103 protein-coding genes (1 of these 103 running past the window's edge) are annotated in these 113,787 nt (G+C 62.2%); 45 read left to right on the forward strand and 58 right to left on the reverse strand.

The window, feature by feature from the left end:
* Positions 1-897, forward strand: the 3' portion of a protein-coding gene (gene argH / locus B5G03_RS00290) for an argininosuccinate lyase (RefSeq protein WP_087179836.1). It extends 483 nt beyond the left edge of the window; 897 of the gene's 1,380 nt are visible here — the last part of the coding sequence; its start codon lies beyond the left edge, outside the window; it ends in the stop codon at positions 895-897.
* Positions 898-944: 47 nt separating this feature from the next.
* Here argH and B5G03_RS00295 read toward each other — a convergent pair whose 3' ends face one another.
* The 7 genes from B5G03_RS00295 to B5G03_RS00325 are packed head-to-tail and all read right to left on the reverse strand — an operon-like array spanning position 945 to position 8,692.
* Positions 945-2,351 carry a flippase gene (locus B5G03_RS00295; RefSeq protein WP_087179837.1) on the reverse strand — a complete coding sequence of 469 codons (1,407 nt, stop codon included), beginning with the start codon at positions 2,349-2,351 and terminating at the stop codon, positions 945-947.
* 13 nt (positions 2,352-2,364) lie between these two features.
* Entirely contained in the window at positions 2,365-3,417 is a 1,053-nt protein-coding gene (locus B5G03_RS00300; RefSeq protein ID WP_162613294.1) for a polysaccharide pyruvyl transferase family protein, read from the reverse strand.
* Between the two features lie 11 nt (positions 3,418-3,428).
* A complete protein-coding gene (locus B5G03_RS00305) occupies positions 3,429-4,391 on the reverse strand; it encodes a glycosyltransferase (protein ID WP_087179839.1) in 963 nt (320 codons plus the stop codon).
* Between the two features lie 9 nt (positions 4,392-4,400).
* A complete protein-coding gene (locus tag B5G03_RS00310; RefSeq protein WP_087179840.1) occupies positions 4,401-5,642 on the reverse strand; it encodes a hypothetical protein in 1,242 nt (413 codons plus the stop codon).
* A gap of 40 nt (positions 5,643-5,682) precedes the next feature.
* Positions 5,683-6,711 (reverse strand): glycosyltransferase, encoded by a 1,029-nt coding sequence (locus tag B5G03_RS00315; protein ID WP_087179841.1) that lies wholly within the window; start codon positions 6,709-6,711, stop codon positions 5,683-5,685.
* Between the two features lie 15 nt (positions 6,712-6,726).
* A complete protein-coding gene (locus B5G03_RS00320) occupies positions 6,727-7,869 on the reverse strand; it encodes a glycosyltransferase family 4 protein (protein WP_087179842.1) in 1,143 nt (380 codons plus the stop codon).
* Between the two features lie 28 nt (positions 7,870-7,897).
* Positions 7,898-8,692, reverse strand: a complete 795-nt coding sequence (locus B5G03_RS00325; RefSeq protein WP_242962231.1) for a sugar transferase — start codon at positions 8,690-8,692, stop codon at positions 7,898-7,900.
* Positions 8,693-9,065: 373 nt separating this feature from the next.
* On the opposite strand from B5G03_RS00325, the gene B5G03_RS17280 reads away from it, so the two are divergent.
* Entirely contained in the window at positions 9,066-9,230 is a 165-nt protein-coding gene (locus tag B5G03_RS17280) for a hypothetical protein (protein ID WP_162613295.1), read from the forward strand.
* Positions 9,231-9,326: 96 nt separating this feature from the next.
* Positions 9,327-10,256 carry a nucleotidyltransferase family protein gene (locus tag B5G03_RS00335; RefSeq protein WP_087180112.1) on the forward strand — a complete coding sequence of 310 codons (930 nt, stop codon included), beginning with the start codon at positions 9,327-9,329 and terminating at the stop codon, positions 10,254-10,256.
* Positions 10,257-10,398: 142 nt separating this feature from the next.
* On the opposite strand, the gene B5G03_RS00340 is transcribed toward B5G03_RS00335, so the two are convergent.
* Complete coding sequence (locus tag B5G03_RS00340) at positions 10,399-11,214, reverse strand: MerR family transcriptional regulator (RefSeq protein ID WP_087179844.1); 816 nt, start codon at positions 11,212-11,214, stop codon at positions 10,399-10,401.
* Positions 11,215-11,288: 74 nt separating this feature from the next.
* On the opposite strand from B5G03_RS00340, the gene B5G03_RS00345 reads away from it, so the two are divergent.
* Complete coding sequence (locus B5G03_RS00345) at positions 11,289-12,623, forward strand: MATE family efflux transporter (RefSeq protein WP_087179845.1); 1,335 nt, start codon at positions 11,289-11,291, stop codon at positions 12,621-12,623.
* 115 nt (positions 12,624-12,738) lie between these two features.
* On the opposite strand, the gene B5G03_RS00350 is transcribed toward B5G03_RS00345, so the two are convergent.
* The 5 genes from B5G03_RS00350 to B5G03_RS00370 form a co-directional block, all read right to left on the reverse strand.
* Positions 12,739-12,960 carry a hypothetical protein gene (locus B5G03_RS00350; RefSeq protein WP_087179846.1) on the reverse strand — a complete coding sequence of 74 codons (222 nt, stop codon included), beginning with the start codon at positions 12,958-12,960 and terminating at the stop codon, positions 12,739-12,741.
* Positions 12,932-13,633 carry a histidine kinase dimerization/phospho-acceptor domain-containing protein gene (locus B5G03_RS00355; RefSeq protein WP_162613296.1) on the reverse strand — a complete coding sequence of 234 codons (702 nt, stop codon included), beginning with the start codon at positions 13,631-13,633 and terminating at the stop codon, positions 12,932-12,934. Before B5G03_RS00355 ends, B5G03_RS00350 begins: the two co-directional genes overlap by 29 nt.
* The gene (locus B5G03_RS00360; protein WP_087179848.1) at positions 13,522-14,106 is read right to left on the reverse strand and encodes a hypothetical protein; all 585 of its coding nucleotides are present in this window, start codon (positions 14,104-14,106) and stop codon (positions 13,522-13,524) included. Before B5G03_RS00360 ends, B5G03_RS00355 begins: the two co-directional genes overlap by 112 nt.
* Positions 14,107-14,323: 217 nt before the next feature.
* Positions 14,324-16,882, reverse strand: a complete 2,559-nt coding sequence (locus B5G03_RS00365) for a hybrid sensor histidine kinase/response regulator (protein WP_162613297.1) — start codon at positions 16,880-16,882, stop codon at positions 14,324-14,326.
* Positions 16,883-16,975: 93 nt separating this feature from the next.
* Positions 16,976-17,848 (reverse strand): AraC family transcriptional regulator, encoded by an 873-nt coding sequence (locus B5G03_RS00370; RefSeq protein ID WP_087179850.1) that lies wholly within the window; start codon positions 17,846-17,848, stop codon positions 16,976-16,978.
* Positions 17,849-18,158: 310 nt separating this feature from the next.
* Between B5G03_RS00370 and B5G03_RS00375 the strand changes: the two genes are divergently transcribed.
* The 4 genes from B5G03_RS00375 (at position 18,159) to B5G03_RS00390 (ending at position 23,572) form a co-directional block, all read left to right on the forward strand.
* Complete coding sequence (locus tag B5G03_RS00375; protein WP_087179851.1) at positions 18,159-19,439, forward strand: ABC transporter substrate-binding protein; 1,281 nt, start codon at positions 18,159-18,161, stop codon at positions 19,437-19,439.
* Positions 19,440-19,454: 15 nt separating this feature from the next.
* Positions 19,455-20,339: a carbohydrate ABC transporter permease gene (locus B5G03_RS00380; RefSeq protein ID WP_333766322.1), complete on the forward strand. Its 885-nt coding sequence runs from the start codon at positions 19,455-19,457 to the stop codon at positions 20,337-20,339.
* A 3-nt stretch (positions 20,340-20,342) separates the two neighbouring features.
* Positions 20,343-21,173 carry a carbohydrate ABC transporter permease gene (locus B5G03_RS00385; RefSeq protein WP_343286872.1) on the forward strand — a complete coding sequence of 277 codons (831 nt, stop codon included), beginning with the start codon at positions 20,343-20,345 and terminating at the stop codon, positions 21,171-21,173.
* 146 nt (positions 21,174-21,319) lie between these two features.
* On the forward strand, positions 21,320-23,572 hold the full coding sequence (locus B5G03_RS00390) for an alpha-galactosidase (RefSeq protein ID WP_087179853.1): 2,253 nt from the start codon (positions 21,320-21,322) through the stop codon (positions 23,570-23,572).
* Between the two features lie 157 nt (positions 23,573-23,729).
* Here B5G03_RS00390 and B5G03_RS16940 read toward each other — a convergent pair whose 3' ends face one another.
* Both B5G03_RS16940 and aspS read right to left on the reverse strand, forming a co-directional pair.
* Entirely contained in the window at positions 23,730-24,359 is a 630-nt protein-coding gene (locus B5G03_RS16940) for a hypothetical protein (RefSeq protein WP_140401606.1), read from the reverse strand.
* A gap of 166 nt (positions 24,360-24,525) precedes the next feature.
* Entirely contained in the window at positions 24,526-26,310 is a 1,785-nt protein-coding gene (gene aspS, locus B5G03_RS00395; RefSeq protein ID WP_206423584.1) for an aspartate--tRNA ligase, read from the reverse strand.
* Between the two features lie 235 nt (positions 26,311-26,545).
* Between aspS and B5G03_RS00400 the strand changes: the two genes are divergently transcribed.
* The gene (locus tag B5G03_RS00400; RefSeq protein ID WP_087179854.1) at positions 26,546-27,055 is read left to right on the forward strand and encodes a hypothetical protein; all 510 of its coding nucleotides are present in this window, start codon (positions 26,546-26,548) and stop codon (positions 27,053-27,055) included.
* 17 nt (positions 27,056-27,072) lie between these two features.
* Positions 27,073-27,606, forward strand: a complete 534-nt coding sequence (locus tag B5G03_RS00405) for a methylated-DNA--[protein]-cysteine S-methyltransferase (RefSeq protein WP_087179855.1) — start codon at positions 27,073-27,075, stop codon at positions 27,604-27,606.
* A 105-nt stretch (positions 27,607-27,711) separates the two neighbouring features.
* Here B5G03_RS00405 and B5G03_RS00410 read toward each other — a convergent pair whose 3' ends face one another.
* The 14 genes from B5G03_RS00410 to B5G03_RS00475 form a co-directional block, all read right to left on the reverse strand.
* Positions 27,712-27,987 (reverse strand): hypothetical protein, encoded by a 276-nt coding sequence (locus B5G03_RS00410; RefSeq protein WP_087179856.1) that lies wholly within the window; start codon positions 27,985-27,987, stop codon positions 27,712-27,714.
* Between the two features lie 3 nt (positions 27,988-27,990).
* Positions 27,991-28,323 carry a DUF4234 domain-containing protein gene (locus tag B5G03_RS00415; RefSeq protein WP_087179857.1) on the reverse strand — a complete coding sequence of 111 codons (333 nt, stop codon included), beginning with the start codon at positions 28,321-28,323 and terminating at the stop codon, positions 27,991-27,993.
* Between the two features lie 45 nt (positions 28,324-28,368).
* The gene (locus B5G03_RS00420) at positions 28,369-28,779 is read right to left on the reverse strand and encodes a DUF2752 domain-containing protein (protein ID WP_162613298.1); all 411 of its coding nucleotides are present in this window, start codon (positions 28,777-28,779) and stop codon (positions 28,369-28,371) included.
* Positions 28,780-28,840: 61 nt separating this feature from the next.
* Positions 28,841-29,248: a methylglyoxal synthase gene (locus B5G03_RS00425; RefSeq protein ID WP_058964155.1), complete on the reverse strand. Its 408-nt coding sequence runs from the start codon at positions 29,246-29,248 to the stop codon at positions 28,841-28,843.
* A 187-nt stretch (positions 29,249-29,435) separates the two neighbouring features.
* Positions 29,436-30,170, reverse strand: coding sequence for an AAA family ATPase (locus tag B5G03_RS00430; RefSeq protein ID WP_242962232.1), 735 nt, complete (start codon positions 30,168-30,170; stop codon positions 29,436-29,438).
* Positions 30,171-30,449: 279 nt separating this feature from the next.
* Entirely contained in the window at positions 30,450-32,519 is a 2,070-nt protein-coding gene (locus tag B5G03_RS00435; protein ID WP_087179859.1) for a peptidoglycan D,D-transpeptidase FtsI family protein, read from the reverse strand.
* 18 nt (positions 32,520-32,537) lie between these two features.
* Positions 32,538-33,062, reverse strand: a complete 525-nt coding sequence (gene mreD, locus B5G03_RS00440) for a rod shape-determining protein MreD (RefSeq protein ID WP_087179860.1) — start codon at positions 33,060-33,062, stop codon at positions 32,538-32,540.
* Between the two features lie 37 nt (positions 33,063-33,099).
* Positions 33,100-34,002 carry a rod shape-determining protein MreC gene (gene mreC, locus B5G03_RS00445; RefSeq protein ID WP_242962233.1) on the reverse strand — a complete coding sequence of 301 codons (903 nt, stop codon included), beginning with the start codon at positions 34,000-34,002 and terminating at the stop codon, positions 33,100-33,102.
* Positions 34,003-34,195: 193 nt separating this feature from the next.
* Complete coding sequence (gene mreB, locus B5G03_RS00450) at positions 34,196-35,212, reverse strand: rod shape-determining protein (protein ID WP_058964152.1); 1,017 nt, start codon at positions 35,210-35,212, stop codon at positions 34,196-34,198.
* Between the two features lie 214 nt (positions 35,213-35,426).
* Positions 35,427-35,981 carry a Maf family protein gene (locus tag B5G03_RS00455; protein ID WP_087179861.1) on the reverse strand — a complete coding sequence of 185 codons (555 nt, stop codon included), beginning with the start codon at positions 35,979-35,981 and terminating at the stop codon, positions 35,427-35,429.
* 108 nt (positions 35,982-36,089) lie between these two features.
* Positions 36,090-36,335 carry a DUF4321 domain-containing protein gene (locus tag B5G03_RS00460; protein WP_087179862.1) on the reverse strand — a complete coding sequence of 82 codons (246 nt, stop codon included), beginning with the start codon at positions 36,333-36,335 and terminating at the stop codon, positions 36,090-36,092.
* A 22-nt stretch (positions 36,336-36,357) separates the two neighbouring features.
* The gene (gene dut, locus B5G03_RS00465; RefSeq protein WP_087179863.1) at positions 36,358-36,798 is read right to left on the reverse strand and encodes a dUTP diphosphatase; all 441 of its coding nucleotides are present in this window, start codon (positions 36,796-36,798) and stop codon (positions 36,358-36,360) included.
* A 244-nt stretch (positions 36,799-37,042) separates the two neighbouring features.
* A complete protein-coding gene (locus B5G03_RS00470) occupies positions 37,043-39,079 on the reverse strand; it encodes a U32 family peptidase (RefSeq protein ID WP_087179864.1) in 2,037 nt (678 codons plus the stop codon).
* Positions 39,069-39,524 (reverse strand): cell division protein ZapA, encoded by a 456-nt coding sequence (locus B5G03_RS00475; RefSeq protein WP_087179865.1) that lies wholly within the window; start codon positions 39,522-39,524, stop codon positions 39,069-39,071. The genes B5G03_RS00470 and B5G03_RS00475 overlap by 11 nt, the downstream gene beginning before the upstream one ends.
* Before the next feature lie 409 nt (positions 39,525-39,933).
* Between B5G03_RS00475 and B5G03_RS00480 the strand changes: the two genes are divergently transcribed.
* Both B5G03_RS00480 and B5G03_RS00485 read left to right on the forward strand, forming a co-directional pair.
* Entirely contained in the window at positions 39,934-42,339 is a 2,406-nt protein-coding gene (locus tag B5G03_RS00480) for a glycogen/starch/alpha-glucan phosphorylase (RefSeq protein ID WP_087179866.1), read from the forward strand.
* 168 nt (positions 42,340-42,507) lie between these two features.
* Positions 42,508-44,499 (forward strand): glycoside hydrolase family 13 protein, encoded by a 1,992-nt coding sequence (locus B5G03_RS00485; RefSeq protein WP_087179867.1) that lies wholly within the window; start codon positions 42,508-42,510, stop codon positions 44,497-44,499.
* Positions 44,500-44,555: 56 nt separating this feature from the next.
* On the opposite strand, the gene B5G03_RS00490 is transcribed toward B5G03_RS00485, so the two are convergent.
* Entirely contained in the window at positions 44,556-45,287 is a 732-nt protein-coding gene (locus tag B5G03_RS00490) for a class I SAM-dependent methyltransferase (protein WP_087179868.1), read from the reverse strand.
* A gap of 367 nt (positions 45,288-45,654) precedes the next feature.
* Here B5G03_RS00490 and B5G03_RS00495 point away from each other — a divergent pair, with 367 nt between their 5' ends.
* Positions 45,655-46,575, forward strand: a complete 921-nt coding sequence (locus B5G03_RS00495; RefSeq protein WP_087179869.1) for a hypothetical protein — start codon at positions 45,655-45,657, stop codon at positions 46,573-46,575.
* Between the two features lie 78 nt (positions 46,576-46,653).
* Here B5G03_RS00495 and B5G03_RS00500 read toward each other — a convergent pair whose 3' ends face one another.
* The 5 genes from B5G03_RS00500 to B5G03_RS00520 all read right to left on the reverse strand — a co-directional run bounded on the left by B5G03_RS00500 (position 46,654) and on the right by B5G03_RS00520 (position 52,949).
* A complete protein-coding gene (locus tag B5G03_RS00500) occupies positions 46,654-47,631 on the reverse strand; it encodes a DUF3658 domain-containing protein (RefSeq protein ID WP_087179870.1) in 978 nt (325 codons plus the stop codon).
* A 21-nt stretch (positions 47,632-47,652) separates the two neighbouring features.
* Complete coding sequence (locus B5G03_RS00505; RefSeq protein ID WP_087179871.1) at positions 47,653-48,759, reverse strand: glycerol dehydrogenase; 1,107 nt, start codon at positions 48,757-48,759, stop codon at positions 47,653-47,655.
* 286 nt (positions 48,760-49,045) lie between these two features.
* Positions 49,046-50,413, reverse strand: coding sequence for an alanine/glycine:cation symporter family protein (locus tag B5G03_RS00510; RefSeq protein ID WP_087179872.1), 1,368 nt, complete (start codon positions 50,411-50,413; stop codon positions 49,046-49,048).
* A 77-nt stretch (positions 50,414-50,490) separates the two neighbouring features.
* A complete protein-coding gene (locus tag B5G03_RS00515) occupies positions 50,491-51,483 on the reverse strand; it encodes a CehA/McbA family metallohydrolase domain-containing protein (protein WP_087179873.1) in 993 nt (330 codons plus the stop codon).
* A 167-nt stretch (positions 51,484-51,650) separates the two neighbouring features.
* Complete coding sequence (locus tag B5G03_RS00520; RefSeq protein ID WP_087179874.1) at positions 51,651-52,949, reverse strand: MFS transporter; 1,299 nt, start codon at positions 52,947-52,949, stop codon at positions 51,651-51,653.
* A gap of 435 nt (positions 52,950-53,384) precedes the next feature.
* Here B5G03_RS00520 and B5G03_RS00525 point away from each other — a divergent pair, with 435 nt between their 5' ends.
* The 14 genes from B5G03_RS00525 to B5G03_RS00595 all read left to right on the forward strand — a co-directional run bounded on the left by B5G03_RS00525 (position 53,385) and on the right by B5G03_RS00595 (position 69,949).
* Complete coding sequence (locus B5G03_RS00525) at positions 53,385-54,167, forward strand: DeoR/GlpR family DNA-binding transcription regulator (RefSeq protein WP_087179875.1); 783 nt, start codon at positions 53,385-53,387, stop codon at positions 54,165-54,167.
* Between the two features lie 92 nt (positions 54,168-54,259).
* On the forward strand, positions 54,260-54,919 hold the full coding sequence (sdaAB, locus tag B5G03_RS00530) for an L-serine ammonia-lyase, iron-sulfur-dependent subunit beta (RefSeq protein WP_087180117.1): 660 nt from the start codon (positions 54,260-54,262) through the stop codon (positions 54,917-54,919).
* Positions 54,920-54,947: 28 nt separating this feature from the next.
* Positions 54,948-55,886, forward strand: coding sequence for an L-serine ammonia-lyase, iron-sulfur-dependent, subunit alpha (gene sdaAA / locus B5G03_RS00535; protein WP_087179876.1), 939 nt, complete (start codon positions 54,948-54,950; stop codon positions 55,884-55,886).
* A 94-nt stretch (positions 55,887-55,980) separates the two neighbouring features.
* Positions 55,981-57,258, forward strand: a complete 1,278-nt coding sequence (locus tag B5G03_RS00540) for an MFS transporter (RefSeq protein ID WP_162613299.1) — start codon at positions 55,981-55,983, stop codon at positions 57,256-57,258.
* 369 nt (positions 57,259-57,627) lie between these two features.
* The gene (locus B5G03_RS00550; RefSeq protein WP_087179879.1) at positions 57,628-58,092 is read left to right on the forward strand and encodes an NfeD family protein; all 465 of its coding nucleotides are present in this window, start codon (positions 57,628-57,630) and stop codon (positions 58,090-58,092) included.
* A 55-nt stretch (positions 58,093-58,147) separates the two neighbouring features.
* Positions 58,148-59,056 (forward strand): SPFH domain-containing protein, encoded by a 909-nt coding sequence (locus tag B5G03_RS00555; RefSeq protein WP_087179880.1) that lies wholly within the window; start codon positions 58,148-58,150, stop codon positions 59,054-59,056.
* A 239-nt stretch (positions 59,057-59,295) separates the two neighbouring features.
* Positions 59,296-60,087, forward strand: coding sequence for a hypothetical protein (locus B5G03_RS00560; RefSeq protein WP_087179881.1), 792 nt, complete (start codon positions 59,296-59,298; stop codon positions 60,085-60,087).
* A gap of 120 nt (positions 60,088-60,207) precedes the next feature.
* The gene (locus B5G03_RS00565) at positions 60,208-61,470 is read left to right on the forward strand and encodes a hypothetical protein (RefSeq protein WP_087179882.1); all 1,263 of its coding nucleotides are present in this window, start codon (positions 60,208-60,210) and stop codon (positions 61,468-61,470) included.
* A gap of 92 nt (positions 61,471-61,562) precedes the next feature.
* Positions 61,563-62,873 (forward strand): TolB-like translocation protein, encoded by a 1,311-nt coding sequence (locus B5G03_RS00570; protein ID WP_087179883.1) that lies wholly within the window; start codon positions 61,563-61,565, stop codon positions 62,871-62,873.
* A 122-nt stretch (positions 62,874-62,995) separates the two neighbouring features.
* Positions 62,996-64,258, forward strand: coding sequence for an NHL repeat-containing protein (locus B5G03_RS00575; protein WP_087179884.1), 1,263 nt, complete (start codon positions 62,996-62,998; stop codon positions 64,256-64,258).
* Positions 64,259-64,285: 27 nt separating this feature from the next.
* Positions 64,286-65,485, forward strand: coding sequence for a hypothetical protein (locus B5G03_RS00580; protein ID WP_087179885.1), 1,200 nt, complete (start codon positions 64,286-64,288; stop codon positions 65,483-65,485).
* A 30-nt stretch (positions 65,486-65,515) separates the two neighbouring features.
* The gene (locus B5G03_RS00585; protein WP_087179886.1) at positions 65,516-66,301 is read left to right on the forward strand and encodes an ATP-binding cassette domain-containing protein; all 786 of its coding nucleotides are present in this window, start codon (positions 65,516-65,518) and stop codon (positions 66,299-66,301) included.
* Positions 66,298-68,649, forward strand: a complete 2,352-nt coding sequence (locus B5G03_RS00590; protein ID WP_087179887.1) for an ABC transporter permease — start codon at positions 66,298-66,300, stop codon at positions 68,647-68,649. The genes B5G03_RS00585 and B5G03_RS00590 overlap by 4 nt, the downstream gene beginning before the upstream one ends.
* Before the next feature lie 25 nt (positions 68,650-68,674).
* Complete coding sequence (locus B5G03_RS00595) at positions 68,675-69,949, forward strand: hypothetical protein (protein ID WP_087179888.1); 1,275 nt, start codon at positions 68,675-68,677, stop codon at positions 69,947-69,949.
* A gap of 73 nt (positions 69,950-70,022) precedes the next feature.
* Here the strand turns inward: B5G03_RS00595 and B5G03_RS00600 are convergent, their stop codons facing one another.
* The 9 genes from B5G03_RS00600 to B5G03_RS00635 form a co-directional block, all read right to left on the reverse strand.
* On the reverse strand, positions 70,023-71,429 hold the full coding sequence (locus B5G03_RS00600) for a CotH kinase family protein (protein WP_162613300.1): 1,407 nt from the start codon (positions 71,427-71,429) through the stop codon (positions 70,023-70,025).
* A 4-nt stretch (positions 71,430-71,433) separates the two neighbouring features.
* The gene (locus B5G03_RS00605; RefSeq protein ID WP_087179890.1) at positions 71,434-72,105 is read right to left on the reverse strand and encodes a DUF4956 domain-containing protein; all 672 of its coding nucleotides are present in this window, start codon (positions 72,103-72,105) and stop codon (positions 71,434-71,436) included.
* A 22-nt stretch (positions 72,106-72,127) separates the two neighbouring features.
* The gene (locus tag B5G03_RS00610; RefSeq protein WP_087179891.1) at positions 72,128-72,817 is read right to left on the reverse strand and encodes a polyphosphate polymerase domain-containing protein; all 690 of its coding nucleotides are present in this window, start codon (positions 72,815-72,817) and stop codon (positions 72,128-72,130) included.
* Positions 72,807-73,751: an anti-sigma-I factor RsgI family protein gene (locus B5G03_RS00615; RefSeq protein ID WP_087179892.1), complete on the reverse strand. Its 945-nt coding sequence runs from the start codon at positions 73,749-73,751 to the stop codon at positions 72,807-72,809. Before B5G03_RS00615 ends, B5G03_RS00610 begins: the two co-directional genes overlap by 11 nt.
* A 133-nt stretch (positions 73,752-73,884) precedes the next feature.
* Complete coding sequence (locus tag B5G03_RS00620) at positions 73,885-74,868, reverse strand: anti-sigma-I factor RsgI family protein (protein WP_087179893.1); 984 nt, start codon at positions 74,866-74,868, stop codon at positions 73,885-73,887.
* Complete coding sequence (locus B5G03_RS00625) at positions 74,865-75,596, reverse strand: sigma-70 family RNA polymerase sigma factor (RefSeq protein ID WP_087179894.1); 732 nt, start codon at positions 75,594-75,596, stop codon at positions 74,865-74,867. The genes B5G03_RS00620 and B5G03_RS00625 overlap by 4 nt, the downstream gene beginning before the upstream one ends.
* 305 nt (positions 75,597-75,901) lie before the next feature.
* Entirely contained in the window at positions 75,902-77,644 is a 1,743-nt protein-coding gene (locus B5G03_RS00630; RefSeq protein WP_087179895.1) for an aryl-sulfate sulfotransferase, read from the reverse strand.
* Positions 77,641-77,787, reverse strand: a complete 147-nt coding sequence (locus tag B5G03_RS17285) for a hypothetical protein (RefSeq protein WP_162613301.1) — start codon at positions 77,785-77,787, stop codon at positions 77,641-77,643. Before B5G03_RS17285 ends, B5G03_RS00630 begins: the two co-directional genes overlap by 4 nt.
* Before the next feature lie 89 nt (positions 77,788-77,876).
* Positions 77,877-78,890 (reverse strand): zinc dependent phospholipase C family protein, encoded by a 1,014-nt coding sequence (locus B5G03_RS00635; protein ID WP_162613302.1) that lies wholly within the window; start codon positions 78,888-78,890, stop codon positions 77,877-77,879.
* Between the two features lie 413 nt (positions 78,891-79,303).
* On the opposite strand from B5G03_RS00635, the gene B5G03_RS00640 reads away from it, so the two are divergent.
* From B5G03_RS00640 to B5G03_RS17945, 4 genes are all read left to right on the forward strand, one after another.
* Complete coding sequence (locus tag B5G03_RS00640; RefSeq protein ID WP_087179897.1) at positions 79,304-80,512, forward strand: phosphoglycerate kinase; 1,209 nt, start codon at positions 79,304-79,306, stop codon at positions 80,510-80,512.
* 108 nt (positions 80,513-80,620) lie between these two features.
* Positions 80,621-81,388: a triose-phosphate isomerase gene (gene tpiA, locus B5G03_RS00645; protein WP_087179898.1), complete on the forward strand. Its 768-nt coding sequence runs from the start codon at positions 80,621-80,623 to the stop codon at positions 81,386-81,388.
* 69 nt (positions 81,389-81,457) lie between these two features.
* On the forward strand, positions 81,458-82,978 hold the full coding sequence (gene gpmI / locus B5G03_RS00650) for a 2,3-bisphosphoglycerate-independent phosphoglycerate mutase (protein ID WP_087179899.1): 1,521 nt from the start codon (positions 81,458-81,460) through the stop codon (positions 82,976-82,978).
* A 159-nt stretch (positions 82,979-83,137) separates the two neighbouring features.
* A complete protein-coding gene (locus B5G03_RS17945) occupies positions 83,138-84,532 on the forward strand; it encodes a murein hydrolase activator EnvC family protein (RefSeq protein WP_087179900.1) in 1,395 nt (464 codons plus the stop codon).
* A 101-nt stretch (positions 84,533-84,633) separates the two neighbouring features.
* Here the strand turns inward: B5G03_RS17945 and B5G03_RS00660 are convergent, their stop codons facing one another.
* The 4 genes from B5G03_RS00660 to dapF form a co-directional block, all read right to left on the reverse strand.
* Positions 84,634-85,200: a 6-pyruvoyl trahydropterin synthase family protein gene (locus tag B5G03_RS00660; RefSeq protein WP_087179901.1), complete on the reverse strand. Its 567-nt coding sequence runs from the start codon at positions 85,198-85,200 to the stop codon at positions 84,634-84,636.
* Positions 85,201-85,469: 269 nt separating this feature from the next.
* Positions 85,470-85,892, reverse strand: a complete 423-nt coding sequence (locus B5G03_RS17690) for a nucleotidyltransferase family protein (protein WP_242962234.1) — start codon at positions 85,890-85,892, stop codon at positions 85,470-85,472.
* Between the two features lie 102 nt (positions 85,893-85,994).
* Positions 85,995-86,399 carry a pyridoxamine 5'-phosphate oxidase family protein gene (locus tag B5G03_RS00670; RefSeq protein WP_087183033.1) on the reverse strand — a complete coding sequence of 135 codons (405 nt, stop codon included), beginning with the start codon at positions 86,397-86,399 and terminating at the stop codon, positions 85,995-85,997.
* Between the two features lie 142 nt (positions 86,400-86,541).
* The gene (gene dapF, locus B5G03_RS00675; RefSeq protein WP_087179903.1) at positions 86,542-87,372 is read right to left on the reverse strand and encodes a diaminopimelate epimerase; all 831 of its coding nucleotides are present in this window, start codon (positions 87,370-87,372) and stop codon (positions 86,542-86,544) included.
* 272 nt (positions 87,373-87,644) lie between these two features.
* Here dapF and acpP point away from each other — a divergent pair, with 272 nt between their 5' ends.
* The 4 genes from acpP (at position 87,645) to B5G03_RS00695 (ending at position 91,916) form a co-directional block, all read left to right on the forward strand.
* Positions 87,645-87,875 carry an acyl carrier protein gene (acpP, locus tag B5G03_RS00680; protein WP_058964107.1) on the forward strand — a complete coding sequence of 77 codons (231 nt, stop codon included), beginning with the start codon at positions 87,645-87,647 and terminating at the stop codon, positions 87,873-87,875.
* A gap of 109 nt (positions 87,876-87,984) precedes the next feature.
* Positions 87,985-89,424 (forward strand): proline--tRNA ligase, encoded by a 1,440-nt coding sequence (proS, locus tag B5G03_RS00685; RefSeq protein WP_087179904.1) that lies wholly within the window; start codon positions 87,985-87,987, stop codon positions 89,422-89,424.
* A 233-nt stretch (positions 89,425-89,657) separates the two neighbouring features.
* A complete protein-coding gene (locus tag B5G03_RS00690; RefSeq protein WP_087179905.1) occupies positions 89,658-90,743 on the forward strand; it encodes a hypothetical protein in 1,086 nt (361 codons plus the stop codon).
* A gap of 78 nt (positions 90,744-90,821) precedes the next feature.
* Positions 90,822-91,916 (forward strand): hypothetical protein, encoded by a 1,095-nt coding sequence (locus B5G03_RS00695; RefSeq protein WP_087179906.1) that lies wholly within the window; start codon positions 90,822-90,824, stop codon positions 91,914-91,916.
* 68 nt (positions 91,917-91,984) lie between these two features.
* On the opposite strand, the gene B5G03_RS00700 is transcribed toward B5G03_RS00695, so the two are convergent.
* Both B5G03_RS00700 and B5G03_RS00705 read right to left on the reverse strand, forming a co-directional pair.
* Positions 91,985-92,290: a type II toxin-antitoxin system RelE/ParE family toxin gene (locus B5G03_RS00700; RefSeq protein ID WP_087179907.1), complete on the reverse strand. Its 306-nt coding sequence runs from the start codon at positions 92,288-92,290 to the stop codon at positions 91,985-91,987.
* 1 nt (position 92,291) lies between these two features.
* The gene (locus B5G03_RS00705) at positions 92,292-92,558 is read right to left on the reverse strand and encodes a type II toxin-antitoxin system Phd/YefM family antitoxin (protein ID WP_087179908.1); all 267 of its coding nucleotides are present in this window, start codon (positions 92,556-92,558) and stop codon (positions 92,292-92,294) included.
* Between the two features lie 343 nt (positions 92,559-92,901).
* Between B5G03_RS00705 and brnQ the strand changes: the two genes are divergently transcribed.
* Positions 92,902-94,218 (forward strand): branched-chain amino acid transport system II carrier protein, encoded by a 1,317-nt coding sequence (brnQ, locus tag B5G03_RS00710; RefSeq protein ID WP_087179909.1) that lies wholly within the window; start codon positions 92,902-92,904, stop codon positions 94,216-94,218.
* Between the two features lie 108 nt (positions 94,219-94,326).
* Here the strand turns inward: brnQ and B5G03_RS00715 are convergent, their stop codons facing one another.
* The 3 genes from B5G03_RS00715 to B5G03_RS00725 form a co-directional block, all read right to left on the reverse strand.
* Positions 94,327-94,809, reverse strand: coding sequence for a MarR family winged helix-turn-helix transcriptional regulator (locus B5G03_RS00715; protein ID WP_206423585.1), 483 nt, complete (start codon positions 94,807-94,809; stop codon positions 94,327-94,329).
* A gap of 42 nt (positions 94,810-94,851) precedes the next feature.
* Positions 94,852-95,601 (reverse strand): tRNA threonylcarbamoyladenosine dehydratase, encoded by a 750-nt coding sequence (locus B5G03_RS00720; RefSeq protein ID WP_087179910.1) that lies wholly within the window; start codon positions 95,599-95,601, stop codon positions 94,852-94,854.
* A gap of 90 nt (positions 95,602-95,691) precedes the next feature.
* Positions 95,692-96,579 (reverse strand): aldose 1-epimerase family protein, encoded by an 888-nt coding sequence (locus B5G03_RS00725; RefSeq protein WP_087179911.1) that lies wholly within the window; start codon positions 96,577-96,579, stop codon positions 95,692-95,694.
* A 169-nt stretch (positions 96,580-96,748) separates the two neighbouring features.
* On the opposite strand from B5G03_RS00725, the gene B5G03_RS00730 reads away from it, so the two are divergent.
* The 4 genes from B5G03_RS00730 to B5G03_RS00745 all read left to right on the forward strand — a co-directional run bounded on the left by B5G03_RS00730 (position 96,749) and on the right by B5G03_RS00745 (position 101,382).
* Complete coding sequence (locus tag B5G03_RS00730) at positions 96,749-97,381, forward strand: carboxypeptidase-like regulatory domain-containing protein (protein WP_087179912.1); 633 nt, start codon at positions 96,749-96,751, stop codon at positions 97,379-97,381.
* A gap of 229 nt (positions 97,382-97,610) precedes the next feature.
* Entirely contained in the window at positions 97,611-98,585 is a 975-nt protein-coding gene (gene bsh, locus B5G03_RS00735) for a choloylglycine hydrolase (RefSeq protein WP_087179913.1), read from the forward strand.
* 289 nt (positions 98,586-98,874) lie between these two features.
* Positions 98,875-100,650 (forward strand): oleate hydratase, encoded by a 1,776-nt coding sequence (locus tag B5G03_RS00740; RefSeq protein WP_087179914.1) that lies wholly within the window; start codon positions 98,875-98,877, stop codon positions 100,648-100,650.
* Between the two features lie 72 nt (positions 100,651-100,722).
* Positions 100,723-101,382, forward strand: coding sequence for an HdeD family acid-resistance protein (locus tag B5G03_RS00745; protein WP_087179915.1), 660 nt, complete (start codon positions 100,723-100,725; stop codon positions 101,380-101,382).
* A gap of 758 nt (positions 101,383-102,140) precedes the next feature.
* On the opposite strand, the gene B5G03_RS00750 is transcribed toward B5G03_RS00745, so the two are convergent.
* Together B5G03_RS00750 and B5G03_RS00755 are read right to left on the reverse strand one after the other, a co-directional pair.
* The gene (locus B5G03_RS00750) at positions 102,141-102,944 is read right to left on the reverse strand and encodes a Crp/Fnr family transcriptional regulator (protein WP_087179916.1); all 804 of its coding nucleotides are present in this window, start codon (positions 102,942-102,944) and stop codon (positions 102,141-102,143) included.
* Positions 102,945-103,055: 111 nt separating this feature from the next.
* Positions 103,056-104,000, reverse strand: coding sequence for a putative ABC transporter permease (locus B5G03_RS00755; RefSeq protein WP_087179917.1), 945 nt, complete (start codon positions 103,998-104,000; stop codon positions 103,056-103,058).
* A gap of 199 nt (positions 104,001-104,199) precedes the next feature.
* Here B5G03_RS00755 and B5G03_RS17290 point away from each other — a divergent pair, with 199 nt between their 5' ends.
* The 5 genes from B5G03_RS17290 (at position 104,200) to B5G03_RS00775 (ending at position 110,254) form a co-directional block, all read left to right on the forward strand.
* Positions 104,200-104,337 (forward strand): hypothetical protein, encoded by a 138-nt coding sequence (locus B5G03_RS17290; protein ID WP_162613303.1) that lies wholly within the window; start codon positions 104,200-104,202, stop codon positions 104,335-104,337.
* On the forward strand, positions 104,334-105,797 hold the full coding sequence (locus B5G03_RS00760; protein WP_242962235.1) for a recombinase family protein: 1,464 nt from the start codon (positions 104,334-104,336) through the stop codon (positions 105,795-105,797). Before B5G03_RS17290 ends, B5G03_RS00760 begins: the two co-directional genes overlap by 4 nt.
* Before the next feature lie 9 nt (positions 105,798-105,806).
* Entirely contained in the window at positions 105,807-107,882 is a 2,076-nt protein-coding gene (locus B5G03_RS17950; protein ID WP_275539291.1) for a peptidoglycan-binding protein, read from the forward strand.
* 39 nt (positions 107,883-107,921) lie between these two features.
* Positions 107,922-108,608: a peptidoglycan-binding domain-containing protein gene (locus B5G03_RS17955; RefSeq protein ID WP_087179918.1), complete on the forward strand. Its 687-nt coding sequence runs from the start codon at positions 107,922-107,924 to the stop codon at positions 108,606-108,608.
* Between the two features lie 179 nt (positions 108,609-108,787).
* Complete coding sequence (locus B5G03_RS00775; RefSeq protein ID WP_087179919.1) at positions 108,788-110,254, forward strand: undecaprenyl-phosphate glucose phosphotransferase; 1,467 nt, start codon at positions 108,788-108,790, stop codon at positions 110,252-110,254.
* A 62-nt stretch (positions 110,255-110,316) separates the two neighbouring features.
* On the opposite strand, the gene B5G03_RS00780 is transcribed toward B5G03_RS00775, so the two are convergent.
* From B5G03_RS00780 to B5G03_RS00790, 3 genes are all read right to left on the reverse strand, one after another.
* Positions 110,317-111,666: an MATE family efflux transporter gene (locus B5G03_RS00780; protein ID WP_087179920.1), complete on the reverse strand. Its 1,350-nt coding sequence runs from the start codon at positions 111,664-111,666 to the stop codon at positions 110,317-110,319.
* A 162-nt stretch (positions 111,667-111,828) separates the two neighbouring features.
* Entirely contained in the window at positions 111,829-112,905 is a 1,077-nt protein-coding gene (gene eutH, locus B5G03_RS00785; RefSeq protein ID WP_087179921.1) for an ethanolamine utilization protein EutH, read from the reverse strand.
* Between the two features lie 152 nt (positions 112,906-113,057).
* Positions 113,058-113,786 (reverse strand): ATP-binding cassette domain-containing protein, encoded by a 729-nt coding sequence (locus tag B5G03_RS00790; RefSeq protein WP_162613310.1) that lies wholly within the window; start codon positions 113,784-113,786, stop codon positions 113,058-113,060.
* Position 113,787: the final 1 nt, after the last annotated feature.

Consider the following 113,787-nt stretch of genomic DNA (forward strand, 5'->3'; position numbering starts at 1 on the left):
CCGGTGTGTTTTGCCCATCATCTGCTGGCTTGGGCGGCCATGCTGCAGCGGGATGTCAATCGTTTGCAGGACGCATCGGCCCGCATGAACTACAGTCCCCTGGGCTGCTGTGCGCTGGCGGGCACCACCTACGACACCGACCGGGCCATGACCGCCGCGGCGCTGGGCTTTGACGGCGTGTGTCAAAACAGCATGGACGGCGTATCCGACCGGGACTTCTGTGTGGAGATCCTGAGCGCGCTGGCCCTTGTGATGATGCATCTTTCCCGTTTTTCGGAGGAGATCATCCTCTGGTCCAGCTGGGAGTTCAAGTTCGTGGAGCTGGATGACGGCTTCACCACCGGTTCCAGCATCATGCCCCAGAAGAAAAACCCGGACATGGCAGAGCTGGTGCGCGGCAAGACGGGCCGGGTGTACGGCGATTTAATGGGTACACTGACCATGCTGAAGGGTCTGCCGCTGGCCTACAACAAGGACATGCAGGAGGACAAGGAGGCCATCTTCGACGCCATCGACACGGTGAGCCAGTGCCTGGAGGTGTTCGCGCCCATGGTGCGTACCATGAAGCCGCTGAAGGCAAACATGTATGCGGCGGCACAGAAGGGGTTCATCAACGCCACCGACCTGGCGGATTACCTGACCTGCAAGGGGATGCCCTTCCGCAGCGCCTATAAGCTGACGGGCCAGCTGGTGGCGAAATGCATCGCGGAGGGCAAGGTGCTGGAGGATGTGAGCCTGGAGGAATACAAGGGCCTGAGCGAGCTGTTCGACGCGGACGTATACCAGGCGATTGATCTTGCGGCCTGCGTGGCGCGGCGCACGAGCCAGGGCGGCACCGGCCCGGCCTCGGTGAAGGCCCAGCTGGAACAGCTGGAAGCGTTCCTGGAGAAGCTGTGAGGGATATAGAAAAAAGGAGCACCCCGCGCGGGGTGCTCCTTTTTTGGTTATTTCTTCACTTTGCCGAGAATTTTCATGCCCTGCTGATAAAGGAATCCCACCTGCTGACGATAAATAAACAATACTACCGCCATAGCAAAAGGGAAAAGGATGTACAGCCAAATTGTATTGGAAAAAGCAGCAAGTGCCAAAATTACCATAACAGCCACAACCGGCCCCTGCTTTTTCAGAGAAGGCGAGAATTGCAACCACTCTTTGGCCCTTTTTCTCCGCACGAAAAAAATCACCATATTGCTGAACGTGGTAGCAATGGCTGCGCCAACAATTCCAAAAGGCGGAATAAGTGCCGCATTCAGCACAACATTGGCGATCGCCCCCACTACCGTGGTTGTAAACAACACCTTCGTGATTTTTGCACCAACAAACAGATTTCCGATAAACGCATTGTTAGAATCAAAATAAAACCCCAACATCAGGAAGGGAACCACGATCCATGCGTCGTAGAAATCCTTGCTGAACAAGATCAGAGCCAACAATTTTACAAACACGGTAATCCCCAGAACAATGACCGCCAGCGTAAACGTGTAAAGCTCATAGATCATTTCAAAGAAGCCGTTTTTGTCTTCTGAATCCACTTCCTTGATTGCCGACATACGCCACGCCGAATTGAACACATTGGCAATGGTGTTGCCCATTGCGGGAATCTTACTGGCAGCAGAATACAGACCAACCTGAGCCAATGTGGTGAGACCGGTCAGGAAATATTTGTTGATACTGGAATTGATCCACCAGAACATACTGTTCGGAATCAGCGGCAGGCTGTATTTCAGCATGCGGACCAATGTATCCTTGCGAAGTGAACGAAATTGGAGATACTTCCATGTTCTACAAGCAACTGCCAGGTACAGGCATTTGAATGCATTCCCCAGTACCAATGCACACAGATATCCTGCTACGCCCATTTTTAAGTAGGCAACCATCAGAACATTCGCACTGGCAACAATTGCAGTTGTGATGATGGAACTGACCGTAATCGCCTGTACCTTATCTATGGCACGAGCAAAATTAGAAAGCAGATTACTGAACATCATCGTAATCATGGACCAGACAATCCACCAAAGATACTGACCAACGATTTCATTATCGCTTCCCGCAAGGCACCCAATCACAACCAATACACTGGCCACTGTCGTAATCCAAACACCTAGGGAAAAAACCTCGCCGGTATTTTCGTTTCGGTCAAAAGCAAACCGCAAAACTGCATCCGCTACCGACAATGTTACCACAGGGATAATTAGATTTTGGGTCACCTGAATCAGATCAATCACCGCATACTCTTCTGTAGACAAATAGTATGTATACAGAGGCAGCATAAAAAAGGTGATGAATTTGGACGCAAATTCACTGATCGTGAACAGCCCTACATTTTTCAATAGATACTTATATGAACTCATACTTCATCCTTGATCAAGCAAGACAGTCTTTAATAGCCTGCGTCAGCGGCGCAAAGGCACTCTCCAGGTTTTTTGAAGAATAACGGGTTGCTTTGATGCTGTCAACTTTGATCCATTCTCCCGCTTTGCTCAAAGCGTCATTTCCATTTTCACAAAACACAATATAATCCAGATCTTTCAACCACTTTTCATAAACGCCTTTTACTTTTTTACTGCTGTTATCCATCGCAATGCAGGGCGTTCCCACTAGTGTGCAGAAAATCATGCAGTGAAGCCGGTCGGTGACAACAAATTTAGCAGAAGCTAGCTGTTGCATTTTCTTTGTGACAAATTTATTTTTCAAAGAAAGCGGAATCCAAAACCTAGTACACATATCTGTGATGCAAACTTGCTGCATCGCATTTTCCGCACATTCCTTAATATTTTCGATAACTTCACTGCCAGTCACTTTTTCTGTATCGTTCCTCATACAAAGAATTATACCTTCGCCCTTTTCATTTTTTACCTGACTGTGAAGGGAAAGAACCATATCAGGAACCAAGAACACCCTATTATTCATATCCGGGAAGAACTTTTCTTTCATAAATTTATAAGAGTTTTCTTCACGCACAAAAACACAGACATTTGATTTTCTATACGTTTTAATCGACTGATCTAATTCTCTTTCGCCTTTCTCATCATGGCTAAAATAAACAGTCTGAGGAAATACAATTTTAACATTGCTAGGAAAATCAGAGATCACTTTTCGGACTAATGGCTCCATTCCCCATAGCGTTCCCAAAAATCCGCCTCCATTTATACCAATGATATCTTCCGGTCCAATAAGTTTTTTTACTTTTGAATAGATAAACTTACTAAATATAACACCTATTGAGATATGCGCCAAGTCCGGAAATTCTGCTTCAAGGAACTTTTCTTCAGCCATTGTAATCGCATGATCACCGATATTATTATACTGTGGCACCGCCAAGATCACTATACGCTTTTTCCCCTTTGTCTTTTTCAACCGAACATATGTCGGCAGAAAAAGCAAATTTGCGATCAAACGCTGAATTAACTTCTTCATTTTAAACATCCTCATTTCCATCGACTATGTATCATTTTTTGCTGGAAGCCAACCCATAACATTTCAAAGCCACATGGAATTCCCAATATCACCAGAAGACAAGATTGTACACAGTGCAATATATCTTTTTTTCTCATGCTTTCTAACACCTGTGTATAGTGCAAAGACACTGCCTGATATTTCTTTAGCATATTTGGATTTTCCACATGATATTTTTCCAAATATCGTTTATAACTTTCTTTGGTATAATTGTCCTTACCATCCTTCAAACGCTGCTTGTAAAGATTTTTTACATATCGGGCAGCAACAAATTGACGGTATCCATTTTGTCGAGAAATACTAGACGTACGAATACGGTATTTAAGTACACGTTTTCCAATGCATCCAATTCTTTTGTTGGCGCTAAGCATTCGAAGCCATATATCATAGTCTTCTGCAGGAACAAGCTCTCGATATCCCCCTACATCACGAAATGCCGATGTTTTCCCCATAACTGTCGGATGTCGAATCACATCGCCATATTTTAGAATTTCACTCAAATCCAGCGATTCATAGATTGCTGTCTGCGCTTCTTTTGGAGCTTCATTTCCATTCTCATCTATAATAATCGTGAATCCTGAAATCAAATCCAGACCATTCTTTTTCAAAAAAGCAAGCTGCTTTTCAAACCGATCTGGAAGTGAAATATCATCAGCATCCATCCGGGCAATGTATTCTCCGTGAGCAATTTCAATTCCTCTATTTAAACTCGCTGCAAGTCCAATATTTTTTTCATTTTTCAGCAATCGGATTCTTGAATCTTGTTGTGCAAATTTCTCCAACGCTATTTCTAATTGAGTATTTTCCGGATTATCATTAACAATTATAAACTCGAAGTCCCCATATGTCTGATGTAAAATCGATTGAATAGAAAGTGAAAGTTCTTCCTCACTTTCATTAAAAGCGCTCATAATTACGCTAATCATTTCACCCATAATTTACCCCTAATTATCTTTTCCTATTGCACGCATTCTTAATTCTGGCAAAATAGAATTCTCCATTATTATTCGCAACCACAGAAGGCCAACGATAATCGTACCGCTCCGCATGCAAACTCCTTTAATATTTGTAACCAGTAATCCTGTCGTCATACAAATATTATAAATTTTTGCCTCAGGCAATCTACTCCTAACTTTTAACAAAGCAATAACTGAAATATATTCTATTGCTGTAACAATAACGCCTACCAAATAGACATCGTTACAATATCCAATATCTGTACGATTTACACCTGTATAAATGGTAACACCTTCACCCAAAATCAGACCTAACCCCGTCGGAAAAGACATGCTCTCTTTTAAAACAACCAGATTATTATCGCCATTTGTTTCAAGTCCAAGGAAAGCATTAAACATATTAATTACAAACTCATACGTATCTGGATTAAATTTTCTCACAAGAAGTAAAACGACTACTGAACCAGCAATGCCTAATACTGCAATTTTGATCACTTTCGTCAATTGGCCTTTGTTCATAATCAGCTGCAAACCGAGGAACTCAATTGTAATAACAATCAAAATCAAGAGTCCTGTTCTTCCATTCACGACAGATATGAACAAGCTAAGAACCGAGTATATCAAAAGTCCAGATTCTTTTTTGAGATAAGAACAAAACAAAAAAAAGAATGATAGCATACCATTGAACACTTGACACTTAAAAGTATAATCGCCAAATATTCCATATATTCTCTTCGATACAACATAATAATTTATTTCTGCCGAATTTTCCGCATAATACAAATTAACTCCAAATTGTTTAAATGCCGGAAGCAAAAACATAAGAAGCACAAATATAGCTTCCAATACAACTACAGTTTTCAAAACATCTAAGCAAACTCGTCCTGAATCATCATAATATTTAGCTATATATGTGTACAACAAATAAATCGACAATATTTCGATTATGACATAGAAGTGTTGAAAGAATCTAATTTCTTGTTGATTCAATGCCGTAATCAAGAGAGTATAAATCGAGCACGCAAATATTATCAAAGAGAAATTGACTATTCTTTTCTCTATTTTAATGCTTCCTGTTTCAATTAAACGCAAAGCTAGAAGCACAGAAACAACCGCAATATTTACATAATAGAAATGAACCCCAAGCAGCAATTGCGTAATCGCAGGTTCATAAACCAAATACAATAATACAAGTGAAAGAAAGCCTTTCGGAAGTGTTTTCAATCTCATTATATTCACACTCTAAATTTATTCTTCAGTTGATTGAATATTACATTCCACAATAAATGTCGTTTAATTTTCTTCTATATTCTTGCATATCATTATAATCTTCCGCTCTTTTTTTCGCTTTTTCAGACTTCTCATCGTAAATTTTCGTAATCGAAACTATTTTTTGAATTTCTGCTACATAGTCATTAATCGAATCACATATTTTTCCACACTCATCTGTAATGATGTTAGCAAGTCCGCCCGCACCACTGCACAGAACAGGAAGTCCCAGCGAAAGTGCTTCCACAGCCGCCAAACCAAACCCTTCCCACGCCGAAGGCATGACCATAATTTTTCCGCCTTTTAAATAGGTATACGGATTCGATTGAAATCCAACCAGCTCAATTGTATCCTGCAAACCGTTTTCGTTGAGATAATTTCTCACTTCACCGGCAAGCTCGCCATCGCCAATCATGCGAGCTGTGACTCCGGGAATCTTTTCTTTTACCTGTTTTACAATTTCACAGAACAGCAGCGGTTGTTTGGGTGCAGACAATCTTCCCAAAAACACCAGGTCTACATCACCGCACGGGCAAGGTTCCTGCGCCATTCGGCGAACTCTTTCCACATCCACAAAATTTCCGAGAACGGTATTTTTTCCGTTCATAAGCCTTCCAAACAGGTATTCTTTCTGAACGGATTCCGACACACTAATAACCTGTTGAATGCGCGGCAATGCCAGTGCAAACATCACACTCTTGGGATGGATTTTCCCAAGCCAGGGCGGATTGTTGTGCAGGTGTGCAATGACGGGAGTTTTGCCGGCAGCCCAGGCCGCATTCGTCGCCATACTAAAATCATGCGCGTGAATAACATCCGGCTTTAATTCTGCAATCGCTTTTTTCACTGAACCTATCTTGCTGGATTCCAGCGCATAAAAACGGTGGCCAGCCTCCTCCACCACCTTGCGGATCGGGCCATCTGGCGACGCATAAATCATTTCCTCTTCCGGGAAAAGATTCATGATTGTAAGCACCACATTTTCAGCCCCGGAAAACTTATCTGACTTTAACAAATGCAAAACACGCATATGGTTTCCTTCCGTTTAAATCCCTACCGTTTCAACAGTGGCGCCATTCACACATCCATAAATATTTTCCATGCGTTTTTCGACCTCTGTTTTATCGAATTCCTCGTAAGCCTTTTGATTTGGCGCTTGTTTTTGTCCAACGCTCTTCCGCATAATATCTGCAATTTTTTCTTCATCCGCCGGAGGGAACAACTGGCTTTGCTCCAACAAATCCACATTGCCCCGAATATTGCTAGCAATACATGTCACACCAGCCGATACCGCTTCCAAAAGTGCTACTGAAAGTCCTTCGCGGAAGGAGGGGAAGACAAACAAGTCGCTTGCCTTTAAAATCTCGCGCACATCATTTCGGAACCCCAGCAAATGAACATGCTGGCTTACTCCTAATTTTTCTGACAGACTGCTCAACTCGTTCCGCAGCTCGCCCTCTCCGCAAATCAGGTAATAGGAGTTGGGGATATCTGCCTTCGCAAATGCTTTGATTGCAGTGGAATGGTTTTTGTTGGCGTTCAAATCCCCCACCGAAAGCATCACGAATGCATCTTCCGGCACGCCCAATTCCCGGCGCTTCTGGATACGGTCCACTTTCAGGTCATGAATCCCCTTCACATCGATGCCCACACCGGGAATCTTATAGGCTTCACCCCGAAGGCGGAACGTCTTGGCCGCCTGATAATCCTCTTCGTTAATGGTAATTAACCCATCGGTATAGCGGGCCAGCCACCGCTCGATGGTTTCGTAGATCAGGCGGTTCTGCAACGGGCAGCCCTTATAGAAATGAAACCCATGAGCGGTGTACAGTACCGGCGCTGTTTTGGTTGCTTTGGCAGCCAGCCGCGCCAACACACCTCCCATGGGCGTATGGCAATCCACCAGATCGAACCGTTCCCGCTGCATCAACGCCTTCAACTGTCGGTACGCGTTCAGGTTGCGCGCCGAAAAAGGCGAACGGGCGATATCGATCTGGTGGATCGTTACATTCAATTTTTCCAGGATGGATTTTGCGTCCACATCCCTTTCCTGCTCAAAATTACTGGCACAATGGACCTCGTAACCCATGGATTGCAGCAATTTGATGTTGTTTTGCTCGAACATCACAAAGAAACGCGCGGTGTTGGCCACAAAAATCACCTTGCGCCCTTTTTGCAACTGACTCATTCCTCTCCACCTTTATACATTATATAAATCACATCGCCCTGCGGTGCTCGCGCACCATCTGGGCCTCCTGCTGGAACTGCATGAATTCACGCTTTTCCGCCTTCTCCTGAGCCAGCTGCTCCTGCTGGCTGCGGCGCACTTCGTCCCGGTGATGATGGGCCTGCACGCCCTCCTGGATGTCCTTGCGGCCTAGTACTTTCAGTACAGTATCCAAGAACACCTTAGCGTCAAAGGCCATGCTTACGTTCTTTAAGTACTCCCGGTCGTAAAACACCTTGTCGTAATCGTTCAGCATGTCGCGGCCGTTGATCTGCGCCCAACCCGTGATGCCCGGCTTCAGCTGGTCCACCCCGTAGTACCGGCGCAGAAAATGCACGCTGCGCTCCTGCCGAATCAACGGCCGGGGCCCGATCAGGCTCATGTCCCCCATCAGAACATTGAACAGCTGCGGCAGCTCATCAATGCTGGTATCCCGCAAGAAACGCCCCAGCCGGGAAATATATGCGTCGGCGTTCTGCAGCTCGCCGGTGGCCGAGTATTTGGGCGCCGTGCTCTTCATGGTGCGAAACTTGGTAATGTAGAATACGTGGCTGTCCTGGCCCACCCGCTTCTGCCGGAAAAACACCGGCTCGGTGGGGCTGCTCAGCTTTTGCAGCAGTGCCACTGCCGCAAAGGGCACCGCCAGCACCACCAGCGCCATGGCCGCGATCACCACATCAAAGCATCGCTTTTGCCGCAGATAGCGCTGCTGAGCATCGGTCAGCGGGATGCGATGCTGCTTCATGATCCTGCGGATCGACACGTTTTCTTTTTTGACCTTCATGGCTGTTTCTCTCTCCCTGGAATGTTCCATGCTTCCTCTGGTTTCAAACACGCAAAGCGCCCCGGGCGGCCGGGCTGCCCAGGGGGATCTTGCGTTGGCGGTTTTCCGTTTGCGTATGTCGGGGCGGGCCGTCCGGCCTGCTGCTTGCGCTCATCCCCGGCATTCGCAGCCGCTGCTTCTCCCCCTGTTTGCGGGTGCTGCGCTGAAAATTGCCGTTTCCTTTCGCTTTAGTGTAAAAATAAAGCGAGTTTCATCCATGTTGCACGATAGTACTTTAATCATAACGCAATTTGCATCTTTTTTCAACGAAAACGGTGGAATTGGATGAAGTTTCGGCTAATTGGTAAAAAAAGCCGGGAAAATGAGAATAATATTGATTTATCTGCTGGAAATCCCCCTTCTTTTCCTCGCTTTTGCAGCTTGTGTTTTCGCCGCTTTGCCCGGCTTTTTTCCCTGGCGGACCGTTTGCGCCGCTGCCGGCCATTTTACCGGGATGTATCCCTTGTTCATTCCATGGAAAAATCGCGCATTTTATTGACAAATGTGTCATGGATGGTGTACCATGTCAACTAGATAACCCGGCAGTGCATTTCCCTACTATAATAAAGAAAACGGAATGCAGAAGGAGAGCATCATGAGCGAACCCAAACAGACCGCCCTGGTCATTATGGCGGCGGGCATCGGCAGCCGTTTCGGCGGCGGCATCAAGCAGCTGGAGCCCGTGGGCCTGCACGGCGAGATCATCATGGACTATTCCATCCACGACGCCATTGCGGCAGGCTTCAACAAGGTGGTCTTTATCATCCGGCACGACATTGCCGAGGCCTTCCGCGAGGCCATTGGCGACCGCATCGCCGCCACCTGCGCCCGGCTGGGCGTGGAGATCGCCTATGCCTATCAGGAGCGGGAGGACCTGCCCAAGGGCGTGACCCTGCCCGAAGGCCGCACCAAACCCTGGGGCACCGGCCAGGCGGTTCTGGCCTGCAAGGGCCTTTTGAACGAGCCCTTTGTGGTCATCAACGCGGACGACTACTACGGCAAGGAAGCCTTCGTGCAGATCCACAACTTCCTGGTACAGGACCACGGCGACAGTGAGCTGTGCATGGCGGGCTTCGTGCTGAAGAACACCCTGTCCGAGAACGGCGGCGTGACCCGCGGCATCTGCCACATGGACGCCAGCGGCTACCTGACCGACGTGGAGGAGACCTCCAATATCGTAAAGACCGCCACCGGCGCCGAGGTGGAGGGCAAGCCCGTGGACGCGGACTCTCTGGTCTCCATGAACATGTGGGGCCTGACCCCCGCCTTCATGGACCTGCTGGACAAGGGCTTTGTGGAGTTCTTCGCCAACACTCCGGACGACAAGATCTTGAAGGCCGAGTACCTGCTGCCCATCTACATCGACCAGCTGCTCAAGCGCAGCGCGGTGTCGGTAAAGGTGCTGAAGACCGACGACAAGTGGTTCGGCGTGACCTACAAGGAGGACAAGGACTTCGTGGTTGCCAGCTTCCGTGCCCTGATCGAGGCGGGCGTTTACAAGGAAGACCTGTTCAGCGACCTGTAAGCCCTTCGGCTCCGGCGTTTTTCGCCCAAACAGATACAAAACCAAAAGGCGGCTGCCTTCCCAATTCGGGAAAGGCAGCCGCCTTTTTCTGTGCTTTTTCGTTTGGGGTGGGTTGCGGGGCCAAAGCTCCCGGCCGGGCATTTTACTCCTCCACCGGGGCCGAAAGCCGCAGCACATAGCGGGCCGGGTCGGTGACCGACAGATAATTGATCACGTCCTGCTCGTACACATCCCCCGCCAGCCGCAGCCCCCGGCGCTCCAGCTCCTCCAGAAAGAGGGCGTAGGCGGCGGGCAGCTCGTCGTAGCCGCCCTGGTAATAGTACACCGCCCAGGTCCCGGCCGGACAGATCCACAGATGGGGATGCTCCACCGGACCGGGCAGCGGGCTGAAATAGTAAGCCTCCAGAAAGCGCCCTTCCAGCGCTCTCTCGCGGGGGATGATCTCCCCGGCCTGGAAGCCTGCCCCCAGGCCGCACTGCTCACAGGCGGCAAAATGGGCCTGCATGGTGCGGGCGAACCGGCGTTCGGTGGGCGGGCTGCGGTAGCCGGTGGGGGTGGCGATCAGATACCGCTCCTCCAGCCGGGTCAGGCGCAGGCGGCCGCAGACGCTCTCCTCCCCTTCCCGCATGGCGTCCAGCGTCTGTTCCAGCGACTGGAGCATCCGGTCGATCTCGGCCCGGCGGGCCCGCAGGTCCTGCACCTTGCTCTCCAGCAGGCGGATGCCGGTGGGCACGTCGGCGTTTTGCAGATAGCCCTTGATCTCGCTCAGAGGGGTCTCGCTGGCCTTCAGAACGGCGATCAGGTCCACGGTGGTGAACTGGCTCAGGGTATAGTAACGGTAGCCGCTGGGGGCCACAAAGGCGGGCTTTAAGATGCCGATGCGGTCGTAGTGGAGCAGGGTATCCCGGCTGAGACCGCACAGGGCGGCAAACTCGCTGATCTTATAGTAATTTTTCATGACTTATCCCCCTTGACTCGTGGGTTACACCATAGTTTACAATAGGTTCCATCGACAAAGCAAGGAGTTATTGTATGAAACGCGCAATTTCACAGGAATTCAGCTTCTGGCGGCTGCTGGCCTTTTCGGTACCGGCGGTGGCCATGCTGGTGGTCACCTCGCTGTACACGGCGGTGGACGGAGTATTCATCTCCCGCTACGTGGGCAGCGACGGTCTTTCCGCAGTTAACATCGTGCTCCCGCTGGACACGCTGGCCTTTGGCGTGGGCATCATGTTCGGCACCGGCACCAGCGCCATCGTGGGGCGCAAGCTGGGCCAGGGTGAGGCGAAGGCCGCCGATCAGGACCTGACCCTGGCCACTCTGGCGGCGGGGGTGCTGGGCGCGGCGCTGAGCGTGCTGGGCCTGGTATTTCTGGAACCGCTGGTGCGGCTGCTGGGCGCCAGTGACCGGCTGCTGCCCTACTGCCTGGAATACGGGCGCATCCTGTTCGGTTCGGCCTTTTTCACGGTGGTCCAGGTGATGTACCAGTCGCTGTTCATCACCGCCGGGCGGGGGCGCATTGCCCTGTGGCTCACGGTGACCAGCGGCGTGCTGAATCTGGTGCTGGACTGGCTGCTGATCGGGGTGCTGGATATGGGCATGACCGGCGCGGCCCTGGGCACGGTGAGCGGCCGGATTCTGGGCGGTCTGTTCCCCATCTTCTACTTTTTGAAGGACCGCAGCACCCTGCGGTTTCGCCGTCCCCGGTGGGACCCGGGCATGCTGGCGCTGGCCATGGGCAACGGGTCCTCGGAGATGGTCTCCAACCTGGCCATCTCGGTGACCACGCTGCTGTTCAACCTGTCCATGCTGGCGCTGGCCGGGGAGGACGGCCTGGCCGCCATGACCATCGTGCTGTATGCCCAGTTCGTGTACACGGCGGTGTCCATGGGCTTTGCCACCAGCGCCGCCCCGGTGATCAGCTACCACTTCGGCAGCGGCAACACCCGGTATCTGCAGCGGCTGTTCCGCTATTGCCTGGGGGCCATCGGGCTGATCACGGCGGCCATGATGGCGGCGGCGATGCTCTTTGCCCGGCCGCTGATCGGCCTGTTCACCCCGCCGGGCGGCGCGGTGTTCGATCTGGCGATTTACGGCTTCTGGGTCTTTTTATGGAACTTTCTGTTCGCCGGGTTCAATATCTTCTCCTCGTCCCTCTTCACGGCCCTTTCCAACGGTGCGGTGAGCGCGCTGATCTCGTTTCTGCGCACGCTGGTGTTGGTGGTGGGCAGCATTCTGCTGCTGCCTCGGCTGCTGGGGCTGGACGGCATCTGGCTGGCGGTACCGGTGGCGGAGGGGTTGACCTTCCTGATCGCGGCGGCGCTGGTGCTCCGCTACGGCCGGGAGCCCTATCATTATCTGCGCTGAGTCTCTTCGACACGCAAAAAAGCGGCGGACCCTGTTTTGGCAGGGTCCGCCGCTTTTGCTATTGCTTACCGGTCAAGGGATTTTTCAGCGCGCAAGGGCCTGCGCGCCGGCCGGATCAGCCTTTTTTGCGCAGGCGCTCCAGGGCCGCCAGGCAGCAGGCGGCAGCGCCCGCAAGGCCCAGCCATACCAGCACGCTGCTGTCGCCGGTCTGAGGAGCCTGGTTGGCGGCGGGCTGTGCGGTGGCAGTGGGCTGCGCGGTGGCAGCAGGCTGCTCGGCGCCAGAGGACTGTTCCCCGTCAGAGGGCTGCTCAGTGGGCGCGGGGGTCTCGGTGGGCACCGGGGTGGGAGCGGTCTTCTGCTCCCACCCCGGCGTACAGGGTCATGCTGCCCTCCACCAGATCGGTGTCGAAGTTCCAGGCATTCTCGCAGCTGGCTTCCCGGTACCAGCCCAGGAAGGTCCAGCCCTCCGCCTCGGGGGCGGTGGGCGCGGTGATGGCCCGTACCCGGTCCAGCAGGTCTGCGGTGTCCACCCGCTCGAACCGAAGCTCGCTGGTGCGGCCGTAGGAATATTCCATCAGCCGGGTGACCATGTCGCCCAGCCGCCGGGCCTCCTGCCGGATGGTCTTCGGGTTTTCCGGGGTCTCCTGGTCCACCTGGTCCGCCGCCAGCTGGATGCCGGTGAGCTGGGCATAGCCGGAGATCACGGTGAGCGGGGTTTTCAGCTCGTGGGCCATCCGGTGCAGAAATTCCAGATTCATCCGGTTCATCCGCTCCAGCATCTCGCCCCGGCTGCGGCTCTCGATGAGGGCCGCCTCCCGCTTCTGGATGCGCAGGCCCACCGCCGCTCCGCTCAGGAACACGAAGCCCAGCATGCCCCAGGCCGCGGTGCCGTAGTGGCTCACGTCCGAGCTGCGGCCGGTGAGCAGCGCCTCGTGCAACAGGCTGGCCACCAGCACCGCAAAGCCGCTGAGCACCAGCGCGTCGGCGGTCTCCAGCCCGCCCCGGCGCACGCCGGCAGGGTCATGTAGCCCACCCGGGGCACGAATTGCTCCGCGGTTTCGGCCGGATTGCCAAAGACCGCCACCTGGCTGCCGTTCACAAACACCCGGGTGGCATAGTCCACCGAAAAGCCGCAGATGGCGTAGTAGGCCCCGGGGGTCGCCCGGATGCGCAGCCGATGGGTACCGTAGGCATCGTCCGAGGGGGAGACGCCCTCACCGGCCGCCTCGCCTGCCCGTCCGGCCGCGAAATCCTGGCTGGTATACAGCTTCTCGGGGTAGAAATCCCAGCTTCCCTCCAGCTGGAACAGCCCGGCGGCGGCATCCTCGCCTTGCAGGTCCAGCCAGCCGTTTTCCTCCCGGAGCAGGCGCACCGGCGCATTGCGCAGGGTGAACAGTCCCTGCAGCAGCTGGAGGCCCAGAACCACCAGAGCCACCAGCAGCAGCCACCGCCATTTCTGTGCCCGCTTGCCTGTTTGCTTCAAGGTACTCCCCCCCTTTGCGGTTTTGCCCTACCCTTTATTTTACCACGCTGCTCTGGTATCAGGGCCGGAACTTTACAAATTTGTAAGGCAACACCGCATGAGGCGTTCGCCGCCAATAGCGCGGTGCTGCCGGAAGGTTTGACGGTCAGAAAAAAGCCCCCGTGCGCCGGGTGGGCGCACGGGGGCAGAAGGGACAGAGGAGCCGGTCCGCGCCCGGTCATTCGCCGGGGGCGGCAGCAGGCGGAGTCTTTCCCTCCCAGCACAGGGCCAGCGCTTCCAGCAGCCGGTCCATGTCGATGGGCTTGGACACATGGGCGTTCATGCCCGCGGCGGTGGTGCGGTCCACGTCCTCGGCAAAGGCGTTGGCGGTCACCGCCACGATGGGCACCACGGCGGCGTCCGGCCGGTCCAGCCGCCGGATGGCCCGGGCGGCTCCGCAGCCGTCCAGCACCGGCATCTGCATATCCATCAGGATGGCGTCCACCGAATAGGGTGCCGAGCGCTGGAACTTCTCCACCGCCTCGGCGCCGTTGGCCGCACCGATCACCTGGGCGCCGCTCATGGTGAGCAGCTCGGTGACGATCTCCATATTCAGCTCGTTGTCCTCGGCCACCAGAATGGTCTGGCCCGCCAGCGAACCGGCGGCCTCTGCGGCGGCCTCACCGGACGCTTCGCCTGCCGCCGCGCCGATCACCGGGCCGTCGTGCTGCTCCACCACCTCCAGCGGGAGGGTCACGGTGAAGCGGCTGCCCTTGCCCACGGCGCTCTCCACCGTGATCTCACCGCTCATCTGCTGCACCAGGCTCTTCACGATGGGCATACCCAGGCCGGTGCCCTCGGTGGTGCGGGGGGTGAAGTGGGTCTCGCGGGAATAGGGCTCGAAGATGTGATTCAAAAATTCCTCGCTCATGCCGATGCCGGTGTCGGCCACCACGATCTGGAATTTGCTGTGCTTCTGGTAGTCGAACTGGCGGGCCTCCACCCGGATCTCGGCCCCCTCGCAGCTGTACTTCAGCGCGTTGGACAAAAGGTTGTTCATGATCTGACCGATCTTGAAGGAGTCGCCCTTCACCACCGGGTCCTTGATCTGCAGCGACAGCTCAAAGCGCTTGTTCTGGCGCTCGGCCTGAGTGCGGAACATCTCGCACACCTCGGTCAGGTATTCGTTCAGATTGAACTCCTTCACGTCCAGGGCGCTCTTGCCCGCCTCCAGCTTGGCCATTTCCAGAATGTCGTTGATGAGCATGAGCAGCTGCTTGGCCGCGAACTCCACCTTTTTGATGTAGCCGGTGACCTTTTCCGCATCGCCGGGGGTACGGCGGATCAGCTCGGAGTAGCCGATCACCGCGTTCAGCGGGGTGCGCATGTCGTGGGACATGGTGTTGAAGAAGGTGTTGCGGGCCCTGGCGCTGGTCTTGGCGGTGTCCAGCGCCTCCTGCAGAATCATCATGTGCTGCATCTGCTGGCGCTTTTCCACGTCCACATCCTTGAAGCAGAGGATCACCTCGCCGGGCAGCACATCCTTTTGATAGATGGTGCGCACGTTCACCCAGTGATAGCTGCCGCCGAACATGCGCTGGTAGTCGCCGCCGTAGTCGGCCACATTTTCCTTCACCCGCTGGCCGATGCTCTTGAGCGAGAAGTCCTGCTCGAACTCGGCGTAGGTCTCCGGATGCACCCGCTTTTTCACCTGGGCCAGCAGCATCTCGTAATCGCCGCTCTCGTCAAAGGTGCCGCGCAGGTCCGGCGAGGTCTTGATGGCCCGGTAGGTGCCGGCCTCAAAGTCCACCCGGTAGATGGCAAAGAAGGAATCGCTCAGCACCCGGATGGTCTTTTCGGTCTCGGCCAGCCGCCGCAGGTTCAGAATGTCCCGCACCACCATGAACAGAAGGGTCACAAAGGCGATGAGGGCCACGCCGATCAGGGAATAGATCACCGGGTCCATCTCGCCCATCAGCACCTCCTGGATGGGGATGGTCATCACCACGGTCCAGCCGTTGTCCATCTCGGCATAATACACGCCCCGGGCCACGCCGTTGGGGTCGGTGATCTGGGCGTCGTAGGCAAAGAGACTGCCGTCCCGCACGCCGCTGATCAGCTGCTCGGCATACACCGGGTTGGTGGCCTGCCGGTCGATCAGCCGGTAGAGCAGCCCGCCGTCGGTATCGAACAGATAAAAATGATAGGTGGAGGGCAGGCTGATCTCCAGATCCAGCACATCGCCCTGGTTGATGTACACATCCATGGCCAACACATCGCCCTCGGTGTCCATGGCTTTGGAGAGGGTGAAGATCTGGTCGCCGGTGATGGCATCCTCATACACATCGCTGAAGATGATCTCGTCCGGCGAGGCCATCGCCTTCTGGTACCAGTCGGTGCTGGCGTAGTCGTAGGTTCCGTCGCCGGTCCTGGGGTTGTCGGCCACGATCTGCCCCCCGATCACCGCATACAGGTCGGCCACATGACCGCCGAACAGCTCATGTACGTTCTGCTGATACTCGGCCATGCCCTCCTGCATCTGTTCCTCGCTCATGTTGGCATCCACGCCCCGGATGGCATACATCCAGGCCATATCAAACACCCGGGCAAAGCCGTCCAGCCTGCTCTGGGTCTCGCGGGCGTAGCTCTCGGCCAGCGACATGCCCATCTGCTGGGTGTTGCGCATCATCTTGTCCCGTACCAGGCCGATGCCCACCAGCAGAAGGGCGGCCACCACCACCAGCGTGGTGATGCTCAGCACGATGCTGTTCAGCGCCCGGCGCTGCTGCTTTTCCATGCCTTGTCCCCCTCTTTCCCGCCGGGGCGCGCCCGGCCGCTTCATTCCACGTTACAGTGTACCACAGTTCCCGGTTTTTCGCCAGTGAGTGCCTCACACACCCGCCGGGTGGGTGAAATGGGTCTGCCGGTAGGCCCGGGGCGAGATGCCGTACACCGATTTGAAGGCCCGGGAAAAATGCAGCGGGTTTGCATAACCCACCATGGTGCTGATGGTGCTCACCGGCTGGGTGGTCTCCTTCAAGAACTGAGCCGCCTGGGCCATGCGGTAATGCAGCAAAAAGGCCTGGGGGCTCTCGCCCATGGTGTCCCGGAAGAGCTTGCCGAAGTAGCTTCGGTTCAGTCCGCAGAAGGCGGCGATGTCCTCCACCGACACGTCCCGCTGGTAGTTCTGCTCAATGAAGGACAGCGCCTCTTTCATATAGAAGTCCCGCAGCCGGCGCTGGCTCTGGTGCTGCCTTGCCGCCGAGGATTCCACCAGCTGGTCCAGGAACAGAAAGCCCCGGCCGATCTGCCGGATGGGGCTGGCCTCGCCGTCCTGCACGATCTGCAGCATGCACTCCCGCAGCTTCTCACCCCCGGCCCGGGTGGCGGGGGTGTAGATGGGCTTTGCCGCGCCCAGGCCCGCCAGGGTCAGGCTTTCGCGCACGCGCAGGCCGTCGAACTCGATCCAGGTGTACTCCCAGGGGTCGACCTCGTCCGAGGCGTAGGTGGTGGTCTGGCCCGGCAGGATCAGAAACCCCTCCCCCGGCCCCACCGGATACACATGCTCGCCCACATACAGCTTGCCATAGCCGGCGATGATGTAATGGAACAAATAATGGTTGCGCCGGTGCGGCCCGTAGGAGTGCAGCGGCTCGGTACGCTCCCAGCCGTATTGATACAGGTTCAGGTCCACAAAGCGTTCGTCCTGAAACACGTGGAAAATCAGCTTGTTGCCGGCGTCCGGCCCGAATGCGGTGGCCATACTGCCATTCCTCCCTCATTTTGTCTGTTTTTCTGATTATATACCATAATGCTAGATGACTTCAAGCAAAAATGCCTGAATCAGCTAAATTGAGAGATAAAAACCTGCAAAATGATATTTAACTTTCAACTGTCAAATCGTATAATAAACACAGCCAAAAGGGAAACAAATTGTATATAGTGCACATTGTACAAAACTGCTTCCGATTTTTCAGCACAACAGCGAAAACCGCGTTTTGCAGCTGCCCGAACCCGGCCGGTCGGGCGGCGGCAAGGGGAGGACTTCGCACAGGAACAGGAGGAAACAAGCAATGAGTTTGATGCGCAGACTGGCATGCGCTGCACTGAGCGTTTGCCTGGCCGCGGGTCTGGCCACCGGGCTGACCGGATGCGGCGAAGGCTCGGACGGCACCGTGAACCTGACCTTCCAGATCTGGGACGTGGCCCAGCGCGACGGCATGCAGGCCATGTGCGACGCTTACACCGCCGAGCATCCCAATGTGAAGATCGAGGTGCAGGTGACCAGCTGGAACGAATACTGGACCAAGCTGGAAGCCGCCGCCATGAGCAACAAGATGCCGGACATCTTCTGGATGCACACCAACGAGATTCTGAAATACGCCGACAACGGCAAGCTGGCAGACTGCTCCGACATTGTGGAGACCGAGCACTTCTCCGACATTTCTCTGGCCAACGCCAGCGGTTCGGACGGCAAGCTCTACGGCGTGCCCAAGGATAAGGACACCGTGGGCCTTGTATATAATAAGGAAATGTTCGATGCCGCAGGCGTGGCCTACCCGGACGAGACCTGGACCTGGGATGACCTGGTCAGCGCCTCCCAGGCCATCTACGACGCCACCGGCAAGTATGGCTACATGGCCTACGGCGACGACCAGCTGGGCTACTGGAACTTCGTGTACCAGGCAGGCGGCAGCATCCTCACCGAGGACAACACCCGCGCCAACTTCACCGACCCCGCCACCCAGAAGGGCATGGAGTTCTACATCGGCCTGCAGAGCTACGACTGGTGCCCTGACCAGAACTACTTCGCCGAGACCGCGCCCGGCGCGGCCTTCTTCTCCGAGAAGGGCGCCATGTTCTTTGAGGGCAACTGGAATATTCTCACCGAGCTGCAGAACTACCCCGACATGGTGGGCAAGTGGGACGTGGCCGTGCTGCCCATGTGCCCCGACCCGGTGAGCGGCGACGGCCGGGCCACCATCTCCAACGGCCTGAGCTACGCCACCGGCGCAAACAACAAGCACATGGACATCGTCAAGGACGTGCTGAAGTTCTTCGGCAGCGAGGAAGGCCAGCGCATCCAGGGCGAGAGCGGCGCCGCCATTCCCGCCTATGAGGGTCTGGAAGAGACCTGGGTGGGCGTGTTCGACGAATACCCCATCGACGTGCAGTGCTTCATCGACATGTTCGACTACAGCGTGCAGAGCGTGAACAACGCCGCCCGCCCCGAGTGGAAGAGCAAGGTCAGCGACACCCTGCTCAAGATCTATTCCGGCGAGCTGGATCTTTCCACCGGTTTGCAGACCATGCAGCAGATCGTGGATGAGGCCGGCGCCGAGTATTACGAATAAAGGAGGGCATCCCGCGTGAACAAAACTTCCAAGCTGTCCCGCGACGGCGCTGTCTGGGGTCTGGTGATGGTGGCCCCCACCATCATCGGTCTGCTGGTGCTGAACATCTGGCCGTTCATCGAGACCATCTACATGAGCTTCTCCAAGTCCAAGGCCTTTGGTACCTTCGAGTTCAACGGGCTGGACAACTACATCGAAATGTTCCAGAGCACCGAGTTCTGGAAGGCCACCTGGAACTCCATCTACTTCTGCATCCTCACCGTGCCCGTGGGCGTGTTCCTGGCACTGCTGGTGGCGGTTCTGCTGAACGCAAAGCTCAAGGGCCGCACCGCCTTCCGCGCCATCTTCTTTTTGCCCATGGTGGTGGCCCCCGCCGCCGTTGCCATGGTGTGGAAGTGGATCTTCAACACCGAGTACGGCATCATCAACAGCATCCTGGGCCAGAACGTGCGCTGGCTGACCAATCCCGCTATCGTGCTGGTCACCTGCGCCATCGTGGCCATCTGGAGCGCCATCGGCTACGACGCCGTGCTGCTGCTCTCCGGCATCCAGAACATCTCGGCCAGCCTGTATGAGGCTGCGTCCCTGGACGGCGCTTCCAAGGTGCAGCAGTTCTTCCACATCACCCTGCCCATGGTTTCGCCCACCCTGTTCGTGGTGCTCATCATGCGCCTGATGGCCTCCCTGAAGGTGTACGATCTGATCTACATGATGGTCGACCAGGCAAACCCCGCCCTCACCAGCGCCCAGAGCCTGATGTACCTGTTCTACCGGGAAAGCTTTGTGGCCGGCAACAAGGGCTATGCGTCCGCCATCGTCATCTGGACCGTGCTGCTCATCGGCATCGTGACCCTGCTGCAGTTCGCGGGCCAGAAAAAATGGGTGAATTACGAGGTGTAAATCATGAGCACACAAACAAGCAAGACCCTGAACAAGACCCTCACCTATGTGGCATTGATCCTGGGCAGCGTGGTTATGATCTTCCCCTTCGTGTGGATGCTGCTCACCAGCTTCAAGACCCAGGCCGAGTCCATGGCGGTGCCGCCCCAGCTGCTGCCCAGCCAGTGGAACCTGGACAACTTCATCACCGCGCTGGAAAGCCTGCCCTTCGTGAACCTGTATGTGAACACCGCCCTGCTCATCCTCTTCCGGGTGCTGTGCGCCGTGGTGTTCAGCTCCATGGCCGGCTACGCCTTCGCCAAGCTGAACTTCCCCTTTAAGAAGCTGCTGTTCACCATCGTTCTGGTGCAGATGATGCTGCCCAGCCAGATCTTCATCATTCCCCAGTACTTAATGCTGGCCCGCATGGGCCTGACCAACACCATCTTCGCGCTGGTGTTCCCGGGTCTCGTCAGCGCCTTCGGCACCTTCTTCTTGCGCCAGACCTATCTGGGCATTCCGGGCGAGATCGCCGAGGCCGCCTATCTGGACGGCTGCAACAAGTGGCAGACCTTCACCCGCGTCATGCTGCCCCTCACCGGCTCCAGCATGGCCGCGCTGGCCATCTTCACCGCGGTGTTCGCTTACTCCGACCTGATGTGGCCGCTGATCTGCAACATCGACCTGAACATGATGACCCTGTCTGCCGGCCTGTCCACCCTGAACGGCCAGTACACCACCAACTTCCCGGTTCTGATGGCCGGCAGCCTGCTGGCCATGATCCCCATGGTGATCCTGTACCTGATCTTCCAGAAGCAGTTCATCCAGGGCATCGCCATGACCGGCGGCAAGTAACCACTAAGATTTCCCCCTTATCACGGCAGGCGGTCGGCTGACGAAACGGCCGGCCGCCCGCCTCGTGCTTTTTATCCACCTTTTCCAATTCCAGCGCCGGACCCCCAAGGCCCGGTGCGATTCCAAACTTCCAGGAGGACCCTCGTATGGGCATTCAATTCGACGCCGCCGCGCGCACCTTTACCCTTTCCACCCGCAGCACCACCTACCAGATGGGGCTGGACCATCTGGACCGCCTGCTCCATCTCTACTACGGCCCTGCCATCGGCCAGGGCGACCTGGCGGCCATGTATCCCCCGGCGGACCGGGGCTTCTCGCCCAACCACAACGCCGACCGGGCGCGCCGTGGCATCTCGCCGGACACCCTGCCCCAGGAATACACCGGCTGCAACACCGGCGACTTCCGCCTCTCCTGCCTGGTGGTGCGGGATGAAAACGGCGCCGCCGGTGCCGAGTGGCGCTACGCGAGCCACAGCATCCAGAAGGGCAAATACGCCCTGACCGGCCTGCCCAGCGCCCACGACGAGGAAAACGAGGCCGAGACCCTGTGCATCCGCATGGAGGACAGCGTGACCGGCCTTGCGCTGGAGCTGCTGTACGGCGTGTTCGCTGAGCAGGACATCATCACCCGGGCCGTCCGGCTGGTGAACGGCGGCAATCAGACCCTGCGGCTGGAAAAGGCCGCGTCCATGTGTCTGGACCTGCCCTTCGGCCGGTGGGATATGATCCACTTCCACGGCCGCCACACCATGGAGCGGCAGGCCGAGCGGGTGCCCCTGCTGAACGCCATCCAGACCGTGTCCTCCACCCGCGGCGCCTCCAGCCACCACCACAACCCCTTCGTGATTCTGTGCGACCGCAAGGCAAACGAGGAGCACGGCCTGTGCTACGGCGTGATGCCGGTGTACTCCGGCAGCCACCGCACCGACGTGGAGGTGGACCAGAACGGCCTGACCCGCATCGTGAGCGGCATCCACGACGAGCGCTTTAGCTGGCAGCTGGCCCCCGGCGAGGCCTTCACCGCCCCCGAGGTCATTCTGGCCTGCACCGAGAACGGCCTGACCGCCCTGTCCCAGCAGTATCACCGGTTCATCCGGCACAACGTCTGCCGGGGCGAGCACCGCTTCGCCCGCCGTCCGGTGCTGATCAACAACTGGGAGGCCACCTACTTCGACTTTGACTCCGACGCCATCGTGCGCATCGCCGAAAAGGCGGCGGCCCTGGGCGTGGAGATGCTGGTGCTGGACGACGGCTGGTTCGGCAAGCGGGGCGACGACAACAGCGGCCTGGGCGACTGGTTCGTGAACGAGAAAAAGCTGCCCGGCGGCCTGACTCCCCTGATTCAGCGGGTGAACGCGCTGGGCATGAAGTTCGGCATCTGGGTGGAGCCGGAGATGGTGAGCGAGGATTCCGATTTGTACCGGGCGCATCCGGACTGGGCCCTCACCCTGCCGGGCCGCGCCCCGGTGATGAGCCGCAACCAGATGGTGCTGGACATGGGCCGCAGCGAGGTGGTGGACTACCTGACCGAGCGGCTGACCGACCTGCTGGCCAATAACCCCATCGCGTACGTGAAGTGGGACATGAACCGGAACATGACCGACGTGTACAGCCGGGTGCTGCCCGCCGAGCGGCAGGGCGAAGCGGCCCACCGGTACATGCTGGGCGTTTACCGGCTGCTGGAGACCCTGACCACCCGTTTCCCCCATGTGCTGTTTGAGGGCTGCGCGGGCGGCGGCGGCCGCTTCGACGCGGGCATGCTGGCCTACTTCACCCAGATCTGGTGCAGCGACGACACCGACGCCATCGAGCGGCTGGTGATCCAGCACGGCACCTCCTTCGGCTACCCGGTGAGCAGCATGGGCGCGCATGTGTCCGCCTGCCCCAACCACCAGACCGGCCGCACCACTCCCCTGTGGACCCGTGCGGTGGCGGCCATGTCCGGCACCTTCGGCTACGAGCTGGACCTGAACAAACTGAGCGACGAGGAAGCCGCCCAGGTGAAGGAGCAGATCGCCTTCTTCGATAAGCACTACCAGCTGGTTCAGAACGGGCTGTATTACCGGCTCACCGACCCCACCGAGGAAAGCCGCTACGCGGCCTGGCAGTTCGTGGACGAGGAGCAGAGCGAGACGCTGTTCAATCTTGTCCTCACCCATCCGGAAGCCAACGCCCGCCCGCTGCACGTGTGGCTGCGAGGCCTTGACCCGGACGCTCTGTACCGTGTGGAGAGCCTGGACATCCACGGCTGCCACTGCGCGCCCCAGGCAGGCCTGGACCTGGCCATGGAGGGCGTGGGCAAAACCTACAGCGGCAGCACCCTGATGCACGCAGGCTACACCCTGCCCCAGCTGGCCGGCGACTACCCCAGCGTGCAGATGTATGTAAAGCGCGTATAAGCGAAACGAGAAGAGAGAGAAGAAAAAGTAAAACGGAAAAAGCCCGGGAACGCCCGGGCCATATAGAGGGATGGATAACCCCCGGCGGCCAATGGCCGCCGGGGGTTTTGTGGTAATCAGATAGTATTGCACCTACTTAGCAACCACGTTCTTTTTATCAAAAAGGGAGAAATGCCTTTCCGACAATACGAAGAATACTGCTGTCATAAATCTTATTAAAATCAGAAAAATCGTATCTCAAAAGTCTTTGACAATACGGATCATATTGTTGAGCTCGAATATATACATATTCATGAATCTCTTTTTGAATCTCCGAAAACAGAACATTTATATCTTTTACCAAATCAATAAACTCATTGGAATATAGTGTAGTTGTACCTTTGGGGGTTCGATATACCAGATAAAAAAGTTGATTCGTTCCTCCTCCAGTGCTTCGAAACTCCACACAATGCATCTGGTGCTCATATTTATTTCTTAACTCTTTGATTCGAACCAAAAAATCAGTATGATCTTTTAGAATTGTATTATATCCTTCTCTTAAAAAGCAAATTTCATCTGAAAATTCTGACAATCCATCTTTTTCCGAAATCACATACTTATCGCTACTTTTTTGATGCACATATGGTACAATCTGCGGAATTGCACAAATAATCTCTTGTATATGCCTATGATACTTCCATCGATCATCTTTAAATGCATGTGTTCCGCAGAAAGTAATCAAGTTTCTGTTTAGGTCATATAGTGTTTCAAAATATCCGTCCACAGCACTAATTATTTTATCATTCATATCAATTTCCCTTCACTATCTACTAAAGCTCATTTTATTATACCATCCCCCCGCCCCGCGCTCAATTTCTAATTCAGTCCTTCTCGGTTTATGTCCCGTTTTCGGTACACAAAAACGCGCCGCCCCGTTGGTTGGGGCGGCGCGTTTGCCGTTATTCAGTTGGCACTTAGCCTTCGGCGCTTACGGTGGCGATGCTCAGCTCACGCAGCTGCTTTTCGTCCACGGTCTCGGGTGCGCCGCTCATCAGCTCGCTGGCGTTCTGCACCTTCGGGAAGGCGATCACGTCGCGGATGGAATCCCGCTTCAGCATCAGCATCACCATGCGGTCCAGGCCGTAGGCCATGCCGCCGTGCGGGGGTGCGCCGTACTTGTAGGCGTCCATCAGGAAGCCGAAGCTCTCGCGGGCCTTCTCCTCGGTGAAGCCCAGGGCCTTGAACATCCGGTCCTGCAGGGCAGGGTCGTTGATGCGGATGGAACCGCCGCCCAGCTCGCAGCCGTTCAGCACGATGTCGTAGGCGTTGGCGTAGCACTTGCCCGGCTCGGTCTCCAGCTTGTCCATGCTGTCCTCGGTGGGCATGGTGAAGGGATGATGCATAGCCATGTAGCGGCCCTCTTCCTCGCTGTACTCGAACAGGGGGAACTTCACCACCCACAGGAAGTTGAACTTGTCCGGGTCGATCAGCTCGCAGCGGCGGCCAACCTCCAGACGAACCTGGCCCAGAGCGGTGCAGGCGCGCACGTTGTCCGCGTCGCTCACCACCAGCAGCACGTCGCCGGTCTCGGCGCCGGCGGCGGTGCGCAGGGCGGTCTTCTCCTCCTCGGTGAGGAACTTCTCAAAGCTGGAGGTCTCGCCCTCCGCGGTCAGGCGGGTGTAGGCCAGGCCCTTGGCGCCGTAGGTCTTGGCCACGTCGCCCAGCTTGTCGATGGTCTTGCGGGTCAGCTTGTCGGCCAGGCCCTTGCAGTTGATCAGACGCACGCTGCCGCCTGCCTCGATGGCGCCCTTGAAGGGAGCGAACTCGCTGGAGCGCACGGCGTCGGTCACGTCGATGATCTCCAGGCCGAAGCGGGTATCGGGCTTATCGGAGCCGTAGCGGGCCATGGCCTCGTCCCAGGGCATGCGCTGGAAGGGGGTGGCCACGTCGATGTTCAGAATTTCCTTCCACAGCTTCTTGATCAGGCCCTCGTTCAGGGTCATGATGTCCTCTTCGGTGACGAAGCTCATCTCCAGGTCCACCTGGGTGAACTCGGGCTGACGGTCGGCGCGCAGGTCCTCGTCGCGGAAGCAGCGGGCGATCTGGAAGTAGCGGTCAAAGCCGGACAGCATCAGGATCTGCTTGTACAGCTGGGGAGACTGGGGCAGGGCGTAGAAGTGGCCCGGCTGCACCCGGCTGGGCACCAGGTAGTCGCGGGCGCCTTCCGGGGTGCTCTTGATGAGCATGGGGGTCTCGATCTCGCAGAAGTGGTTGTCGCAGTAGTAGTTGCGGATGATCTGGCAGATCTTGCTGCGCAGCACGATGGGGTCGTGCATGCTGGGGCGGCGCAGGTCCAGATAGCGGTACTTCAGGCGCAGCTCGTCCTTCACCTTCACCTCGTCGCGGATCTCGAAGGGGGTGGTCTCGGCGGCGCTCAGCAGGCGCAGCTCGGTCACATACAGCTCCACGTCGCCGGTGGCGATCTTGTCGGTCTTGGCGTCGCGCTCGCGCAGCTTGCCCTTGGCAATGACCACATACTCGCTCTTCAGGCTGCTGGCCTTCTCGAACACGGCGGGGTCGGTGGAGTCGTCGAACACCATCTGCAGAATGCCGGTGGTGTCGCGCAGGTCGGCAAAGATGATGCCGCCCTTATCCCGGCATTTGGCGATGGAACCGGCCACCACCATCTCCTGACCGGCATCGGCCAGACGCACTTCGCCGCAATAGTGGGTGCGGCGCAGATTTCCCATGGTTTCCATAATTTGATTTACCCCTTTTATTCAAAGCGCTGGAGCCCGGAAAATGCCCGGACTCCGCAAATTCTTAGACCGTTTTATTATACCGCTTTCCACAAGATATTACAAGGCAAAGCGGCTTTTGCGGCTTGTTTTTTGCCCGCCGGGCGCTTACAATGAGGGCAGAAGAGCTGTTTTTGTCATTTTGGCCCGGGGGCGCTCTGCCGTCCTGAGGGCCGCCCAAAGGAGGGATTCCCCCATGAAGATGCTTCTTGCCCTTACCTGCTGCCTTGCGGCGCTGCTGGCCGGATGTGCGCCCGGCGCGGCGTCCTCCACCTCCCTGCCCGATTCCGGCAGCCCGGCGTCTGTTCCCGCCCCTGCCAGCGAAGCCGCAAGCACCAGCGAGGCCCCGGAGTGGACCGACCAAGCGGTGGCAGAGCTGTTTCTCTCGCAGGAGCAGAACGAGCGGCGCACGGTGCTTGCCTGCGCGGCGGTGCCGGACGGCGGCGAGGAGCTGGTGGGGGTGGTGCTGTACGCGGAGCCGGAGCACACCGACGTGCGGCTGGCGTTTCTTGCATCGGACGGCACCTTCCAGCCGATGGGCCTGGAAGCCACTCCCGCCGACCCCAGCGGCCTGGCCTACCTGGGCGAGGGCAAATTCCGGCTGGACATTCTGGACGAAAACGGAGAACCTTCCGGGCAGGTCATCACCTTCCGCCGGGACGGCGTAAAGACCTACTTCGCGGTGGAGCCGGAGAACGACGAATGAACAGAGGAGGTTTTCCCATGCTGTACACCACCACTCTGACCGGCCCGCTGGGGCCGGTGATGCTGGCGGGCACCGAGACCCACCTGACCGGCCTGTGGCTGGAAGGACAAATGCACTACGCCGCCCATCTGCCGCCGGACACCCCGCAGCGGGCGGACCTGCCGCTCTTCGCGCAGGCGGCCCGCTGGCTGGAGGATTACTTCGCGGGGCATGCTCCCGACCCGGCGGCGCTGCCGCTGGCCCCACAGGGCAGTGCCTTCCAAAAGCAGGTGTGGGCGCTGCTGCTGGCGATTCCTTACGGGCAGACCACCACCTACGGCGCGCTGGCCCGGGCGATTTCCGCCGAAACCGGCTGTCCCATGGCCAGCCAGGCGGTGGGCGGCGCGGTGGGACGCAACCCCATTTCCATCATCATCCCCTGCCACCGGGTGGTGGGAACGAACGGCAGCCTGACCGGCTACGCGGGCGGGCTGGACAAAAAACGCTGGCTGCTGGCCCACGAGGGCGTGGACCTGACTCGATTTTCCACACCCGCGCCCGGCCAACGTTGAAAACCTTTCCTCAAAAACACATAAGCCCCCCAGGACCGGAAGTATTCCCGGTCCTGGGGGCCTTTTTTATTCGCTATTCAGATGATGCCCCGGCCGCAAAAAACCTCACCGCCGCAGGAAAAATTCCGCCAGGCAGGCGATGGCCGCCAGCACCAGCGCAGCCACCTGAGCCAGCTGGCGCGCCCGCACCGCGTCGAACAGGCGCAGCGCCCAGCGGGCGGCCAGGAACACCAGGCACAGGGCCACAAACCCCATGCCCAGCGGCGCGCCGATGGCATAAAGCGGATGGGGCCAGGCCTTGCCGCTGAGCATCACCACCAGAAGGGTACCCAGGCCCGCCACGGCGCAGCCCAGGGCCAGCCGGTAGAGCAGCCGCTCCATGGCTTAATACCGGAAGCGGGCCGCGTTGTTGATGTCGCTCTGCATGATGGCCCAGTTCACAACAGCCAGGCCAAACACGCCCAGCAGCACGAACAGCAGGCTGTTATCGTTGCCGCCGTTTACGGTCATGTAGGCCTTGCCCATCTTGTAGTTCCAGTAAAGGCCGTAAATGCCGCAGGTGATGATGTTCAGCAGGATTACGGTGAGACCGCTGGTCTGCCATTCCTGCGGAGCCACCGACCGGGCGTATTCGTTCAAGGTATACATCCAATAGATGCCATACAGGCCGCAGGTGATGAAGTAGAGCAGGATGCACACCACAATGTTTCTTGTCATGAAAAATTCTCCTTTTGGTTCGCTGTTTGCGAATTGATTCAGGCTTTACACAAAGCCCAGCAGGGGCGCAAGGTTTCGCCAGACGCCCCAGACTGCAAAATAGACGATCAGCCCTGTGCCCACCGCGTTCACCGCGCGGCCCCGGGCCGGGCATTCCCGCAGCCAGCCCCAGAACAGCCAGGCGAGATACGGCCCCAGCACCGGCAGGCTCACGGCCAGGCCGGGGTTCGCGGCAAAGGCCGCACCCGCATCCCCGTGCAGCAGGGCCAGGATGGCGGTGGTGATGCCGCAGGCCGGGCATTTGAGCCCGGTGATCAGGTGGAAGGGACAGGGCACGAAGAGACCCAGGGTCTGGGTCTCCAGGGCATACAGTGCCCCCACACCGGCTAAAATCAGGGCATTCTGCACCCGTCGAGGGGAAAATCCCAGCCGGACAAAGGCCCCGAAAAAGCGCAAAGGGGCTTCCTGGTGTTTACCAGAAAGCCCCGTTTTTGCTTGGTCACGGCGCTCCGGCATCTTAGTGCTGGGGCGGGTTGACGATATTGCGCCACTCCAAGTCGCCCCGCTCCAGGCCATGGATGAGCACTTCGGCGGTGGCGATGTTGGTGGCGATGGGAATGTTGCGCACGTCGCAAAGGCGCAGCAGATTCATCTCGTTGGGTTCGTGGGGTTTCGCACTAATGGGATCGCGGAAGAACAGTAGCAGGTCGATCTCGTTGCAGGCGATGCGGGCCGCGATCTGCTGGTCGCCCCCGTGCACGCCGGACAAAAAGCACTGGATGGGCAGGCCGGTGGCCTCGCTCACCAGCTTGCCGGTGGTGCCGGTGGCCAGCAGGTTGTGCTGGCTGAGCACCCGGCAGTAGGCGATGCAGAACTGCACCATCAATTCCTTCTTCGCGTCATGCGCGATCAATGCGATATTCATGGACGTAACGCCCTCCTTCTCAAAACAGACTAACGTTTTTGCGTGCCCGGACGGCACGCGCTTTCTCCAAACCTCTATGGGATATGCTTCTTTTGGGGGCGGCGCCGCTTGGGGCCCGCCCGGTGTGTGGGTCAAAAAATGGGGAACCATGCCGCAGGGCATGGGCAAAACAAGATTTTTTCGCCCCTCAGCGCACGGCCAGGGGGACCTGCTGGCCCAGAATGCGGCGGGCCAAATTGTCAAACGCTCGCCATGCCAGCGTATTCTCCGGCAGGGCCTCGCCCGCGGCGGTGCTTTTCAGCAGGGCCGCGCTCTCCGGGATGACCCCGATCAGCTGCACGGCCACCGTGTCGATGCACTCGTCCAGGTCGGCCACCGCGCCCTTGTCGAAGGTGGAGGGGCCTACCCGGTTCATCACCAGGCGAACGTTGGTAAAGCCGCCCTCGTACAGCACGTCGGCGGCGATGTGCCCGTCCCGCAGGGCCACAGGGTCCGGCGTGAGCACCAAAAGGGCCATCTGGCTCACCACCATGGCGGCCGCGAAGGGCGCGCCCAGACCGGCGGCGGTGTCCACCAGAATGAAGTCGTAATGTTTGGCCATCTTCCGGGTGAGCTTGGCCAGCTGCTGGGGCTGCACGTTGCCCCGCTCGTAGGGGGCGCTGATCAGCGAAAGCCCCTTGTAGACCGGGCTTTCCACAATGGCCTTGCGCCAGTCGCACCGGCCGCAGAGCACATCGGAGATGTCGTACACGGTGCGGCCCGCGGCCCCGGCGATGATGTCCACGCTGCGCAGGCCGCTGTCCAGCTCGATGAGCAGGACCTTTTTGCCCGCGGCGGCCAGCCGGCTGCCCAGCAGCACCGACACGGTGCTTTTTCCTGTGCCGCCCTTGCCGGAGGCCACCATAATGATCTGTGCGGCCACGGACCGGACCTCCTTTTTACGGCCGGGATGGGGCCGGGATCAACGAAAAATGGTATACGGGTGCCTATTATGCATCCATACAGACATGATAACACAAAGCGGGGTCGATAGCAAGTTGTCTTTTGTGTATTTAATCCAAAAAAATGTGTTTTTCGCTCTTCTTTTCGCCGTTTTACCCGAGAGTTCCGCCCCTTTGCAGACAAAAAGGGGGCACAGCGTACCAAGCGGCCCGCCGTGCCCCGGGGGAATGCTGCGGAAATCGGCGCACGATGCCCCCCATCAGGGAAGCAGCACGCCCTCGGATTCGGGCTCCAGGCCCTCGCTCTGGGTGTAGTAGTAGCTGTCGAAGATGCTGCGCACCAGGGGCAGGCCGTTGGAACCGCCGCCGCCCCATTCCAGCACGATGCCAATGGCCAGCTGGGGGTCCTCCACCGGGCCGTAGGCGATGACGGCGGTGTTGGTGTAGGAGTAGCGGCCCTTTTCGTCCCGCTCCCAGCGCTGGGGACTGCCGGTCTTGACCGCGATGTTCAGCGGGTAATCCCGCAGAGCGCTGCTGTCCCGCGCGGCGCCCAGCATGCCCTGCTCCACCGCGTCGAAGGCGCCCACGTTGTCCTCGATCTGCTCCACGACCTCCGGCTCCACCTCTTCGATCAGCTCGCCGGTGTTGCTGTCCCGGTAGCCGGAAACGATGTGGGTGGAGTAGCGGGTGCCCTTGTTGGCAATGGTGGCCGCGTAGGTGGCCAGCTGGATGGGGGTCACCTGGGTGTTGCCCTGGCCGATGGCCGCCTGCAGCTCCAGGCCGTTGCCGTAGTTCTCGTCGGTCTTGTGGGTCAGGTTGCCGGTGGACTCGCCCAGCTCAAAGCCGGTCTTGGTGGCCAGGCCCAGGCTGTTTGCCATCTCGTCAAAGTTTTCCAGCCCCACCCGGCGGCCCACATCGTAGAAGTAGATGTTGCAGCTGTGGGTCAGCGCCTCGGTCAGGTTGGTGGGGCCGCTGTGGGGACCCAGCTGCTGGCAGACGGGCTTGTAGTCGGTGTAGAAGTCGTACACCCGGGTACAGTTCACCGTGTCCTGAGGGGTCACGGTGCCGCTGAGCAGGCCTGCCAGCGCCACAGCCGGTTTGAAAGTGGAACCGGGAGCGTACAGGCCGGTGGTGGCCCGGCTCAGAAGCGGAGTGTTCGGGTCACTGCTGTATTCGCTGTAGTTGGTCTTGTACAGGTTCAGATCGTAGCTGGGATAGTTGGCAATGGCCAGGATGCCGCCGGTCTTCACGTCCTTGACCACCGCCGAACCGGCAGTGACCTCCTTGCCCTTGGTGTGCTCCTTGGTCTGCTGCATCTCCAGGATCAGGGCCTCCAGCTGCTCGTTCAGGCTCTTTTGCAGGTCCTTGTCGATGGTGAGCACCACCGTCTCGCCGGGTTCGGAGTCCACCAGCATCTGGGTGCCCACCACAACGCCGTTCTTGTCGCGGCTCACCTGCTGGGTGCCTTCCTTGCCCCGCAGCCGGTCCTCGGCGTATTTTTCCACGCCGGACTGGCCGATCAGGTCGTTCATGTTGTAGCCAGCGTCCTTCAGGGGGGTGGTCACGTTGCCGTTTTCATCCTCCACCCACCACTGCTCGCTGGTGATGCTGCCCACGCTGCCCAGATAGTGGGGCAGCAGGGTGCCGTCCTCATAGACCCGGTGGGTGGTCTCGATGATCTCGGCCCCCGCCAGGCTCAAACTGCGCTCCTTGACCATGGCCACCGTCTGGTTCGACACATCCTTGGCCAGGGTGAAGCTGTTGCTGGCGCTGAAATCCTCCAGCTGCATCTGGTAGCGCACACCGGCCAGCACCCGCTGCCACTGGGGATCGTAGTCCTCCAGCTTGTAGCGCTCCACCAGCTTTGCCATCACCTGGTCGGCGGTGGCGTACTGCTGCAGCCCGATGTTATCCTTCAATTTGGCCAGCCGGTTCTGGGCGGAGGTGTCGTCGCCGTCGGTGAAGGTGTAATGGCCGCCCTCGCCCGGGCTGCTGATGGGCATGGTGTCGTTCCATTCCTCGCCGCAGCTCTGCAAAATCTCCACCAGGTCCATCACCAGCTCGTTCACATCGCCGGTGAGCATCAGCTGGTTGATAACCAGGTCGTAGCCCACCGCGTTGGAGGCCAGGGCCCGGCCGTACCGGTCCACGATCTCGCCCCGGGCGGCGGGGATATTGAATTTGTAGTTGGTCACGCTCTGGGCCTGGCTTTTGTACTCCTCGCCGTTCACCAGCTGGAACTCCACCAGCCGCAGCAGGATCACGCCCAGCACCGCCAGGCTGATGACGATGAGTCCGCCCACCCGGCGGAACACGCTTTTCTGGTCCATCGGCCGCCCTCCTTTCGCTTACTGTTCGGGCACGAAGCGCCCTGCCACCCGGCGCACCGCCATCATGGCCAGGGGCGACAGGGCCGCCGTGTAAAGCACCATGGGCAGCACCTGGGTGAGGTAGCGCTGGGTCGCGCCCGGATAGCCGGGCATCAGGTAATAGAACAAAAAGTCCATGCTGGTCACCAGCAGGCAGCAGGCGGCGTTCACCAGAATGAAGTTCACAGTGTTCACCCGCAGGTACAGCTCAACCGCCACGGCGGCGGCAAAGCAGATGACCATCAGGCCCAGGGCCATCAGGCCGCTGACCCGGTTGGCGGTCCAGTCCCACAGAAAGCCGCCGGCCACAGCCAGCAGCGCGCCGGGATACTCGCCCTCATAGATGGCCACTGCCAGGCAGACCGGCAGGATGAACAGCGGGCGCACCCCGAACAGGGAAAGAAAGCCCGGCAGGCTCTGGAGGGTGGCCGCGAGGAGCAAAATCAAAAAGTAGCAGGCCCACTTGGCCAGCAGGATCAAATTCCGTTTGCGGCGGCTGGTCATAGACTGCGCGCCCCCTTTCCTTCACGGCTCATGCCGCTCATTCTCCGGCCGGAGCGGAAGAAGCGCTCTGGGCCTGTTCGGCCTGCTGGCCGTAAGCGGTCTCGAAGTCGGTGATCACGAACACGTGCTTGACGTTGTTCACGTCGGCGCCGGGCTCGATCACGGCGATGGAGGACCGGCCGCTCTCCTCGGGCAGGATCTCCTCGATGGTGCCCACCCGGATGTCCGCCGGGAACTCGCCGCCCAGACCGGTGGTGATGATGGCATCGCCCACCTGGGCCAGGGTATCGCGGGAGAGATTCTCCAGCACGCAGCGGCCGTCGGCCGCATAGTCGGCGCTGCCGTTCAGGTTGCCGGTGTCGCGGGTGCGGCTGACCACGCAGGCCACGTAGGAGCCGGGCTGCAGAATGGTCATCACCTTGCTGGACGCGGGCCCCGCCTCCAGCACACGGCCCACCAGGTAGCCCTGGTCGCTCACCACCACGTCGCCCTGCTGCACCCCGTCCAGGGTGCCCAGGTCGATGGTGAAGCCGCCGAACTGCTCCAGCGGGTCGCGGCCGATCACAAAAGCGGACATATAGGTGTATTCGGGGCTGTCGTCTTCCAGACGGTCCCGCTCCTTGTAGGCGTCGTTCTCGGCTTTCAGCCGGTCGTATTCCACCAGCTTATCCTGCAATTCCCAGTTTTCCTGTTTCAGGGCCTCGTTCTCGGCGATGATGGAGTCGATGCGGGCGTATTTGTCCAGCAGGCCCCCCACGCCGCCGCTCACGGCGCTAGCTCCCTTCTGGAAGGGCGAAAGCACCGCGCTCAGGATCTGCTCCGGCGCGCTGGCCAGCCGCCCGTTGGCTCCGGCCCAGGCCATGATGCCGCCCAGCAGCACCGCCAGGGCCACCAGGGCCTTGAATTTTCCGGTATTGAAAAAGTCCTTCAGTGGGCTCACCTCCCCGGTTTTGCCTGGGCAGCCGCGCCAAATCGGCGTGGCACTGCCCTCGTGCGTTCAGATTTTCGGATAAAAAAAGCGCGGGCCGCCCGGCCTGGGCCGCCCGCGCCGGTGTTTTGTGGGGTTTGCCGGGGGTGCGCAGGTTCACGCAGCCCCTTTGCTCCGGCGGCAGGGCGCGGCCCTGCGGCTCGGATCAGAAATGAGAGGAGTTGTCGTCCAGCACGTCGCCCAGCAGGTCGATGTGGTCCAGCACAGCGCCGGTACCGGCGGCCACGCAGTCCAGCGGGGTCTCGGCCACATGCACGTCGATGCCGGTCTCACGGTGTACCAGCTCATCCAGGCCGCGCAGCAGAGCGCCGCCGCCGGTGAGCATGATGCCGTGGTCGATGATGTCGGCGCTCAGCTCGGGGGGAGTGCGCTCCAGGGTCTCCTTGATGGCGTCCACGACCTTCTGCAGGCTCTCGGCCAGCGCGTCGCGGATCTCCTCGGAGTGCACGGTGATGTTCTTGGGCAGGCCGTCCACCAGGTTGCGGCCCTTGATCTCCATCTCCTTCTCCTCCTCCAGTTCGTAGGCGGAGCCGATCTCGATCTTGATCTGCTCGGCGGTGCGCTCACCGATCAGCAGGTTGTACTTGCGCTTGATGTAGGCGATGATGGCCTGGTCGAACTCGTCGCCGCCCACGCGAACGCTGCGGGCCGCCACGATGCCGCCCAGGCTGATCACGGCCACCTCGCTGGTGCCGCCGCCGATGTCCACCACCATGCTGCCGGAGGGCTCGCTGATGGGCAGACCGGCGCCGATGGCCGCAGCCATGGGCTCCTCGATCACGCTCACCTGACGGGCGCCCGCCTTCAGGGCGGCCTCCTTCACGGCGCGGCGCTCCACCTCGGTCACGCCGGAGGGGATGCAGATGACCACGCGGGGACGGAAGAACATGCTGTTGCCGCAGACCTTCTTGATGAAACGGGCCAGCATGTTGGCGGTGATGTCGAAGTCGGCGATCACGCCGTCCTTCAAGGGACGCACGGCCATGATGCTGCCGGGGGTACGGCCGATGACCGCCTTGGCCTCGTGGCCCACGCTGCGCACCTCGTCGGTCTTGGTGTCCACGGCCACTACGCTGGGCTCCCGCATGATGATGCCCTTGCCCCGCAGATAAACCAGGGTGTTGGCAGTGCCGAGGTCGATTCCGATATCCTTGCTGAACATATACTCGTTTCTCCTTTTCTCACAGGCGCTCACACCGAGGCGCACATTCTCTCTATGCTGACTATGATGAACTTCTTGTTGACACAATTCAAAATGAGCGCCCGTCAGGTGGGCACTCTATTTTATTATAACCGCATGCGCGCGCATTCTCAATGGGCGCGGGGCTTTTTTTTCAATTTCTTCAAACTTTTTCCGGCCTGTTTTCCGGTGGAAATCACCGGAACTCCCGCAGCAGCCGGGCCAGACGGGAAACCGGCAGACCCATGATGTTGTAGTAGCAGCCGTCGATGCCCTCGCAGAACAGCGCTGCAGTGCCCTGGATGGCGTAGCCGCCCGCCTTGTCGTAGGGTTCGGGGGTGTCGGCGTAGGCCTGGATGGTCGCCTCCTCAATGGGATAAAACCGCACGGTGCTGGTGGCAACGAAGCTCTTGCACACATCGCCCTGGCACACGCACACGCCGGTATGCACCTGGTGGGCCTTGCCGGACAGCGCGTGCAGCATGCGCACCGCGTCGGCACGGTCCGCGGGCTTGCCGAAGATCTCGCCGCCGCAGTCCACCACGGTGTCGCAGCCGATGACCACGTCCTCCGGGTATTCCTTCGCCACGGCCTTGCACTTGGCGGTGGCCAGGGCCAGGGCGGTCTCGGCGGGGGTGGGGGCGGTGATGGCGGACTCGTCCACCTCACTGGTGATGACGGAAAACTCCGGGCAGATCATGGAAAGCAGCTCCTTGCGGCGGGGGCTGCCGGATGCGAGGACCAATGACATAACGATTTTCTCCTTTGGTTTATTTCAAGTAAAAACGATTTTTTCCGGTCAAACGTTATTTTTCACAAAAAAGCCCGGGCCGATGGCCCAGGGCAAAGAGGGCGGAGATCAGATCTCCACCCGGCGATAGACAAAGATGGCCAGCGCCAGCGTGAGGATGTGGGCGGCGCTGAGCTCCAGCACGAAATCCAGATTCAGGCGCAGCACGCTCAGGTCCAGCTGGGGCGCAAAGCGCAGGACCTTGGAATAGGCCAGCCAGGACAGAGCCGGAATCCCGGCGCACAGCTGGGCCAGCAGGCCTCCGGCGATGACCCCCGCCAGCAGGCAGAAGCACAGAAACAGGGCGTTTTTCATGGCGTTCGTTCCCTTCCCCGGCTCACAGGCGGCCGGTGGAGCCGAAGCCCCCTTCGCCCCGGTCGGTCTCGTCCAGGCTCTGGGCGGCCACGAAGGCGGCCTGGGCCACCGGCAGGATCATCAGCTGAGCCACCCGTTCGCCGGGCTCCACGGTCACCGGCTCCTCGCCCAGGTTCACCACACCGGCGCCGATCTCGCCCCGGTAGTCGGAATCAATGACGCCCACCCCGTTGGACAGGGTCAGCCCCCGCTTCACCGCAAGGCCGCTGCGGGCGCAGAGCAGGGCCACCCACTGGGGGCCGGGCAGCTGCACCGCCACGCCGGTGGGAATGATGGCCCGCTGGCCGGGGGCCAGGGTGAGGGGCGCGTCCAGGGCGGCGCACAGGTCCGCCGCCGCCGCGCCGGGGGTGGCATAGGCCGGGGCCTTGGCTCCCGGCCGGGTGAGGATGTATGGGATCTCCATGGGAAGGATATTTCCTTTCTGTTGAAATTTTATCCGGTATTACTTTTTGTTGTGCATCAACTTGGGGTGACACCGCATCATTCCAGGTGGTGGAGCGCGCCGGAAAATTTTTTGCGGAATGAACCAAAAAGCGCAGGCAATCCTTTGTGGATTGGCGAGCATTTTGGGAAAATTCCACGGAAAATTTTGGCGCGATACGCCGCCTGAGCCGCAAGGCGTGAATGGTGCGGGGGCTGCCCCGGAATTATTGAGCAGGCTTGTAGTACAGGCCCCGGGTGAACTCGCCGGGCCACGCTTCGCCCTTGCGGTACCGGTCGATGACCTTGCCCGCCTGCTCTTTGCTCTCGATGGTGAACAGCAGCAGGCCCGCGTCGGCGGGGATTTCACCGGCCCGGTCGCCCAGGTAGAGGGGCACCGGGTTGTACACCTGGCGCACACCGCCGCCGCAGCGCACCGGGAAGTGCTTGTTCTTGCGGTCGGTGAGTTCTCCCTTTTTGCCGCAGTGGGCGCAATCGGTCACGTTCTGCAGCGGGCAGGCCCGGGTGAGCATCAGGGGCATGTGGCCGTAGACCAGCGCCCAGGTGGGCACGCCGGGGGCAATGGCCGTCATCTCGTTGAAGGGCACCTCGGGCAGCAGGGTCATGGCCCGCAGGCCCATAGTCTTGTAAGTATCCGCGGCCAGGGGGTTGGTGATGTTCAGCCCGAAGCCGCCGTAGAGGGGCAGGCCCTTCGCCAGCTTGAAATGGGCGATGTTCTGGGCCAGATACCCGGCAAAGCCCGCATTCTTCGTGGCCTCGATGGCCTTGGCCACCGCGGGCTCCATGGCCCCGAACATGGCCCGGGGCAGCTCCAGCACGGTTTTGGACCGCAGGCTCTGGGGCACCTGCTCCGCCTCAAACACCGGCACGATCAGTCCGGCCAGTTCTTCGGCGTTTTCCGGCACCTGCTCCCAGTGCTCGAACCGGCCCCAGAGGGGCAGTTTTGCGGGCAGGGCGTGCCGCTGGGCGGCGGGCAGGGGCAGACGGGTAAAGGCCCAGGGCTTGAGGGCGCTGCGCTTTTTCAAAAGGCTTTCCAGCGCGGCCCGGCGCACTTCGTTCCACTCGCTGCCCGGCAGATACCCCGGCTCGCCCTCGATGGCAAGGCTCTCCAGATAGAAGGGCGTGCCGCCGGTCTTGCCCAGCGCCCGCTCGATGGCGCCCCGCTGGTCCTTTTCCGCCTTCTGGGGGGCGTTCTGGGTGTATGCGATGGCGGTGTTGCCCTCGCCGTCGGCGGCGGTGAGCTTGCAGCCCTCCTCCTCGCAGAGCAGGGTGAAGCGCACCGGCACCCGGGGCATCTCCCGGCGGTACAGCTCCCGCAGCGCGGGCATCACCGCCTTGCTGGCGGCGCTGTCCTCAGCGGTGCGCACCCCGAACATGCTGCCGTTGATCTTGCCCTCAATGTAACCATTGGTAAAACCAGAACGAGAAAATACGCCCTGTAATACTTTTTCGTCGTAGGGCTGGCCCGCCAGGGAATTCCGGCAGGCGTTCACCGCGGCGGCCACGTATTCCGGGCCGCGCAGCCGTCCCTCGATCTTGGCGCTCACCACACCGGCGGCGGCCAGGGCGGGCAGGCTGCCCACGGCGGAAAGATCCTTCAAACTCAGATGGCAGGCCCCGGAGCCGTCCGCCGCGAAGGGCAGGCGGCAGGGTCCGGCGCAGCCGCCCCGGTTGCCGCTGCGGCCGCCCAGGAAGGCGCTCATGTAGCACTGGCCGGAAACGCTCATGCACAGCGCGCCGTGTACGAATACCTCCACCTCGATGGGGCAGTTTTTGGCGATGTGCTCGATCTCCGAAAGGCTCAGCTCGCGGGCCAGAATCACCCGGGAGAAGCCCAGCTCGGCCAGCTCCAGCGCGCCCTCCAGCGTGTGGACGCTCATCTGGGTGGAGCCGTGGATGGGCAGGTCCGGGGCCATGCGGCGGGCAAGGGCCGCCACCGCCAGGTCCTGCAAAATCACCGCGTCGGCGCCGGCGGCGCACACGTCGGCCAGGGCGTCGCACAGGCCCTCCAGCTCCGCCGGGTGGGCGGTGGTGTTGATGGCCACATACACCTTTACCCCGCGGCCGTGGCAGAAGCTCACCGCCTGGCGCAGCTCGTCTGCATCAAAATTTCCGGCGGTGCGGCGGGCGCTGAACCGTTTCAGGCCCAGATACACCGCGTTGGCCCCGCTGTAAACGGCGGCGGTCAGCGCGTCCATATTGCCCGCGGGGGCCAGAATCTCCATGGGGGCGTTACTGTTCATTGCTTTCCTCGCTGGCAGGGGCTTCCTCGGCGGCTTCCTCGGCGGCAGCCTCTTCGGCCTTTTCCTCGGCTTGGGCGGCCTTGACGGCGGCTTCGGCGGCGGCAGCCTGCTGGGCCTTCAAAGCGTTCAGCTCGGCGGTCAGCTTCTCCACCTGACGGCGGGCGTTCTCGGCCTCCAGCTTGGCCTTGGCGGCGTCCTCCAGATAGTCCTTGATCTGGGCGCGCATGTTGTCGGTGCTGGAAGCGTTCTTGTTCAGCTCATCCAGATAGCTCAGCGCGCTGATGACGGCGCTGGCGGCCACGCTGGCGCTGGGGTTCTGGGTCATGATCTCGGTCATGTCCGTGTCCAGGCGCTCGGCCAGCTGGTTCACATATTCCTCGGAATCGGTGGTGGATACGATATAGTTGGACCCGCAGATGGTCAGTTTTACTTTGGTAACCGGCATAATAACAATCCCTCTTCTTTCACAAAGCTCCGCCGAGGGCGGAGGATATTTACGTTCAGCGGCGGCGGGCCGCCCTTAAAAAGCCGCCCGCCGTCTTGAATCTTATTATAGTATAAAGCACCCCCACAGGAAACCCCTTTTTTGTCGCATCGTGCCTTTTTGGCCATTCAAAAGGATTCTACGTTTACCGAAAACGTATTTTTTCTTGAAACGGACCGGATAAATTGGTAAAATAGAAAAGTAGTACTGCGTGGTTTGCCCTCGCGGTGCCGCCCCAAATGTGCAGCCCTGCTGCCAGGCCGCCCGGTGCCGGGACCCCCACGCGGGAGCGCCCCGCATGCCGGAATTTACCCTTTGACCCTTAGTTTTTTGGCAGCGATTTACTTTTACCGACAGGAGTGGAGAAACGTTGACGAAATACACCAAGAAAGAGTTTGATAAGCTGCTCAAGGAGCGGCTGAACACGGAATACGGCACCACGCTGGACGTGGCCAGCAATCAGCAGATCTACCGTGCGCTGGCCATCATCGCCCGCCGCCTGATGAGCGCCCAGCACAAAAAGTTCCAGAGCCGCGCCTACGGCACCGGCGCAAAGCAGGTGTACTACCTGTGCATGGAGTTTCTGATGGGCCGCAGCCTGAAGACCAGCCTGTTCAACCTGGGCCTGAACGAAGTGGCCGAGGCGGTTCTGGCCGACGCAGGCATCAAGATGGAGAGCATCTACGAGGAAGAGCCGGATGCAGGCCTGGGCAACGGCGGTCTGGGCCGTCTGGCCGCCTGCTATCTGGACGGCATGGCCACCACCGGCATTTCCGGCACCGGCTATTCCATCCTGTACGAGTACGGCATCTTCAAGCAGAAGATCGTGGACGGCTGGCAGCAGGAAAAGGCCGACAACTGGCTGCCCGGCGGCCAGGTCTGGCTGAAGAGCCATCCCGACCAGAGCATCGAGATCAAGTTTGACGGCGACATCGAGGAGAGCTGGGAAGGCAGCTACCATCATGTGACCCACCGTCACTACAACAGCGTCATCGCCGTGCCCAGCGACATGTACGTGCAGGGCTACCACGGACAGGGCGTTGCCAAGCTGCGTCTGTGGCAGGCCAAGGCCCCCGATTTCGACATGAACAGCTTCAACGCCGGCGAGTATGGCAGCGCCATCACCAAGAACGCCTCCGCCGAGCTGATCAGCAAGATCCTGTATCCCAACGACAACCACCGCGAGGGCAAGATCCTGCGCCTGCGCCAGCAGTACTTCCTGTCCGCCGCCTCCATCGGCGATATCTGCCAGAACCATCTGTCCCAGTGGGGCAGCCTGGACACCCTGCCCGAGAAGGCGGCCATCCAGCTGAACGACACCCATCCCACCCTGGCCATCCCCGAGCTGATGCGCATCCTGCTGGACGAGTGCGGCTACGACTGGGATAAGGCCTTCGACATCTGCCAGCGCACCTTCGCCTACACCAACCACACCGTCATGAGCGAGGCGCTGGAGAAGTGGAACCTGGACATCTTCCGTTCCACCCTGCCCCGCATCTACTCCATCGTGGAGGAGATGGACCGCCGCTGCCGCGCCGACTTCGAGAAGGCCTTCCCCGGCGACTGGGGCAAGATCAACTACATGGCCATCCTGGGCGACAACCAGGTTCGCATGGCCAACATCTGCTGCTACGTTTGCCACTCCATCAACGGCGTGTCCAAGCTGCACAGCCAGATCATCAAGGACAGCGTCTTCCACGACTACTACCTGTATAAGCCCCAGGCCTTCAAGAACGTGACCAACGGCATCGCTTACCGCCGCTGGCTGCTGGCTTCCAACCCCGGCCTGACCAAACTGCTGAGCGAGACCATCGGCGAGGGCTTCAAGCACGACGCTTCCCAGCTGACCAAGCTGAACGCCTTCAAGAATGACAAGACCGTTCTCAAGGCCCTGGAGGACGTGAAGAAGGCCAACAAGGTGGAGTTCGCCTCCTACCTGGAAAAGACCACCGGCCAGGTGATCGACCCCTCTTCCATCTTCGACTGCCAGGTCAAGCGCATGCACGAGTACAAGCGCCAGCACCTGAACGCGCTGAACATCGCCGCTCAGTACCTGTACCTGAAGGATCATCCCAATGCGGAGTTCGCCCCCAAGACCTACATCTTCGGCGCGAAGGCTGCTCCCGGCTACTACATGGCCAAGCAGATGATCCGTCTGATCTGCAAGCTGGGCGCTCTGATCGACGCCGACCCCGCCGTGCGCGAGAAGCTGCGCGTGGTCTACCTGGAGGACTACAACGTGTCCCTGTCCGAGCGTCTGATGCCCGCCAGCGAGGTGAGCGAGCAGATCAGCCTGGCAGGCACCGAGGCCTCCGGCACCGGCAACATGAAGTTCATGCTGAACGGCGCTGTGACCCTGGGCACCCTGGACGGCGCCAACGTTGAGATCGCCGCCGCCGCGGGCAAGGAGAACGAGATCATCTTCGGTATGCTCACCGAGGAAGTGAACCAGATGAAGGCCACCGGCTACCATCCCACCATGTTCATCAACAGCGATGAGGTGGCCATGGAGGTGCTGAACTTCCTGGAGAAGGGCTGGAACGGCGAGAGCTTCCACGAGGTGGTCAACAACCTGCGCACCAGCGACCCCTACATGGTCATGGCCGACTTCAAGGACTACCGCCGCGCCCAGGCCGACGTGCAGAAGCTGTACGCCGACCGCACCCGCTGGAACCAGATGAGCCTGGCCAACATCGCCAACAGCGGTGTGTTCAGCGCCGACCGTTCCGTGCTGGACTACGCCCGCGACATCTGGGGCGCTCATCCCGTGAAGTAATTCTTTCAGGGTACCCCGCCCTTTCGGTTTTCCTTTTTGATTTCAGGGCGGCCTGCGTGGTCCGCCCCTTTGCCCCGGGCGCCGGCCAGTCCGGCCCCGGGGCCTTTTTCCTGTTCGATATCCGTTTTTCCCGGCGGCTGCCGGCATCTTTGTTCTGGGAGTGTTTGTGTGGATCAGTTATACAACAGCTTTGACCCGGCCTATAAAACCCCCTTCGGCGCGGTGAAAACCGGCCAGCAGGTCACCTTCCGGCTGACCATCCCCTACGATTACGGATTCGTGCGCCCGCACCTGGTGCTCATCCGGGACGGCGGCGAGCCGGTGCACCATGCCATGGCCTTCGACGGCTGCGAGGAGGGCGTGAACCGCTTCTCGCTGGCCCTTTCGCTGAGCCGGGCCGGGCTGTATTTTTACTATTTCGATCTGTATTCCGATTTCCGCAAGCTCTTCCGCGGCCCCATGGGCCAGGCCGTGATGGGCTGGACCACCGGTCCCTGGTGGCAGCTCACCGTGTACGAGGCGGGCTTCGCCACCCCCGCGCCCATCAAGGGCGGGGTGCTGTATCAGATCTTCCCGGACCGGTTCCACGAGGGCAAAAAGCACAAGCCCATGCCCTTTTCCGACCGCATCTACCGGGAGAACAAGCACGGCGAACCCTACTTCTGGCCCAACGAAGAGGGCGGCTATCTGAACATGGACTACTTCGGCGGCGACTTTGCGGGCATCATGGAAAAGCTGCCCTACTTGAAGGAGCTGGGGGTCAGCTGGATCTATCTGAACCCCATCTTTGAGGCCCATTCCAACCACCGTTACAACACCGCCGACTATTTAAAGCCGGACCCGCTGCTGGGCACGAAAGAGGAATTCCGCCAGCTGTGCGCCGCGGCCCGCCGCCAGGGCATCCGCATCATCCTGGACGGCGTGTTCAGCCACACCGGCTCGGATTCCATCTACTTCAATCGGGAGGGCCGCTACGGCCCGGGCGGCGCCTATCATGATCCCAAAAGTCCCTATCGGAGCTGGTTCGATTTCAGCCCCAACTACGCCTGCGGCTACCGCAGCTGGTGGGGTTTCGAGAGCCTGCCCGAGGTGCAGGAAAGCGACCCGGCCTACCGGGAGTTCATCTGCGGCAAGGGCGGCGTGATCGACACCTGGCTGAGTCTGGGCGCGTCCGGCTTCCGGCTGGACGTGGCGGACGAACTGCCGGACGATTTCATCGAGGAGATCCGCAAGGCGGTGAAGGCCCACGGGCCGGACTGCTACCTGCTGGGCGAGGTGTGGGAGGACGCCACCACCAAGGAAGCCTACGGCGTGCGCCGGACCTATCTTTTGGGCAAGGGGCTGGACGCGGTGATGAACTACCCCTTCCGCAACGCGGTGCTGGGCTTTTTGAAGGGCCGCAGCGCGGCGGACACCGCCGAGGACATCATGGCCATCTGCGAGCATTACCCGGCCCCGGCGCTGCACTGCCTGATGAATTTCATGAGCACCCACGACACCGAGCGGGCGCTGACCGCCATTGCGGACGAACCCTCGGACGGCAAGGACCGTTACTGGCAGAGCGGCCGCACCCTGCCTCGGGACCGGTACGACCACGGCGTGCGTCTGCTGCGGCTGGCCTACGCCATGATCTTCACGCTGCCCGGCGTGCCCAGCATCTATTACGGCGACGAGATCGCCATGCAGGGCTACCGGGACCCCTTCAACCGGGCCTATTTCAACTGGGAATCCACCGAGAGCCGGGTGCGCCTGGTGCTGCGCCAGCTGGCTCACCTGCGCCGGGAGTGCGACGCCTTCGCCGAGGGCGACATGCAGATCATCCAGGCGGAGGGCGACGTGCTGCACTACCGCCGCACCGGCCCCACCCAGATGGCGGAGATCATCGTGAACCGGTCGTGCCGTCTGATCTCGGCCGAAGCCTTCGGCAAGCACACCGAGGTGAACCCCTACGGCTTCACCATCCTGGTGGAGGATGTGCCCCCTGCCCCGGCCCCCGTGCTGAAAAAGCAATCCGTGGAAGAGCCGGGTCTCACCCCGCCCGCAAAGGCGGCGGAACCGGCCAAAGCTCCTGCCCAGGCAAAGGCGGAATCCAAGCCCGAAGCCAAAGCCGAAAAAGCCCCCAAAGCGGAAGTCAAGGCCGAACCCAAGGCGAACAAATAAGCAAAACAAAAAGCCAGAGCAAAACGCTCTGGCTTTTTTTGTTTGACGCAAAACGATTACTGCTTTTGTGCGGCCACCAGCAGCATCATGGGGCGGCGCAGCTCGTCCCGCATGCCGGGCAGGTCCATCATTTCCTCCGGCGGCTGGGGCTCCACCACATGGCGCAGCGCAAAGCCGCTTTGCAGCAGCGTTTCCAGGTAGGTGGTGAGGGTGCGGTGGTATTTGGTCACCGTTTCGCCCAGGAACACCGCCTGCCGCTGGCCCTCGAAGCTGTAGCGGTCCACCGGGAAGTGCAGAATCTCCCCGTCCGGGCCGTAGTACCAGTCCTGGCTGCCGTAGGCGGTGAAGACCGGATGCTCCACCGAGAACACAAACGCCCCGCCCGGCGCAAGCCATTCGTGAATGTGCTCCACCAGCGGCGCGAAGTCCCGCACGTAGTGGAAGGCCAGCGAGCTGAGCACCACATTAAAGCTGCCCGGAGCGAAGGCCAGGTCCTCCATGGCGGCGCGGCGGTACTGGATCACCGCCCCGCTGTTCTTTTCGCGGGCGGTTTGCAGCATCTTTTCGGAAAGGTCCACGCCCAGCACCGAGACCGCGCCCTTTTGGGCGGCGTAGGCACAGTGCCAGCCGTAACCGCAGCCCAGGTCCAGCACCCGTTTGCCCGCAAATTCCGGCAGCAGCTTTTCCAGCTCGTGCCATTCGCCTGCACCTGCCAGCCCCTTTTGCGAGCGAGCCATCTGGCTGTACTTTTCAAAAAACTTCGGGTCGTCGTATTTGTTCTGTTTCATTGTTTGTTCCTCCCATGTAAGACTTCCATGTGTTCGGTCTGCTCACATGGGTTTATGCAATTTTCTGCGCAAGGATACCGCCGCGCATCCCATCACTTCCTTTTTCGGCTTTGCTGCCATTATACCATCTCCTCCCCGCCGCGAAAAGCCCGGCCAAAGCCCGATTTTGACCCGGAAAGCCCGGATTTTTTTGCGTTTTGACCCTGGAAAACCCGGCCCGACCCGTGCTACCATATAAACTGAAACGATCAGGCGGAGCCGGTGCAGGCCCCGCCTTTTTTAGAGCCGTCATCCGGCGCGCCATGCAAACGTGCGCCGGGGGCGGTTTTTGTTTTTCCCGGTGTATTTTCAAAAAGGAGGGTCACACATGCGTTATTCCTTTGATACCGAAGCCGCCGCCCGCTATGGGGTGGAGGAAGCCATTCTGTTGGATCACATCCGCTTCTGGTGTGAAAAAAACCGATCCAATCCCGACTGCCAACGGGAAGGCCGCTGCTGGATGTACGCCAGCGCCGCCCGGCTGGCCGAGCATTTCCCCTTTTGGAGCGTGCCGAAAATCCGCCGCCTGCTGAAAAGTCTGGTGCGGCAGGGTGCGCTTTTGGAGGGCCGCTTCGGCCGGTTTGCCTTTGACCGCACCTTGTGGTATGCAATCAGCGAATCCGTTCTTTCCATGTTTCAAAATCGTCACTTGCAAGAAACGAATTCGGAACATTCAAGTGATGAATCCGCAAGAGCTATAAAAGATACCCAAAAAGATATCCAAGAAGATTCCCAACACACATACACCGCCTGCGGCGGTGGGCGTGCGTTTTCTCCCTCTTCTGAGAAATTGGGGAACGCTGCACCGAAAGCAGAGTCAAAGCCCGAACACGTTCAGTCTAAACCGGCAATCTCTGCAACACAAACAGTCCCGGCACAAACCGCCCCCCAAACGCCGGATAGCTTTGAGCGGTTCTGGCAGGCCTATCCCCGCAAGGCGGACAGGCGGGCCGCTCTTTTGGCCTGGAAGGCCCTGCGGCCCAGTGAGAGCCTTGTGAACACCATGCTGACAGCTCTAACCACCCAATGCGAAAGCGCCCCCTGGAAGGAAAGCGGCGGGCGGTACATCCCCCACCCGGCCCGCTGGCTGACCCACCGCCGCTGGGAGGACGCGGCCCCCATCGCCCAGGCGCAAAAGTACCACATGCAGCCTTGGGCCCAGCAGACCAGCCGCCCCTTTGACCCGAACGCCGCCGTGGACTTTCTAGCCCCACGCCGCCCTCGCCTTCTCAAGCGCCTGGATGCCTGACCGGCCCACGGCAAAAAATACAGCAAAAAAGCGAAGCGCCCGGACCCTCGGTCCGGAGACACTTCGCTTTTGTTTTGCTCAAAGCCCCGCCCAGTCGGCGTGCTGGCGCAGTCTGCGGCGGATGCCCGGGCCGTCCTGGGCCACCTCCAGCAGGCCCTGACGGCACAAGGCCTCGATGCGCAGCGCCAGCCAGCCGTCGCCGATTCCCAGCTGGTATTTGCCCAGTACGTTGCCCACCAGCGACGCCTCCAGAAATTCCTCCGGCAGCTGCTCCAGCTCCCGCAGAAGGAAGCTGTCGTAAAAATTTTCGGGCATGCTCTGCAATCCGCCGTTCAGGCAGACCCGCAGGGGCGCGTTCTCCCGCTGCAGCTCCTTCCAGCGCCCGGCGCAGGCTTGCAGCAGGGCGGGCTTGGCGGTCTGGGCCAGCGGCAGATACCGCCCCCATTCGCCGGGGCTCAGCTCGCCCCAGCCGGTGTAGGCCATCATGGTTTCGCCCTCGCCGTATTCCCACACCGGCAGCTTGATCAGCTGCACCGGCCCGTGACTTGCCAACCCGTTCAGCTGCGCCAGCAGCCAGCACAGGCCGCAGGCATCGTCCGGGTTGTCGCTGTACCAGATGCGCAGCTCCTCGCCCCCGGCGCTGCGGGTCAGCACCGTTTGCAGATTCGCCTGCAGCTCCTCCAGCAACTCCTCGATCACCCGTTCCCGCTCTTCCGCGCTGCTCCCGAAGCTGGCGGCCAACACCCGCTCCAGCAAGCGGCGGCGGCCCTGGGGAAACTGGTTTTCCGCAATGTCGCCCATGCTCCAGCCCCCTTCCAGGCAGAACACGTTGGCCGGGTCGCCCCCCAGGGGCCGGGCTTCTTCCCACTCCCGGCGGGCCCGCTGTTCCGCTGCCTGCTGGGCGGCCCGCTGCACCCCGGGCGCGGGGGCGGCGCACTCCTCCCCCTCCCGGGCGGCAACGATCACGCTCACCGCGCCGTTATACTCCCCTTGCCCGTAATGCTGGGCCATCTTCAGGCTGCCGCAGGCGCTGCGGCTGAACACCACATCCATCATCTTGTTGTTTCCTCCTGTGTTTTAAACCGGCTGCGCCAGCGCCTTCACTGCGCCGATCAGGTCCTCGGCGGTCACGGCGAAGGGCATGTTGCCCATGTTGCCCGCCGGGTCCAGCGCCACACGGGCCAGCTCGGAAAGCTCCTCGCCGGTGATGTCCGCCAGCTCCAAATCTGTAAGGCTGGTGGGCAGCCCCACCGACTTGCAGAAGGCCCGCACCTGGCCAAGGTCCTGCCTTGCCCGCAAAGGCTGCGCACCCAGCCGCTGCTCCAGCACCAGCTGCACCTGCACGCCGAAGGCCACCGCCTGGCCATGGCCCGCCCGGTTTGCCCGGCCCAGACTGGCGATGCCGTTGGCCACCGCGTGGGCCGCGGCCAAACCGCCGCTCTCAAAGCCCACGCCGCTCAGGTAGATATTCGTCTCCACAATGGTTTCCAGCTCCTCGCCGGGGCATTTCTGCGCCGCCTGCTCCATGGCCTTGGCCCCGCAGCGCAGCAGATTGTTCCAGCACCCCTGCGCCAGACACAGCGCCGCCGCGCCGGGAGCGGTGCCGAAGCTGTTTTTGCCCCCTGCCTCGGCGCAGGCCCGGGCCTCGAACCAGGTGGACAGCGCATCCCCCATGCCCGCCGCCAGCAGCCGGGCCGGGGCGGCGGCGATGTGGGCGGTGTCCGCCAGCACCAGGTCGGGGTTCTTGTCCAGATACAGATACCGGTCGAAGATGCCGTCCGGGGTGTACAGCACCGCCAGGGCGCTGCAGGGCGCGTCGGTGGAAGCCACGGTGGGCAGCATCACCATGGGCGCACCCGCGAAGGCCGCCACGGCCTTGGCCACGTCCAGATGACGGCCGCCGCCTGCGCCCGCCACCACCTGGCATCCGCTGGCCTCAAAGCGGCGCACCAGCTCGGTGATCTCCTTTTCGCAGCAGGCCTCCTCGAAGGCCACGAACTCCACCCCGCCCGCGCCGGGCAGGCCCTCCTCCACATCCCGCCGGATGCGCTCGATGCCCGCCGCGTCGCTGATGAGGAACACGCCCTGCCCCAGCCGCCGGGTATAGCGGCCTAGGCGGCGCAGCGCCCCCGGTCCCTGCACATACCGGCTGGGTGCGCCGGTTCGTTTGTCCTGATCGGTCATACAGATCCCCTCCCGTTTTCGGTTTCTACTAACAGAAGTATCACAAACCGCTGCACTTTGCAAGAATAAAGTTTTCCGGCATGCAAAAAGCGGCCCCAGGCAAACGCCCGAAGCCGCTTTTTGCAGATGATTTTGGGGCAGCCGGCCAAGGAGTGAGGGGACCGGCTGCCCAAGAGAAAAGGATGAAAAAGGGGATATTACAAATAGGCTGTGGTTGGTAATTTTTATCACAATTCGTATATCCAAACAAGAATATTCCGAACTGGAATCAAAAGAAAGAAGTCACTCAGCGGCGGGCGCCTTCGTACAGCTCCGGGTCGCTGAAGAATTCCTTGGTGGCCTTGCGCACCTTGGGGAACAGCACGATCATGGCGATCAGGTTGGGGATGGTCAGCAGCGCCAGGGCGATGTCCTGGATGGTCCAGACCATTTCCACCTTCAAAAGCGCACCGATGATGCAGAAGGCCGGGAATACGTACTTGAACTTGTCGGCAACCTTTGCGCCGAACACGTAGTTCAGGCCCACGAAGCCGAAGTACCACTGGCTCATCAGGGTGGTGATGCTGAACAGCAAAAGGCACACGGAGGCCACATAGCGCAGCGGCTCCCACACGGTGGCAAAAGCGTTGAGGGCCAGCACGTTGTCCGGCACGCCGCTGCCGATGACACCGGTCACGCCCAGCACCAGGCCGGTGATGGTGCAGATGACGAAGGTGTCCAGGAAGACCTCGGTGACGCCGGTCATGCCCTGCTGCACCGGGTGCTTCACGTTGGCGGAGGAGTGGATGACGGGAGCAGAGCCCTCACCGGCCTCATTGGAATAGAGACCGCGGGCCACGCCCTTCTGCATGGCAATGATCATGCTGCCCATCGCGCCGCCCGCCATGGCCCGCAGGCCGAAGGCGCTCTGGAAGATCTCGACGAAGACGCCGGGCACCTTGGGGGCGTTGATCAGAATGATGACCAGGCCGCCCACCACATACAGCAGCGCCATGGCGGGGACCAGCTTCTGGGCCACATGGGCCAGACGATGCAAACCGCCCAGGGTCACGATGAAGATCAGGGCCACCAGCACGATGCCGGTGATGAGGGGCGCAACGCCGAAGCTCTGGTTCATCACGCCGCTGATGGTATTGGACTGGATGAAGTTGCCGCCGATGATCTGGGTAACCATGAACAGCGCGCACAGCACCGCCAGCCAGGGGGCGTGCAGGCCCTTTTTGATGTAGTACATGGGGCCGCCCACCCACTGGCCCTGCTCGTTGCGTTCACGGTAGAGCAGGCCCAGCACGATCTCGCTGTATTTGGTGGCCATGCCCACGAAGGCCGCCACCCACATCCAGAAGATGGCGCCCAGGCCGCCGGCCACCACCGCGGTGGATACGCCCACGATGTTGCCGCTGCCCACGCAGGAGGCCACGGCGGTGCACAGCGCCTGGAAGGAGGTGATGCCGCCGGCATCCTCTTCCCCGTTCTTTTTGCCCCGGATGGGCTCCCACAGGGTTTTCTTGATGATGTAGCCGAAGTGGCGCACCTGCACCGCCCCGGTCACGATGGTATAAAGCACGCCCACGCCCAGCAATACGAACATGAGCCAATCGCCCCAGAGTTTGCCGTCGATGAATTCCAGGGTGGATTGCAGTTGATCCAACATGGGTCTTTCCTCCTATGATTCATACGCTACAAGGCCCCGGCAAGCGCCGCAAAGATTCGGGGTCATGCGGGGGGCGTTCAGTCCCACTCCAGATAGATGGGGTTGGTCCAGGCGGCCCGGCCGAACCGGTCCACCACCTCCACACGCACGTAGCTCTCGTGGCCCTTCAGGGTGTGCTCGGCGTGGGTCAGGGTGTCCTTGCGCAGCTCGCCGATGACGGTGCCGCCGTCGTTCACGATGTTGCCCGCCACAAAGTTCACCCGCTCTACCTTGGAGCAGTCGATCCACACCTTGCCGTCCTTCACGCCCCAGTCATAGATCTCGGGGCCGGCGGAGGAGTAGTAGTTGCCCTTGATAAAATTCTCCACGATGGCGTCGTGGGTCAGGCTCTCGGCCTGCACGCAGATCCAGCCGCCGCAGGCGTCGTCGAAGAGGCCCTCGTTGTGGTTGTCGTCGCTGGCAAAGCCGTTGATGCGCTTGCCTGCCCGCAGCATCCGGTCCCACTGGACCAGGCCGCTGCCCACCGCCGCCTCGTTGGTGGAGTTGTAGTTGAACACTTCCAGAGCGGTCACGCCGGTGGTGTCCATGAATTCCTCGTCCAGCACACGGCTCCAGACCGGGTGGTTGTAGGTGACCACGCAGCCATGGGCCCGCAGCATGTCGCTCAGCTGTTGGGCGGCCTTCGCGCCCTCCCACTGGCCGAAGAACTTGATGGGGGGCAGGTACTGCAGATGGCTGAAGGTGCCCTCAGGGGCGTTCTTCTGCATCTCGCTGGTGCCCAGGATGCCGTGCATGTGGTGCAGTTTATAGCGCTCGTTGGTGCCAATGGCCCGGTAAAGTACCGCGGTGGCCTCCAGTCCGGGCAGGATGATGAAGTCCTCGGTGTTGAACTGAGCCCGGTGGTCGGTGTAGATGTCGTGCTCGGACATGCACAGGAAATGGTAGCCGTGCTCCTTATACTGGGCCACGTTCTGTTCGGGGGTCAGCATGCCGTCGGAAATGGTGGTGTGGCTGTGCAGGTTGCCCTTGTAGAAGGACCCGCAGCCGGTAAAGCCGTGGTACTCACGCATACGTTTCGTCACTCCTTGTCGTTTGTTTGGGCCGCCCGGATGCGCGGGTCTTGCCTCTTGGTTCCAGAATAACATACAAATCCGTGGATTTCCACCACGGATTTGCATGCTGCGATAATTTTTTTATGGATTTGCACGAAGAACAAGGGGTCCCGCGTGCATTTTGCTTACTTGTCGGCCTGATGATGCTTCTTGATGCGGCCGATCAGGAAGGTGGATACGAACACGCCGATCACGGCCCAGCCGATCATCACACCGAACACGATGCGGTAGCCCGCCATGCCGGGGAAGCGGTCCAGGAAGTTGCCGTACATCAGGTAGGCGAAGGAGTTGGGCAGGTAGATGACCAGGGAAGCCAGACTCATGGCAGCACCGGTGATCTCGGCGGGGACCTTTACCTCGTCCATGGGAGCGAAGAACACGGCGCGCATGGTGAACACGATAGCGCCGAAGCCCAGGGTGCAGGCAGCGCCCACGATCCAGTTGCCGGAAGCGCCCAGCGCCTCGTGGGGGATCAGCATGAACAGAGCCATGGCCACGATGCAGACGATGAAGCCCATGCGGATGTGCTTGGCGCTGGACTTGTGCACCTTATCGGACATGAAGCCGCCGATGGGGCCGCCCACCATTTTCAGGCCGTACTGGTTGATGATGCCGTAAGCGCCGACCGCGGTGGCGGGCAGCAGGTAGATGTTGTTCAGGAAGGGGATGAAGTAGGTCAGGCCGCAGTAGATGCAGTAGACCACAAAGCCGTTCAGCGCAACGGCCCAGATGTCCACGCTCTTGATGGCCTGCATCATGCCGCCGAAGGCAGCGGTGGCCTTGTTCAGCTCCTTGCCGTCGGCGCCAACGCGCTTCTCGTCGTTGGGCACGAAGATCAGGCACAGGATGCCCGCCGCAATGGTGGCGCAGGACAGGAAGATCAGGCCGGCGCGCAGGGCGGCAGCGCCCTCGCCCATGGCGCCGAAGATGGCCAGCGCGGTGCCCGCGATGATCACGTCCACAACGCCGCGGCCCATTTCCAAAAAGCCGAACATACGGCCCTGGGTCTTTTCGTCGCCCAAAAGGCGGATGGCCTTGAGCAGAACCGGCCAGTAGGTGACCTCAGCCAGGATGGCGATCACGCCGAAGGCGGTCAAAAAGCCCCAGTAGGGAGGGAAGGTTGCCAGATAGAAGCCCACCAGGCCGATGCCGATCAGGCTTCCGCCGATCATGTACTTCTTGCTGAACATGTCGCAGATGTAGATACCGGCGATCAGGCCGATGGTCTGCACGATGCCGTAGGCGCTCATGGCGCCGCCGATCTGGGTGTTGGTCAGGCCCATGAACTCCTGCATGGGAACGTAGAACATATCCTTCATGCTGCCCAGTTTGAAGGCGATGCCGCCGGACAGGGTGAGGATGCAGAAGGTGAACCAGCGGTTCGGAGCCGCCTTCATCATGGCGGCCTTTGTCTTGTTGCTCACGGTAAATTCCTCCTCAAAACACTTCTCATTTCCATTTTCCTCGCAGCGAAGCCCTCGCCGCGGAATACCGGTCTGCCTTGGGGGGCCAGCCGCACGGTTCCGGCCGCCCCGCCTTGGGAACAATCACAGTATACTTGCGGTTTTCTTTGATTTCAACCCCTTTTCCCCATTTTTTCGCAATTAAACAAAGTGGTTCTTCATTTTTTGTTCATTTTATCTGTTTAATTTTTGGGAAACCCCCGGTATACTAATTGTAAAGCCAACAGAATCGCAACTCCACCCCAACCGCACTCCAACCGCAGCGAGGGGCAAAGGGGGCTGAAATTGGGATTTTTCTGCGAAATAGTGTTCAACCCCGTCTGCTTTTGCTATAATTTAAAGTAGAAGGAGCGGGCGGTTTGCCCCGACAAGCGCACACGAAAGGGCGGAAAACAAATGCTTGCGAAAAAACGGTATTCCATTATATTAGAGATGCTGGAAAGGGACGGCACGGTGCACACCGCCGAGCTGGTGGAGGCGCTGGGCGTTTCCTCCGAGACGGTGCGCAAGGATCTGGAGGAGCTGGACCGGCAGGGAAAGCTGCAGCGCATCCACGGCGGCGCGGTGCCTCTGCAGCAGGAAGCCACCGCCGCTCCCATGGTGGGGTATGTGTCGCTTTCCACCCGGAACGCGCTGCACATGGAGGAAAAGCAGCGCATCGCCCGGCGGGCCGCCGCCATGGTGGAGGAGGGCCAGGTGGTGGCGCTGGACTACGGCAGCACCAGCCAGGTGCTGGCCCAGGCGCTGGCCGCCCGGTTCCAGCGGCTGACGGTGGTGACAAACTCCATCCAGAACGCGCTGCTCCTGGCGGACAAGCCCGGCTTCACGGTGATCCTGACCGGGGGCATCCTCTCGCGGGACGAGCGCACCCTGGTGAACGACTTCCCCACCGGCATACTGAACTACGTGCATGTGGACATCCTGTTCATGACCGTGACCGGCATCGACCCGGTGGCGGGCCTGACCGACCAGCGGCTGGGCGAGATCTCGATGCAGAACCAGATGCGAAATGCCGCCAGCCGGGTGATCGTGGTGGCGGATTCCAGCAAATTCGGCCGGGCGAGCCTGGTGCGCATCTGCCCCATCAGCGCGGTGGAAGCCATCGTCACCGACGGCGGGGTGGACCCGGAGCAGGCCGCCGCGGTGGAAAACTGCGGCACGCGGCTGATCCTGGTGTGAGCGGCTGTGCATTTTTGCCGGATCTTGGCCGAAAGCGGCCATTCTGATATTTCAAACAAGAACAAACCCATCGGGAGGAACAAACCAGTATGATGAATGTATTCGATATCGTGGGCCCGGTGATGATCGGCCCCTCCAGCAGCCACACCGCGGGCGCGGTGCGCATCGGCCGGGTGGCCCGGGCCCTGCTGGGCTGTGAGCCGGTGAGCGCCCAGATCCTTCTGCACGGCAGCTTCGCCAAGACCTACAAGGGCCACGGCACCGACAAGGCCCTCATCGCGGGCATCATGGGCATGGCCACCGACGACGAGCGCATCCGCTTTTCGCCGCGGCTGGCCCAGGAGGCGGGTCTTTCGGTGAGCATCCTGCCCACCGAGATCGACGGCGCGCACCCCAACACCGCCCTCATCACCCTCACCGACGCCACCGGCCGCACCGTGAGCGTGCAGGGGGCCAGCGTGGGCGGCGGCAACATCCTGGTCACCAAGGTGAACGGCATGGACGTGCACATCTCCGGCCAGTACAACACCCTGATCGTGCTCCATCAGGACACCCCGGGCATCATCGCGGCGGTGACCGAGCTGCTGGCGGAGAGCCAGGTGAACATCTGCAACTTCCGCCTTTCCCGCCAGAAAAAGGGCGGCGTGGCGGTCATGACCATCGAGATGGACGGCGGGCTGGACCCGGCGCTGAACGGGCGCATCGAGGCGCTGCCCCACATTTTGAGTTCCACCATGCTGCCGGCCAACTGAATCAGGGCGCGGGAAAGAGAGGTACGTTATGAGCATTGAATTGAAATACGATTCCGTTGCGGCGCTGATCGCCGCCGCCGAAAAGGCGGGCGAACCGCTTTCGGCCCTGGTGCTGCGCCAGCAGGCCGTCCAGCTGGAAAAGACCGAGCAGGAGGTCTTTGACCAGATGGCCGAGACCTATAAAGTAATGGCCGCCTGCATCGAGCCGGGCTGCGCCGAGGACCTGCGCAGCACCAGCGGTCTCACCGGCGGCAGCGCCTTCAAGATGCGCAAGGCGGTGGAAAACGGCAAGACCCTCACCGGCGGCGTGCTGGGCGGGGCGCTCTACCGGGCGCTGGCGGTAAGCGAGCTGAACGCGGCCATGGGCCGTGTGGTGGCCGCGCCCACCGCGGGCAGCTGCGGCATCCTGCCCGCTGCCCTTTTGACCATGCAGAACGATCTGGGCTGCTCTGAGCACGACTGCGTGATGGCCCTGTTCACCGCCAGCGCGGTGGGCATGGTGATCGCCACCAACGCCTGCGTGGCGGGCGCCCAGGGCGGCTGTCAGGCCGAGTGCGGCAGCGCGGCGGCCATGGCGGCGGCAGCCATCGTGGAGCTGGCGGGCGGCACCCCGGCTCAGGTGAGCGACGCAGTGGCCATCGCCCTGAAAAACATTCTGGGTCTTGTGTGCGACCCGGTGGCGGGCCTGGTGGAGATCCCCTGCATCAAGCGCAACGCCTCCGGCGTGGCCGGGGCCTTTGTGGCGGCGGAGCTGGCTCTGGCGGGCATCGGCAGCGCCATCCCGGCGGACGAGACCATCCTGGCCATGAAGAAGGTGGGCGACGCCATGAGCAGCAGCCTGAAGGAGACCGCCGAGGGCGGCCTGGCTGCCACTCCCACCGGCCAGAAGCTGTATGAGCAGGTGTTCGGCACCGCCCCGGCGGCGGGCGGCGGCTGCGCGTCCTGCGGGGCCTGCGGCGGCCGGTAACCCCTTTTCTTTTCGACAGAAAACGCACAAACCAGAGCAGGTTTTTTCCCGCTCTGGTTTTCTGTTCCTTCCTTTCAGACCAATCAAAACGGAGGTGATCGCTGTAGAGCAGTCCACTGTGCTGGCCGTTCACAAGCGGCGGGTGATGGCGGTATGCGTGGCCGCCTATACGGTGTCCTACCTGCTGCGCACCAATCTTTCGCTGGCGCTGGATGATCTGATGGGGGTGCTTTCCATCGGCCGCGGGCAGACGGGTCTTGTGAGCACCCTGTATTTCTGGACCTACGCCTCCGGCCAGCTGCTGGGCGGCTGGCTGAGCGTGAAGTGGAATCCCAAGCGGGTGGTGGCGCTGGGCCTTGCGGCCAGCGGAGCCTGCAACCTGGCCATCGGCCTGTGCTCGGGCTATCTGGCGCTGGCCGCGCTGTGGACCCTGAACGGCCTGGCGCTGGCGCTGTTCTGGCCCCCCATTTTGCAGATCACCACCAACTGGTTTGAACCGTCAGAGTACTTAAAGGTCTCGATCCTGCTGAGCCTGCCCACCACGCTGGGCTATCTTGTGGCCTGGAGCGGTCTGGGCGCGGTGCTGCGGCTGGGGGGCTGGCGCTGGGTGTTCTTCTGCCCGGCGCTCATCGCCTTTTGCTTTTTCTGGGTCTGGCTGCGGGCGCTGAAAACCAGCCCTGCCGAAGCCGGACTGTGCTACCGGCCCACGCCCCTTGCCTCCCCCGCCAAGAAAGAGGAGCCCGGCGAGCCCCGGCCGGCGGGCAGCCTTCTGCGCGCCATGCTCACCCTGCCCATGCTCAGCTTCGCCTTTGTGATCCTGGCCCAGGGCTCCACCAAGGAGAGCATCAACCTGTGGGCCCCCACCCTGCTGCGGCAGCTGGCCGGACCGGGCCAGGAGGGCCTGGCGGGCCTGTTCACCGCAGTCATCCCCCTGTTCAGCACCGCCGGACTGCTGATCACCGGCTGGCTGGTGCGGCGGCTGCATGGCGGCCAGGAGGCGGCGCTGCTGGCCCTCACCGGGGCCGGGGCCGCCTGCGGCTGGCTGCTGGTGGCCTTGCAGAACAGCCTGGCCGGGCTGGTGATCTGCCTGGGCCTTCTGCTGGGGCTGGTGTATGGCGTGACCACCATCCTCACCACCCTGCTTCCCCTGCGCTTTGCCCGCACCGGCCAGAGCGCCGCCTTCACCGGCATCTTCAATTTCCTGGCCTACGTGGGCGCGGCGCTGGGCGGTCTGCTCTCCGGCTGGGTGAGCGACGTCTGGGGCTGGCAGCAGGTGTATTTACTCTGGGCGGCGCTGGCCACCGTGTCCGCCCTGGCGCTGCTGGCCAGCGAGGCCTGGCAGTATTTCAGCTGGCGGTATTGGGGGCACTAGCGCACCTTTTGCCGCCGGTCTCTTAAACATTCTTTCGTGCCCGGAGGGGATCGTTCGTCCCTTCCGGGCTTTGTTTTTTGCCCGGGCCCGCCCGGCTTCGCCCCGCCTCGCCCGGCTTCGATTGGGGGTTCCCCCGGCAAAAATTTCGCAAAAAAGGCAAAAAACCGCCAATTTTTGCCCCAGGCGGGCTTTGTATTCCCACCCGCCATCTGGTAAAATACAGACAACGGCACCACTTTCCGGCCCGGGCCGGAAGCTGGCCGCCGCCCGAATGAATATTCGTTCCATATTCCCGCTGCATATGCTTTCACAGGCGGCATGCCCGCCTGAATAAAAAGGCGGCCCTCGCCGCCGGAGAGGAGTACACCCATGGAGATCCTGCTTTCGACCACCGCGGCCATCTGGCTGTGGGCCGTGCTGCTGGCAGTGTTCGTTGTGGTGGAATTGGCCACCGCGAACCTGGTCACCGTCTGGTTTGCCGTGGGCGCGCTGGCGGCGCTGGTTGCCAGCCTGTTCACCCATAACCTGCTGTGGCAGGCGCTGGTGTTCCTGCTGGTAAGTCTTGTGGCGCTGATCGCCACCAAGCCCCTGGTCAGCCGGGCCCGCGCAGTCAAGCCTGCCGCCGCCGTGGAGCTGGACCGGAACATCGGCCGCACCGCCCAGGCCCTGGAGGACCTGCGCCCCGGTGTGGTGGGCCGCGTCCGGCTGGACGGCGTGGACTGGAACGCCGTGACCGACAGCCCCATCCGCGCCGGCGAGCGCTGCACCGTGCAGTCCATCAACGGCACCACCCTGACCGTGGCCCCGGAAAAGACCCCCGCCGCGGTTCAGTAATCCCCGCGCACCCCTTATGTAACAGCGATTTCAAATAAGAAACGGAGAAATGATTATGCCCACAGTATTGATTGTTTTGATCCCCATTCTGGTCATCCTGCTGCTTTTGCTGGTCAGCTGCATCAGCATCGTACCCCAGGCCAACGCCTACGTGGTGGAATGGCTGGGCGTGTACCAGGCCACCTGGGGCGCGGGCTTCCACTTCAAGGTCCCCTTCCTGATGCGGGTCGTCAAGAAGGTGAGCCTGAAGGAACAGGTTGTGGACTTCAAGCCCCAGCCCGTCATCACCCGGGATAACGTGACCATGCAGATCGACTCGGTGGTCTTCTTCCAGGTGACCGACGCCAAGATGTTCACCTACGGCGTGGAGCGGCCCATGAGCGCCATCGAGAACCTGACCGCCACCACCCTGCGCAACATCATCGGCGACATGGAGCTGGACCACACCCTCACCAGCCGCGACGTGATCAACACCAAGATCACCGCCATCCTGGACCAGGCCACCGACAAGTGGGGCATCAAGGTCAACCGGGTTGAGGTGAAGAACATCATCCCGCCCGCCGAAATCCAGGACGCCATGGAGAAGCAGATGAAGGCCGAGCGCCTGAAGCGCGAAGCCATCCTGATCGCCGAGGGCGAAAAGACCGCCGCCATCACCAAGGCGGAGGGCGAAAAGGAAAGCGCCATCCTGCGGGCGGACGCGGTGCGCGAGCAGCGCATCCGTGAGGCCCAGGGTGAAGCCCAGGCCATTCTGGAGGTGCAGAAGGCTCTGGCCGACTCGCTGCGCCTGCTGAACGAGGCCGCCCCCAACGACAAGGTGCTGGCTTTGAAGGGCCTGGAGGCCCTGGCCAAGGTGGCCGACGGCCGTGCCACCAAGCTCATCATCCCCAGCGACATGCAGAATCTGGCGGGCCTGGTCACCTCCATCAAGGAGATGGCCACCACCGACACCGCCGCCAAGTAAACAGATAACACAAACAGCGCGGCCCCGAACCGGAAAATGGTTCGGGGCCGCGCTTTTTTGCGCTGCTTTTCCGCCCGGATGAAACAGTTTGGAAAACTGCCGGTGGTTTACTAAACAGCAGAACAGACAGGCCGGTGATGCAGGTCGGATACATCCGGGAAACACCCCGGCAACGCCGCCGGGGTTTACTGGATTCATCCCAAAACACGGCGAACCCCGCCAACAGGAGGAATGAATCCATGAAACGAATGTTGACCGCCCTGCTCTGCCTTGCCCTGGCGCTCAGCGCCTGCGCCGCACCCGCCGCGCCCCCCGAAGCCGGTGCAGCTCCCTCCGCCGCCCCGGCAGCGCCCGAAGCCGAGCCGCTGGAATGGCTCTTTCCCCCGCTGGAGGACTCTTCCTGCGGCGCGGCCAGCGAAACCGGCTTTTATGAGGTGCTCCCCCGGGACGCATCCGGAATGGCCAGCCCCGGCGGCTACAACCTCTGCTTCACCGACTTTGCCACCCTCACTCGGGTACCGGTGTGCGCCGACCCGGGCTGCGCACACGATTCCGAAGCCTGCACCGGCTGGCTGACGGAGAACACCAGCGTGGCGGTCTGGAACGGCCAGCTCATTCTGGGCAACCTGGACGGCTCCGGCTTTCAATGGCTGGACTGCATGGAGCCGGACGGCTCCAACCGGCACCGGCTGATCACCCTGCCCGCCAACCTGTCGCTGCTGGAGCCGGTGGCCGCCTCCGGCCAGGCCTTTTACGGGGTGGGCGTGTCGGTGGACCCGAACGACCCGGAGGCCAAGCCCTCCGCCGGGCTGTACCGGCTGGACCCGGCCACCGGCCAGATTGCCGAACTGCCGCTGCCCGGGGAGAACCGGGTGGGAGAAGCCGTGCCCTACCCGCTGCTGGCGGAGTGGGATTCCCAGTTTCTGGTGGAGACCGGCACCCGCCTGATTGACTCCCATCTGGCGGTGATCTCCAAGGAGGATTTCTGGGCGGGCAAGGCAGCCTACACCCCCATCACCGACGCCCGGTGAGCCGGAATTTGCAGTTTCGTTACATCTCCTTGCATACACTGTGCCCCCTCGGGGGCTATACTGGGGCCAGAAACCAGCCGGGCGCGCCCGTTGTTGCCCCGGCGAAAGGAGGCCCTTTTTATGAAACGACTCGTCGCCACCCTCACCGCCTGCCTTTTGCTGGCGGGCTGCGCCGCGCCCCGATCCGATGCCGGGGCCGCTTCCCAGCCAGCCAGCGCCCCCGCCCAGAGCACTCAGAGCACCGGGGCCGCACCGGCCCGTCCTGCCGCCTCCGGCACGCTGCGCATCATCAGCGGCCCGGGCGGGCCCGGAAGCGCCGCCGCTGCCGAAAACGGATTTTATACCCTGGAAACCGGCGAGGACGGCCGCTGCACCCTGCTGTTCCTGGACTACGCCTCGAATCAGCAGACCCGGCTGTGCGCCGCGCCGGGCTGCGCCCACGACTCCGAAGCCTGCACCGCCTGTGTGGACATCTCCGGCGGCATCACTCCCAGCCTTTTGTGCGACGGCGAGCGGCTGTATCTGGTATTCGGTTCCTCCTCTGACGGCAGCGAGCCCGCCCGGGTGGAGGTGATAGAGCCGGACGGCTCCGGCCGCCGGGTGCTGGCCCGCTTCTCCTCCGGTCAGGAGCCCGACCCCGACCTTTACGCCGCCGACGGCAGCTTTCTTTACTTCCTGCTGTCCGAGACCGGCGCGGACGGCCAGTCCAAACGCAGCCTCTGCGCGCTGGACAAGACAAACGGCGCGCTCTATCCCCTGATGGACGCCCCCGAGGACACCGGCTTCTGGCTGGTGGGAGCCTATGACCGGTCGCTGCTGGTCAAGACCATCGACAGCCGCAACATCCACCACCTGAACCGGCTGGACGCGGACGCCCCCGCCGGTCTGGAGGAACTGGCCAGCTGGCGGCTGTCCCAGCAATACGGCGTGGTGGACGGCGACTGCCTGTATCTCTACGATTACGACAAGCAGTGCTTCACCCGCCAGAGCTTTTCCGACGGCCAGACCCGGGAGCTGCCCAACCCGGAGGGCCTGCCCTTTGAAAGCCTTTACAGCGTGCGCACCATCGGCGGCAAGGCCTTCCTTGCCGCCGACCTGGCCGAGGGCGGCGTGGCCCGCAACTCCAACTTCTGCCTGGATTTTACATCCGGCCAGATTCGGGAGCTGGGCCTGCTGGACAACATGGGCCATCCGGTGACCGTGTGCGGAACCAGCGGCGACCGGGTGTATGTGATCGACCGGTACGCCACCCGGCAGGTGCAGGAATCCTTCGGCGGCATGGTCAGCACGGTGGAGCGGGTCACGCCCCACTACGCCTGGCTTTCCGCTGAGGATTTTCTGGCCGGTACCGCCAATTACAACGCCTGCCAGCCCGCCTTCTGACCCGGCGGCCCAGCGAGTACAGAAACGCGGCCCCGGATGAGCATTCATTCCGGGGCCGCGTATTTTTATTTTGTAAGAGGAGTTGACCCACCATGCAAAAAAATGCCCTGTTCGCCCTTGCCCTGGCCGCCTGCCTTGCCCTTTCCGGCTGCGCCGCGCCCGCGTCCGATGCAAGCGCCCCTTCCCAGCCAGCCAGCGCCCCCGCCCAGAGCAGCGCCCAAAGCACCCAGAGCGCCGACACCGCCCCCGCCGGTCCGCTGAGCCTGCTGCAGGGCTCCGGGGGCGTTCCGCTGGGCGGCTTCGGGCCGGACGGCCTTTACTTCGTCACCCCCTGGGCCCGGGCCGACGGCAGCTTCAACCTCTGGTACGCGGACTACGCCAGCCGCCAGATCCTGCCCCTGTGCGCCGCGCCGGGCTGCCCCCATGATTCCGACAGCTGCACCAGCTACATCCCCCTTTCCCCCGGTGGGGCGCTGCCGGAGGTGGTGGGCGAAACACTGGTGCTCTTCTTCCCGGGCCAGCCCGGCGGCGGGTCGGATGCCTCGGCCCTGCCCCGGCTGGAGGTGATGGGCCTGGACGGCAGCGACCGCCACGAGACTCTGCACTTTGCCGCCAACCAGACGGTGGAACGCCCCATGGCCACCGACGGCAGCGTCATCTACGCCCGGCTCAACACCTACCTGGAGAAGACCACCGAAGCCGAGCTGGTGTGCATCGACCCGGTGAAGGGTACCTGCCGGACGGTCTGCCCCCTGAGCGTGGAGCAGAACGAGTGGGTGTGGGGCTGCGTGGACTCCTCCCTCATCCTCTACCGCACCGGGGAGACCGGGGGCTACGAGCTGGTGCGGCTGGACCTTTCCACCCTGGAGCGGGAAACGGTGTACCAGTGGGCGGAGAGTCAGCCCTACCCGTCCCTCTTCGGCTCCACTCTGGTGTATGAAAACCAGCAGGACCGCCGGTTCCATCTGCTGGACCTTGCCACCGGGCAGGACACCGCCCTTTCCGGCTACACCCTGCCCGAGCCGGGCGGCAGCACCGAGGCCACCGTGTACGACTGCGACGCGGGCTGCCTGCTGTTTGAGGAGCGGGTCTTTGCTTCCGGCACCGGCACCCTGGAACAGGAACGCTTTTACACCCTCAGCGCCGACGGCAGCGCGCCAAAGGAATGGACGCTGACCTATTCCTATCTGGGCGAGACCACCGCCGCCAGCCGGGTGACCGACCTGGACGAGGACCACTATCTCATCATCCTCTCGCAGCAGGACGTCTCGCTGCCCCAGACCGGCGCGGACGGCACCACGCATTACGTTCCGGGCACAAAGCCCCAGTACGCGGCCATCTCCAAGGCGGATTACTGGGCCGGTACCCCCAGCGCCGAGCCCTTCGGCGACTGGGGCCTGTGAGCCGGGAATTTGCAGTTTCGTTACATCTCCTTGCATACACCGTGCCCGGCAAAGGGCTATACTGGGGCCAGAAACAAGCCGAAGGAAATCAGCCTTTTCTCCGGCAAAAGGAGGCCCTTTTTATGAAACGACTCGTTGCCATCCTCACCGCCTGCCTGCTGCTGGCCGGGTGCGGCGCAGCCCCGGCCCCTTCCGGTGGTTCCGGCGCCGCCGCCGAAAGTGAAACCGCCCAGGTCACCCTGCCCACCGCTTCCGGCGGGCTAAAAGCCCTCGGCCAGGACACCGCTTTCGGCAGCGGCAATTCCAGCGGCTACTATTACCTGTCCACGCTGGACGGCGGCGCGTCCCTTCTGCGCTACATCGACTACGCCACCGGCGAGGACCTGCCCCTGTGCAGCCAGCCCAACTGCTCCCACAGCGGCGAAACCTGCCCCGCCTGGTTCGCATACAGCGGCACCAGCGCCAACGTTTACGCCACCGACGAGCAGGTGTTCGTCACCTTCAACGGCTCTCCCTGGGATTCCGACGCCTTCGCGGAATACCGCGAAGCCGCCCTGCCCCGGGTGCTGACCCTTGCGCCGGACGGCTCCGGCCGCCGGGAGGTGGCCCGCTTCGGCGCATCCGATGCGTTCACCTCTCTGCCCGCCGCCGGGGACGGGACCTTTTACACCATCGTGACCGATTACGGCGAGGGCGAGGGCAGCGGCGAAAAGCGCATCGCGGCCATCGACCTGGCCACCGGCAAGGTGACCACCGACAATTCGGTGCAGCGGCGGGAAATGCGCATCGTGGGCGCGGCCGGGCGGGAGCTGGTGCTGCAATCCGTGGTGTCGGACACCCTGAATGCCTACGCCGCCTACAATGTGGACAGCGGCGAGCTGCGGGAGTTGTACAACAGTGCGGAACCGGTGAGCGCCGCCTGCCGGGACGGCGCGCTGATTCTGCTGGAGACCCAAACCGGCACGCTGCGCCGCATCCAGATCGCCACCGGCGAGAAGACCACTCTCTCCACCGACCTGTTCAGCGGCCGCTCGCTGGATTTTGTCATCCTTGCCTCTGTGACCGGCGCGGGCTATGTGGTGCAGGCCCACGAGGACCGCACCGCCTATAATTTCCTCATCGACCAGACGGGCAAAACCACCCGGCAGGAGCTTTTTGCCGACAGCACCGACCCCCGCGACACGATGCGCATGCTGAACGTCTTCGCCCAGCCGGGCGGCGATTATCTGGTGGCTCCCAGCCTCAGCTACCGCACCGTGAAGGTGCCGGGGTCGGGGGGCATTTCCTACGGGATCGACGAGCCGGTCCACGCCTTCGCCCTGATTTCCGAAGCGGATTTCTGGGCCTCCAAGCCCAATTACCGGCCCGTTACCCGGCTGGAATGAGCCGGCCCATTTTCGAGGTGAACGACCATGTTAACGACCCGAATTTCCGCCCTTTTTCTCTGCGGGGCCCTGGCCGCCTGCTGCCTGACCGGCTGCGGCGCGGCCCGCTCCGGTGATCCCGGCCTTTCCGCTGAAAGCGGTACCGCCCAGCCCGCCGCCGTTTCCAGCGCCGGGGACGGCGTCTACGTGCCCACCGACGAGGGCGTTTATGAACTGCAAAGCATCTCCCCCGGCTCGGCCAACCTGTTTTACACCGACGCCGCCACCAAAAGCCGCATCTTTCTGTGCGCCGACCCGGGCTGCAGCCACGACAGCGACCGCTGCACCAGCTACATTGCCACCCCCGGCGCCAGCTTTCCTCCCCTTCTGCTGCGCGGCGGGGACGGGCTGCTGGTGTTTTTCGCCGAAACCGGCGAGGACAGCGGCCCCCGGGCCATGACCATGGATTTCGACGGCTCCAACCGGCGCACCGCCTTCACCCTTTCGGCTGGTCAGCAGCCGGCGGGCAGCTTTTTCCTGGCCGGGGACCGGCTGTATTTTGACCTGATGGAGACCGGCGAAAACGGCCAGAACCGCTACCAGCTCTGGTGCGCGGACCTTTCCGCCGGGAAGGCCGAAGCGCTGCTGGACCTGGGCGTGGACGGGGCGTATTACGCCCTTTGCGGCTGCGCGGGGGACAAGCTGTGCTTTCAGCAGGTCACCGAAGAGGGGCTTCGCTACTGCATGTACTCCATCCGGGACAACAAGCTGGAGCAGCCCTTTTACACCGACCGCAGCGCTAGCGGCAGCTCCCTTGTGGGCGGCGAGTATCTCTTCACCATCGACGAGACCGCCCGCACCGCCACACGGCTGGACCTTGCGACCGGCGAGCAGCTCACCTGCGCCTTTTCGCTGAAGGAGGGCTACGGCGCGCCCTCCCTGCGCTACCTGTTCGACGGCAAACTGCTGCTCACCGCCGCCAGCACCCAAAGCACCGGCGACTACGACCTGTGCGCCTATGTGCTGGATTTTCCGGCGGGCAGCTGCACCGAGATGACCCTGCGCACCCCCTTCAACGACCGGCCGGTGATGGTGCTGAGCCAGGTGGGCGAATTGTGCCTGGTAGCTTCGGACTACCGCATCGATTCCGGCACCGGCCTTCCGGCCAACGTGTACGCCTTCCTTTCCCGACAGGATTATCTGAACTCCAATCCGGACGGCTACCTGCCGGTGAACGACTGCGTCTGACCGGGCGCGGCATTTTCGAGGTGAATGACCATGACCCAGCAAACGAATCCCGCCCCTTGCCTTGCGGTGGAAAATCTGAAAAAAAGCTATCTGACCCGGGGCGGCCTGTTTGGCCGCCCCACCACAAAAAAACAGGCCCTGGCCGGGGTGAGCTTTTCTCTTGGCCCGGGCCTGTATGGCCTTCTTGGCCCCAACGGCGCAGGCAAGTCCACCCTCATCAACATCATCACCGGCAGCCTGAAGGCGGACGGCGGCACCGTGCAGTGGTGCGGCAAAAGCGCCCGCGCGCTGGACATCAAATTCCGCCGGGTGCTGGGCTACATGCCCCAGCAGCAGGGCCTTTACGACAGCTACACCGGCCGCCGGTTTCTGGCCTATATGTGCGCCCTGAAGGAAATTCCCGCCAAAGAGGTGCCCGCCCAGGTGGAGCGGGTGGCGGAATGGGTGAATCTTTCCGATGAGCTGGACAAGCGCCTGGCCGCCTACTCCGGCGGCATGAAGCAGCGGCTTTTGCTGGGCAGCGCCCTTCTGGGGGACCCGAAGCTGCTGATTCTGGACGAGCCCACCGCCGGGCTGGACCCCAAAGAGCGGGTGCGGCTGCGCAGCCTGCTGGCCGAGCTGGCGCGGGACCGGATCATCCTGGTGGCCACCCATGTGGTGAGCGACGTGGAGACGGTTGCCACCGAAATTTTGCTGCTCAAAAACGGCAAGCTGGTGGACCAGGCCCCGGTGAGCGAGCTGATCGCCGCCCACGCGCCGGGGCAGAATCTGGAAGCGGTGTATCTTTCGGTATTCGGTGAGGAGGATGGCAAATGAGGCTGCTGCTTGCCGAACTGAAAAAAGTCTGGGGCCAGCGCATCTTCGCCTTATGTCTGGCGGTGCTGGCCGCCGCCAACCTGTTTTTGCTCTACACCGGCACCCGCCCCGGAGAAAGCAGCGCCCAGCCCGCGGCCTGGCGGGCCGCCGCCCGGGACCTTGCCGGGCTGGACACCGCCGCCCAGCAGGCCTTTCTGAACGAAAAGCTGGACCTTGTGTACGGCGTTTTGCAGATCGACCAGATCCTCTCCTACCAGGCGGTGGGCGGGTATCTGGGGGTGGACGTGCGGCAGGAATACGCCGACCTCTTCGCCAAATACGAGCAGGCCTACCAGGACAAGGACTACCAGCTCTACACCGGCGATTTGCTGGTGGAATACAGCTTTCTGAGCCAGCTCAAGGCCGAGCTGGACACGGTGGCGGGCTATCCCCAGTTTCTGGAGGACGTGCAGGCCAAGGCAAATCAGCTCTCCGGCATTTCCATCTTCAACAGCGGAAAAAGCGGCTACGACCGGGCCAACATCGACAAGACCGCCGCCGTGTATGCGGGCATGAGCAGCGTGGCCATTCAGTATGCCCCGCAAAAGGGCCTGTTCACCGCGCTGGACTACCAGTTCACCGACCTGATTCTGCTGGCGGCCATGCTTCTGGTGGCGAGCCTGTTGCTGCGCCAGGAGCGGGACAGCGGCATGCTGAACCTGTTGCGCAGCATGCCCGGTGGGCGGATGCACACCGCGCTGGCAAAGCTGGGCGCGCTGGCGGTGAGCCTTTTGGCCGTGCTGCTGCTGTTGTACGGCGTGAACCTTGTCTACTGCGGGCTTACCTTCGGTCTCGGGCCGCTGGGGCGCAGCATCCAGAGCGTGCCCGCCCTGATGCGCTGCACCATGCAGATCACAGTGGGGCAGTATCTGGTGCTGTTTTTGCTGGCCAAGTGGGCCGGGGCCTTCGTGATGGGCCTTTGGGTGATGCTGGCCGCCCTGTGGGCCCGCCGGGCCTTTGCGGGCTGGTGCGCCGCGCTGGCCCTGCCCGCCGCCCAGTGGCTCATCCGGCAGGCCATTCCCGCCACCAGCCGCCTGAACGTGATCAAATACGCGAATCTGGTGAGCATCCTGCGCACCAACGAGCTTTTGGGCAACTACCGGAACCTTTACTGGTTCGATACTCCGGTCAGCCTGCCGCTGGTGGAATGGCTGGCGGTGATTTTGTACGGCAGCTTACTGGCGGGCGGCTTCTGCCTGCTCTTCTGCCGGGGGCAGCTGCTGGCGGCCCCGGCCTTCGCCGGGCTGCGGCGGAAAGCGGCCCAAACCAAAGCCACCACCGTGCTGCGGCAGGAGGGCCGCAAGCTGTTTTTGCTCTGCGGCGCGGCGGTGGTGCTGCTGGCCTTCGCCGGATACCAGACCTTCCAGACCGTGACCACCGAAAGCTACATCGACGCGGAGGAAATTTATTACGCCTGGTACATGAAGCAGCTGGCCGGGCCCTACACCGAGGCCACCCACCAGAAGCTGCTGGAGCTGAACGAGGAGTTCGAGCCCATCCGCCGGCTGGACGCGGCGCTGCAATCCGGCCAGATCACCGAGGAGAGCTACCAGGCCCAGATGGGCGCCTACTACGGCTTACAGCAGAAGATGAACGTCTTCCAGCGCATCCAGTACGGGAACCTGAGTTACTTAAAGGAGCATCCCAAGGCCCAGCTGGTCTACGAGAGCGGCTGGCAGAAGCTGTTCTGCTTCTCCGGCGAGGGCGATCTGCAGGACACCCTGATCGCGGGCCTTGTGAGCTGCATCTGTTTTTCCGGCCTGTTCGCCTTTGAGCACGCGGGCGGCATGAAGCGGGTGGTGATGGCAACGCCGCTGGGCCGCCGGACCACCCTGCGCCGCAAGCTGGCGGTGGGGGCGCTGGGCGCGGTGCTGGTCTGGCTGTTCACCTGCCTGCCCCGTTTCATCATCGTGCTGCGGGACTACGGCCTCTGCCGTCCCTTCGCCCCGGCCATGAGCCTGCAGGACTACGCGGCCATCCCTGCCTGGGTGAGCCTTTCCGACCTGCTGGTCTTTGCCGTGCTGGCCCGGCTGGCGGCCTGCCTTTGCATGATGCTGCTGATGATGTCCTTTTCCGAGTACGTCGGCAACACGCTGGGGGCCATGTTTTTGGGCAGCATCGCCTTCTGCCTGCCGCCGCTGCTGGCCTTGAGCGGGCTTTCCGGCCTGCGGTGGGTGGGCTTTTATCCCCTGTTCCACATGGCCGAGCTTGCCCGCCGGGCGGACATCTGGGCCGGGCTTGGCGCTCTGGTCATGGCGCTTGGAGTAGGCTGGCTGGCCGCCGAAAAGCTGCAAGAACGCTGGAGCTGATTTTATCTCAAAAGGAGCAAATCGTATGAACCGTTCAACCTGTTTTATCCGTTTTGCCGCCGTCGCCGCCGCGCTGGCTCTGCTGGCCGGCTGCGGCAAGGCCCCGGCCAGCGCCGCGCCCTCCGGCAGCGGCCAGACTTTCGGTACCGACGAGGGCGTTTCCTCCGGCCCGGTGCAGGAGCTGACCGCCCCGCTGCCCTACCAGCTGTTTTCCCAGGGGGCGGGCAGCGAGGAGGGCTTTTACTACGTGGAGCCCACCCCGGCCAACAGCCTGGCCGGTCAGCTCCACTATGTGGACTACGCCAGCGGGCTGGACGTGCCCCTCTCCGCCCAGGTGAACAGCGACCATTCCGACGAGACCGACACCTCCTATCTGGACTCCATCGAAGGGGACTACCGGCTCTTTCTCTCCGGCGGGCAGCTCTACTTCCTCCGCACCGACGCGGTGTACCGCATGGAGCCGGACGGCAGTGATCGCCGCCTGGTGTACCAGTGCGACAGCGGCGCTCTGCTCATGTGTGCCGCCGCATCGGAGGACCATTTGTATCTGTTCCAGCGCTCCGGCGATAACATCCGGGCGATCCGGGTGCCGAAGGAGGGCGGCAGCGGCAGCACCGTGGCCACCCTTTCGGGCGATCAGGACGTGACTCTGGTCGGCTGCCGGGACGGGCTGATGTACCTGCACCGGATGGGCTACGACCCGGACAAGGCCGACAGCATGGGGGTTCTGGGCGCCACCACCCACACGCTGGCCACGCTGGACCCGGCCACCGGCCAGGTGACCGAGCTGGCGGACCTGTGCCCGGACGACACGCAGTATGCCGAGCCCTATATGGCGGGCGAGACCCTGCTGCTGTTTTATCCCAACAACGGGCTGCAGCTGGCCATCTGCGACGAAAAGGGCCAGCCCCAGCGCACCCTGCCGCTGACGGCCCAGGGGGAATCTCTGCATCAAATCGAGCAGCCCTATGTGATCGGCGACACCTTCTTTCTCCCCTGCTGGGACGATCAGCTCCATCAGGGCTGCCAGCTTCTGGTGGACATCCCCACCGGCGAAGTGAGCCGGTCCGACCTGTGCCTGAGCCGGGACGACGGCAAGGACAAGCTGGGCGCCACCGTGCTGGCGGAAAACGAGAGCAGCTATCTGGTGGTGAGCAGCCTGACCACCGAGGAGATCCAGGCCCCCCGGGGCGACGGCACCTCCGTCACTCTCTCCGCCCAGCGCTATGGCTACAGCCTGGTGGACAAGGACCAGTTCACCGCCGCCTCGCCCCAGCTCACCCCCATCCAGCGCAGCTGACCCTCTTACAAACAACAGCGCGGCCCCGAACCGGTTTTTCCAGTTCGGGGCCGCGCTGTTGTTTTTCAGTCAATCAGTGCACGCCGTCTGCCAGGTCGGCAAGCTCGCCCAGGTCCGGCAGCCAGACCGACGAAGCGTCCACGTAGGGGCCGCCCCATTCCTCCCGCTCCTTCCAGGTGGAGGGGATGCTGCCTTCCAGCTGGCCCCGGGCGCTCTCGGCCCGCAGCAGGCAGAAGTCGGTAAAGGTATCCACCCCGGTGCAGAAGTCCTCATAGGAGCAGAAGGCGGTGGGGTCCCGCCGCACGTAGGGGGCGATCATCCGGGCGGTGGCGGCGGTCTCGGCCGCAAAACGTCCGCTCTCAAAATATCCGCTCAGAAACGCATCGAAATATCGGTGGTAGGCGGCAAAGCATTCGTTATGTTTCATCACCTGATGGTAGAGCGGGCGGTTCTTCATCACCTCGCCGGACGCGGGGGTGTCGATGGGGTAATTCACATAAAGCTCCGCATCGTTGATGGGGTCCGGCATGCCCAGCGAATAGGTGGCGAAGGCCAGGTTATAGTCCCAGGGCAGCATGCTCAGCCGCCCGTTTTCCTCGTAGAGAAAATAGTTGTGGCCGGTGCGGCCCAGGTAGCTGTCCAGATTGACGGTGAACACCTGCACCACAAAGTACCGCAGCACCTGGTCCAGGTCCACCGCCCTGTCCAGCTGCTGCCCGGTGGAAAGCTGTTCCAGCGCCTTGATCAGCCGCTGCTTGTCCGCCGGGGAGGGGTCGAATTTCGCGGTGCGGAAGATGTTGTCGTAGCGTTCCTCCTCCGGGCCGGTGTAGCGCAGGGCCACGTCCGGGTTTTCGTCCGAAAGGCGCTTGTAGTCCGGCTTGTACAGCTGGCCGTGGTCCGGCCCGAAGTTGCGGCGGGCAAAGGCTTCCTCCGGCTCCTCCACCGCCAGGAACAGACCCCAGTCCTGCCCGTTCACCGTCACCCACACATAGCTGCTCAGGGGCGCGGGCACCCCCATGTAGTCCATCATCCGGTAGGCGGTGTGGTTTTTCAGGTAGCTGTTGTCCTGAAAGGAGCAGTCCAGCGAGAGCTTGTCCAGTCCATGATAGCTGGCCCCTTTCTGGTAGTGGTCAAATTCCAGCTTCAGGCTGTAGCGGGAAAGGCCGTACTCCTCGATCAGCCGCCGGGAGTTGTTGCCCTTGGCCCGCAGGCCCACCTGCTCGAACCGCTCGCCGTCCACCACCACGGCGCAGGGGGAATACTCCTCCTTTGGCGCGGTGTCCAGAAAGGCCTGCCAGTCCTCGATCTGGATGTCGATGGTGTGCACCCGATCCGCGTCGAACAAACGGGAGGCGTAGGCCGGGTCGCTGTGAGTGGGGCGGATGCCCAGCTCCTCCCCCATCCAGAGCACCCCCGCCAGCACCAGAGCAAGGGCCATGGCGGCAAGGCAGATGCGGTCGATGTGTTTGTGGCGCAGCATGGCTTCACCCCATATAGTCCCCGTTGTAGGATACCAGCACCGCTTCCTCCACGCCTTCCATGGCGGCCAGCTGCTCCACGAAGGAGGCATCCTCCTGACGCAGGCGCACCTCGTAGTTCAGCTCGGTGCCCCGGGCGCTCACGGTCTTGCTTTTCAGCGAGTGGGCGGCCACCGAATCCTCCATCAGCGCGGCAGCGGCGCGGGCAGAAGCGTCTCCGGCGCAGTGCAGCACCAGGATGTAGGGCCGGTCGGCGCTTTTGCGCCCGGCGAACACCACCAGCACCAGACCGATCAGCAGGCTGCCCAGCACCGCCAGCGGCACAAAGCCCGCCGCCAGCACGATGCCCGCCGCGATGCTCCAGAACAGAAAGGCGATGTCCATGGGCTCCTTGATGGCGGTGCGAAAGCGCACGATGGACAAGGCGCCCACCATGCCCAGCGACAGCACCACGTTGCTGGTGACTGCCAGGATCAGCAGGGTGGTGATGAGGCACAGGGCCACCAGCGTGACCCCGAAGCTGGCGGCGTACATCACGCCGCAGTAGCTTTTTTTGTAGATGTAAAAGATGAACAGGCCCAGCGCCAGAGCCAGAGCCATGGCCAGCAGCATATCCAGCGGGCTGACCGCGGCGGAATTGTCCAGAAAGCTGGAACGGAAGATATCCTGAAACGTCATAAAACCCCTCCCGACCCACCGCTCATTCCCATTTGCGGCAGGCCGCGTATTTGGACCAGGCCCCTGCCCGGCGGCCGGGCACCTGCACGGCCATGCGCACCAGATCGGGCAGAAAGGCGTCGTATTTTACCTCCAGAATGGTGCCCCCCGGGGCCACGGTACAGGCCAGAGCCTCCGGGTCCAGAAAGGCGGCGGGACCGGGGCCCCGGCGCAGGTCCCGGTCCAGGGTGATGCGCACGTTGCCCGGCCGGTACACAAAGGCCTGCCGGTCGTAGCAGACCACGGTGCGCGGGCGCAGCCCGGCGCGCATCTTGCTGTACAGCTCCATCAGCAGGGGCTGGCCGCTGTGCAATAAAAAGTCAATCTGGCCGGCCAGCAGCAGCCGCACCTCTTCCTCGCTCAGCCGGGCGCTGAGCTTCTGGCACAGGCCGTTTTTCTTGCTCTTTTTTTCCAGCCGCAGAAAGCCGGTGTCCTGCCCGTAGTACCGCAGCCGGAACTTTTCCCGCCGGTCCACCCCGTCCAGCTTCTGGCGCAGGGCGGTGTCGGCGGGGGTGTCGAAATACAGGCTGTTCACCCGGTACACGCCCCCCGGCCCGGCGTGCCGGTCCGCTTCAAACAGCTTCTCCAGCCGCCGGGCCAGTACCCAGTCCTCCTGGGGGCTGATCCAGTGCTTGTATTCGTGCCGCCAGACCGGCGGGCGGTCAGTTGTCATAGCCGGAGTCCCCGTCGTCGGGGGTATCGTAACCGGAGTCCCCGTCGTCGGGGGTATCGTAACCGGAATCCCCGTTGTCGGGCGCGTCGTAGCCGGAGTCGCCATTGTCCGGCGCGGGAGCCGGGGCCGCGGTGGGCGCGGGAGCCGGAGCGGGCGCGGTGTAGCCGGAATCGCCGTCGTCGTTGTAATCGGTCACGCCGTCGTTATTCGGGCCGTAGTCGGTGTCGTTGTAATCGGTCACGCCGTCGTTGTTCGGGCCGTAATCAGTGTCGTTGTAGTCGGTGGCGCCGGGGGCGGGAGTGGCCGGGGTGGCAGCGCCGCCGGAGCGGCCGCTCTCGGCATAATCGGTCACGCCGTCATTGTCCGGGCCGTAATCGGTGTCGGCGTAGTCGGTCACGCCGTCGTTGTCCGGGCCGTAGTCGGTGTCGGCATAATCGGTCCAGCCGTAGTTGCTCTCGCCGTCCACCTCCACCGGGCTGGTCAGCTGCTGGGCGGCGGTGTAGGTCTGCACCTGCTCCACGATGTCGCTGAGGAAATCGTCGGCGGGCAGGCTGGAGCCCCGGGCCACCTCCAGGGTGATCTGGCGGTTCTCGCCCTCCACCTCTTCCACAAAGTAGCCGGCCTCGTTGATGCGGGCCACCAGCTCGCCGATCACGGCCTTGCACTCCTTGCCCTCATAGCCGGTGTAGCCGTCCAGGATCTCCTTGCCGTCCGGGTTGCGGCCCTCCAGGCTGGTGACCATGCCCTTGTCATCGTAGCGCACGGCGATCTCCGGGTTCACCTTCAAATAGATCACGCCCCCCTGTTTCAGGGCCGCGGGCGCGGCGGCGGTGGCGGTGCTCTGGGCGGGCTTGGAGCAGCCGGCCAGCAGGCACACGGCCATGGAAAGCGCCAACCCGGCGCCGAGCAGTGCGGTCAGTTTCTTTCTGGTCATACCATCGTCTCCTTTTTACCTGTGATTTGTTTTTATGTTTCATACAGCCTTTTCTCTTGGCTTCTGACATAGATTACGCAGCCTGTGGCGGCAAAACCGGGGTCGGGGAAAAACTTTTTTCAAAAAAGTTTTTTCAGCCCTCTTCGTAGCCGGAATCCTGCTGTTCCGGCTCTTCGGGCTCCTCCGGCTGCTCCGGCTGCTCCGGCTCTTCGTAGCCGGAATCCCCCGCCGGTTCCGCCGTGGGCGCGGGGGGCGTGTAGGGCGAACCGCCCTGCTCCCCGTAGCCGGAATCCTGCGGCGCGGGGGCCGCCGTGGGCGCGGCTTCGGGGGCGTCGTCCTCATAGCCCGAGTCGCCCTCGGGTTCGGCGGTGGGGGCTGCACCGTAGCCGGAGTCCCCCTCGCCATAACCGGAATCCCCCGCCGGTTCCGGGGTGGGTGCGGCCGTGCCGTAGTCGGTCTCACCGTAGCCGGAGTCGTTGGGGTTCGGGGCCGGGGCGGCGGTGGCGGGCGCGGGCGGCGCCGTGGCCTTGGGAGCCACCGGGATGCTCACGCTCTGGCCCACCTGCACCGTGACCCGCAGGTTCTGGTATTGCAGGTATTCCTCCAGATGGGTCTGCAGCGCCTGGTTGGTCTGGACGGCCCAGTCCTCATCCTCCGCTTCCAGGTCGATGGTGATGGCCCCGCCGGGGGCCAGATAGCCCATGTCCACCGCCCGGTCGATCAGCTCGTCGGTCACCTGGTCCAGGTGCTTGCCCTTCCAGTCGTAGCCCTCCACCAGGTCCTGGCCGTCCTGGTTCACCCCTTCCAGGCCCCGGGTCATGCTCTTGCGGTCCACGTCGATGCGCACCTGAGGGTTGATGGTCAGATACACCGACGCATAGGGGGCAATGGGCGCACGCAGCAGCACGGCCGCCATCAGCACCAGGCAGGCGGCCGCCAGCATACCCGGCAGCCAGACCAGCACCCCTTTGCCCCGGGGGGCGCGGGTGCGCATGGGCACGATGTGCTCCACCGTCTGGCCCGGCTCATAGTGCAGGTTGGCCGCCCGCACGAAGCGGCCCTCCTCGTCCAGCAGGATGGCGTAGCTGGGCCTTACTTCCATCACAAGGTATTTCATGCGGGGCGTTCACCTCCTTGCGGCGCCAGCATCTGGCAGATGTGCCCCCGGATGATCTCGTAGCCGTTGGTGTAGATCAAAAGAAGGGCGGTGATGTATTTGCGGTGCCGTTCCAGCGTTTTGCGGGCCGCGCCGGACCCCTCGCACAGCCGGGCCAGGGGCAGCTTTTTGGTGCGCAGCAGCTCCTCCAGCAGCTCGGGATGCTCCCGTGCGTAGCGCACCGCCTGCTTGCAGGCCTCCAGCGTGCGCTGCTGGCGGGGGCAGTTCTCGGCCACGTCCGAAAGGGCGATGCCGAACCCGGCCATGGTCTCGGTCAGCTCCCGGATCTCCTTTTGGGTGGCCAGCCGTCCCTCGGCGGCGTCCATCGGGTCCTCCGGGTCGGCCAGCCGCTCGCCCAGGGTCTGGCCCTCCTCCGGGCCGGGCTGGTCCAGCCGGGCGTGGGGGGCATGGCGGCGCTCCCGGCGCTGCTCGTCCCGCACGCGGCTGCGGATCACCAGCGCCGCATACTGCAAAAAGCTGCCCCGGACCCGGCTGTAGCCCCGGATGGCCTCATGAAAAGCGATCATCCCGATGCTGAACGCATCGTCCTGCTCGGTGCACAGGCGGCCCAGCGCCCGGCTGGCCTGGGCCTTGATGAAGGGCTGGTATTGCCGGATCAGTTCGTCGGCGCGCTCCAGGCTGGTTTTGGCCTGAGCCACCTGTTCCAGAATGGCGTGGTCGGTCTGCATAAGGGCGGTCGTTCCTTTCCCCGGGCGTGGTATTACAGAATACGAAACGAGCGGCGGCAAAACCGGGGCCGGACCGCTCATTTTTCCGGTTTTTTTCCATCATACCAAGGCCCCGGGGCACTTGTGGGCCTCCCGGCCGGGTTTTTACCCAGTTTTTCGCCGTCCTTTACCTGGTGTTAACGTTGGGTCAAGCTTCTTTTTTCCCCCTGCTTTCCGGCGTTTCTCCCCTTAACCGAACGCAGCAAAAAAGGCCCCCCGCCCGGAGCAGTTTCCGGGCGGGGGGGCCGCTGTTTCTTTTGCTGTTTTTAACGGAACCAGTAGCCCACGAAGTCGTCCTTCATGACCCGGTAACCGTTCATCATGCTGTGGTACTGGAACTGGCGGATCAGGTTGCCCGCGGAGTCGTACTCGCCGTAGACCTGGGGCACGCCGCTGTTCACCACGTAGTTGCCGCCCTCCAAAAGCTGCGCGTTGGACACCACGCTGGAGTAGGGCACATCGAAGGACCAGGCCAGGCGGAAGGTGCCCGCGTTTTCGTCCACCAGGTAGTAGTACACGTGGCTCACGATGCTCGCGTCCTCGGTGAGCGCCTGGCCCACCGAATCCGGCAGACTGGGGGTGTAGCCGGTGCGGGTGCTGTTGGCCCAGTAGTTGTTGTCGAACATGCGCAGGTAATACTGGCCCTCGGGCAGGCTGTCATCGTAGATCACGGTCACGTCGTGCTGGCCGTACTGGGGGGTGAAGTCGCCCTCCTTCGTCAGGCTGTACTGCTCATAGCCGGTGCCCTCCCAGAAGGCCTCGTCGCCGATCATCCAGTCGATGGCGGGCTCCTCGTGCACGTTCTTCACCTTGATGATGGTGGAGCTCTCGCGGGAGCTGACCACCACCGCGTCCTCCTCTTCCAGGTACTGCACCGAGTTCAGGTGCAGCCAGTCCCAAAGACCCGCCTGCCAGAAGAAGGAGCTGTTGGCCGACACCTTTTCGGTGGTCACGAAGTAATCGTTCATCAACGCGCTGAAATCCACCAGCAGGGTCACCTCGCCGGTGTCCATATCAATGGCGATCAGCTGGTCCTCCACGGTTTCGCTCTCGGTGTTGGTGGCCAGGGCCACCAGCTCGCCGTCCGGGCCCCAGTTGAAGTCGTGATGCAGCTCGAAGCGGCCCAGGTCGTACACCTGCAGCACCTGGCCGATGCGGCTGATGCGGGCGATTTTATTGCTGCCCACGCAGGCCAGGATCTGGTCGCCCAGGCTGAGGATGCGGTCGGAGTGGTAACCGTCCAGCAGCATCTCGTAGCGCAGGATGCCGTCGTTGTCGAAGAAGAAGGTGTAGCCGTAGTAGTCGCTCAGGCCCATGGCGTAGAACAGTCCCTCGCTCATCTCGGCGGTGCTCTCGCCCTCGGTGGCCTCCAGCCGGTTGGCGTGGCCGGAGGTGGTGGCGGGCATCTGGATGGTGAAGGTGAAGCTGTCCTTCACCTCGCCCTGCTTGTTCACCGCCTCCAGGGTCACCTGGTTCTCCTGCCCGGCCACCAGGCCGATGAGCAGAAATTCCTGCACCTTGCCGTACTCCTGGGCGGAGTTGGCGGTGGCGGTGTAGGCGGGGATGGTTTCGTCGTCGGTGGTGACGGTGTAGCGGATCTGGCAGTTGTAGTCGGTGGTGAAATACAGATACAGGCCGTTGGAGCCGGTGCCGAAGGGGTTCAGCACCGCCAGGGGCTCTTCCATGGTGAAGCCGCCCCGGTCCATCATGGTCATCAGGCTCTGGGCCAGGCGCTGCTGCACCTCTTCATCGTAGTAAGTAAAGCCCTCCTGCTCGTACTCGCCGGGCAGGATCTGCGCCACCTGGATGCTGGCTTCCACCGGCTGGCGGTACATCTGCACGTGGATCTCGTCGTCGGTGAAGGTGTAGGTGCCGGTCTCGATCTCCCACTTGTCCCGGGTGCGCTTTTCGCCGCCCACCAGATACTTGGAGACCACCAGCACGCCGGTGAGAATCACCGCGGCCAGCACGACCAGAATCGCCGCCCCCACAAGGATCTTCTTTTTCATGCTGCAATCCTCTTTCTCATTTTTTCATTCTGTTTTGTTCCTGTTTCGCGGCGCTCCCCCTCCGGGACAGCCGCGCAGATATTATACAGCTTTTTTTGGCTCTGTGGGGCCTTTTTTGCGGTTTTCATCGGTTTTTCAAACATTTTTGCTTTTTCTTAATAATCCGGCGGCCAAAAGGGCAAAAAAATCCCTTCTCCGGGGGAGAAGGGGATTTTTTACTCGGAATGTTTCTTCAGCGAACGCAGCTCGCCGCCGGGGCGGGCTGGCCGGTTCCGGCCTGGCCCGCGGCCACCGCCCGTTCCAGCCGCTGGAAGTTGGGCGCCAGCACCCGGTCGTCGTGGTAGTTGGTGTCGCCGGTCATCATCAAAAAGCGCACCGGGTCGTCCATCTGGGGCAAAAGCCACACCGCCAGCCGCAGCCCCTTGCAGAACAGTTCGTCGAAGCTGTCGGTAAACAGGCGCTGGGGCTTCCAGGGGTCCCGCCAGGGCGCATGGGCCAGGTTCATGGGGTCCGGCATGCTGCTGGGCGCGTCGGTGATGAACTTGGCCGACAGCAGCGGGAACTTCATCACCTTGTTCTCGAATTTTTCCACCATCTGACGCCGCTGGGCGCCCGGGTCGTGCAGCAGGCTGGATTCCAGCGAGGCCATGGTCATGGCCCGGCGCACAAAGGCCGGGCGGAAAGGCGAGCGCACCGGGAACAGATCGCCCAGCGTGCCCTGCAGCACTCTGGCCAGATACTTGCTCACCAGCTGGCTCTCCGCCTCATTCAGCCGGAAGATCTGCTCCTGGCGCAGCCGGGTGTAGCTATAGCCGCACTGGGCCATGTACCAGGCGTCGATGTCGCTTTCCAGCGCGGCGTGGCGGCCGTAGTAGCGGGCGCTCTTGTGGGCCGGGTCGTAGCCGGTGCGGGCGTACACGAAGGTGTGGCACACGCTGTCGCACACATAGTGGCAGTAGGCCCCCGCCAGATAGGCAAGGCAGACCCCCCGCTCGGGCTCAGACTCGGGCAGGCAGGCAAAGCCCTGCAAAAACCAGGCTTTGATCCGGTGGTTGTGCAGATAGGCCCCCAGGTTCCGGTGGTTGGAAAAGGCCAGCCGCAAAAAGTTATAGGTAAACAGGTCCGGCCCCTGGCACCCCAGGAAAAAAGCCCGGGAATGCCGCTGGGCGGCCCGCTTGGCCTGGCAGTCCGGCAGGCGGGCCAGGGCGCGGGCGCCGAACACACAATGGGTCACAAGGCCCGGCATACGCATTGCCTCCTTTGCTGTGAAGAAGAACCGTCCCCGCTTGGCTTTGCGGACGGCGGATGAAGGGGCGTTTCGCCGCTTCGCGCCCCGTTCCCGGCGCGCAAAACGGCCTTATACTTTTATTGTATCATATCTGGGGCCGCCCGGCGCAGTTTTGCCAATTCTTTTCGTGATTTTTGCTGTTTCCTTTTCTTTCCCGTTTTTTTACACAGGGAACACAAAAAAGCGCATACCGCCCAGATTTTCATTGGAAGAACGGGCGTATTTCGTTAAAAGAGTAACAAGAAAAAACTTGCGAAATCGGCGCAAGTTGTTTATAATAAAGGCAGGTATGACAAAGCGGCTATCCGCACCGGTTGGCGCGGGCGGCCGTTCCCTTTGGGATACTTTCAAAAATGAGAGGAGAAAGAACAATGGGCTTAGGTAAAAAAACCGTTGAGGAACTGGACGTTAAGGGCAAGCGCGTTCTGGTGCGCTGCGATTTCAACGTTCCCATGAAGGAGGGCGTTATCACCAACGATAACCGCATCGTTGCCGCCCTGCCCACCATCAAGAAGCTGATCGAGAACGGCGGCAAGGTGATCCTGTGCAGCCATCTGGGCAAGCCCAAGAACGGCCCCGAAGAGAAGTTCAGCCTGGCTCCCGTAGCCGTGCGTCTGAGCGAGCTGCTGGGCAAGAACGTTGTGTTCGCGGGCGACGACACCGTTGTGGGCGAGCAGGCTAAGGCCGCTGTTGCCGCTATGAACGACGGCGACGTGGTTCTGCTGCAGAACACCCGCTTCCGCAAGGAGGAGACCAAGAACCTGCCCGAGTTCAGCGAAGAGCTGGCCAGCCTGGCTGACTGCTACGTGAACGACGCCTTCGGCTCCGCTCACCGCGCTCATTGCTCCACCGCCGGCGTGACCGACTACATCAAGGATACCGCTGTTGGCTACCTGATGGAGAAGGAGATCCGCTACCTGGGCAACGCCGTGAACGATCCCGTTCGTCCCTTCACCGCCATCCTGGGCGGCGCCAAGGTTGCCGACAAGCTGAACGTGATCAGCAACCTGCTGGAGAAGGTGGACACCCTGATCATCGGCGGCGGCATGGCCTACACCTTCCTGGCTGCCAAGGGCTACGAGGTTGGCTCCAGCCTGGTGGACAACGAGAAGATCGACTACTGCAAGGACATGATGAAGAAGGCCGAGGAGAAGGGCGTAAAGCTGCTGCTGCCCGTTGATACCGCTGTGGCCGCTTCCTTCCCCGATCCCATCGACGCTCCCATCGACGTACAGATGGTTGCTGCCGACGCTATGCCTGCCGGCATGATGGGTCTGGACATCGGACCCGAGACCGAGAAGCTGTTTGCTGACGCCGTTCTGGCCAGCAAGACCGTTGTTTGGAACGGCCCCATGGGCGTGTTCGAGAACCCCACCCTGGCCGCTGGCACCCTGGCTGTTGCCAAGGCTATGGCTGAGGCCGACGCCACCACCGTGATCGGCGGCGGCGACAGCGCGGCTGCCGTAATGCAGCTGGGCTTCGGCGACAAGATGACCCACATCTCCACCGGCGGCGGCGCCTCCCTGGAGTACCTGGAGGGCAAGGAGCTGCCCGGCATCGCCTGCATCCAGAACGCCTAAGTTTTGAACCCAAAGCCTCAGTCGCCCCCCTTGCGCCGGGCGGCTGGGGCATTTTCCGGTTCTTACCATCCGCAGGAACCATCAACAAGAAAAGTGAGGAATTTCACCATGGATAAAGCAAACCGCAAGGCCATCATCGCCGGCAACTGGAAGATGAACAAGACCGCCACCGAGGCTGTTGAGCTGATCGACGCTCTGATCCCCGCCGTGAAGGACGCCGACTGCGAAGTCGTGATCTGCACCCCCTTCACCACCCTGGTCACCGCTGTGGAGAAGACCAAGGGCACCAACATCCATGTGGGCGCCGAGAACGTGCACTTCGAGAAGAGCGGCGCGTTCACCGGCGAGATCAGCGCCGACATGCTGGTCGACCTGGGCGTTGAGTACGTGATCACCGGCCACTCCGAGCGCCGTCAGTACTTCGCTGAGACCGACGAGACCGTGAACAAGCGCACCCTGGCTGCTCTGAACGCCGGCCTGAAGGTGCTGGTATGCGTGGGCGAGAACCTGACCCAGCGCGAGCAGGGCGTGACCGAGGAGCTGGTCCGCATGCAGACCAAGATCGCCCTGAACGGCGTGACCGCTGAGCAGATGGCGGGCGTGGTCATCGCTTACGAGCCCGTTTGGGCCATCGGCACCGGCAAGACTGCCACCAGCGACCAGGCTCAGGAAGTCTGCGCTGCCATCCGTAAGGTGCTGGGCGAGCTGTACGGCGAGGCCGTTGCCAAGGCTACCACCGTTCAGTACGGCGGCAGCATGAACGCCGGCAACGCCGAGGAGCTGCTGGGCAAGCCCGACGTGGACGGCGGCCTGATCGGCGGCGCTTCCCTGAAGGCCGACGCTTTCGCCACCATCGTGGCTGCTGCCAGCAAGTAAGCTTTTTGTTATAACGCGCCGTCTTTGGGGCGGCGCGTTTTTTACAGTTTTGATAAGGAGTAATCCATTATGTCTAAGAAACCCCTGATGCTCTGCATTCTGGACGGCTTCGGCTGGGTGCCCAACAAGACCGAGGGCAACGCCATCGTGGCCGCCAAAACCCCCAACCTGGACAAGCTGTTCGCCACCTGCCCCTACACCACCATCGGTGCTTCCGGCATGGACGTGGGCCTGCCCGACGGCCAGATGGGCAACAGCGAGGTTGGTCACACCAACATCGGCGCCGGCCGCATCGTGTACCAGGAGCTGACCCGCATCACCAAGGCCATCCAGGACGGTTCCATCCGCTCCAACGAGGCCATTGTGAACGCCATGAAGGCTGCCATCGAAAACGGCAAGGCCATCCACCTGATGGGCCTGCTGTCCGCCGGTGGTGTTCACGGCCACATCCAGCACCTGTTCGGCCTGCTGGACATGGCCAAGGACATGGGCGCCACCGAGGTTTACGTGCACGCCATTATGGACGGCCGCGACGTTCCCCCCGATTCCGGCAAGGGCTACATCGACGAGCTGCAGGCCAAGCTGGACGAACTGGGCGTGGGCAAGATCGCTTCCATCTCCGGCCGTTACTACGCCATGGACCGCGACAACCGCTGGGACCGCGTGGAGAAGGCCTATGCTGCCTTCGTTTACGGCGAGGGCGTGAAGGGCACTCCCGCTGAGGTGATGGCGAACAGCTACGCCGAGGGCGTAACCGACGAGTTCGTGGTGCCCGCCGTGACCTGTGAGGGCGGCCGCATCGCCGAGGGCGACACCGTGATCTTCTACAACTTCCGTCCCGACCGTGCCCGTGAGATCACCCGCACCTTCGTGGACGACGAGTTCACCGGCTTCGAGCGCAAGAACGGCCGTTTTGCCGTGAACTACGTCTGCTTCACCCAGTACGACGCCACCATGCCCAACGTGGAGGTTGCCTTCAAGCCCCAGAGCCTGACCAACGTGATGGGCGAGTACCTGGCCAAGTGCGGCAAGACCCAGCTGCGCATCGCCGAGACCGAGAAGTACGCTCACGTGACCTTCTTCTTCAACGGCGGCGTGGAAGCTCCCTTCGAGGGCGAGGACCGTGCTCTGATCGCCAGCCCCAAGGTTGCCACCTACGACCTGCAGCCCGAGATGAGCGCCTTCGAGGTTGCCGACGAGTGCGTCAAGCGCATCGAGAGCGGCAAGTACGACGTGATCATCCTGAACTTCGCCAACTGCGACATGGTTGGCCACACCGGCATCTTCGAGGCCGCTGTGAAGGCCGTTGAGGCTGTGGACACCTGCGCCGGCAAGGTGATCGACGCGGTTCTGGCTGCCGGCGGCCAGGTGCTGCTGACTGCCGACCACGGCAACGCCGACCAGATGCGTGAGCCCGACGGCGCTCCCTTCACCGCTCACACCACCAACCCGGTTCCCTTCCTGGTGGCCGGCGCTGGCGACGTGAAGCTGCGCGAGGGCGGCGTTCTGGCGGACATCGCTCCCACCATGCTCAAGCTGATGGGCCTGGCTCAGCCGGAAGAGATGACCGGCAAGAGCATCATCGAGTAATTTTCCGGTTTTTTGTCCCCCGCGAATTCGCGGGGGGCTTTTTTCACAGTTTTTTCAATGTTTTGTGCGAGACAAACTCCCCCTTGACGGTGTATGATTAAAATGATATAATAACGTAATTTTCGCGTTATTAACCCACCCGTAAGGAGGGATTTTCACATGAACAAGCACCGTTTTCTGCGCGTTGGCGCAGCCTTCACCGCCGCTGTGATGCTGGCGGGCACCGTGGCCTTTGCCCAGGACGAGGTGACCGAAGAGGACATCCAGGACCTGCAGAACAAGGTGGACCAGGCCCAGAGCCAGGCCCAGCAGGCCGCCCAGGGCGTGCAGGAGGACATGGATGCCAAGGCCCAGGCCGAGCTGCAGGCCCAGATGCTTTTGAATCAGATCAACAGCCTGAACGACGCCCAGGCAGATATCCAGGACCAGATCGCCCAGTGTGAGGAGCAGATCGCCGCCACCCAGCAGAGCTACGACGAGACCATGGAGGAATACAAGGCCCAGCTGCAGGCCATGCAGAAGCTGGGCGATTCCGGCGGAGTCTCGCTGCTGCTGCAGGCCAGCAGCCTGTATCAGCTGCTCACCTTCTCCTCCAACTTACAGCAGCTGAGCAGCTACACCGACAGCCTGCTCACCGAGCTGCAGACCCAGAAGCAGACCCTGGAGGACCTGACCCAGGAGCTGGAGGGCAAGCGCACCACCGCTGCCGAGAACCAGCAGCAGCTGGAGGAGACCCGCAAGGAATACCAGGCCCAGGTGCAGAAGCTGGACAGCCAGATCAGCGCGGGCACCGCCGAGCAGATCGCCTACGAGGCGGAATACGAGATGCGCAAGGAGGAGCTGCAGGCCGCCGAGGCCCAGCTGGAGCAGCAGATCGCCGACGCGCTGGCCAATGCCCAGCAGCAGGCCACCCCGACCCCGGAACCCACGCCGGAACCGACTCCCGAGCCCACGCCCGAGCCGACCCCGGAACCCACCGCGGAGCCCACCCCGGCCCCGGACGGTGAAAACGGCGAGAACGGTGAGAACGGCGAGAACGGTGAGAATGGCGAAAACGGCGACGGCAGCGAGGGCGGCGAGAGCCAGCCCACCCCGGCGCCCACGCCTGCACCCACGCCGAAGCCCACTCCGGCTCCCACACCCGCACCCACCCAGAAGCCCAGCACCGGCCTGTCCATGACCTGGCCGCTGCCCGGCTACTCCAGGCTGTCCACCCATTTCGGTGAGGTGATCTACGGCAATCCCCATTACGCCATCGACATCCCCGCCCCCAAGGGCACGCCCATCGTGGCGGCGGCAGACGGCACCGTGCTGCTGGCGGGCTGGAACAACAGCTACGGCTACTGGGCCCTCATCAACCATTCGGACGGCATCTCCACCGTGTATGCCCACATGACCGAGGGCAGCCTGGCGGTGAGCCCCGGCCAGACGGTGAAGAAGGGCCAGACCATCGGCGGCGTGGGCAACACCGGCTTCTCCTTCGGCAACCATCTGCACTTTGAGGTGCGCAAGAACGGCCAGAAGGTGGACCCGCTGAACTACGTCTCCCCCTGACCGGCCCCCTTTTTCCAAACACAAAAGCCCCCGCCCCGGAAGCTTCCGGGGCGGGGGCTTTTCTTATGGCCTTGGGGGAAAAGGCCGTTGCACGCTCACATTCAGTGCTTTTTATAACCGCACTTGGGGCACACGCCGTTCTCGTTCAGGGCGATACCGCACAGGGGGCAGCGGTCGATGTTGTTGCGGGTCTCGAACTCGGCGCTGGCCGCGTTCACGCCGCTGGTGAAGGTGATCTTGGCGATGTTCAGCTTGTCCTTCAGCAGGTCGTACACGATCTTGATCATGCCTTCCACGGTCAGGGTCTCCTTGGTCACCACCAGACGGCACTCCGGGTAGGCGGTGGCCAGCTCGGTCTGGAAGGCGGGGCCCTTCATCTGGTTCTGGGGCGCGCCGTCGCGGATGCCCTGCTCCTCATAGACCTTCAGCACCGCGGGCAGCAGGGGGTCATCCTGGCGCAGGATCAGCGCGTGGTCAAAGTTTTTCAGCACCTCCCAGGCGGTCTTCTGGATCTCGTTGCAGGGGAAGACCATGTTCACGCCGGGCTCCACCGTGTCTTCCACTTCGATGGTCAATACGCCGGTGTGTCCGTGCAGGTACTGGGCTTCGCCCTTGAAGCCATAAAAACGGTGGGCGTACTGCAGGTCCAATTTGGTGATACTTCTCATGGGATAACCTCCTTAACGTTTCGTTCGGTATTTGCTTGCGGGCTTCCGCCCCGCCGGTGGGGGTCCCGGCTCTGCCGCTTGCAAAACGGCTTAGTTGCTTGGGCGGAAAGTGTTTTCAGGAATAGTTCCTGATTAGAGGATACCCGATAAATCGCCACTTGTCAAGAATAATTCCTATTATTTTTGTCTAATCCTGAAAATAAGCCATTCTGCACAAAAAGCCGCCGCTGTTTTGTGGCAAACAACGGCGGATTTTGTTTCTTTCTTGGTTACCGGTCCGGCGCGTCGATCATCCGCACCTTTTCCGGGCGGTCCATCAGCTGGTAATAGCGCCGCCAGTCGGCCAGCGATTGCAGCGGGATGCGCTGGTCCTGCACCGTGACCCATTCCGCGATCTGTTCCGGCAAAAGCGAGCAGTCGTGCTCCACCCCGTCCACCTGCCATTCCTCAAAGCAGCGGGTGCGGTAGGCCGGGTTCGGGGCGGTGGGGGTGCGGCGGCCCATTTCCGACAGCAGCCCGGAGGCGGTTTCCGCGTCCTCCTCCCGCACCATCAGATCCAGGTCCGCAAAGCGGCCGGTCTTGCCCTTCAGATACAGCAGCAGCGAGCCGCCCATCGCCCAGACCAGGCCCGCCCGGTTGAAGGCTTCGGCGATGCGCCCCAGCGCCGCCCATTTGCGTTCCAGCTCTTCCACGGCGTTTCCTCCTTTTCCCGAATCGAATCAGCGTCCGAAAAAACACAAAGCGCCCGCGCGGCTCAGTGTCCGGCGCGGGCGCTTGTTTTGCGTATGTAAGAATCAGAACTTGGCCAGGACCTTGCCCTCGTCCTGCCGGTCGAACAGCACCGCGCTGATGTGATCCAGGTAGATCAGGGCCAGATGCTTGCCGCTGTCGGCCTTGTAGGCCTCCTTCAGGTCGGGCATGGCCTCGTACACCGCCGCGTAGGTCTCGGGGCTGCGGTCGAAGTTCACGGTGCCCTGAATGCGCAGGAAGGTCTCCTCGCCCGTGGCCACGCACAGCTCCAGGTTGGTGTTGTCCAGCAGCTGCTTGTAGGCTTCCTTGTCCTTGCACAGGGCCAGGTAGAAATAGCCCTTATAGATCATATAGTGGTTCACGGGGCGCACACGGGGGCAGTAGCCCTCCACCGTGGCCAGATACATCGTGGGTCTTGCCTTTAAAAGCTCCATCAATTCATCCATCATGAATCCCTCTCTCCCAGCGTGCCCGGTCCGCCGCCCTCTTTGGGGCATTGCCGCACGGCTCAGGCCGCTTTTCTTCTATTATAGCATCCATCCCCCGGGGTGCAAGTACAAAATTGTTACACGCTCTGTTTTCCTTTTCCGCTCACACTTCCACCACGCCGGTGTAAACGGTCTTGGCGGGGCCGGTCATCCGAATCTGCCAGTCCTCGCTCACCCGGATGGTCAGCCGCCCGCCGGGCAGGTCCAGGGCGATGTCTGTATCCGGCTCGCACAGCCGCAGCATCACCGCGGCGGCCGCCGACGCGCAGGCCCCGGTGCCGCAGGCCAGCGTCTCGCCGCTGCCCCGCTCCCACACCCGCATGGCCAGGTGGTTTTTGCCCATCACCTGGATGAACTCGGTGTTCACATGCTCGGGGAAGGCCGGATGATTCTCAAAGCCGGGGCCGATGCGCTCCAGGTCCAGGCCCTGCACATCCTCCACCACGGTCACACAATGGGGGTTGCCCATGGAGAGGGCGGTCACCTGCCAGGGCAGGCCCTCCACCGCGATGGCCCGGTTGATCACCGGGTCCGATCCCAGGCCCTTCACCGGCACCAGAGCGGGCTCGAACTCGGCGGTGCCCATCTCCACCTGCCAGATGCCCTCGCCCCTGCGGGAAAGGTGCTTGATGCCCGCCAGCGTCTCGATGGTCATTTCCTCCCCGGCCACACCATGCTCATACAGCCACTGGGCCACGCAGCGGATGCCGTTGCCGCACATGGCGCTCTCGCTGCCGTCGGCGTTGAACATGCGCATGGTGGCGTCGGCCACGTCGGAGGGGGCGATGCAGATCAGCCCGTCCGACCCCACGGAGAACCGCCGGGGACTGAGAAGCCGGGCCAGCTCGGGGGCGTTGTCGATCATGCCCTTCAAACAATCCAGATAAATATAGTCGTTGCCGCAGCCATGCATTTTGGTGAATTCCAGCCGCATGCCCATCCCCTCCTGTCGCGTTCGGGCGCGCAGCAGCGGCCCGTTGATTCTGCTTTTATTATAGCCGGATTTGGCCCGGCACACAAGAAGCGGCTTCGCGGGCTTTTTTTGCCTTGTTTTAAGGATTTAACCCTTGACAAGGTTCCCCAGATACGCTATAAAATGTATAGTAATCAAAAGGCACCACCGCACGATTCATGCCCCATGGGCTCAGGCGGCGCTGCCCTGAACAAGCCCGGCACCCGGGCATATAATAAGGAGAGTTTTGGAATATGGATACTTTCGAGCGCATCCGTGAGCTTCTGGCGGAGCAGCTGGACATCGACGAGGAAAAGATCACCATGGACAGCAACATCCTGGAGGACTTCGAGGCCGACAGCCTGGACGTGGTCGATATGGTCATGAGCCTGGAGGATGAGTTCGGCGTGGAGATCCCCGACGAGGAGATCGAGAATCTGCACACCGTGGGCGATGTGGTCCGCTACGTGGAAGACAACACCTGATCCCACCCAAATCACATCATGCTGCCTCCCCGGCAGGCCGGCCGGCCCGCCTGGGGGGCTTATTTTTGCCCGGGGGTTCCGGGGCGACGAGTAAGGAAGGAAAAAGCAAATGAGCGAGCAGAAGAAGAAACTGGTGGAGGCCATTACCCCCATCAACGAGGACTTTACCCAGTGGTACACCGACGTATGCCTGAAGGCCGAGCTGGTGGACTACTCCACCGTAAAGGGCTGCATGATCCTGCGCCCCTACGGCTACGCCATCTGGGAGAACATCACCCACATTCTGGACGGCATGTTCAAGGCCACCGGTCACGAGAACGTGGCCATGCCCATCTTCATCCCCGAAAGCCTTCTGCAGCGCGAGAAGGACCACGTGGAGGGCTTTGCTCCCGAAGTGGCCTGGGTCACCTACGGCGGCGCCGAGAAGCTGGAAGAGCGCATGTGCGTGCGTCCCACCAGCGAGACCCTGTTCTGCGACCACTTCGCCCATGTGCTGCACTCCTGGCGCGACCTGCCCATGAAGTACAACCAGTGGTGCAGCGTGGTCCGCTGGGAAAAGACCACCCGTCCCTTCCTGCGCAGCCGTGAGTTCTGGTGGCAGGAGGGTCACACCATCCACGAGACCGCCGAGGAGGCCAAGCAGGAGACCGAGCAGCAGCTGAACACCTACGCGGACTTCTGCGAGAACTACCTGATGATCCCCGTGGTGAAGGGCAAGAAGACCGACAAGGAGAAGTTTGCCGGCGCGGAAGCCACCTACACCATCGAGGCCATGATGCACGACGGCAAGGCCCTGCAGAGCGGCACCAGCCACTACTTCGGCGACGGCTTCTCCCGCGCCTTCGGCGTGCAGTTCGCCGGCCGTGACAACACCCTGCAGTACCCCCATCAGACCAGCTGGGGCGTGTCCACCCGTCTGATCGGCGCCATCATCATGACCCACGGCGACGACGAGGGCCTGATCCTGCCCCCGGCCATCGCCCCCTTCCAGGTGGTCATCGTGCCCATCGCCGCCCACAAGCCCGGCGTGAACGAGAAGGCCGCCGAGCTGGCCGAGCGCGTTGGCAAGTTTGCCCGCGTCAAGCTGGACAACAGCGATAACTCTCCCGGCTGGAAATTCAGCCAGTGGGAGATGAAGGGCGTGCCCCTGCGCCTGGAGATCGGTCCCAAGGACATCGAGAAGAACCAGTGCGTGCTGGTGCGCCGCGATACTCGCGAGAAGATCTTCGTGAGCCTGGACGATCTGGAGACCGAGATCCCCCGCCTGCTGAATGAGCTGGCTCAGAACATCTACAACCGCGCTCTGGAAAACCGCGAGAACCGCACCTGGACCGCCACCACCATGGACGAGGTCAAGGAGCTGGCCGAGAAGAACAACGGCTACATCAAGACCATGTGGTGCGGCGATCTGGCCTGCGAGGAGAAGATGAAGGAAGAGGCCGGTCTGTCCAGCCGCTGCATGCCCTTCGAGCAGGAGAAGCTCAGCGACGTTTGCCCCTGCTGCGGCAAGCCCGCCAACCTGATGGTCTACTGGGGCAAGGCTTACTAAGCCGCCCCCCTTGCAGCCTGTCTTTCTGCAACAACAAAACCCGTCCCTTCGGAAGCGTCCGAGGGGGCGGGTTTTCTGTTCTGCACAAAAAACGCGGGGATTTTTCTCCTTCTCCCCGCCCCGCATTTTGACCCGTTTGTGCAATGGAAAGGTCCTGCCGTTCGTTTTCAGGACAAGAGAAGTATTTTTTAACGATCTTTTTCTCCCACTCCCCGAAAAAGGAGGGAATCCGTATGACATTCCGGTTGTTCCGCTTCGCCGCCCTGGCCCTCTGCGCCGGGCTGATTTTTACCATTTGCACCGGCTGCGCCCCCGCTGCGTCCGCGTCCTCGGGGGCTCCGGCCAGCTCGGTGGCCGCCGAGAGCACCGCGCCCGAACCCACCACCATCCCCCTGCCGGACCCGCTGCCGGAGCCTCTCCAGCCCACCGAGGAGGAACTGGCCGCCCTGACCGATGCCATTGAAGCCGGCTTTCGGGCCGACTGGGACCGGCCGGGCCGGTATCTCACCGCCCGGCTGGACAGCGTGCGGGTCATTCCGCCGGAGGAGTGGGAGGATCTGGAGCTGCCCCTGGCTGACGGCAACACCCATCTGGAGGGCAAAAGCTGGATGGATTGCATCGCCGACCCGGGCGGCTGTCTGCTGATTGCCCAGACCACCACCGAATACACCCCCGAAGCCCTGGTCGGGGTGCCCCAGTATTCCGACGGGGTGATGACCCACGTGTATCTGGCGGTGAACGGCGACGAGGGCTGGACCATCGCGGACCAGTGGGGCAACTACAAGGGCAGCGAACTGCCCGAGCCCAGCCCCGACCCGGCCCAGGAGGAGCTGGGCCTGACCCGGAACCAGTGGCTCATGCTGCAAAACCAGACAAGAGCGCTGGCTCTCTCCGGCGTCTTCCGGGACCTGAACGCCCCCTTAAACGACCTGACCGCCGAGGAATGGGCCAATTACCTGTACGCCCGGTCCGAAAGCTGGTCCGGCCTGACCGGGGAGGGCCGCACCGAAACGCCCGTGGGCTCCATCTTCCGGGCGGATTTCACCGACCGGATCAGCGGCGAGAACCCGACCCCCGCCGCGCTGGAAAACGCAGAGGAGCCGCTGCCCGCCCCCTGTGCGGCCTATGAGGAGATCAAAGCGCTGCTGAACGCGGACCCGAACGCCATTGTGTATGAACGCACCGGCGACACCGTGACCGCCACCCTGACCCTGCCGCTGGAAAGCGGCACCGTGGCCATGGAATACACCTTCGGCCTGGTGCCGGACGACCCCGCCCCCTTCAGCCGCACGTATTTGCAAAGCGCCCGCCGGGCGTGAGTTTTTCCCGCAACCCCGCCGCGCGTTTTTTCGGCAAGCCGAACGGTTTGCATGATTCCTCAAAAGGAGGGAGTTTTCATGACCCGCAGCGCTTTCCGCCTTGCCGCCCTGGGCCTTTGCGCCGGGCTGCTGTTCACCATCTGCACCGGCTGCGCGCCCGCCGCGCCCGCGTCTTCCCAGGCTCCGGCCAGCTCTGCCGCCGAAAGCACCCTCACCGTCACGCTGCCGGACCCGCTGCCTGAGCCCATCCAGCCCACCGAGGAAGACCTGGCCGCCATCACCGATGTGCTGGAGACCCGGTTCCGTGTCGACTGGGACCGTCCGGGCCGATACCTCACCGCCCGGCTGGACAGCGTGCAGGTGATCCCGCCAAAGGAGTGGGCGGGCCTTCAGATCCCGCTGACCGACAACACCCCCTGGTTGGACGGCAGAAGCTGCCTGGACTGCATCACCGACCCGGGCGGCTGCCTGCTGATGGTGCGGACCACCACCGAATACACCCCCGAGGCCATTCTCTGCGCTCCCCAGTATTCCGACGGGGTTGCAGACCATGTGTATCTGGCGCTGAAGGAGGAAACCGGCTGGACCATCGCGGACGGCTGGAGATATTACATGGGCGGCGAGCCGCCCACTCCCAGCACCGACCCCATGCAGCAGGAGCTGGAGCTGACCATGCAGCAGTGGATCACGCTGCAGCACCAGACAAGGGCGCTGGCTTTGTCCGGCATCTTCCGGAACCTGGAGGACCCGTTGACTGAGCTGACCCCCGCCGAGTGCGCCTGGTACCTGTATGCCCGGTCCGAGAGCTGGTTCGGCCTGACCGAGGAGGGCCGCACCGAAACGTCCTCCAGCATCATCTTCCAGGCGGATTTCGCTGAGGAAAACGCCTCCTGGACGTCGGACTGGCGGGGCGGCGGGCCCTGTATGCCCAAAGCCCTGAAAGGGCCGGAGGAGGTGTTCCCCGCCCAGAACCCGGACGAGGAAACCATCCGCGCCGCGCTGGACGCGGACCCGGACGCCATCGTGTACGAACGCACCGGCGACACCGTGACCGCCACCCTGACCCTGCCGCTGGAAAACGGCACCATCGCCATGGAATACACCTTCGGCCTGGTGCAGGACAGCACCGGCCCGGTGAGCCGAACCTGGCTGCAAACCGCCCGCCGGCTGTGACCGCCGCCGGGCAACAAAACAGCCCCCGGGCCTGTACAATGCAGGCCGGGGGCTTGTTTTTTGTTCGGTCACCGCAGCAGCCACTGATAATCCTGTCTGCAATCCACGATCCAGTCCACATAAACGATATTATCACGAATCTGGTAAATCACCAGAAACCAATTTTCCACATACAGCTTGTGGTACTTGTTGACCGGTAGAGAAGGCTCATTCAGAAACGGAGTCCGTTGCGGCATCTGACGCAGCGACTGCAGTTTTTCCATAAATCGAGTGCGCAGGCGGGCAGCCGCCTTTTTATCCACCTGTGCCAAAAAACGAAGCTGACGCCCCAGCATCTCCTTCGCCCGTTCGGAAACGATCACCTGATACTGCATATCACACCTCGTCCAGCAGCTGACCCAAATAATCGTCCAGCTCCTCCAGGGTGCAGCCCATCCGGCCCATGGCCCGGTCCTCCTCCACTGCCAAAAGCTGCTCGCGCAATTCCAGCATTTTTTCCCGCCGGGTGAAGCTGTCAATATCCATTACCACCAGATCCCCTTCGCCATTTTTGGTCAGGTAGACCGGCTCCCGGGAGCTTCGGCAAAGCTCCGCAATCTCGTTATAATTCTGGCGGATCGCCGCAGACGGCCGAATGTTCATGCAAAGCAGCTCCTTTCCCTTATATATCAATATTCTAATTTTATTTTATTCAAATTATACTATAACGTCAAGCAACACCCCCGGTCTCCGCTCTTTCCCCTGCCAAAGTTTTTCTCTGTTTTTCATCCAATTCGCCTATTGACAAGATAGGTTTTTGTCTGATTCACCGGGTTTCCCGGGCTTTTTTGTGCAAATTTCCCCTGCGATTCGTCCGCTTTTGACGGTTTTGCCGGTGCGATTTACAGCTCTGCCGTGGACAAGTGTTCGTTTTTGTGCTACACTGGAACAACTTACTTTTTTCCGCAGCAGCGATTCAACGCTTTTAGAACAAGGAGGGAGCAGCGTGCAGCGATTATCCAAGAGGGACAGTTTCTTTGTGGGCCTGACCCTGTTTTCCATGTTTTTCGGCGCGGGTAACCTGATCTTCCCGCCCTTTTTGGGCGCGCAGGCAGGCACCGATACCTGGCCCGCCATGATCGGCTTTGCCATCAGCGCCATCGGCCTTCCCGTTCTGGGCGTGGTGGCGGTGGCCCAGTCCGGCGGACTGCAGGTATTGGCAGGCCGGGTCGGCAAAAAATTCGCCTGGCTGTTCACCCTGCTCATTTATGTTTCCATCGGGCCGGGGCTTGCCATCCCCCGTACCGCCAGCACCTCCTTCGAGATGGCGGTGAGCCCCTTCTGGCCGGATGCTCCCCTCTGGGTGCTGTGCGCCTATTCCTTTGTATTCTTCGCAGTGGCCATGCTGGTGGCCTTCAAGCCGGAAAAGCTCACCGACCGGCTGGGCAAGGCGCTGGGGCCCATCCTGCTGGCGCTGATCCTGGTGATGGTGGTGGGCTGCTTTGTGAACGCCCCCGGCGGCTACGGCACTCCCAGCGGCAACTACACCGGCAACGTGGTGGCCCAGGGCTTTGTGGACGGCTACCAGACCATGGACACCATCGCCGCCTTAAACTTCGGCATCATTATCGCGCTGAACATCCAGAACCGGGGCGTGACCGGCGAAAAGTCGGTGGTGCGCTACACCATCCGGGCGGGCTGGATCGCCGGTGCGGTTCTGCTGCTGGTCTACTCGGCGCTGGCCCACATCGGCGCGGTGAGCGGCGGCAGCTTCGACAATTACTCCAACGGCGCGGGCGTGCTCACCAACCTGATGAGCTGGATGTACGGCCCGGCGGGCACCGCCCTGCTCGGCCTGATCTTCGTGATCGCCTGCCTGAACACCTGCATCGGTCTGTTCAGCTGCTGCAGTGAATATTTCAGCCTGCAGTGGCCCAAAATTCCCTACAAGGCCTGGGTGGTCATCTTCGCGGTGATCAGCTTCTTCGTTTCCATCGCCGGGCTGGACACCATCCTGGCCATCTCGGTGCCCATCCTGAGCGCCATCTACCCGGTGGCCATCGTGCTCATCGCGCTGGGCCTTACCCATCGCATCACCGGCAAAGCGCCTTTGTGCTACCCGGTGGCTGTGGCCTTCACCATCCTGGTGAGCGTGCCCGGCGCCCTGGTGCAGGCAAAGCTGCTGGGCGGCCCTGTGGCGGCCTTCCTTGAGAGCCTGCCCCTGTATGCCGAGGGCCTTTACTGGCTGCTGCCCGCTGTACTGGGCGGTGTGCTGGGCGCGCTGGCCAGCTGCATGGGTCTTGGCCGCCGCCGCAAACTCTGATTTTCTTCTTTTTATGCATTTTCTCCCCAGCATGCACAAGGCCCCCGCAGGGCAGCGGCTGTTCTGCCGCCCCGCGGGGGCCTTGTGTTTTTTTCAGTTTTGGGGCGCTCAGGCAAAATGCTCCCGGCTGCGGCGCACATCGTCGGCGTAGGCCTCGTTGATGCGCTGCTGCACCCGCAGATAGAGCGCCAGCTCCTCTTCGGTAAACTCCGCCAGCCGGTCAAAGGTGCGCTGCTGGCAGTCGGCACTGAAGGCGGAGTGGTCCCGGTACAGCGCCTGTCCGCTCTCGGTCAGGCGCAGCTTGTACTGGCGGTTGTTGGCGGCGTTGCGCAGCTGCTCCACCAGCCCCTTCTCCCGCAGCTTGCGCAGCGTCTGCGAGCAGGCGCTGGGAGTCTTGCGCAGAATGTTCGCCAGGTCCGCCGCAGTGATGCCCGGGTACAGGGCGATCAGGTCGATCATGTGGGCCTGGGCCTGATACAGCATGCACGCACCGTAGCGGTGGGGCATGGCGTCGTATTCGCACATCAGGTCATAGGCCTGGTTTTGCAGGTTCCATACCTGCTCCAGTAATTCGCCGCGCTTTTCGTTCACAGCCGTCTTCCTCCCGTCTTGTTTTCCGGTCCGCCGGGGCCCTCAGGGCTGCCCGGTCAGATCCCGCACCACCTTGCCGGCGATGATCAATCCCGCCGCCCCCGGCACAAAGCTCACGCTGCCGGGGGTCTGCTTTTTGGGGCTGCCTGCCCGCACCGCGCCGCCCGGCGCTTCGGCCGGGCCGTCCAGCGGCTTGGGGGTGAGGGCGGGCTCGGTGGAATAGACCACCGGAATGTTCCTGTAGCCCCTTGCCCGGCACTCCCGGCGCATTACCCGGGCCAGGGGGCAGGCGGTGGTCTTTTCGATGGTGGTCAGCTCCAGCAGCTCCGGGTGCAGCTTGTTGCCGGTGCCCATACTGGAGATCACCGGCACCCCGGCGGCCAGCGCCCGGCCGATGATCTCCAGCTTGGCGGTCACGGTATCCACCGCGTCCACCACATAGCTGGCCCCCTCAAAGGGGATCTGATCGGCGGTATCCGGCATGTAAAACAGGGCGCGGGCTTCCACCCGGCAGTCCGGGTTAATGGCCCGGATGCGCTCGGCGGCCACCTCCACCTTGCTGCGGCCCACCGTGTCGGTGAGGGCGATCAGCTGGCGGTTGCGGTTGGACTCGGCGATGGTGTCGTCGTCCACCAAAGTCAGGCGGCCCACGCCTGCCCGGGCCAGGGCCTCGGCCACGTAGCCGCCCACGCCCCCAACGCCGAACAGAATCACGTGGGCGGCGTGCAGGGCGTTCACGCCCTCCTCGCCAAGCAAAAGGGCGGTGCGCCGTTCAAAGGGTGCGATGCTCATGGGTCTTGGTTCTCCTTTTGGGGTCAGAATCTCCGGCGCGGGGCCGAATGAAAAAGGGCCGGGGGCGTGTTCCCCCGGCCCGGCGGGCGCTCAGCGCTCGAAGGTCATGTTCAGGTCGGTGCTCCAGCTCTCGCCGGCAGCCAGGGCGGCGGCGCAGGGCTTGTCGTTCCAGCTGCCGGTGGCAGTCTCGGTGTCCGGCAGGCTGTGCCAGGGCTCGATGCACACGAAGTGCAGCTCGGGGTTGCCCACGGCGCTCCAGATCAGGGTGTAGGGGAAGCCCTCCAGGCCAACGGTGATGCGGCGGCCGGTGTCCTTCTCCACCACGCTCAGGGTCTTGGCGGTCAGCTTGCTCATGCAGATGGAATCGTGGTCGAACATCCGGTCGTCCATGGGGATGACGTCGCTGTTCTCCATCAGCACGCGGGTGGCGCCGGTGACCAGGCCGCTGGTGGCGCCGGTCTCGATGACCACGGGGGTCTGGGGCGCGTCGAAGCGCAGCTCGTAGTCGGCGGTGGTGTGCTTTTCGTCAAAGGGCAGCGCAAAGCCCGGGTGGAAACCGAAGCCGAAGCGCAGCTCGCGGTCGCCGGTGTTGGTCACGGCGATGGTCTGGCGCAGGGTGCGGCCGGTCAGGGTGAAGGTGCTCTCCAGGGCAAAATCCCGGGGCAGCTTCTTGCGGGTCTCCTCATTGGAGCGCAGCACGAAACGCATCACGCCGTTTTCCGCGCCCACAAACTCGTGCTCCAGGTCGCGGCCGAAGCCGTGCTGGCCGCCCTCATAGGTCTCGCCGTCCAGGGTGTAGCGGCCGCCGTTCAGCTTGCCGCAGTAGGGGAACAGGATGGGCGCGCGGCGGGGCCACACATCCTTCTGGCCGTCCCACATCATCTCGGCGCCGGTGGCCTTGTCCACCACGCTCACCAGCTCTGCGCCCTTGGACTCCACGGTGACGGTCAAAAATTCATTTTCAATGGTATGCTGCATAAAAACGCTGCCCCTTTCTTTTTGGTAAAGACGTTATCTTCAGTATAGTACACCCGGGGCAAAATTCCAAGAGTATCCGTTGGCACGTTTGCGGAATATTCTGGAACCAGAGCGGACGGCTTGCACCGCCCGCACGCCAAATGCCAAACAGAGAAAGGAGTTTTGCCTCATGATGAACGGCTGCCTTTTGGTGCAGAGCTACGCCGCCCGCCAAAGCGCCCCGGTGCCCGGTGTGACCGTGACGGTGCGCGGCGAGGGCCATGCGCCTGTGACCATCGTCACCGACGAGACCGGCACCGCGCCGGTGATCAAGCTGCCCGCGCCGGACGAAGCGCTCAGCCTGGACGAAAACAACACCCAACAGCCTTACAGTGTGTGGGAGGTGACGGCGGAGAAGGAGGGCTACCAGACCGTGACCATGCAGGGGGTGCAGGTGTTCGCCCGCCAGACCGCCCTGATTTTGCTGGAGATGCTGCCCGCCCAGCGTCTGGGCGCGCCCCAGCCCAAGCCCGAGAGCTTCGACATTCCGCCCCACTCTCTCTACCGGCCCCAGGGCCCCTCCAGCGTGGCCCCGGCGGAAAACTGCCCGGCTCCGCTGGTGCTGGCCACCCCCATCGTGCCCACCACCATCACGGTGCACCTGGGCAAGCCCAAGGAGAACGCCCGCAACGTGACGGTGAGCTTCCGGCATTACATCGCCAACGTGGCCTCCAGCGAGGTCTACCCCACCTGGCCGGGTGTGCCCAAACCCGCGGCGGCGTTTTTCAAACAACGGATTTTTCCGGCGGATGTGGTATACTAGCCTTAAGGCACCACCGCACAATTCACGCCTCACGGCTCAGGCGGCGTATCACGCCAAAATTTTCCGCGATATTTTCCAAAAATGCTCGTCAAGCCACCAAGGCTTGTCTGCGCTTTTTGGTTCATCTCGCAAAAAATTTTCCGGCGCGCTCCACCACCTGGAATTATGCGGTGCCGCCTCAACGAAACACCCCCAAGACCGCGGCCAACGCCGCAAGGAGACTATTCTTATGTGCACAAGCATTGCTTTTTCCGCCCCTTACCCGCTGTTCGGCCGTAACCTGGACCTGGAAACGCCCTTCGGCCAGCAGGTTGTGGCAACGCCCCGCTCCTTCGCCTTTCACTTTCACCGCCGCCCGGCGATGCCGCACCATCTGTCCATGATCGGCATGGCCACCGTGGCCGGGGGCGTACCCCTGTACGCCGAGGCCATGAACGAGGCCGGGCTGTACATGGCCGGGCTGAACTTTCCCGGCAACGCCTACTATACCCCCGCCGACCAGGCCGCGCCGGACGCGGTTGCCCCCTACGAGCTGATCCCGCTGGTGCTGGGCAGCTGCCGCACCTTGAAGGAGGCCCGGGAAATGCTCACCGGCATCGACCTGCTGGGCATCCCCTTCGCGCCGGGCTACCCGCTGGCCCCGCTGCACTGGCACATTGCCGACGGCACCGGCGCGCTGGTGATGGAGGTCACCGCCGAGGGCTCCCGTCTTTACGAGGACCCGGTGGGCGTGCTCACCAACAACCCGCCCTTCCCGGTGCAGCTGGCCAACCTGACCGGCTACCAGACCCTTTCCGCCGCGCCGCCGGAAAACCGCTTTGCTCCCGGTGTTCCCCTGCCCCCCTACGGCCAGGGCATGGGCGCCATCGGCCTGCCGGGCGACTGCTCCCCCATGAGCCGGTTCGTGCGGGCGGCCTTCCTGAAATGCAACTCGCTCCACACCGCCGGTGACGATGCGGTGAACCAGTTCTTCCGCATTCTGGACGCGGTGGCCATGGTGCGGGGCAGCGTGATGACCCCGGAGGGCAAGCCGGACATGACCCTCTACTCCTGCTGTGCCGACCCGGCCCGGGGCGTGTACTACTTCAAGACCTACGACAACAGCCACATCCACGCGGTAAGCCTGCTGCGGGCCCCGCTGGAGGCCAACACCCTTTGCTGCTGGCCGCTGCCCGGCGGCCACGGCTTCGAAGCCCTGAACTGAATTTTTCCCTTCTCCCCCTGACCTTCGGGTCAGGGGGATTTTTTTGCCTTTTCCGCCTTTTTTTGCCGCAAATGCAAAACCGTTGTTTGGCAAACCGTTTCCCGCCCGGATTCAGCGTATGATGAATACAGGTCAAAGGCGATGCGCCTTGCCGGTTTTCCCTTTTCTGCAAACGCTGTGCGCTGCTGCAAACGGGCGAGCAGGCCCGGGTCCTCCCGCTTTTTGTACCATCCATTTTCTTTTTACCGCCGGGCAGGGCAGCGCCCTCCCGGCACAGGAGGTATTTTTTATGTACTACAGCAACGGCAACTACGAAGCGTTTGCCCGCCCCCGCACCCCGAAAAAAGCCGAGGGCAAATCCGCCTGGCTGGTGGGCGGCGGCCTTGCCAGCCTCTCGGCGGCGGCCTTCCTCATCCGGGACGGCGGCATCCCCGGCGAGCGCATCCACATTTTGGAGGAATCGCCCCTGCCCGGCGGCGCCTGCGACGGCATTCTGGACCCCCAGCTGGGGTTTGTGATCCGGGGCGGCCGGGAGATGGAGGACCACTACGAGTGCCTGTGGGACCTGTACCGGTCCATCCCCTCGCTGGAGGTGGAAAACGCCAGCGTGCTGGATGAATTCTACTGGCTCAACAAGGACGACCCCAACTTCTCGCTGAACCGGGCCACCCTGAACCAGGGCGTGAGCGCCGAGACCGGCAACCGCTTCGGTCTGAGCGACGCGGCGGCTCTGGAGCTGATGGCGCTCTTCTTCGCAAAAGACGAGGACCTGTACAACAAGACCATCGACGAGGTGTTCAGCGACGAGTTCTACGCCTCCAACTTCTGGCTCTACTGGCAGACCATGTTCGCCTTTGAAAAATGGCACTCGGCGCTGGAGATGAAGCTGTATCTGCACCGGTTCTTGCACCACATCGGCGGCCTGCCCGATCTTTCCGCCCTCAAATTCACCCGGTTCAACCAGTACGAATCGCTGATTCTGCCGCTGGTGGAGTACCTGAAAAAGGAGGGCGTACAGTTTGAATACGGCATCAAGGTGACCAACGTGCTGTTCCACTTTTTGCCCGGCAGGAAGGTGGCCCACCGGCTGGAATTTGTCCAGAACGGCCAGCCCCGCAGCCGGGAGCTGGACGAAAGCGACCTGGTCTTTGTGACCAACGGCTCCTGCACCGAGGGCGCGGCCCTTGGCTCCAACGACGAGGCACCCCGCCTGAGTGTGGAGAACGGCGAGGGCAGCAGCTGGCAGCTGTGGAAGAGCCTGGCGGTTCAGAACCCGGCCTTCGGCAACCCGGACGCCTTCTGCTCCGACATTCAGGCCACCAAGTGGGAATCCGCCACCGTGACCCTGCTGGACGACCGCATCGCCTCTTATGTGCAGAAGATCTGCCGCCGGGACCCCTATTCCGGGCGGGTGGTGACCGGCGGCATCGTGACCGCCAAGGACTCCGCCTGGCTGATGAGCTGGACCTTCAACCGGCAGCCCCACTTCAAGGCACAGCCCGCGGGCCAGCTGGTTGGCTGGATCTACGGTCTTTCCCCCGATGAACCCGGCGACTATGTGGGCAAGCCCATGGCGGAATGCACCGGCGCCGAGATCTGCATGGAGTGGCTGTACCATCTGGGCGTACCCGAGAACGAGATCGAGCTGCTGGCTCGTGAAGCCGCCTCCACCGTTCCCTGCATGATGCCCTACGTGACCGCATTCTTCATGCCCCGTGCCGCAGGCGACCGGCCCCAGGTGGTGCCCGCCGAATGTGTGAACTTCGCCTTCCTTGGCCAGTTTGCCGAGACCCGGCGCGACACCATCTTCACCACCGAATACTCGGTGCGCACCGCCATGGAGGCGGTCTACACCCTGCTGGACGTGGAACGGGGCGTGCCCGAGGTATTCGGCTCCGCCTACGACCTGCGGTGCCTGCTCAACGCCACCCACTACCTGCTGGACGGCCGCAAGCTCACCGACATGAAGCTGCCTCTTCCCTACAAGCTGGCCCTGCACGCCGGGCTGGACAAGTTCCAGGGCACCGTGCTGGAGGAGCTGCTGGCCCGCTACCAGCTGATCTGATCCCCAAAGCGGGCCCGGCACACTGCCGGGCCCGCCGCCCCCCACATCCCACCAATTCAGGAGGAATCATCCATGAAAGAAACCAATCATACCTATACCCAGACCTACTCCGGCGCGGACTACCTGAACGACGGCCCGCCCCGGGCGGAATTTACCCCCGATGAGGAAACCGCCTTTGTGCCGGTGAACGGCAAGAGCGGCCTGCTGGTGGGCGCGTCCCTGGTGGGAGTGGGGCTGTTCTCCATTCTGGCTCCGGGGGCGGCGAGCATCTCGCTGGCCACCCTGCTCACCGGCGGGCTGGGCGTTTACGGCGTGGCCCAGATCATCGCCTTCGCCCGCCTTCCCTGGGACAAGCGCAGCGGCTGGACCCTGGCCAACGGCATCGCCATGACGCTGCTCAGCTTCTTCACCCTCTGGATGGCCCTCACCACTCCCTTCGGGATGGTGAGCATGATTGCATCGCTGACCTCGGTGGCCGCCTTCTTCGGCCTGCTGGCCGGTGTGGGGCAGCTGTTCCAGTACACCACCCTGCGGCGCACCAAAAGCCCCGGCGCGGGCTGGGTGCTGGCCAGCGGCATCGTGAACATGCTGGTGGGCCTTGTGGTCATGGCCGCACCTGTGGCCGGATGGTTCGCCCTGAGCACCCTGTGGGGCGCCTTCCTCGCCGGCAGTGGCGTGGCGGTGCTGGCGGAATCCTGCTCCGGCCACCGGGGCCTGCGGGCGGTGGAATGACCCCCTCCCCGCTTTGAGCCATAAACCAAAGAACGCCTTTCCGAAGTTCGGAAAGGCGTTCTTTTTGCTTGCATTTTTCCGTTGCCGCAGGCAGTTTCCCCTGCTATCCCTCACAGGCCCTCTGCCATGCCCGCCAGCGCCTGCCCGTCCCGGGGCAGGGGCCCTGTACTCAGAGTCCGAACAGCCGCCCAGGGTGCCTTCCAGCCCCTCCCAGAGGGTACCAGCATCCCCGCAAAAAAGCCCCCGGGCCGCATTAGCCGGGGTGACATAAGAAAACAGCGCCGGAAAAGGCCCGCTTTTGCGGGATTGCAGCGTCAAAGCCCCTTGACAGCCACCAAGGGTGCCGGGGTGGCGCAAGCCGCAAAGAACCCAGTGGGTTCTTCGACCGGCCAGGGCGGTCTGCGAAGCAGGGCGGGCGCACCATTGACGCGCCCGCAGCCCACTGCGGGTCTTTTCCTTGCACTCCCATCAAAATCGGGCCTTTTCCGGTGCTATGCAGTCCGGGTCCGCGAAGCGGCCAAGACCCCAGTGGGGTCTTGGACCGGCTGGGCGGTCTGCGAAAGCAGAGCGGGCGCATCATTGACGCGCCCGCAGCCCGTGCCCCAGGATTTTGGATGCAGAAAGTACGAAAAGGGGCGGAGCAAGCCTTGGTGGCTTGCCCGCCCCTTTGAATATTTTGTGCGCCAAAATCCTATGGCAGAACCGTTGTTTTCTTATGCCACACCGGCTTTGGCTCGGGGGCTCTGGATATGTACGGGTCATTCCTCGTTGGGGTCCGGCTCATGGTCGGTGATGGGCATCTGCACCAGCAGCTCAAAGCGGCTCTTCTCGAACTTCAAAAGCCCCTCGTCCCGCATCTTGCACAGCTCGTTGGACATAGCGCTCCGGTCCACAAACAGAAAGTCCGCCAGGTCCTGCCGGTTCAGCGGGATCACAAAGGTGCGGCTGCCCGCCTTGTGATACTGGGCGCTCAGGTAGTCCTGCAAACGCTCGCGGGTGGTGCGGCGGATGCTGTCCTCCAGCTTTTTGGTCAGCCGCTGGGCCTTCTGGGCCACTGCCAGGGTCAGGTTCTGCACAAAGCGGATCTGCCCCGGGTCGGTGAGCCGGTTTGCCCGCAGCAGCTTGTCCACCCGGAAAAAGAGCATCTCGGCAGCGGTGGCCGCGGTAATGGTGCTGTGCAGCCGGTAGCCGCCCACCGCGTTCAGCACGCCCAGAGTGTCACCGGGGCCCAGCACGTCCATCAGGTTGCTGTTGCCCGCCGCATCCGCGTGGGCCAGATGCAGATTGCCGGAAAGGATCAGCGCCACCTCCTCCAGCGCATCGCCGTCCTGCCCGATCACCGCCCGCCGGGCATAGCTTGCCCGCCGGGCGCCCACGGCCTCCAGTGCGCTTCGGATCTCCTCATCGGTCATGTTGCGGAACAGGATGCAGTGCCGCAGCGTTTCCAGCTCCACCCCCAGCCGCTGTTCCATGGTTTGTTCGGTCTCCATACCGGTTCCCCCTTTTTGCTCCGGCATGCCATACCGCAGCCGGTATTCCTGTTTCACATTGTTCTGTTTCATCCTTATTATACTCCTTGTGCGGCGGGCTGCAAGGCCGCTTTTTTCCTGCCGGGCTCAGTGAAGCGGCGGGCCGTGTTCGGTCCGCCGCTTCGTTTGATTCTGCCGGAAAAATTATGGTTCGCTGCCGGTGAGGGTGCGCAGCTCCTCCATGGCCTCCGGGTGGCGGCTGGTGGTGGAGCCGGGGTTGCGCTGCAGCACCCGGGCTGCCCGGCGGTACATCTCGTCGGTGCGCCGGTGCATGGCCGACAGCTCCCGCTGGATGGCCTTCTGGTCCGGCCCAGTCAGGCCCGGATGCAGCTTGCCCTCCCGCCGCAGCTGTTCCAGCTGGCGGCTCATCTGCCAGAGCATCCTGCGGCGGCGTTCCCGGGCCGCCTCCAGCCGCAGGCTCACCACGCCGGCGGCCCGCTCGCCCTCCTTGCGCAGGCCGTCCAGGGCCTCCCGGGCATCCTGCTGCAAAAAGACCCCTGCAATTTCCAGCCGCCTTTGCAGCCGTGCGATCTGCTCCCGGCTTGCGCTCAGCTGCTCCAGCAGCCGCCGCAGGTCCAGGGCCTCCCGGGTGGAGGCCGCCACGTCTGCCGCAAAGGCCAGGGTCAGCGCCGTGGCCAGCATGGCCGTTGCCGGTCCGCTCAGCCCGGTGATGATTCCCGCCACCGGGGGCTGGATGACCCGCAGCAGCAGTACCGAGAATACGCCCCAGCACAGCGAGGCCATCAGGCAGATGTACCCGTTCAGGTTCCACTTTTCCGTGCTATAGTCCCAGTAGCGCACATGGAACATCCGCTCCATGGCCCAGCCGGTGGCGTATTCCAAAGCCGTGGCCCAGAACATGCCGCTGAAAAACAGCATCGGCAGGCTGCCCGCCACCGGGGCGCACAGGGCCAGAATGGCCACCGCGCCGAACCCGTAGATGGGGATCACCGGCCCGTGCAGAAAGCCCCGGTTCACCCAGTGCTTCTGACGCACCGAAACATACCCGCTCTCCCAGACCCAGCCCAGAAATCCATAGCTAAAAAACAGCAGCACCCATTGGGGAAGTGTGTAAAGTCCCAACATCATATTGCTTCATCCTTCCATGCGGCCCGGCCGTCTCGCCGGGTCCATGATCTCATTGTACCGCTTCGGGGGTTATATTGCGGTTGGCTGCACAACGGACCGGGCCGGACGCCGGATTTTCGCGCATTTTTTTGCCCCGCCGCTTCATAGGATGATACGGCGGCAGCTGCCGCGAAATGCATCGAACAGGAGGGATTTTCACATGGCGTCCATTCATTACATTCTGGAGGAGCATTTTCTTGCAAAGGGCGACCGGGAGCGGGCGGCGGCGGTGCGCCGTCTGGCCGAGACGCTGACCGAAAGCACGCCCCAACCGCCAAAAGAGGAGCCGGAGCATTGACGCGGGCGGCGCTCTACTGCCGCCTGAGCCGGGAGGACGAGGGGCTGGAAGCGTCTGCCGAGAGCGAGAGCATCCAGAACCAGCGGGCCATGCTGCTGGCCTGGGCGGAGCGGCTGGGCTGCCAGGTGCAGGGCATCTACTGCGACGAGGACTACTCCGGCGCGGACCGGGACCGCCCGGCCTTCAACCGGATGCTCGCCGCCGCCCGGGCGGGGCAGATCGACGTGATTTTAGCCAAAAGCCAGTCCCGCTTCACCCGGGACATGGAGCTGGTGGAAAAATACCTGCACGGGCTGTTTCCTTTGTGGGGGGTGCGGTTTCTGGCGCTGGTGGACCATGTGGACACCGGCGACCCGGCGGGCAAAAAGAGCCGCCAGATCTACGGGCTGATGAACGAGTGGTATCTGGAGGACCTTTCCGCCAACGTGCGGGCGGTGCTGACCCACAAGCGGCGGCAGGGGTGCAGCATCGCCAGCAGCCCCCTCTACGGCTACCAGAAGGACCCGGCTCAAAAGGGCCATCTTTTGCCGGACGAAGCCGCCGCCCCGGTGGTGGAGCGCATTTTTGCTCTGGCCCTTTCCGGTCTTGGGTGCGCGGCCATCGCCCGGCGCTTGAATACCGAAGGCATTCCCGCCCCTGCTGCGGCGAAGGCGCTGGCGGCGGGCAGGGCGCCGGGGCCGGGGCTCTGGACCAAGGCCACCGTTCACCGGCTGCTCACCAACCGCACCTATGCGGGGGATCTGGTGCAGGGGCGGGTGGAGCGGATCAGCTGGCGGGGCAAGCAGACCCGCCGCCTGCCGGAAAGCCGCTGGATCGTGGCCCCCGCCAGCCAGCCCGCTCTGGTGAGCCGGGCGGTGTTCGACCGGGTGCAGGCCTTACTTTCCGCCCGGGCCCGCTCGGGCAGCCGGGGCGCGCCCCATCCGCTGGCGGGGCTGGTGGTCTGCGGCCTCTGCGGTCGTTTGATGGAACAGACCCGCTCCGGCACCGTGCCCAAAAGCGGCGTGCCCACCCGGTATTTCCGCTGCCGCACCGCCCGCCAGAGCCCCGCGGCCTGCTCCGGTCAGCCCTATCTGCCCCTTGCCGACCTGGAGGAACTGATTGCCGGGCGGATCAACGCCCTGTTTGCGGCGGCGGTCCGCCTGCCCCCTGCCCCGGTCAAGCCCCCGCCGCCCGCCGCGGGCACGGCCCGGCGGCTGCGGCTGGCGCTGGCAAGGCTCTATCAGGACAAGGCCGCCGGGCTGCTGGGGGAAGAAGAGTTTGCCGCCCTGCGAACCGAGCTGCTGGCCCGGCTGCGGCAGCTGGAAGCCCCGGTCCGAAGCGCGGAACCACCAGAAGCCCCGGACCCCGCAATCCCCCCGCCCCTGGGCCGGGAGCTGGCGGCGGCGCTGATCGAGAAAATTCTGATCTACCCGCCGGACCCGGACGGCAACCGGCGGCTGGAAATTTTCTGGCGGGTGTAGGGCGCGGGTTTGGTCACGCCCGCCTGGCCGGAGCAGGCCCTGCGGGCCAACATCCACGCCCAGATCAGTCTGGCCATGAACCGCATCTTCACCGAGTGGTACCCCAGCCGGGGCTTCACCTTCAACATCACCAACTCCACCAGCTACGACCAGTATTATGTGCACGGACGCAACATCTTTGAGGTGATGGAAAAGCTCACCGACGACATCTTCAACACCTACGTGCGCCGTCAGGGCACCATCGACCCCTACTACACCGAATACTGCGACGGCAAGTCCGTCACCTGCAAGGGCATGAAGCAGTGGGGCACGGTGGACCGGGCCAAAGAGGGCAAGAACGCCCTGCAGATCCTGAAATACTACTACGGCAACGACATCGAGATCGTGCGCACCAACAACCTGCAATCCATTCCGGAAAGCTACCCCGGCACCCCGCTGCGCCGCGGCGACAGCGGCCAGAACGTGCGCATCATCCAGCGGCAGCTGACCCGCATCGCCAAGGATTACCCCTTCTTCGGCAAGCCGGGCACCGACGGCGTGTTCGGCGCGGCCACCGAATCCACGGTAAAGGCCTTCCAGAAGCAGTTCAGCCTGACCGCGGATGGCGTGGTGGGCCGGGCCACCTGGTACAAGATCAGCTACATTTACGTGTCGGTCAAGGACCTGGCGGAGCTGACCAGCGAGGGCGAGAAGCCCAGCGGCGAGAGCAACGTGAACGGCAGCACCTACCCGGGCTCTCCCCTGCAGGTGGGCAGCCGGGGCACCGGTGTGGAGCGCATCCAGTTCTGGCTGAACGCCCTGTCTGAGTTCGACCCCGCCCTGCCCGGCATCTCGGTGGACGGCATCTACGGTGCGGCCACCGCCAACGCGGTGCGGGCCTTCCAGCGGGAGAACGGCCTGACCGTGGACGGCGTGGTGGGCCCCGCCACCTGGAACGCCATTGCCGCTGCCTACAACAGCCTGGAAAACGACATTCAAAACAAGCCCAGCGGCTACCCGGGCACCCCGCTGCGCCAGGGCGATAGGGGCGACAGCGTGCGCCTGATGCAGTTCTATCTGCGCATGGCCGCCTCCAACTTCTCGTCCATTCCCAACATCACAGTGGACGGCGTGTTCGGCCCGGCCACCACCAGCGCGGTGCGGGCCTTCCAGCGGGAATTCGGCCTGACCGTGGACGGCGTGGTGGGCTCCGCCACCTGGCAGAAGATGTATGAGGTCTACGGCGACGTGGCCGATTCCCTGCTTGCCCCCAACCAGCGCCCCGGCACCTACCCGGGCACCCCGCTGCGCCAGGGCAGCACCGGCAAGTCGGTGCGGGAAGCCCAGTTCTACTTAAAGCTGCTGGCGGTCTACTTCCCCACCCTGCCGACCGTGACCATCGACGGCATCTACGGCCCGTCCACCACCGCGGCGGTGCGGGCGTTCCAGACCATGTTCGGCCTCACCGCGGACGGCGTGATCGGCCCCGCCACCTGGCAGGCGCTGTATGAGCAGTCCCAGCGGCTGCGCTCGGCCGACGGTCTGCTGGTGGCCTTTAACCTTGTGCCCTGGCCCGGCTTTGACCTGGCGGTGGGCGCCCAGGGTCCCTCGGTGGCCTTTGTGCAGTTTTTGCTGCGCTACATCAGCTATTTCTACGACACCGTGCAGGACCCGGGCAAGATCGACGGCATCTTCGGCCAGACCACCCTGGATTCCCTGCACAGCTGGCAGATGGAATTCAATCAGCCCGAGACCAACCTGGTGGACGAATTCACCTGGAACGCGCTGGAGGCCACCTTCCTGAGCCTGGCCGCCGGGGTGCCGGATTCCACGGTGCCCACCGCCGCGCCGGAGTACCCGGGCTACGTGATGGCCCTGGGCAGCGCGGGCGGCGCGGTGAGCCAGCTGCAGCAGGCCATGAACGGCATCGCCCAGCTGTACTGCGTGGCGGATTTTGTTCCGAACGACGGCGTTTATGGCGAATCCACCAGGGACGCGGTGCTGGCCTTCCAGCAGGGTCTGGGCCTGCCCCCCACCGGCGTGGTGGACCTGAACACCTGGAACAAGATCTTCGATCTTCTCTACCCGCCCATCCCCGAAGCCTGAACCGCCGATAAACCCCACTGAACGAAAGGAGCGAGCAACATGCCCAAGATCTATGTGTACGACGCCTATTCCAACAAGATGATCACCTACAACCTGGGCGAGAACGACACCATGCCCTACACCTACGGCACCACCATGAAGGTGAAGGAGTTCCGGGGCAGCAGCCAGAGCCCGACCCTCTGGACCACCACCGCCGCAATGGAGGCCTGGAACCTGACCCGCCGGTCCTACGGCAAGGGCATCCACATCGGCTACGCCTTCAAGCGCATCTGGGAGGGCGGCCACGGCACCCGCAGCCAGCACTACGCAGGCGTTGCCTTCGACGTGGGCCAGGGGCAGGGGTCCTCGGCCCGCAACGCCATCTGGCGGGCGGCCAAGAACACCGGCGCCTGGGGCTACGTGGAGCCCCAGGACATGACCCCCACCTGGGTGCACTTTGACCGCCGCTACGGCAAGCCCGCCTGCAGCGGCACCACCGCCGGGTATCCCACCGTGCGCCGGGGCTCGGTGAACACCTACGTGCTCATTCTGCAGGACGCCCTGAACGCCCTGGGCTACTCCACCCGCACGCTGGACGGCAAGTTCGGCCCCAACACCGAAAACGCCCTCAAGGCCTACCAGCGGCAGAGCGGCCTGACCGCGGACGGCATCTGCGGCTGCAACACCTGGAAAAAGATCACCGCCGCCTCGGTGGGCATCGGCCGCACCAAGACCGTGATCGACTGAACCCGAAATTTTGCCCGGTCCCAGCCTGGGGCCGGGCCTTTTTGCGGCTTTTTTGCAGGCTTTTTATGACAAAATCAATCAAAACATGGACTTTTGCGCTCATTCGTTTATAATAAAGGGTAAGACTGTTTTCCCGCGCCGGGCGTTTTGCCCGCCGCCGCAAAGGGGGCTTGCCTGCAATGATCCGCAAAAATCAACGGCTTTTGAACATCGTCAACTGCCTTTTGGATATCTCTCTCATCGCTCTGGCCTATCTGCTGGCGGTGTGGCTGTGGCTGGGTGTTTACCGCGACAACCTGATCAACCCGGCGGTATTCCTGCTGCGCACCGGCGCGCTGGTGCCCGCGGTGTGCTACGGCGTGCTCATGGCCGCCATCTACTACGCCTTCAAGCTGTACGGCTCCTTCCGGTTCTCCACTTTGCTGGACGAGACGGTGGCCCTTTTGAAGGCAAACCTTCTGGGCCTTCTGCTCATTGGCATGACGCTCTTCATCACCCGTGAGGTGAACTTCTCCCGCGGGGTGCTGGCGCTGTTCTATGTGTTCTCCACCGGTCTGGTGGTGGCCAAGCGGGTGACGGTGCGCACCATCCTGCGGCATTTCCGCATGCTGGGCTATAACCTCAAGCACGTGCTGATCGTGGGCAACGGCCGGCTGGCCTTTGAATACCTGGATTCGCTGCGCCGCAATCCCCAGTACGGCTACAACGTGCTGGGCTATGTGGCCGCCAGCGAGAAGCCGGGCCTGGGCAAGCATCTGGGCCGGTACGAGGACCTGGCGGACCTTCTGAGCGGCCCGGCGGTGGACGAGGTGATCGTGGCTCTGGAGCCCCACGAGACCCAGTTCATGAACGCCATCATCGCCTCCTGCGAAAAGCAGGGCGCGAAGATCCGCATCATCCCCTTCTACAACGACTTCATTCCCAGCCGCCCCACCGTGGACGTGATCGGCTCGGTGAAGCTGATCAGCATCCGCACCATCCCGCTGGACAACATGCTCAACGCCGCCTTAAAGCGCGCCATGGACGTGGTGGGCAGCCTTGTGCTGATCGTGCTCACCAGCCCCATCATGCTGTTTGCGGCCATCGGGGTGCGGCTTTCCAGCCCGGGACCGATCCTGTTCCGGCAGGAGCGGGTGGGCCTGAACAAGAAGCTGTTCACCATGTACAAGTTCCGCAGCATGCGGGTGAACGCCAGCCAGGACACCGGCTGGACCCAGAACGCCGACCCCCGCAAGACCCGGTTCGGCAGCCTGATCCGCAAGTGCAGCATCGACGAGCTGCCCCAGTTCTTCAACGTGCTGAAAGGGGACATGAGCCTGATCGGCCCCCGGCCGGAGATCCCCCATTTTGTGGAGCAGTTCAAGGAGACGGTGCCCCTTTACATGGTGAAGCATCAGGTGCGGCCGGGCATCACCGGCTGGGCCCAGGTGAACGGCTTCCGGGGCGACACCTCCATCGAGGGGCGCATCCAGTGCGACATCTGGTACATCGAGAACTGGTCCATCTTCCTGGACATCAAGATCCTGTTCATGACCGTGTTCGGCGGCCTGTTCAACAAGGAAAAGCTTCAAACCGGCCACGCGGCCCCGTCCCCCAAGAGCGGACAGGCCGGGCCGGACGGCAAGCCGGACAAGCCTGACCAATAAAAAGCGCCGGGCCGGTGCGAAGAGATTTTTCTCTCGCACCGGCCCGGCTTTTTTATTTTGCTTTATGCGCTTTGCTTCGCCCGGCTTTGGTACCACCGGTAGGCGGCGATGCACAAAAGAATCTGCACCACCGAGGAAATGGGCGTGCCCAGGCCGATCTCAAACAGCCCAACGCCCGGGATATGGCTCATCAGATACACCACCGGGATGCGCACGCAGAAGGCCCCCACGATGCCCTGCACCATCACAAAAACAGTCCTGCCGCAGCCGTTGAAGTAGCCCACAAAACAGAACAGCACCGCGGTGAGCAGGCAGTCGATGGCGTAGGCCTTCAAATAGGCGTGGGCCCCGGTGATGACCGCTGCGTCGGCGGTGAACAGCCCTGCCAGCTGTGCGCCGCCGAACAGGGCCAGCGCCCCCATCACCGCGCCCGCCACAAAGGCGGTTCGGATGCCGTAGAACAGCGCCTTGACCGAGCGCTCGGGCAGGCCTGCCCCGTTGTTCTGGGCCACGAAGGCCGAGATGGACTGCATATAGGCGGAGGCCACCAGCATCAGGAACATGCAAACCTTTTCCGCCACGCCCACTGCGGCGGAGGCATCCACGCCCATGCCGTTCACCACCACCTGGATGAACAGAAAAGAGAACTGCACCAGCAGCTCCTGCAAGGCGATGGGCACGCCCACCCGCAGAATGCGCCGCATGCACCAGCCGTCCGGCCGGAAAAACCGGCGGGAAAAGGCGAAAGGCAGCCCCCGCCGCCGGATCAGATACAGCGAAGCAGCCACGCTCACCGCCTGGGCCAGCACCGTGGCGGTGGCGGCGCCCGCCGCCCCCAGCCCGAAGCCCGCCACCAGCACCAGGTCGCCCACAATGTTCACGCCGCAGGCGATGGCCACCGTGAGCAGGGGCGTTCTGGAATCGCCCAGGCCCCGGAACACCGCGCCCAGCACGTTGTAGGCGGTGATGAACACGGTGCCCAGCCCGCAGATGCGCAGATAGGCGGCGGTCTGTTCATAGGCCTCGGCGGGCGCGTGCAGCAGCCCGGCCAGCGGCCCGGCGAAGGGGACCACCAGAGCGGTGATGACCAGCGCCAGCAGCCCGAACAGCACCGCGCCGCAGCCCACCGCCCGGCCCGCCAGCTGCTTTTCGCCGCTGCCCACCGCGTTGCCCACCAGCACGGTCACGCCCATGCTCAGGCCGGTGATCATCATGGTGATCAGGTTGAACAGCTGGCTGCCGCTGGCCACGCCGGACTGCTCGGCGGTGCCCGCAAACCGCCCCACGATGATCAGGTCCGCCGCGCCGTACATGGCCTGCAAAAACAGCGCCAGCAGCACCGGCAGCGCAAAGCGGACCAGCGCCGCCAGAATATTGCCCCGAATCAGCGCCGGGGCGTTTTTCTCGCTCATGAAGTCCTCCCCTTTCTTTTCCGAAGGGCATACCCGCAAACATCAAAAAAGCTGGATAAGATAACGGGACTTCCACCCGTCATCTTATCCAGCTCGCAGCTTCTTTTGGGCTGCTCACCCTCCGATGAACGAAGCTATTGTAGCAGAGCGGCCCGGCGCTTGTCAAGCGGGCTGTTCGTTCCGGGTGAACTTCAGCGCCAGCGCCGCCGCCAGCACGCCCGCCAGGATCTTGCACACAAAGAAGGCCGCCACGCTGCGCCCATCACTCACACTGGACACAAAGGCCATCTGGCCGCCCAGCACGAAGGCCCCGGATACCGACACCGCCGCGTTCATCACCTTGCCCCGCACATCCATGCGGGAGTAGAGCGGCAGCATGGACACGGTGGACACCAGCGAGGCCAGCAGGCCCAGCACCGCGTATTCGTTCACGCCCAGCCGCCCGGCCACCCGGCGCACCGCCTCGCCGCAGCGGGCCAGCAGCAGGGCCGTGGCCACCATGGCGCCGCACACCACCACCGTGATCTTGAACACGATGATCAGCGCCTCGGCCACCAGAGCCTGGTCCGCCAGAGCCAACCGGGGCAGAAACAGGCCCAGCGCCACCGCGCCGAAGGCCAGCACCCCCAGCACACGCACCGCTTCGCCAAAGCCCGCCAGCGCCCCCAGGCAGAGCCGGGGCGCCTTGGCCAGCCCCAGCACCAGCAGGGCGCAGAGCACCAGCACCGGCCACAGATTCTGCGCCAGCGCCAGCGGCGAGAGCCCCAGTGCCAGACCGCCCGCCACCAGGCCCGCGGGCAGGGCGATCAGGCCCCACACCACGCCCTGCATAAAGCCGGTGATCTGGTGATTTTCCAAACTGCCCAGGGCAATGGGCAGCGTAAAGCTGACCAGACACCCCAGGGTGGAGGCCACCAGCAGGCCGCTGTAGGCCGCCAGGGCATCGCTGGCCGCCAGCTGGCTGGCGGTGACCCAGCCGCCCATGTCCGGGGCCAGCAGCATGCCCGCCAGCAGCGATGCGTCGAAGGGCAGCGCCCGGCTCACCGCCGAAAGCCCCCCTTCCAGCGCCCCCACGGCGGCGATGATCAAACAGTAGATACCGGTCATGGAAAGGCTCAAACCGCCCATGGCCGAAAGCCCCCGGTCCAGCTCGGCGGCAACGCCCAGCCGACCGCCCAGGGCTTTGTCCACAAGGCCAAGGGCCGCAAAGCAGAGCAGTATCCCGATGCAGATATTCATGGTTTTCTCCCCCGTTTTTCCGTTTGTACCCGGGCACAAAAAAGCGGCCCGGCCCCCTTTTTCAAGGGGAGCCGCGCCGCTTGTTCGGTTCTTGCTCCGGGCGCGTCATGCGCAGTGTATCACATTTTTCCGCCTGCTGCAAGCGGTGCGTCTCACAGGTTCAGCACCTTGGAAAGGAAATCCTTCAGCCGGTCGTCGTGCGGGTCTGCAAACAGGTCCCGGGCGGGCCGGTCCTCCCGAATCTGGCCGTCGGCCATGAAGATGACCCGGCTGGACACCTCGCGGGCAAAGCTCATCTCGTGGGTGACCACCACCATGGTCATGCCCTCGGCGGCCAGGTCCTTCATAACCTGTAATACCTCGCCCACCATCTCGGGGTCCAGGGCGCTGGTGGGCTCGTCGAAGAGCATCACGTCCGGCTCCATGGCCAGCGCGCGCACAATGGCCACGCGCTGCTTCTGGCCGCCGGACAGCTGGGCGGGATAGCTGTCCGCCTTGTCCGCGAGGCCCACCCGGTCCAGCAGCTGCAGGGCCTTTTCCTCGGCGGCCTTGGGGTCCATCTTGCGGATCTTCACCGGCGCGGCGGTGATGTTCTGCAGCACGGTCATGTTGTTGAACAGGTTGAACTGCTGGAACACCATGCCGATCTTCTGGCGGTGCAGGTCGATGTTGGTCCTTTTGTTGCAGATGTCCACGCCTTCAAAGAACACATGGCCGCCGGTGGGAACCTCCAGCAGGTTCAAACAGCGCAGAAAGGTGCTTTTGCCGCTGCCGGAGGGGCCGATCACCGCCACCACCTCACCCTTGCGGATGGTGGTATTCACGTCCTTGAGCACATGCAGCTTGCCAAAGGACTTATTCAAATCTTTTACAACGATCAGT

This window comes from Gemmiger sp. An50, assembly GCF_002161595.1.
In the GTDB taxonomy this organism is placed as follows: Bacteria; Bacillota; Clostridia; order Oscillospirales; family Ruminococcaceae; genus Allofournierella.

What these genes read in the sequence shown, in the direction of transcription:
- B5G03_RS00620 (WP_087179893.1), bottom strand. Translation starts at nt 74,868, where the DNA reads ATGAAATACCTTGTGATGGAAGTAAGGCCCAGCTACGCCATCCTGCTG.
- B5G03_RS00375 (WP_087179851.1), top strand. Translation starts at nt 18,159, where the DNA reads ATGAGTTTGATGCGCAGACTGGCATGCGCTGCACTGAGCGTTTGCCTG.
- B5G03_RS00575 (WP_087179884.1), top strand. Translation starts at nt 62,996, where the DNA reads ATGAAACGACTCGTTGCCATCCTCACCGCCTGCCTGCTGCTGGCCGGG.
- B5G03_RS00335 (WP_087180112.1), top strand. Translation starts at nt 9,327, where the DNA reads ATGAGCGAACCCAAACAGACCGCCCTGGTCATTATGGCGGCGGGCATC.
- B5G03_RS00740 (WP_087179914.1), top strand. Translation starts at nt 98,875, where the DNA reads ATGTACTACAGCAACGGCAACTACGAAGCGTTTGCCCGCCCCCGCACC.
- gpmI (WP_087179899.1), top strand. Translation starts at nt 81,458, where the DNA reads ATGTCTAAGAAACCCCTGATGCTCTGCATTCTGGACGGCTTCGGCTGG.
- B5G03_RS00560 (WP_087179881.1), top strand. Translation starts at nt 59,296, where the DNA reads ATGAAACGAATGTTGACCGCCCTGCTCTGCCTTGCCCTGGCGCTCAGC.
- acpP (WP_058964107.1), top strand. Translation starts at nt 87,645, where the DNA reads ATGGATACTTTCGAGCGCATCCGTGAGCTTCTGGCGGAGCAGCTGGAC.
- aspS (WP_206423584.1), bottom strand. Translation starts at nt 26,310, where the DNA reads ATGGAAACCATGGGAAATCTGCGCCGCACCCACTATTGCGGCGAAGTG.
- sdaAB (WP_087180117.1), top strand. Translation starts at nt 54,260, where the DNA reads ATGAATGTATTCGATATCGTGGGCCCGGTGATGATCGGCCCCTCCAGC.
- B5G03_RS00510 (WP_087179872.1), bottom strand. Translation starts at nt 50,413, where the DNA reads ATGTTGGATCAACTGCAATCCACCCTGGAATTCATCGACGGCAAACTC.
- sdaAA (WP_087179876.1), top strand. Translation starts at nt 54,948, where the DNA reads ATGAGCATTGAATTGAAATACGATTCCGTTGCGGCGCTGATCGCCGCC.
- B5G03_RS00315 (WP_087179841.1), bottom strand. Translation starts at nt 6,711, where the DNA reads ATGCGTGTTTTGCATTTGTTAAAGTCAGATAAGTTTTCCGGGGCTGAA.
- B5G03_RS00635 (WP_162613302.1), bottom strand. Translation starts at nt 78,890, where the DNA reads ATGCCGGGCCTTGTGACCCATTGTGTGTTCGGCGCCCGCGCCCTGGCC.
- B5G03_RS00780 (WP_087179920.1), bottom strand. Translation starts at nt 111,666, where the DNA reads ATGAGCGAGAAAAACGCCCCGGCGCTGATTCGGGGCAATATTCTGGCG.
- B5G03_RS00320 (WP_087179842.1), bottom strand. Translation starts at nt 7,869, where the DNA reads ATGAGTCAGTTGCAAAAAGGGCGCAAGGTGATTTTTGTGGCCAACACC.
- B5G03_RS00415 (WP_087179857.1), bottom strand. Translation starts at nt 28,323, where the DNA reads ATGACAAGAAACATTGTGGTGTGCATCCTGCTCTACTTCATCACCTGC.
- B5G03_RS00570 (WP_087179883.1), top strand. Translation starts at nt 61,563, where the DNA reads ATGCAAAAAAATGCCCTGTTCGCCCTTGCCCTGGCCGCCTGCCTTGCC.
- B5G03_RS00610 (WP_087179891.1), bottom strand. Translation starts at nt 72,817, where the DNA reads ATGACAACTGACCGCCCGCCGGTCTGGCGGCACGAATACAAGCACTGG.
- B5G03_RS00345 (WP_087179845.1), top strand. Translation starts at nt 11,289, where the DNA reads ATGAAACGCGCAATTTCACAGGAATTCAGCTTCTGGCGGCTGCTGGCC.
- B5G03_RS00325 (WP_242962231.1), bottom strand. Translation starts at nt 8,692, where the DNA reads ATGAAGGTCAAAAAAGAAAACGTGTCGATCCGCAGGATCATGAAGCAG.
- B5G03_RS00340 (WP_087179844.1), bottom strand. Translation starts at nt 11,214, where the DNA reads ATGAAAAATTACTATAAGATCAGCGAGTTTGCCGCCCTGTGCGGTCTC.
- mreB (WP_058964152.1), bottom strand. Translation starts at nt 35,212, where the DNA reads ATGTTCAGCAAGGATATCGGAATCGACCTCGGCACTGCCAACACCCTG.
- B5G03_RS00595 (WP_087179888.1), top strand. Translation starts at nt 68,675, where the DNA reads ATGAACCGTTCAACCTGTTTTATCCGTTTTGCCGCCGTCGCCGCCGCG.
- dapF (WP_087179903.1), bottom strand. Translation starts at nt 87,372, where the DNA reads ATGCGGCTGGAATTCACCAAAATGCATGGCTGCGGCAACGACTATATT.
- tpiA (WP_087179898.1), top strand. Translation starts at nt 80,621, where the DNA reads ATGGATAAAGCAAACCGCAAGGCCATCATCGCCGGCAACTGGAAGATG.
- B5G03_RS00400 (WP_087179854.1), top strand. Translation starts at nt 26,546, where the DNA reads ATGAAGATGCTTCTTGCCCTTACCTGCTGCCTTGCGGCGCTGCTGGCC.
- B5G03_RS17290 (WP_162613303.1), top strand. Translation starts at nt 104,200, where the DNA reads ATGGCGTCCATTCATTACATTCTGGAGGAGCATTTTCTTGCAAAGGGC.
- B5G03_RS00500 (WP_087179870.1), bottom strand. Translation starts at nt 47,631, where the DNA reads ATGATGGATGTGGTGTTCAGCCGCAGCGCCTGCGGCAGCCTGAAGATG.
- B5G03_RS00310 (WP_087179840.1), bottom strand. Translation starts at nt 5,642, where the DNA reads ATGAGATTGAAAACACTTCCGAAAGGCTTTCTTTCACTTGTATTATTG.
- B5G03_RS00700 (WP_087179907.1), bottom strand. Translation starts at nt 92,290, where the DNA reads ATGCAGTATCAGGTGATCGTTTCCGAACGGGCGAAGGAGATGCTGGGG.
- B5G03_RS00525 (WP_087179875.1), top strand. Translation starts at nt 53,385, where the DNA reads ATGCTTGCGAAAAAACGGTATTCCATTATATTAGAGATGCTGGAAAGG.
- mreD (WP_087179860.1), bottom strand. Translation starts at nt 33,062, where the DNA reads ATGACCAGCCGCCGCAAACGGAATTTGATCCTGCTGGCCAAGTGGGCC.
- B5G03_RS00495 (WP_087179869.1), top strand. Translation starts at nt 45,655, where the DNA reads ATGCGTTATTCCTTTGATACCGAAGCCGCCGCCCGCTATGGGGTGGAG.
- B5G03_RS00605 (WP_087179890.1), bottom strand. Translation starts at nt 72,105, where the DNA reads ATGACGTTTCAGGATATCTTCCGTTCCAGCTTTCTGGACAATTCCGCC.
- B5G03_RS00640 (WP_087179897.1), top strand. Translation starts at nt 79,304, where the DNA reads ATGGGCTTAGGTAAAAAAACCGTTGAGGAACTGGACGTTAAGGGCAAG.
- B5G03_RS00305 (WP_087179839.1), bottom strand. Translation starts at nt 4,391, where the DNA reads ATGGGTGAAATGATTAGCGTAATTATGAGCGCTTTTAATGAAAGTGAG.
- B5G03_RS00460 (WP_087179862.1), bottom strand. Translation starts at nt 36,335, where the DNA reads ATGAAAAACGCCCTGTTTCTGTGCTTCTGCCTGCTGGCGGGGGTCATC.
- B5G03_RS00455 (WP_087179861.1), bottom strand. Translation starts at nt 35,981, where the DNA reads ATGTCATTGGTCCTCGCATCCGGCAGCCCCCGCCGCAAGGAGCTGCTT.
- B5G03_RS00370 (WP_087179850.1), bottom strand. Translation starts at nt 17,848, where the DNA reads ATGGCCACCGCATTCGGGCCGGACGCCGGCAACAAGCTGATTTTCCAC.
- B5G03_RS00755 (WP_087179917.1), bottom strand. Translation starts at nt 104,000, where the DNA reads ATGATGTTGGGACTTTACACACTTCCCCAATGGGTGCTGCTGTTTTTT.
- B5G03_RS00600 (WP_162613300.1), bottom strand. Translation starts at nt 71,429, where the DNA reads ATGCTGCGCCACAAACACATCGACCGCATCTGCCTTGCCGCCATGGCC.
- B5G03_RS16940 (WP_140401606.1), bottom strand. Translation starts at nt 24,359, where the DNA reads ATGAATGATAAAATAATTAGTGCTGTGGACGGATATTTTGAAACACTA.
- B5G03_RS00390 (WP_087179853.1), top strand. Translation starts at nt 21,320, where the DNA reads ATGGGCATTCAATTCGACGCCGCCGCGCGCACCTTTACCCTTTCCACC.
- B5G03_RS00515 (WP_087179873.1), bottom strand. Translation starts at nt 51,483, where the DNA reads ATGCGTGAGTACCACGGCTTTACCGGCTGCGGGTCCTTCTACAAGGGC.
- dut (WP_087179863.1), bottom strand. Translation starts at nt 36,798, where the DNA reads ATGGAGATCCCATACATCCTCACCCGGCCGGGAGCCAAGGCCCCGGCC.
- B5G03_RS00720 (WP_087179910.1), bottom strand. Translation starts at nt 95,601, where the DNA reads ATGAGCATCGCACCCTTTGAACGGCGCACCGCCCTTTTGCTTGGCGAG.
- B5G03_RS00435 (WP_087179859.1), bottom strand. Translation starts at nt 32,519, where the DNA reads ATGGACCAGAAAAGCGTGTTCCGCCGGGTGGGCGGACTCATCGTCATC.
- B5G03_RS00695 (WP_087179906.1), top strand. Translation starts at nt 90,822, where the DNA reads ATGACCCGCAGCGCTTTCCGCCTTGCCGCCCTGGGCCTTTGCGCCGGG.
- B5G03_RS00730 (WP_087179912.1), top strand. Translation starts at nt 96,749, where the DNA reads ATGATGAACGGCTGCCTTTTGGTGCAGAGCTACGCCGCCCGCCAAAGC.
- B5G03_RS00295 (WP_087179837.1), bottom strand. Translation starts at nt 2,351, where the DNA reads ATGAGTTCATATAAGTATCTATTGAAAAATGTAGGGCTGTTCACGATC.
- B5G03_RS00590 (WP_087179887.1), top strand. Translation starts at nt 66,298, where the DNA reads ATGAGGCTGCTGCTTGCCGAACTGAAAAAAGTCTGGGGCCAGCGCATC.
- B5G03_RS00690 (WP_087179905.1), top strand. Translation starts at nt 89,658, where the DNA reads ATGACATTCCGGTTGTTCCGCTTCGCCGCCCTGGCCCTCTGCGCCGGG.
- B5G03_RS00580 (WP_087179885.1), top strand. Translation starts at nt 64,286, where the DNA reads ATGTTAACGACCCGAATTTCCGCCCTTTTTCTCTGCGGGGCCCTGGCC.
- B5G03_RS00660 (WP_087179901.1), bottom strand. Translation starts at nt 85,200, where the DNA reads ATGAGAAGTATCACCAAATTGGACCTGCAGTACGCCCACCGTTTTTAT.
- B5G03_RS00565 (WP_087179882.1), top strand. Translation starts at nt 60,208, where the DNA reads ATGAAACGACTCGTCGCCACCCTCACCGCCTGCCTTTTGCTGGCGGGC.
- B5G03_RS00750 (WP_087179916.1), bottom strand. Translation starts at nt 102,944, where the DNA reads ATGAAACAGAACAATGTGAAACAGGAATACCGGCTGCGGTATGGCATG.
- B5G03_RS00745 (WP_087179915.1), top strand. Translation starts at nt 100,723, where the DNA reads ATGAAAGAAACCAATCATACCTATACCCAGACCTACTCCGGCGCGGAC.
- B5G03_RS00490 (WP_087179868.1), bottom strand. Translation starts at nt 45,287, where the DNA reads ATGAAACAGAACAAATACGACGACCCGAAGTTTTTTGAAAAGTACAGC.
- bsh (WP_087179913.1), top strand. Translation starts at nt 97,611, where the DNA reads ATGTGCACAAGCATTGCTTTTTCCGCCCCTTACCCGCTGTTCGGCCGT.
- B5G03_RS00505 (WP_087179871.1), bottom strand. Translation starts at nt 48,759, where the DNA reads ATGACCGATCAGGACAAACGAACCGGCGCACCCAGCCGGTATGTGCAG.
- B5G03_RS00615 (WP_087179892.1), bottom strand. Translation starts at nt 73,751, where the DNA reads ATGACCAGAAAGAAACTGACCGCACTGCTCGGCGCCGGGTTGGCGCTT.
- B5G03_RS00405 (WP_087179855.1), top strand. Translation starts at nt 27,073, where the DNA reads ATGCTGTACACCACCACTCTGACCGGCCCGCTGGGGCCGGTGATGCTG.
- B5G03_RS00625 (WP_087179894.1), bottom strand. Translation starts at nt 75,596, where the DNA reads ATGCAGACCGACCACGCCATTCTGGAACAGGTGGCTCAGGCCAAAACC.
- B5G03_RS00470 (WP_087179864.1), bottom strand. Translation starts at nt 39,079, where the DNA reads ATGAACAGTAACGCCCCCATGGAGATTCTGGCCCCCGCGGGCAATATG.
- B5G03_RS00300 (WP_162613294.1), bottom strand. Translation starts at nt 3,417, where the DNA reads ATGAAGAAGTTAATTCAGCGTTTGATCGCAAATTTGCTTTTTCTGCCG.
- B5G03_RS00630 (WP_087179895.1), bottom strand. Translation starts at nt 77,644, where the DNA reads ATGAAAAAGAAGATCCTTGTGGGGGCGGCGATTCTGGTCGTGCTGGCC.
- B5G03_RS00475 (WP_087179865.1), bottom strand. Translation starts at nt 39,524, where the DNA reads ATGCCGGTTACCAAAGTAAAACTGACCATCTGCGGGTCCAACTATATC.
- B5G03_RS00555 (WP_087179880.1), top strand. Translation starts at nt 58,148, where the DNA reads ATGCCCACAGTATTGATTGTTTTGATCCCCATTCTGGTCATCCTGCTG.
- B5G03_RS17285 (WP_162613301.1), bottom strand. Translation starts at nt 77,787, where the DNA reads ATGTTTGAAAAACCGATGAAAACCGCAAAAAAGGCCCCACAGAGCCAA.
- eutH (WP_087179921.1), bottom strand. Translation starts at nt 112,905, where the DNA reads ATGAATATCTGCATCGGGATACTGCTCTGCTTTGCGGCCCTTGGCCTT.
- B5G03_RS00670 (WP_087183033.1), bottom strand. Translation starts at nt 86,399, where the DNA reads ATGATGGATGAATTGATGGAGCTTTTAAAGGCAAGACCCACGATGTAT.
- proS (WP_087179904.1), top strand. Translation starts at nt 87,985, where the DNA reads ATGAGCGAGCAGAAGAAGAAACTGGTGGAGGCCATTACCCCCATCAAC.
- B5G03_RS00410 (WP_087179856.1), bottom strand. Translation starts at nt 27,987, where the DNA reads ATGGAGCGGCTGCTCTACCGGCTGGCCCTGGGCTGCGCCGTGGCGGGC.
- B5G03_RS00725 (WP_087179911.1), bottom strand. Translation starts at nt 96,579, where the DNA reads ATGCAGCATACCATTGAAAATGAATTTTTGACCGTCACCGTGGAGTCC.
- B5G03_RS00705 (WP_087179908.1), bottom strand. Translation starts at nt 92,558, where the DNA reads ATGAACATTCGGCCGTCTGCGGCGATCCGCCAGAATTATAACGAGATT.
- B5G03_RS00385 (WP_343286872.1), top strand. Translation starts at nt 20,343, where the DNA reads ATGAGCACACAAACAAGCAAGACCCTGAACAAGACCCTCACCTATGTG.
- B5G03_RS17945 (WP_087179900.1), top strand. Translation starts at nt 83,138, where the DNA reads ATGAACAAGCACCGTTTTCTGCGCGTTGGCGCAGCCTTCACCGCCGCT.
- B5G03_RS00585 (WP_087179886.1), top strand. Translation starts at nt 65,516, where the DNA reads ATGACCCAGCAAACGAATCCCGCCCCTTGCCTTGCGGTGGAAAATCTG.
- B5G03_RS17955 (WP_087179918.1), top strand. Translation starts at nt 107,922, where the DNA reads ATGCCCAAGATCTATGTGTACGACGCCTATTCCAACAAGATGATCACC.
- B5G03_RS00775 (WP_087179919.1), top strand. Translation starts at nt 108,788, where the DNA reads ATGATCCGCAAAAATCAACGGCTTTTGAACATCGTCAACTGCCTTTTG.
- B5G03_RS00365 (WP_162613297.1), bottom strand. Translation starts at nt 16,882, where the DNA reads ATGGAAAAGCAGCAGCGCCGGGCGCTGAACAGCATCGTGCTGAGCATC.
- B5G03_RS00550 (WP_087179879.1), top strand. Translation starts at nt 57,628, where the DNA reads ATGGAGATCCTGCTTTCGACCACCGCGGCCATCTGGCTGTGGGCCGTG.
- B5G03_RS00425 (WP_058964155.1), bottom strand. Translation starts at nt 29,248, where the DNA reads ATGAATATCGCATTGATCGCGCATGACGCGAAGAAGGAATTGATGGTG.